108 protein-coding genes, 1 rRNA gene and 1 pseudogene (1 of these 110 cut by a window edge) are annotated in these 111826 nt (G+C 70.3%); 67 read left to right on the forward strand and 43 right to left on the reverse strand.

Annotated elements, in window-relative coordinates; translation table 11 throughout:
* Window positions 1–123: 123 nt before the first annotated feature.
* From rrf to ACIRVK_RS02520, 5 genes are all read left to right on the forward strand, one after another.
* A 5S ribosomal RNA gene (gene rrf, locus ACIRVK_RS02500) occupies window positions 124–240 on the forward strand.
* Between the two features lie 69 nt (window positions 241–309).
* Window positions 310–954, forward strand: a complete 645-nt coding sequence (locus tag ACIRVK_RS02505; protein ID WP_404243165.1) for an HAD family hydrolase — start codon at window positions 310–312, stop codon at window positions 952–954.
* Window positions 955–1024: 70 nt separating this feature from the next.
* A complete protein-coding gene (locus ACIRVK_RS02510) occupies window positions 1025–1741 on the forward strand; it encodes a VC0807 family protein (RefSeq protein ID WP_404243167.1) in 717 nt (238 codons plus the stop codon).
* A 93-nt stretch (window positions 1742–1834) separates the two neighbouring features.
* Window positions 1835–3055: an MFS transporter gene (locus ACIRVK_RS02515; protein WP_404243169.1), complete on the forward strand. Its 1221-nt coding sequence runs from the start codon at window positions 1835–1837 to the stop codon at window positions 3053–3055.
* Window positions 3006–4178, forward strand: a complete 1173-nt coding sequence (locus ACIRVK_RS02520) for an acetoin utilization protein AcuC (protein WP_404243171.1) — start codon at window positions 3006–3008, stop codon at window positions 4176–4178. Before ACIRVK_RS02515 ends, ACIRVK_RS02520 begins: the two co-directional genes overlap by 50 nt.
* A 34-nt stretch (window positions 4179–4212) precedes the next feature.
* Here the strand turns inward: ACIRVK_RS02520 and ACIRVK_RS02525 are convergent, their stop codons facing one another.
* Entirely contained in the window at window positions 4213–4656 is a 444-nt protein-coding gene (locus ACIRVK_RS02525; RefSeq protein ID WP_404243174.1) for a hypothetical protein, read from the reverse strand.
* 218 nt (window positions 4657–4874) lie between these two features.
* On the opposite strand from ACIRVK_RS02525, the gene ACIRVK_RS02530 reads away from it, so the two are divergent.
* From ACIRVK_RS02530 to ACIRVK_RS02550, 5 genes are all read left to right on the forward strand, one after another.
* A complete protein-coding gene (locus ACIRVK_RS02530; RefSeq protein ID WP_404243177.1) occupies window positions 4875–5690 on the forward strand; it encodes a phosphatase in 816 nt (271 codons plus the stop codon).
* 129 nt (window positions 5691–5819) lie between these two features.
* Window positions 5820–6029, forward strand: a complete 210-nt coding sequence (locus ACIRVK_RS02535) for a helix-turn-helix domain-containing protein (RefSeq protein ID WP_016437488.1) — start codon at window positions 5820–5822, stop codon at window positions 6027–6029.
* A gap of 157 nt (window positions 6030–6186) precedes the next feature.
* Window positions 6187–6285 carry a 30S ribosomal protein bS22 gene (locus ACIRVK_RS02540; protein ID WP_003948845.1) on the forward strand — a complete coding sequence of 33 codons (99 nt, stop codon included), beginning with the start codon at window positions 6187–6189 and terminating at the stop codon, window positions 6283–6285.
* Between the two features lie 247 nt (window positions 6286–6532).
* Window positions 6533–7594 (forward strand): NAD-dependent epimerase/dehydratase family protein, encoded by a 1062-nt coding sequence (locus ACIRVK_RS02545; protein WP_404243179.1) that lies wholly within the window; start codon window positions 6533–6535, stop codon window positions 7592–7594.
* A 14-nt stretch (window positions 7595–7608) separates the two neighbouring features.
* A complete protein-coding gene (locus ACIRVK_RS02550; protein ID WP_404243181.1) occupies window positions 7609–8661 on the forward strand; it encodes a lysophospholipid acyltransferase family protein in 1053 nt (350 codons plus the stop codon).
* A gap of 86 nt (window positions 8662–8747) precedes the next feature.
* On the opposite strand, the gene ACIRVK_RS02555 is transcribed toward ACIRVK_RS02550, so the two are convergent.
* From ACIRVK_RS02555 to ACIRVK_RS02565, 3 genes are all read right to left on the reverse strand, one after another.
* A complete protein-coding gene (locus ACIRVK_RS02555; protein ID WP_404243183.1) occupies window positions 8748–9968 on the reverse strand; it encodes a DUF5667 domain-containing protein in 1221 nt (406 codons plus the stop codon).
* 233 nt (window positions 9969–10201) lie between these two features.
* Entirely contained in the window at window positions 10202–10975 is a 774-nt protein-coding gene (locus ACIRVK_RS02560) for an ECF subfamily RNA polymerase sigma factor, BldN family (RefSeq protein WP_404243187.1), read from the reverse strand.
* Between the two features lie 309 nt (window positions 10976–11284).
* A complete protein-coding gene (locus ACIRVK_RS02565) occupies window positions 11285–12196 on the reverse strand; it encodes an HAD family hydrolase (protein WP_404243189.1) in 912 nt (303 codons plus the stop codon).
* A gap of 106 nt (window positions 12197–12302) precedes the next feature.
* Here ACIRVK_RS02565 and ACIRVK_RS02570 point away from each other — a divergent pair, with 106 nt between their 5' ends.
* The 5 genes from ACIRVK_RS02570 (at window position 12303) to ACIRVK_RS02590 (ending at window position 18008) form a co-directional block, all read left to right on the forward strand.
* Entirely contained in the window at window positions 12303–12584 is a 282-nt protein-coding gene (locus ACIRVK_RS02570; RefSeq protein ID WP_404243191.1) for a glutaredoxin family protein, read from the forward strand.
* Between the two features lie 246 nt (window positions 12585–12830).
* Window positions 12831–13595: a redox-sensing transcriptional repressor Rex gene (locus tag ACIRVK_RS02575; RefSeq protein WP_404243193.1), complete on the forward strand. Its 765-nt coding sequence runs from the start codon at window positions 12831–12833 to the stop codon at window positions 13593–13595.
* Complete coding sequence (locus ACIRVK_RS02580) at window positions 13592–15352, forward strand: glutamyl-tRNA reductase (RefSeq protein WP_404243195.1); 1761 nt, start codon at window positions 13592–13594, stop codon at window positions 15350–15352. The genes ACIRVK_RS02575 and ACIRVK_RS02580 overlap by 4 nt, the downstream gene beginning before the upstream one ends.
* Window positions 15349–16308, forward strand: a complete 960-nt coding sequence (gene hemC / locus ACIRVK_RS02585; RefSeq protein ID WP_404243197.1) for a hydroxymethylbilane synthase — start codon at window positions 15349–15351, stop codon at window positions 16306–16308. Before ACIRVK_RS02580 ends, hemC begins: the two co-directional genes overlap by 4 nt.
* Window positions 16305–18008, forward strand: a complete 1704-nt coding sequence (locus ACIRVK_RS02590) for a uroporphyrinogen-III synthase (protein WP_404243199.1) — start codon at window positions 16305–16307, stop codon at window positions 18006–18008. Before hemC ends, ACIRVK_RS02590 begins: the two co-directional genes overlap by 4 nt.
* A 73-nt stretch (window positions 18009–18081) precedes the next feature.
* Here the strand turns inward: ACIRVK_RS02590 and ACIRVK_RS02595 are convergent, their stop codons facing one another.
* Window positions 18082–18648 carry a nucleoside deaminase gene (locus ACIRVK_RS02595; RefSeq protein ID WP_404243201.1) on the reverse strand — a complete coding sequence of 189 codons (567 nt, stop codon included), beginning with the start codon at window positions 18646–18648 and terminating at the stop codon, window positions 18082–18084.
* Window positions 18649–18749: 101 nt separating this feature from the next.
* Between ACIRVK_RS02595 and ACIRVK_RS02600 the strand changes: the two genes are divergently transcribed.
* The 4 genes from ACIRVK_RS02600 to ACIRVK_RS02615 all read left to right on the forward strand — a co-directional run bounded on the left by ACIRVK_RS02600 (window position 18750) and on the right by ACIRVK_RS02615 (window position 22841).
* Window positions 18750–19727, forward strand: a complete 978-nt coding sequence (locus tag ACIRVK_RS02600; protein ID WP_404243202.1) for an antibiotic biosynthesis monooxygenase — start codon at window positions 18750–18752, stop codon at window positions 19725–19727.
* A gap of 11 nt (window positions 19728–19738) precedes the next feature.
* Window positions 19739–21103 carry an FAD-binding oxidoreductase gene (locus ACIRVK_RS02605; RefSeq protein WP_404243204.1) on the forward strand — a complete coding sequence of 455 codons (1365 nt, stop codon included), beginning with the start codon at window positions 19739–19741 and terminating at the stop codon, window positions 21101–21103.
* Between the two features lie 95 nt (window positions 21104–21198).
* On the forward strand, window positions 21199–22191 hold the full coding sequence (hemB, locus tag ACIRVK_RS02610; protein ID WP_404243206.1) for a porphobilinogen synthase: 993 nt from the start codon (window positions 21199–21201) through the stop codon (window positions 22189–22191).
* A gap of 281 nt (window positions 22192–22472) precedes the next feature.
* Window positions 22473–22841 carry a DUF805 domain-containing protein gene (locus ACIRVK_RS02615; protein ID WP_404243208.1) on the forward strand — a complete coding sequence of 123 codons (369 nt, stop codon included), beginning with the start codon at window positions 22473–22475 and terminating at the stop codon, window positions 22839–22841.
* Window positions 22842–22846: 5 nt separating this feature from the next.
* Here ACIRVK_RS02615 and ACIRVK_RS02620 read toward each other — a convergent pair whose 3' ends face one another.
* Entirely contained in the window at window positions 22847–23089 is a 243-nt protein-coding gene (locus tag ACIRVK_RS02620) for a hypothetical protein (protein ID WP_404243210.1), read from the reverse strand.
* 285 nt (window positions 23090–23374) lie between these two features.
* On the opposite strand from ACIRVK_RS02620, the gene ACIRVK_RS02625 reads away from it, so the two are divergent.
* On the forward strand, window positions 23375–24277 hold the full coding sequence (locus tag ACIRVK_RS02625; RefSeq protein ID WP_404243212.1) for an SAM-dependent methyltransferase: 903 nt from the start codon (window positions 23375–23377) through the stop codon (window positions 24275–24277).
* A 31-nt stretch (window positions 24278–24308) separates the two neighbouring features.
* On the opposite strand, the gene ACIRVK_RS02630 is transcribed toward ACIRVK_RS02625, so the two are convergent.
* Window positions 24309–25076 carry a DUF4253 domain-containing protein gene (locus ACIRVK_RS02630; protein ID WP_404243214.1) on the reverse strand — a complete coding sequence of 256 codons (768 nt, stop codon included), beginning with the start codon at window positions 25074–25076 and terminating at the stop codon, window positions 24309–24311.
* A gap of 146 nt (window positions 25077–25222) precedes the next feature.
* On the opposite strand from ACIRVK_RS02630, the gene helR reads away from it, so the two are divergent.
* Both helR and ACIRVK_RS02640 read left to right on the forward strand, forming a co-directional pair.
* Window positions 25223–27382 carry an RNA polymerase recycling motor ATPase HelR gene (gene helR, locus ACIRVK_RS02635; RefSeq protein ID WP_404243216.1) on the forward strand — a complete coding sequence of 720 codons (2160 nt, stop codon included), beginning with the start codon at window positions 25223–25225 and terminating at the stop codon, window positions 27380–27382.
* A gap of 25 nt (window positions 27383–27407) precedes the next feature.
* The gene (locus ACIRVK_RS02640) at window positions 27408–27896 is read left to right on the forward strand and encodes a GNAT family N-acetyltransferase (RefSeq protein WP_404243218.1); all 489 of its coding nucleotides are present in this window, start codon (window positions 27408–27410) and stop codon (window positions 27894–27896) included.
* Window positions 27897–27910: 14 nt separating this feature from the next.
* Here ACIRVK_RS02640 and ACIRVK_RS02645 read toward each other — a convergent pair whose 3' ends face one another.
* Both ACIRVK_RS02645 and ACIRVK_RS02650 read right to left on the reverse strand, forming a co-directional pair.
* Window positions 27911–28093 carry a DUF397 domain-containing protein gene (locus tag ACIRVK_RS02645; protein ID WP_404243220.1) on the reverse strand — a complete coding sequence of 61 codons (183 nt, stop codon included), beginning with the start codon at window positions 28091–28093 and terminating at the stop codon, window positions 27911–27913.
* The gene (locus tag ACIRVK_RS02650; RefSeq protein WP_404243222.1) at window positions 28090–28917 is read right to left on the reverse strand and encodes a Scr1 family TA system antitoxin-like transcriptional regulator; all 828 of its coding nucleotides are present in this window, start codon (window positions 28915–28917) and stop codon (window positions 28090–28092) included. Before ACIRVK_RS02650 ends, ACIRVK_RS02645 begins: the two co-directional genes overlap by 4 nt.
* Before the next feature lie 113 nt (window positions 28918–29030).
* Between ACIRVK_RS02650 and ACIRVK_RS02655 the strand changes: the two are divergent.
* Window positions 29031–29322: pseudogene (locus ACIRVK_RS02655) on the forward strand (ATP-binding protein).
* On the opposite strand, the gene argS reads toward ACIRVK_RS02655, so the two are convergent.
* The gene (gene argS / locus ACIRVK_RS02660; RefSeq protein ID WP_404243224.1) at window positions 29323–31086 is read right to left on the reverse strand and encodes an arginine--tRNA ligase; all 1764 of its coding nucleotides are present in this window, start codon (window positions 31084–31086) and stop codon (window positions 29323–29325) included. It abuts the pseudogene before it with no gap.
* A 150-nt stretch (window positions 31087–31236) separates the two neighbouring features.
* Between argS and lysS the strand changes: the two genes are divergently transcribed.
* The gene (gene lysS / locus ACIRVK_RS02665; RefSeq protein ID WP_404243889.1) at window positions 31237–32979 is read left to right on the forward strand and encodes a lysine--tRNA ligase; all 1743 of its coding nucleotides are present in this window, start codon (window positions 31237–31239) and stop codon (window positions 32977–32979) included.
* Window positions 32980–33037: 58 nt separating this feature from the next.
* Here lysS and ACIRVK_RS02670 read toward each other — a convergent pair whose 3' ends face one another.
* The 3 genes from ACIRVK_RS02670 to ACIRVK_RS02680 form a co-directional block, all read right to left on the reverse strand.
* On the reverse strand, window positions 33038–34282 hold the full coding sequence (locus ACIRVK_RS02670) for a DUF2637 domain-containing protein (RefSeq protein WP_404243226.1): 1245 nt from the start codon (window positions 34280–34282) through the stop codon (window positions 33038–33040).
* 155 nt (window positions 34283–34437) lie between these two features.
* Window positions 34438–35370 carry a DUF3558 family protein gene (locus tag ACIRVK_RS02675; RefSeq protein ID WP_404243228.1) on the reverse strand — a complete coding sequence of 311 codons (933 nt, stop codon included), beginning with the start codon at window positions 35368–35370 and terminating at the stop codon, window positions 34438–34440.
* A 118-nt stretch (window positions 35371–35488) separates the two neighbouring features.
* Window positions 35489–36319, reverse strand: a complete 831-nt coding sequence (locus tag ACIRVK_RS02680; RefSeq protein WP_404243230.1) for a DUF3558 domain-containing protein — start codon at window positions 36317–36319, stop codon at window positions 35489–35491.
* A gap of 206 nt (window positions 36320–36525) precedes the next feature.
* Here ACIRVK_RS02680 and ACIRVK_RS02685 point away from each other — a divergent pair, with 206 nt between their 5' ends.
* Entirely contained in the window at window positions 36526–37719 is a 1194-nt protein-coding gene (locus ACIRVK_RS02685) for an RtcB family protein (RefSeq protein ID WP_404243232.1), read from the forward strand.
* A gap of 1 nt (window position 37720) precedes the next feature.
* On the opposite strand, the gene ACIRVK_RS02690 is transcribed toward ACIRVK_RS02685, so the two are convergent.
* From ACIRVK_RS02690 to ACIRVK_RS02710, 5 genes are all read right to left on the reverse strand, one after another.
* Window positions 37721–38986: a GNAT family N-acetyltransferase gene (locus tag ACIRVK_RS02690; RefSeq protein ID WP_404243234.1), complete on the reverse strand. Its 1266-nt coding sequence runs from the start codon at window positions 38984–38986 to the stop codon at window positions 37721–37723.
* A gap of 17 nt (window positions 38987–39003) precedes the next feature.
* Window positions 39004–39144: a hypothetical protein gene (locus ACIRVK_RS02695; protein WP_404243236.1), complete on the reverse strand. Its 141-nt coding sequence runs from the start codon at window positions 39142–39144 to the stop codon at window positions 39004–39006.
* Window positions 39141–39902, reverse strand: a complete 762-nt coding sequence (locus ACIRVK_RS02700; RefSeq protein ID WP_404243238.1) for an SDR family NAD(P)-dependent oxidoreductase — start codon at window positions 39900–39902, stop codon at window positions 39141–39143. Before ACIRVK_RS02700 ends, ACIRVK_RS02695 begins: the two co-directional genes overlap by 4 nt.
* A 60-nt stretch (window positions 39903–39962) precedes the next feature.
* Window positions 39963–40301, reverse strand: a complete 339-nt coding sequence (locus ACIRVK_RS02705) for a YnfA family protein (RefSeq protein ID WP_404243240.1) — start codon at window positions 40299–40301, stop codon at window positions 39963–39965.
* 249 nt (window positions 40302–40550) lie between these two features.
* On the reverse strand, window positions 40551–41366 hold the full coding sequence (locus ACIRVK_RS02710; protein WP_404243242.1) for a DUF6597 domain-containing transcriptional factor: 816 nt from the start codon (window positions 41364–41366) through the stop codon (window positions 40551–40553).
* Between the two features lie 152 nt (window positions 41367–41518).
* On the opposite strand from ACIRVK_RS02710, the gene ACIRVK_RS02715 reads away from it, so the two are divergent.
* The 6 genes from ACIRVK_RS02715 (at window position 41519) to ACIRVK_RS02740 (ending at window position 47438) form a co-directional block, all read left to right on the forward strand.
* Window positions 41519–42646 carry an LLM class flavin-dependent oxidoreductase gene (locus ACIRVK_RS02715; protein WP_404243244.1) on the forward strand — a complete coding sequence of 376 codons (1128 nt, stop codon included), beginning with the start codon at window positions 41519–41521 and terminating at the stop codon, window positions 42644–42646.
* Window positions 42643–43248, forward strand: coding sequence for an FMN reductase (locus ACIRVK_RS02720; protein ID WP_404243246.1), 606 nt, complete (start codon window positions 42643–42645; stop codon window positions 43246–43248). Before ACIRVK_RS02715 ends, ACIRVK_RS02720 begins: the two co-directional genes overlap by 4 nt.
* Window positions 43249–43431: 183 nt before the next feature.
* The gene (locus tag ACIRVK_RS02725) at window positions 43432–44142 is read left to right on the forward strand and encodes a response regulator transcription factor (RefSeq protein ID WP_404243892.1); all 711 of its coding nucleotides are present in this window, start codon (window positions 43432–43434) and stop codon (window positions 44140–44142) included.
* Window positions 44143–45597 (forward strand): ATP-binding protein, encoded by a 1455-nt coding sequence (locus ACIRVK_RS02730; RefSeq protein ID WP_404243248.1) that lies wholly within the window; start codon window positions 44143–44145, stop codon window positions 45595–45597. It abuts the gene before it with no gap.
* A 394-nt stretch (window positions 45598–45991) separates the two neighbouring features.
* Complete coding sequence (locus ACIRVK_RS02735; protein ID WP_404243250.1) at window positions 45992–46246, forward strand: acetyl-CoA synthetase; 255 nt, start codon at window positions 45992–45994, stop codon at window positions 46244–46246.
* Window positions 46247–46391: 145 nt separating this feature from the next.
* Window positions 46392–47438, forward strand: coding sequence for a cation diffusion facilitator family transporter (locus tag ACIRVK_RS02740; protein WP_404243252.1), 1047 nt, complete (start codon window positions 46392–46394; stop codon window positions 47436–47438).
* A 29-nt stretch (window positions 47439–47467) separates the two neighbouring features.
* On the opposite strand, the gene ACIRVK_RS02745 is transcribed toward ACIRVK_RS02740, so the two are convergent.
* Complete coding sequence (locus ACIRVK_RS02745; protein ID WP_404243253.1) at window positions 47468–48262, reverse strand: SDR family NAD(P)-dependent oxidoreductase; 795 nt, start codon at window positions 48260–48262, stop codon at window positions 47468–47470.
* Between the two features lie 86 nt (window positions 48263–48348).
* On the opposite strand from ACIRVK_RS02745, the gene ACIRVK_RS02750 reads away from it, so the two are divergent.
* Together ACIRVK_RS02750 and ACIRVK_RS02755 are read left to right on the forward strand one after the other, a co-directional pair.
* Window positions 48349–49200, forward strand: coding sequence for a helix-turn-helix transcriptional regulator (locus tag ACIRVK_RS02750; RefSeq protein WP_404243255.1), 852 nt, complete (start codon window positions 48349–48351; stop codon window positions 49198–49200).
* Between the two features lie 118 nt (window positions 49201–49318).
* Window positions 49319–50218, forward strand: a complete 900-nt coding sequence (locus tag ACIRVK_RS02755) for a L,D-transpeptidase family protein (RefSeq protein ID WP_404243257.1) — start codon at window positions 49319–49321, stop codon at window positions 50216–50218.
* 27 nt (window positions 50219–50245) lie between these two features.
* Here the strand turns inward: ACIRVK_RS02755 and ACIRVK_RS02760 are convergent, their stop codons facing one another.
* Both ACIRVK_RS02760 and ACIRVK_RS02765 read right to left on the reverse strand, forming a co-directional pair.
* Window positions 50246–51316, reverse strand: coding sequence for a M23 family metallopeptidase (locus ACIRVK_RS02760; RefSeq protein ID WP_404243259.1), 1071 nt, complete (start codon window positions 51314–51316; stop codon window positions 50246–50248).
* A 167-nt stretch (window positions 51317–51483) separates the two neighbouring features.
* Entirely contained in the window at window positions 51484–52122 is a 639-nt protein-coding gene (locus tag ACIRVK_RS02765; RefSeq protein ID WP_404243261.1) for a hypothetical protein, read from the reverse strand.
* A 363-nt stretch (window positions 52123–52485) separates the two neighbouring features.
* Between ACIRVK_RS02765 and hemL the strand changes: the two genes are divergently transcribed.
* The 7 genes from hemL to ccsB all read left to right on the forward strand — a co-directional run bounded on the left by hemL (window position 52486) and on the right by ccsB (window position 60279).
* On the forward strand, window positions 52486–53805 hold the full coding sequence (hemL, locus tag ACIRVK_RS02770) for a glutamate-1-semialdehyde 2,1-aminomutase (RefSeq protein ID WP_404243263.1): 1320 nt from the start codon (window positions 52486–52488) through the stop codon (window positions 53803–53805).
* Window positions 53802–54485, forward strand: a complete 684-nt coding sequence (locus tag ACIRVK_RS02775; RefSeq protein WP_404243265.1) for a histidine phosphatase family protein — start codon at window positions 53802–53804, stop codon at window positions 54483–54485. Before hemL ends, ACIRVK_RS02775 begins: the two co-directional genes overlap by 4 nt.
* Before the next feature lie 143 nt (window positions 54486–54628).
* A complete protein-coding gene (locus ACIRVK_RS02780) occupies window positions 54629–55924 on the forward strand; it encodes a hypothetical protein (RefSeq protein WP_404243268.1) in 1296 nt (431 codons plus the stop codon).
* Window positions 55925–56001: 77 nt separating this feature from the next.
* A complete protein-coding gene (locus ACIRVK_RS02785; protein WP_404243270.1) occupies window positions 56002–56634 on the forward strand; it encodes a TlpA family protein disulfide reductase in 633 nt (210 codons plus the stop codon).
* 1 nt (window position 56635) lies between these two features.
* Complete coding sequence (locus ACIRVK_RS02790) at window positions 56636–57406, forward strand: cytochrome c biogenesis CcdA family protein (RefSeq protein WP_404243272.1); 771 nt, start codon at window positions 56636–56638, stop codon at window positions 57404–57406.
* A 3-nt stretch (window positions 57407–57409) separates the two neighbouring features.
* The gene (locus tag ACIRVK_RS02795) at window positions 57410–59179 is read left to right on the forward strand and encodes a cytochrome c biogenesis protein ResB (protein WP_404243274.1); all 1770 of its coding nucleotides are present in this window, start codon (window positions 57410–57412) and stop codon (window positions 59177–59179) included.
* Entirely contained in the window at window positions 59176–60279 is a 1104-nt protein-coding gene (gene ccsB, locus ACIRVK_RS02800; protein ID WP_404243276.1) for a c-type cytochrome biogenesis protein CcsB, read from the forward strand. The genes ACIRVK_RS02795 and ccsB overlap by 4 nt, the downstream gene beginning before the upstream one ends.
* Window positions 60280–60303: 24 nt before the next feature.
* On the opposite strand, the gene ACIRVK_RS02805 is transcribed toward ccsB, so the two are convergent.
* Entirely contained in the window at window positions 60304–61278 is a 975-nt protein-coding gene (locus tag ACIRVK_RS02805) for an isopenicillin N synthase family dioxygenase (RefSeq protein ID WP_404243278.1), read from the reverse strand.
* Entirely contained in the window at window positions 61271–61720 is a 450-nt protein-coding gene (locus ACIRVK_RS02810) for a nucleoside deaminase (RefSeq protein ID WP_404243280.1), read from the reverse strand. Before ACIRVK_RS02810 ends, ACIRVK_RS02805 begins: the two co-directional genes overlap by 8 nt.
* Window positions 61721–61820: 100 nt before the next feature.
* On the opposite strand from ACIRVK_RS02810, the gene ACIRVK_RS02815 reads away from it, so the two are divergent.
* The gene (locus tag ACIRVK_RS02815; RefSeq protein WP_404243282.1) at window positions 61821–63080 is read left to right on the forward strand and encodes a PucR family transcriptional regulator; all 1260 of its coding nucleotides are present in this window, start codon (window positions 61821–61823) and stop codon (window positions 63078–63080) included.
* Between the two features lie 167 nt (window positions 63081–63247).
* Here ACIRVK_RS02815 and ACIRVK_RS02820 read toward each other — a convergent pair whose 3' ends face one another.
* A complete protein-coding gene (locus ACIRVK_RS02820; protein ID WP_404243284.1) occupies window positions 63248–63919 on the reverse strand; it encodes a Type 1 glutamine amidotransferase-like domain-containing protein in 672 nt (223 codons plus the stop codon).
* 119 nt (window positions 63920–64038) lie between these two features.
* On the opposite strand from ACIRVK_RS02820, the gene ACIRVK_RS02825 reads away from it, so the two are divergent.
* From ACIRVK_RS02825 to ACIRVK_RS02835, 3 genes are read left to right on the forward strand one after another with little or no spacing between them, the layout of a single operon-like run.
* A complete protein-coding gene (locus ACIRVK_RS02825) occupies window positions 64039–64692 on the forward strand; it encodes a response regulator transcription factor (protein WP_404243286.1) in 654 nt (217 codons plus the stop codon).
* Window positions 64683–65951, forward strand: coding sequence for a sensor histidine kinase (locus ACIRVK_RS02830; protein WP_404243288.1), 1269 nt, complete (start codon window positions 64683–64685; stop codon window positions 65949–65951). The genes ACIRVK_RS02825 and ACIRVK_RS02830 overlap by 10 nt, the downstream gene beginning before the upstream one ends.
* 38 nt (window positions 65952–65989) lie before the next feature.
* A complete protein-coding gene (locus ACIRVK_RS02835) occupies window positions 65990–67273 on the forward strand; it encodes a hypothetical protein (RefSeq protein ID WP_404243290.1) in 1284 nt (427 codons plus the stop codon).
* Window positions 67274–67286: 13 nt separating this feature from the next.
* Here ACIRVK_RS02835 and ACIRVK_RS02840 read toward each other — a convergent pair whose 3' ends face one another.
* The 3 genes from ACIRVK_RS02840 to ACIRVK_RS02850 form a co-directional block, all read right to left on the reverse strand.
* Entirely contained in the window at window positions 67287–68207 is a 921-nt protein-coding gene (locus ACIRVK_RS02840; RefSeq protein WP_404243292.1) for a transglutaminase-like domain-containing protein, read from the reverse strand.
* Between the two features lie 104 nt (window positions 68208–68311).
* The gene (locus ACIRVK_RS02845; RefSeq protein ID WP_404243294.1) at window positions 68312–69706 is read right to left on the reverse strand and encodes a purine-cytosine permease family protein; all 1395 of its coding nucleotides are present in this window, start codon (window positions 69704–69706) and stop codon (window positions 68312–68314) included.
* A gap of 95 nt (window positions 69707–69801) precedes the next feature.
* A complete protein-coding gene (locus ACIRVK_RS02850) occupies window positions 69802–70113 on the reverse strand; it encodes a PLD nuclease N-terminal domain-containing protein (protein ID WP_404243296.1) in 312 nt (103 codons plus the stop codon).
* Window positions 70114–70190: 77 nt separating this feature from the next.
* On the opposite strand from ACIRVK_RS02850, the gene ACIRVK_RS02855 reads away from it, so the two are divergent.
* Genes ACIRVK_RS02855 through ACIRVK_RS02865 form a run of 3 tightly spaced genes read left to right on the forward strand, consistent with a single transcriptional unit; the run spans window position 70191 to window position 73161 of the window.
* Window positions 70191–71645, forward strand: a complete 1455-nt coding sequence (locus ACIRVK_RS02855; RefSeq protein ID WP_404243298.1) for a menaquinone biosynthesis decarboxylase — start codon at window positions 70191–70193, stop codon at window positions 71643–71645.
* Entirely contained in the window at window positions 71642–72544 is a 903-nt protein-coding gene (gene mqnP / locus ACIRVK_RS02860) for a menaquinone biosynthesis prenyltransferase MqnP (RefSeq protein ID WP_404243300.1), read from the forward strand. Before ACIRVK_RS02855 ends, mqnP begins: the two co-directional genes overlap by 4 nt.
* 44 nt (window positions 72545–72588) lie before the next feature.
* Window positions 72589–73161, forward strand: coding sequence for a Uma2 family endonuclease (locus tag ACIRVK_RS02865; protein WP_404243302.1), 573 nt, complete (start codon window positions 72589–72591; stop codon window positions 73159–73161).
* Here the strand turns inward: ACIRVK_RS02865 and ACIRVK_RS02870 are convergent.
* Window positions 73152–73757, reverse strand: a complete 606-nt coding sequence (locus ACIRVK_RS02870; RefSeq protein ID WP_404243304.1) for a rhomboid family intramembrane serine protease — start codon at window positions 73755–73757, stop codon at window positions 73152–73154. The genes ACIRVK_RS02865 and ACIRVK_RS02870 overlap by 10 nt on opposite strands.
* 92 nt (window positions 73758–73849) lie before the next feature.
* Between ACIRVK_RS02870 and ACIRVK_RS02875 the strand changes: the two genes are divergently transcribed.
* The 8 genes from ACIRVK_RS02875 to ACIRVK_RS02910 all read left to right on the forward strand — a co-directional run bounded on the left by ACIRVK_RS02875 (window position 73850) and on the right by ACIRVK_RS02910 (window position 79330).
* Window positions 73850–74536 (forward strand): UbiX family flavin prenyltransferase, encoded by a 687-nt coding sequence (locus ACIRVK_RS02875; RefSeq protein ID WP_404243307.1) that lies wholly within the window; start codon window positions 73850–73852, stop codon window positions 74534–74536.
* A gap of 78 nt (window positions 74537–74614) precedes the next feature.
* The gene (locus ACIRVK_RS02880) at window positions 74615–75070 is read left to right on the forward strand and encodes an Lrp/AsnC family transcriptional regulator (RefSeq protein WP_404243309.1); all 456 of its coding nucleotides are present in this window, start codon (window positions 74615–74617) and stop codon (window positions 75068–75070) included.
* An 88-nt stretch (window positions 75071–75158) separates the two neighbouring features.
* A complete protein-coding gene (gene mqnE / locus ACIRVK_RS02885; RefSeq protein ID WP_404243310.1) occupies window positions 75159–76322 on the forward strand; it encodes an aminofutalosine synthase MqnE in 1164 nt (387 codons plus the stop codon).
* Window positions 76323–76346: 24 nt separating this feature from the next.
* A complete protein-coding gene (locus ACIRVK_RS02890; protein ID WP_404243313.1) occupies window positions 76347–76994 on the forward strand; it encodes a UdgX family uracil-DNA binding protein in 648 nt (215 codons plus the stop codon).
* 16 nt (window positions 76995–77010) lie between these two features.
* Window positions 77011–77535, forward strand: a complete 525-nt coding sequence (locus tag ACIRVK_RS02895; RefSeq protein WP_404243315.1) for a GNAT family N-acetyltransferase — start codon at window positions 77011–77013, stop codon at window positions 77533–77535.
* A gap of 324 nt (window positions 77536–77859) precedes the next feature.
* Window positions 77860–78168, forward strand: a complete 309-nt coding sequence (locus tag ACIRVK_RS02900; RefSeq protein ID WP_404243317.1) for a DUF4229 domain-containing protein — start codon at window positions 77860–77862, stop codon at window positions 78166–78168.
* Between the two features lie 50 nt (window positions 78169–78218).
* Window positions 78219–78878 (forward strand): TetR/AcrR family transcriptional regulator, encoded by a 660-nt coding sequence (locus tag ACIRVK_RS02905; protein WP_404243318.1) that lies wholly within the window; start codon window positions 78219–78221, stop codon window positions 78876–78878.
* A 98-nt stretch (window positions 78879–78976) separates the two neighbouring features.
* Window positions 78977–79330: a hypothetical protein gene (locus ACIRVK_RS02910; protein ID WP_404243320.1), complete on the forward strand. Its 354-nt coding sequence runs from the start codon at window positions 78977–78979 to the stop codon at window positions 79328–79330.
* Window positions 79331–79349: 19 nt separating this feature from the next.
* Here ACIRVK_RS02910 and ACIRVK_RS02915 read toward each other — a convergent pair whose 3' ends face one another.
* Both ACIRVK_RS02915 and ACIRVK_RS02920 read right to left on the reverse strand, forming a co-directional pair.
* Window positions 79350–80186, reverse strand: a complete 837-nt coding sequence (locus tag ACIRVK_RS02915) for a MaoC family dehydratase (protein ID WP_404243894.1) — start codon at window positions 80184–80186, stop codon at window positions 79350–79352.
* Window positions 80186–81502: a 3-oxoacyl-ACP reductase gene (locus ACIRVK_RS02920; protein ID WP_404243322.1), complete on the reverse strand. Its 1317-nt coding sequence runs from the start codon at window positions 81500–81502 to the stop codon at window positions 80186–80188. Before ACIRVK_RS02920 ends, ACIRVK_RS02915 begins: the two co-directional genes overlap by 1 nt.
* 267 nt (window positions 81503–81769) lie before the next feature.
* On the opposite strand from ACIRVK_RS02920, the gene ACIRVK_RS02925 reads away from it, so the two are divergent.
* From ACIRVK_RS02925 to ACIRVK_RS02935, 3 genes are all read left to right on the forward strand, one after another.
* Window positions 81770–83710, forward strand: coding sequence for an AMP-dependent synthetase/ligase (locus ACIRVK_RS02925; protein WP_404243324.1), 1941 nt, complete (start codon window positions 81770–81772; stop codon window positions 83708–83710).
* Between the two features lie 266 nt (window positions 83711–83976).
* Window positions 83977–85893 (forward strand): AMP-dependent synthetase/ligase, encoded by a 1917-nt coding sequence (locus ACIRVK_RS02930; protein ID WP_404243326.1) that lies wholly within the window; start codon window positions 83977–83979, stop codon window positions 85891–85893.
* 150 nt (window positions 85894–86043) lie between these two features.
* Window positions 86044–88374, forward strand: a complete 2331-nt coding sequence (locus tag ACIRVK_RS02935) for an MFS transporter (RefSeq protein ID WP_404243328.1) — start codon at window positions 86044–86046, stop codon at window positions 88372–88374.
* A 106-nt stretch (window positions 88375–88480) separates the two neighbouring features.
* On the opposite strand, the gene ACIRVK_RS02940 is transcribed toward ACIRVK_RS02935, so the two are convergent.
* From ACIRVK_RS02940 to ACIRVK_RS02955, 4 genes are all read right to left on the reverse strand, one after another.
* Window positions 88481–89317, reverse strand: a complete 837-nt coding sequence (locus ACIRVK_RS02940; protein ID WP_404243330.1) for a YceI family protein — start codon at window positions 89315–89317, stop codon at window positions 88481–88483.
* A gap of 31 nt (window positions 89318–89348) precedes the next feature.
* Window positions 89349–89939, reverse strand: coding sequence for a TetR/AcrR family transcriptional regulator (locus tag ACIRVK_RS02945; protein ID WP_404243332.1), 591 nt, complete (start codon window positions 89937–89939; stop codon window positions 89349–89351).
* A 96-nt stretch (window positions 89940–90035) separates the two neighbouring features.
* Window positions 90036–90230 carry a DUF397 domain-containing protein gene (locus ACIRVK_RS02950; protein WP_404243334.1) on the reverse strand — a complete coding sequence of 65 codons (195 nt, stop codon included), beginning with the start codon at window positions 90228–90230 and terminating at the stop codon, window positions 90036–90038.
* On the reverse strand, window positions 90227–91081 hold the full coding sequence (locus ACIRVK_RS02955) for a helix-turn-helix transcriptional regulator (RefSeq protein ID WP_404243336.1): 855 nt from the start codon (window positions 91079–91081) through the stop codon (window positions 90227–90229). Before ACIRVK_RS02955 ends, ACIRVK_RS02950 begins: the two co-directional genes overlap by 4 nt.
* A gap of 115 nt (window positions 91082–91196) precedes the next feature.
* Between ACIRVK_RS02955 and ACIRVK_RS02960 the strand changes: the two genes are divergently transcribed.
* Entirely contained in the window at window positions 91197–91685 is a 489-nt protein-coding gene (locus tag ACIRVK_RS02960; RefSeq protein WP_404243338.1) for an ATP-binding protein, read from the forward strand.
* On the opposite strand, the gene ACIRVK_RS02965 is transcribed toward ACIRVK_RS02960, so the two are convergent.
* Entirely contained in the window at window positions 91612–92517 is a 906-nt protein-coding gene (locus ACIRVK_RS02965) for a LysR family transcriptional regulator (RefSeq protein WP_404243340.1), read from the reverse strand. The two genes, ACIRVK_RS02960 and ACIRVK_RS02965, sit on opposite strands and share 74 nt — an antisense overlap.
* Window positions 92518–92724: 207 nt before the next feature.
* Between ACIRVK_RS02965 and ACIRVK_RS02970 the strand changes: the two genes are divergently transcribed.
* Window positions 92725–93246 carry a DUF6817 domain-containing protein gene (locus ACIRVK_RS02970; protein ID WP_404243896.1) on the forward strand — a complete coding sequence of 174 codons (522 nt, stop codon included), beginning with the start codon at window positions 92725–92727 and terminating at the stop codon, window positions 93244–93246.
* Window positions 93247–93309: 63 nt separating this feature from the next.
* Window positions 93310–95088: a 3-oxosteroid 1-dehydrogenase gene (kstD, locus tag ACIRVK_RS02975; protein ID WP_404243342.1), complete on the forward strand. Its 1779-nt coding sequence runs from the start codon at window positions 93310–93312 to the stop codon at window positions 95086–95088.
* Here kstD and ACIRVK_RS02980 read toward each other — a convergent pair.
* On the reverse strand, window positions 95085–95768 hold the full coding sequence (locus tag ACIRVK_RS02980; RefSeq protein ID WP_404243344.1) for a class I SAM-dependent methyltransferase: 684 nt from the start codon (window positions 95766–95768) through the stop codon (window positions 95085–95087). The two genes, kstD and ACIRVK_RS02980, sit on opposite strands and share 4 nt — an antisense overlap.
* Before the next feature lie 420 nt (window positions 95769–96188).
* Here ACIRVK_RS02980 and ACIRVK_RS02985 point away from each other — a divergent pair, with 420 nt between their 5' ends.
* The 3 genes from ACIRVK_RS02985 to ACIRVK_RS02995 are packed head-to-tail and all read left to right on the forward strand — an operon-like array spanning window position 96189 to window position 99800.
* The gene (locus tag ACIRVK_RS02985; protein WP_404243346.1) at window positions 96189–98603 is read left to right on the forward strand and encodes a glycoside hydrolase domain-containing protein; all 2415 of its coding nucleotides are present in this window, start codon (window positions 96189–96191) and stop codon (window positions 98601–98603) included.
* Between the two features lie 58 nt (window positions 98604–98661).
* The gene (locus ACIRVK_RS02990; RefSeq protein WP_404243348.1) at window positions 98662–99120 is read left to right on the forward strand and encodes a hypothetical protein; all 459 of its coding nucleotides are present in this window, start codon (window positions 98662–98664) and stop codon (window positions 99118–99120) included.
* A complete protein-coding gene (locus ACIRVK_RS02995) occupies window positions 99117–99800 on the forward strand; it encodes a hypothetical protein (protein WP_404243350.1) in 684 nt (227 codons plus the stop codon). The genes ACIRVK_RS02990 and ACIRVK_RS02995 overlap by 4 nt, the downstream gene beginning before the upstream one ends.
* Window positions 99801–100040: 240 nt before the next feature.
* Here the strand turns inward: ACIRVK_RS02995 and ACIRVK_RS03000 are convergent, their stop codons facing one another.
* On the reverse strand, window positions 100041–100244 hold the full coding sequence (locus ACIRVK_RS03000; protein WP_003992177.1) for a cold-shock protein: 204 nt from the start codon (window positions 100242–100244) through the stop codon (window positions 100041–100043).
* A gap of 287 nt (window positions 100245–100531) precedes the next feature.
* On the opposite strand from ACIRVK_RS03000, the gene ACIRVK_RS03005 reads away from it, so the two are divergent.
* Window positions 100532–101380 (forward strand): menaquinone biosynthetic enzyme MqnA/MqnD family protein, encoded by an 849-nt coding sequence (locus ACIRVK_RS03005; protein WP_404243353.1) that lies wholly within the window; start codon window positions 100532–100534, stop codon window positions 101378–101380.
* A gap of 60 nt (window positions 101381–101440) precedes the next feature.
* The gene (locus tag ACIRVK_RS03010; RefSeq protein ID WP_404243355.1) at window positions 101441–103162 is read left to right on the forward strand and encodes a protein kinase; all 1722 of its coding nucleotides are present in this window, start codon (window positions 101441–101443) and stop codon (window positions 103160–103162) included.
* Between the two features lie 7 nt (window positions 103163–103169).
* Here ACIRVK_RS03010 and ACIRVK_RS03015 read toward each other — a convergent pair whose 3' ends face one another.
* Window positions 103170–107729, reverse strand: a complete 4560-nt coding sequence (locus ACIRVK_RS03015) for an FtsK/SpoIIIE domain-containing protein (protein WP_404243357.1) — start codon at window positions 107727–107729, stop codon at window positions 103170–103172.
* A gap of 274 nt (window positions 107730–108003) precedes the next feature.
* On the opposite strand from ACIRVK_RS03015, the gene ACIRVK_RS03020 reads away from it, so the two are divergent.
* On the forward strand, window positions 108004–108303 hold the full coding sequence (locus tag ACIRVK_RS03020) for a WXG100 family type VII secretion target (RefSeq protein ID WP_404243359.1): 300 nt from the start codon (window positions 108004–108006) through the stop codon (window positions 108301–108303).
* An 82-nt stretch (window positions 108304–108385) separates the two neighbouring features.
* On the opposite strand, the gene ACIRVK_RS03025 is transcribed toward ACIRVK_RS03020, so the two are convergent.
* The 5 genes from ACIRVK_RS03025 to ACIRVK_RS03045 form a co-directional block, all read right to left on the reverse strand.
* Window positions 108386–108691: a hypothetical protein gene (locus ACIRVK_RS03025; protein ID WP_404243360.1), complete on the reverse strand. Its 306-nt coding sequence runs from the start codon at window positions 108689–108691 to the stop codon at window positions 108386–108388.
* 57 nt (window positions 108692–108748) lie between these two features.
* Entirely contained in the window at window positions 108749–109057 is a 309-nt protein-coding gene (locus ACIRVK_RS03030; RefSeq protein ID WP_404243362.1) for a plasmid mobilization protein, read from the reverse strand.
* Window positions 109058–109135: 78 nt separating this feature from the next.
* Window positions 109136–109804 (reverse strand): hypothetical protein, encoded by a 669-nt coding sequence (locus ACIRVK_RS03035; RefSeq protein ID WP_404243364.1) that lies wholly within the window; start codon window positions 109802–109804, stop codon window positions 109136–109138.
* A 36-nt stretch (window positions 109805–109840) separates the two neighbouring features.
* Window positions 109841–110389 carry a hypothetical protein gene (locus ACIRVK_RS03040; protein ID WP_404243366.1) on the reverse strand — a complete coding sequence of 183 codons (549 nt, stop codon included), beginning with the start codon at window positions 110387–110389 and terminating at the stop codon, window positions 109841–109843.
* Window positions 110390–110527: 138 nt separating this feature from the next.
* Window positions 110528–111826 carry the 3' portion of a hypothetical protein gene (locus ACIRVK_RS03045; protein WP_404243368.1) on the reverse strand. Its footprint extends 45 nt past the window's final position, so 1299 of the gene's 1344 nt are visible here — the last part of the coding sequence; its start codon lies beyond the right edge, outside the window; the stop codon is at window positions 110528–110530.

Raw genomic sequence — 111826 nt, forward strand, 5'->3', positions numbered from 1 at the left:
AGCCAGGTAACTGGTGGAGGTGACCGGTACTAATAGGCCGAGGGCTTGTCCTCAGTTGCTCGCGTCCACTGTGTTAGTTCTGAGGCAACGACCGTGTTTTTTTCCGGTCTAGTTTCATAGTGTTTCGGTGGTTATAGCGTGAGGGAAACGCCCGGTTACATTTCGAACCCGGAAGCTAAGCCTTACAGCGCCGATGGTACTGCAGGGGGGACCCTGTGGGAGAGTAGGACGCCGCCGAACAATCATTGCGAAAACCCCCGGCCGGGGATACCGGTCCGGGGGTTTTCTGCGTTCGGCTACCGTGGCTCCATGCGCTATGACCTCGTCATCTTCGACAACGACGGCGTCCTCGTCGACAGTGAGCCCATCTCCAACCGGCTCCTGGCCGCCTATCTGACCGAACTCGGGCACCCGACGTCGTACGAGGACTCCATCCGGGACTACATGGGGTCGGCGATGCACCGGATCCACGACCTGGTGCTGGAGCGGACAGGACGACGGCTGCCGGACGACTTCGACGACGTTTTCCACACGCGGGTGTTCGCCGCGTTCAAGCGGGAGTTGGAGCCGATGCCGGGGGCCGTCGAGGTGCTGGAGAAGCTGGCGGCGGACGGGGTGCCGTACTGCGTGGCGTCCTCCGGGAGTCATGCGCGGATCAGGGTGGGGCATCGGAAGACCGGGCTGGACCGGTGGTTCGGGGAGGGCCGGGTTTTCAGCTCGGAGGACGTGGGGCGGGGGAAGCCGGCGCCGGATCTGTTCCTGTACGCGGCCGAGCGGATGGGCGTCGCACCGGAGCGGTGCGTGGTCGTCGAGGACAGTCCGCTGGGGGTGCGGGCGGCTGTGGCGGCCGGGATGGACGTCTATGGGTTCACCGGCATGACGCCCGCCGCCAAGCTCGCCGGGGCCACCCAACTGTTCGGCGACATGGGTGAGTTGGCGGGGCTGCTCGGCTGACAAATGTCATGCCGAGCCCGGGACGATCGTTTCTACTGCCGTGGGGGTGCTCTCCGCGAAGGTGGAGGGCATGACGACGAAGACGAGCAACACCGACAAGACGAGCAAGAAGAACACCTTCGGGCCGCTGATCCTGGACGTGGCGGTGCCGCTCGGAACGTACTACCTGCTGAAGGACGGACTCGGTGCGAGCACGTTCGCCGCTCTGGCCTGGAGCAGTGTCGGGCCGGCGCTCCGGACGGTGTGGGGTGTGGTCAGGGAGCGGCGGGTCAACGGTCTGGCCGGGCTCATCCTGCTCGTGAACGTCGTTTCCCTGGCGCTGAGTTTCGTCTCCGGTGACCCGCGGCTGATGCTCGCCAAGGACAGCGGTGTCTCCAGCACCATCGGGATCGCGATCCTGGTGTCGGTGGCGCTGGGGCGGCCGATGATGACCGAGGGGCTCAAACCCTTCCTGGTCAAGGGGGACGCTGCCCGCGAAGCGGCCTTCGAGAGGCTGAGGGCCGGGTCCGCCGGCTTCCGGAAGGCGGAGCGTGCGTACTCCGTGGTGTGGGGTGTGGCGCTGCTCGCCGAGTGTGCGGTGCGGATCGTGGGGGCGTACACGCTGCCGGTGGACACCATGGTGTGGCTCGGTACGGTCGTCCTGCTCGGAGCCATCGGCATCGGCATGGTGGTCAGCGGGGGGCTCGCGGCCGAACCGATGGCGCGGATGGTCTCCGCCGAGGTGGACGCCGCCGAGGTGGACGCCGCCGAGACGACCGGGGTCCCGAAGGTCGCCGTCGCCGCCTGACAGTGCCGTGAGGAAAGCCGAAGGTAAAGCTGAAGGAAATTCATCTTTGGCTGGATCTACCCAGGGGTAGCCAGTGGCCCTACGCTCGCCGCCATGACAGATGTCTTGCGGCGCGGTAGGGCCTCTTTGGCGTTGAGCTTCTTCGCCCAGGGCGCCACCTTCGCCCTTCTGGTGACCCGCATCCCGGCCATCCAGGACCGGTACGGCGTCTCCGACGCGCTGCTGCCCGCCTTCCTGGCCGCCGTGCCGATCCTGGCCGGTGTCGGCAGCGTGACGACCGAGCAGTTGGTGAAGCGGGTCCGGCCCAGTCTGCTGCTGCGGTGTCTGCAGCCCGTGGTGATGCTGGCGCTGGTCGGGGTCGGGTCGGGGGACCGGCTCGCCGAGCTGGGAGTGGCGCTGGCCGCCTTCGGGCTCGCCGTGGGCGGCCTTGACGCCACCATGAACATGCTCGGGGTGAGCCTGCAGCGGTCGTACGGGCGCAGCATCATGCTCAGCTTCCATGCCGCGTTCAGTCTGGGCGGGATCGTGGGAGCCTCCCTGGCCTGGGTGGGGGCGCACTGGCATCTGGCGCTTTGGGTGTCGTATCTGCCGGTCGTGGCCGTGCTGCTGCCGGCCGTGCTGGTCGGGAGCCGGTGGTACGTCGACGCCGACCCGGCGGCGGTGGCGGGGGAGCAGGAGGAGGCGGGCGAGGGGCGGTCCGTCGTCTTCAAGCTGCTGCTGCCGTTGTGCCTGGTGATGACCTTCGCGTACATCGGGGACTCGACCGTCTCCAACTGGAGCGCGAAGTACCTCAAGGACGTGCTCGGGAGCTCGGAGCAGCTCTCGACGCTGCCGTACAACGTGTACATGGTGACCACGCTGCTGGGGCGGTCGCTGGGGGACGCGGGGGTACGGCGCTTCGGTGCCGTCGCGGTCGTACGGCTCGGGGCGGTGGTGGCGGCGCTGGGGTTCGCGGTGGTTGCCGTGGCTCCGGGGGCGTGGGTCGGGATGCTCGGGTTCACGCTGCTGGGGCTCGGGTTGTGTGTGCTGGTGCCGCAGACCTTCGCGGCCGCCGGGCGGCTGTTCCCGGGGGCGTCGGACGCTGCGGTGGCGCGGCTGAATGTGTTCAACTACGTCGGCTTCCTCGTCGGGTCGCCGCTCGTGGGTGCGCTGGGGGACGCCTGGAGCTATCGCGGGGCGATGCTCGTGCCGATGGTGTTGGTGCTGGTGACCCTGGTCTACGCCCGGTCGTTCGCTCCTCGGTCGGACCGATACGGTGGCGGACATGAGCGGCCGCGCACAGCTGATGTGGGACGAGGCAGTAACGGGCTATGACTTCGGTCCGGACCATCCGATGGATCCGGTCCGGCTCGCGCTGACCCGGCGGCTTGTCGACGCCTTCGGGCTCGACAAGGACGTCGAGGTGGTGGCGGCGAAGCCGGCCGGGGAGTCGACGCTGCGGCTCGTCCACCGGGAGGACTACATCGCGGCCGTGAAGGCGGCCTCGGCTGATCCGGGAGCCGCGCAGGGGGCGTACGGGATCGGGACGATGGACGATCCCGCGTTCGCCGGGATGCACGAGGTGTCGGCGCTGATCGCGGGGCAGTCGGTGGGTGCCGCGGAGGCGGTGTGGCGGGGTGAGGCGCTGCATGCCGTGAACTTCGCGGGCGGGCTGCACCACGCGATGCCCGGGGGCGCGTCCGGATTCTGCATCTACAACGACGCGGCGCTGGCGATCGCCCGGCTGCTGGAGCTGGGGGCCGAGCGGGTCGCCTACATCGATGTGGACGTGCATCACGGCGACGGTGTGCAGGCGGCCTTCTGGGAGGATCCGCGGGTTCTGACGATCTCGCTGCACGAGCATCCGCGGACCCTGTTCCCGCAGACCGGGTGGCCGGAGGAGACGGGCGCGGACTCGGCCGAGGGGGCGGCCGTCAATCTCCCGTTGCCGGCGGGGACCGGCGACGCGGGGTGGCTGCGGGCCTTCCACGCGGTGGTGCCGGAGCTGATCGCGGACTTCCGGCCGCAGGTGCTGGTGACGCAGCACGGGGCCGACACGCACTTCGAGGATCCGCTGGCGCATCTCGCCGTCTCTTTGGACGCGCAGCGGGCCGTGCAGGTGGCCTGTCACGAGCTGGCGCACGAGTACGCCGACGGGCGGTGGGTCGCGCTCGGCGGGGGTGGGTACGCCGTGGTCGAGGTGGTGCCGCGGTCGTGGACCCATCTCGTGGCGATCGCGGCGGGGCGGCCCGTGGAGCCGGAGGAGATGATCCCGGAGGGCTGGCGGCAGGAAGTCTTCGCGCGGACCCGGCAGTTGGCGCCGGCGCGGATGACGGACGGGCGGTGGCCGGTGGCCTTCGCGGGCTGGGACGAGGGCTACGACCCCGCCGACCGCCTGGACCAGGCGGTGCTGGCGACCAGGCGGGCGGTGTTCCCGTTGCGGGGGCTGCTGGCGTAGCCGACCCGGGGTCGACCACGCCGGCGGCGTCGGGTCAGGGGCAGAGACCCGTGTCCGAGTTGTAGTAGATGTCGATCGAGCCGCTCCAGGTGAAGCACACGCCGGCCTTGTCGGGCAGGTTCTTGTACACCGGCCCGGCGTAGGTGGTGTAGGAGCCGGAGTCCCGCGCCGGGCGGTTGGCGGACGGCCAGGTGTCCAGGGTGACCTCCATGAAGATGCGCGCGCCGGGCTTGGTGCGCACGGTGACGGCGCACATCTTCTGGTCCTTGGAGCTGTAGGTCACGTACGTGGTGGCGGCCACGGTCCGCGGCGAGGACGGGATCGGCGTTTCCCTGATGACGTCGTAGCCCTTGCCGCACGCTCCGTTGTAGGCGCCGGCGGCCGCGGCCGAGGCCGGGGCGGTCGCGGCGAGGGTGCCGCCGAGGGCGAGGACGGCGAGGGCGCCGACGGTGGCTGCCTTGCGGCGGATCGCGTTCATGGTGTTCCCCCTGTTGGTGTGGGTCTGCTGGTGTGTCGGTCTGGTCGGGACGGCCGGTCGTCGCCGTCCACGCAGAAGGAGACCCGGGAGCCCCAGGGACAGTTGTGGGCTTTTTTGTCGCGGTCCTGTCACTGGTGTCACAGGTGCTGTTACGCCGACTGTGCGGTGTTTTCCTGTTCGGGTGGCCGTGGGCCGGGCGGTCCGTCAGCATCGCTGACGTGTTGAGCACCGGAGCCCTCCGCACGCATCTGCTGGCCGCCCGGCTCGCCGGGCCCGTCGCCACCTCCCGCGAGGAGAGTCTGCGGAGCTACCGGCTCTTCGCCGCGCGTGATCCTCGCGCGCTGATCGGACTCGATCCCGAAGGGGACTGGGCAGAGCGGGATGTGATCGGACTGATGGCGGACAAGTGTGGGGTTTCGGCCGATCCCGGTCATGTTTCCGGTCAGGATGTGATCGATCCGGAGCTGACACTGACCGCGCTGGACGCGTTCGCCGAGCGTCTCGCCGTGGCCGCCCGGCGCGGCGCACCCGTCCTGCTCGGCACCGGGCACCCCCATCGGCTGCTCGGGTTCTACGCCGCGTTGGCGGACGCGCTGTCGGCGGCGGGATGTGCCGTCCTCACACCGGCGCATGGTCGCCGTGTCGACATAACGACCCGGTTCGGTCTACGCACGTACAACCTCGAATACGTACGACGAGTCGCGCTCGTCCGCGAACCCGGTGCCCGGCGCCCCGGTTGTGCGACCGGCGTGCACACGCACTCGCCGCTCCCGGTTCGGCTCGCGCTGGCCGCGGCCGCCGAGGTCGGCGGGCCGCTGCCCGAACTGGTCGTCGGCGATCACGGCTGGGTCTGCGGGGCAGGTCAGCTGGGGTTCGAGGCCATCGGGCTGGCCGACACGGACGACCCGGCGCTGTTCGTGGGGGAGGCCGAGGGAGTCGTGTCCGTCGCCGTTCCACTTGATGACGCCGTGCGGTCCGATTACTACCTGCCGCTGACCCGCTACGTACTCAATCGAGCGTGTCTGTCACAGTAGGCCGCCGATGGGTGCACCTCTTCCCCACTCGCATCACCCGCCCCTACATTGGGGAGTGAGCACGCAGCGACGAAGAGTCACCGGAAGGGGAAGCCGGTGGCCGTCGAGTGCGGAAGGTTCAGGTGTGTCATGGCTGCTGAGCAGAGGCCTCTGAGCGAGGTTCAGTTCCTTACCGTGGCGGAGGTCGCCTCGGTGATGCGAGTGTCGAAGATGACCGTGTACCGGCTGGTGCACAGCGGTCATCTGCCCGCGATCAGGGTGGGGCGGTCCTTCCGCGTCCCCGAGAACGCGGTTCACGAGTACCTCCGCGAGAGCTACGTGGGGGTGGAAACCGCCTGACGACTCTCGGGTCGGGGGGATCCTCAGGGCACTTCGGGATCTCCCCCGACGCCCTCGATTACGACCTCAGCGCTCGGACCGGTAGGCTAGCCCCTCGTAGGTCGTGTGGGCCCATGGCGCCCAAACACCGAGTGATGAGAAGTGAGCGAGGGTAGTCGTGGGCTCTGTTATCAAGAAGCGGCGCAAGCGGATGGCCAAGAAGAAGCACCGCAAGCTGCTCAAGCGCACGCGCGTTCAGCGCCGCAACAAGAAGTAAGCGGCGCCGTAGAGCGTGTTGTGGCCCCCCACCAGTCTGGGTGGGGGGCCACACGCATTTACGGACCCGGCGTGTCCGTGCCTATGCACGCGTTTCACATGGCCGGCTCTGATCGTATGTCTGTGGACGCCGTCACTTCGTGCATCGGGCGGTCATCACAGCGCAACATCGACCCGCTAGGTTGGCCGTGAACGGGGAACGCGGCAGGCTACGACTACCGGACGGTTCTGGAAGGAAGGCGCTGATCTTGGGCAAGGTCGTGCTCGTCACCGGAGTGGCCCGCAGGCTCGGGGGCCGGTTCGTACGACGGATCCAGCGTGACCCGCAGGTGGACCGGGTCGTCGCCGTGGACGCGGTCCCACCCGAGCACCATCTCGGGGGCGCCGACTTCATCCAGGCAGACATCCGCCAGCCCGGCATAGCGCGTGTGCTCGCGGAGGCCGGTGCCGACACGGTCGTACACCTGGACGTGACGGCCATGGCGATCGGCAGCGGCAGCCGGACCACGGTCAAGGAGACCAACGTCATCGGCACGATGCAGCTGCTCGGCGCCTGCCAGAAGTCGCCGACGGTCAAGCGGCTGGTGGTGAAGTCCAGTACGAACGTCTACGGCTCCGCGCCCCGCGATCCCGCCGTGTTCACGGAGACCACCCCGCCCAAGTCGCTGCCCTCCGGCGGCTTCGCCAAGGACACGGTCGAGGTCGAGGGGTACGTCCGCGGCTTCGCCCGTCGGCGGCCGGACGTGGCCGTGTGTGTGCTGCGGTTCGCCAACATCCTCGGGCCGACCGCCGACACCCCGCTCGCCTCGTACTTCTCGCTGCCCGTCCTGCCGACCGTGTTCGGCTACGACCCCCGGCTGCAGTTCGTGCACGAGGACGACGTGAACGAGGTGCTGCGGATCGCCTCGCACGAGCCGGAGCGGGGCACGCTCAACAGCGGCACCTTCAACATCGCCGGTGACGGGGTGCTGTTGCTGTCGCAGTGCTCGCGGCGGCTCGGCAAGCCCACCGTGCCGCTGCTGCTGCCCGCCGTCACCTGGGCCGGCTCGATGGTGCGGACGCTGGGCGTGACGGACTTCTCGCCCGAGCAGATCCGGCTGCTCACCCACGGCCGGGTCGTGTCGACGGACCAGATGCGGGAGACGCTCGGGTTCCGGCCGAAGTACACCACCGCGGAGACCTTCGCGGACTTCGCGCGCAGCCACGGACCCGGCCTCCTGCCGCCGGAGGCCCTCGCGGGGGCCGTCGACCGGATCGCCGCACTGCCCGCCCTGGGCGGTGGCCACCCCCCGACGCAGAGCGCCAACTGAGGAGCGCATCAACGATGGCGGACGCCAAGGTCATTCCGTTCGACGACGACCGGTCCCGCGGGGGCGCCGCGCAGCGGCCGCCGCGGCGCCGGGGCGTGGGGAGCAGGCGCAGGAACACGGAACCCGCGCTGGTCGGCGAGGTCCAGCCCCTGCCCGGCAGGGGCCCGGCGCAGGATGATGTTCCTGTGACGCCTGAGGAACAGCGGCCCGAGAAGCCGCAGGACGGCGGCGGCCTGGAGCGCCGCGTCGCGAGCGGCCTCGACTTCCTGCGCCGCCGGCTCACCGGCGACTACGAGGTCGACGACTTCGGCTACGACGAGGAGCTGACCGACCAGGTCCTGATGTCCCTGCTGCGGCCGGTGTACGAGAAGTACTTCCGGGTCGAGGTGAAGGGCGTCGAGAACATCCCGACCGAGGGCGGCGCGCTGATCGTCGCCAACCACTCGGGGACCCTCCCACTGGACGGCCTGATGATGCAGGTCGCCGTCCACGACCACCACCCCGGCGGCCGGCATCTGCGTCTCCTCGCGGCCGACCTGGTCTTCGTGCTGCCGGTGGTCAACGAACTGGCCCGCAAGCTCGGCCACACCCTGGCCTGCGCGGAGGACGCCGAACGGCTGCTCGGGCAGGGCGAGTTGGTCGGGGTGATGCCGGAGGGCTTCAAGGGCATCGGCAAGCCCTTCAGCGAGCGCTACAAGCTCCAGCGCTTCGGCCGGGGCGGTTTCGTCTCCACGGCCCTGCGCCAGGGCACGCCGATCATCCCGTGCTCGATCGTCGGCGCGGAGGAGATCTACCCGATGATCGGCAACGCGAAGACCCTCGCCCGCGTCCTCGGCTTCCCGTACTTCCCGCTGACGCCGACCTTCCCGTGGCTCGGTCCGCTCGGGGCGATCCCGCTGCCCACCAAGTGGACGATCCAGTTCGGCGAGCCGATCCCCACGGACGGCTACCCGCCGGAGGCCGCCGACGACCCGATGCTGATGTTCAACCTGACGGACCAGGTCAGGGAACAGATCCAGCACACGCTCTACAAGCTGCTGGTGCAGCGGCGGTCGGTGTTCTTCTGAAGGCGCCGGCCCGCAGGCCCGCCGGTTCTCCGGGTACGACGACGGGGGCGCCCCTCCGGGAAGGGGCGCCCCCGTCGTCGTACGGGCTAGGAGGGCTGGGAGTTCGTGTCCTCGCCGTTGATGCCCAGGCCCGGGAGGAGACCCGGGAGCAGGGGCGGAACCGTGACGCCCGGGTTGGTCGTCGGGGACTTGCTCTCGGACGGGGAGGCGCCACCGGACTTCGGCGGGTCGAGGAGGCCTCCCGTGTTGCCGCCGAGCAGGCCCTCGGTGCCGGTGGACGCCGACTTGCTGGGGCTGCTGGAGTGGCCGCTGCCGGAGGTGCCGTCGCCCGCGCCGGGTGCCGTCGAGCCGTGGCGGGTGCCGGACGTGCCGGTGGACGCCGTGCCCGAGCCGTGCCGGTCGCTGCTTCCGCCCTGGGCCGGGGTTTGGGGGAGCAGGGACTGCAGCGGGGCGACCTCTTCGTCTATGGCGGCGAAGACCGACGACACCTGCTCGCTGACGTCCCCCAGCTGCACGGGGAGCTTCTCGCGCAGGACGCCCCAGGCCTCGCGGTGGGTGCGGGAGAAGGCGGACAGCGCCTGGATGGGGCCGAGCTGCTGCGGGTCGCGTTCGTACGCCTCGTGCAGCAGGCGGTGGCCCTCGGAGGCGTCGTGCGTCATGCCCGACAGGGTGCGCCGGATCTCGCCCAGGGACTCGTGGTCGAGGTGGCCGCCGCGGCCGCGGTCCAGCAGCCGCCGGGCCTCGTTGAGCCGGGTGGAGGCCAGGTCGAGGTAGGCCTGGCCCTGCTCGTCGGCACCCTCGGTGAGGTAGTTGAGCTTGAAGTCCTCGATGCCGCGTTTGAGGCCGTACAGCGAGTCACCGGGCAGGGCGTCCGAGCTGGCGGCGGCGACACCGCCGAAGGCGCCCGCGGCGACGCCGACACTGAGCCCGCCCGCGGCGAGGCCCTTGGTCAGCCGGGATCGCGGACGCAGCTTGCCCAGCCCACTCGCCCGGTGCGCTCCCCGGGCGCGGCGCGAGCGCTGCCCGGGCACCGAAGGATCCGCCGCCTCGCCCCCCGCGTCCTCCTGCAGCATGGCCTCGAACGCGGCCACAAGGCGGGTCCGCTGGACGACCTTGACCTCGGGGTCCAGCTCCGGTCGGGGCAGCTCGCCGAGATCCACCACGAGGGACAACAGGTGGGCCTGCTCGGTGCGTTCCCCCGGTGGGGGGGCTTCGGACTGCTCGGCCGCCGTGTCCCGGTCGGGCTGCTCGTCCAGGGCCTGGGCGAAGGCGTTCGCCCGCCGGTGCGCCGATACGTTCGCGATCACTGGCGGCACCTCCTCTCGTCATGACGGTCGACTCCCCAGGGGGTCCTGAGGGTTGCACACCTTGACCGCATCCACACGAACGAGTGATCGGAGTCGGCCAGGGGGTGACCACAGGGAGCCTGCATCCCGCACAACGAGTGGCGCGCCACTTGGGTTACGGACGGCGGATGATCGGATCGAGGAGTCAACGGACTTTCACTGTGGGCGAGTTGGACGTCACGGACGGTGGCCGTTCAGCGCGCGTCCTCCGGGAGGAGACGGGCGAGGGTGCGGACGGCCCGGTACTGGAGCGTCTTGATGGCGCCCTCGTTCTTGCCCATCACGCGCGCGGTCTCGGCGACGGACAGGCCCTGCAGGAAGCGGAGCGTCACACACTCCTGCTGCTGGGGGTTGAGACGCCGTACGGCGTCCAGCAGCGCGGCGTTCGACAGGGACTCCAGGACGGAGTCCTCGGGGGAGCGCTCGACCTCGTTGGCGTCGAGCATCTCGCCGGTGGTGACCTCGAGGCGGAAGCGGCTCGACTTGAAGTGGTCGGCCACCAGGTTGCGGGCGATCGTGACCAGCCAGGCGCCGAAGTCGCGGCCCTGCCAGGTGAACGTGCCGATGCGGCGCAGGGCGCGCAGGAACGTCTCGCTGGTGAGGTCCTCGGCGGTGGCCTTTCCGCCCACGCGGTAATAGATGTACCGGTAGACGGTGTCGCTGTACTGGTCGTAGAGGCGTCCGAAGGCGTCGGCCTCGCCGGCCTGGGCGCGTTCGACCAGGTCCATCATCCGGGCGCTGTCACTGTCCGCGGCCGGACGGCGGGCGGTGGTGGCGCCGGCCGAGCGGCCCCTTCTGCCGACGGCGGCGCCGCCGTCGGCGAGCGCGTAGCACGGGCCGGCGGGGGTGGTGGCTACGGCGAGGGCGGGTACGGCGATCGCGGTGGGGACGAGGTCGCGCAGTAGGCGTTGGACCGTTGCGCGCAGCGTAGCCAGGCCCGAGGCGTCAACCCCGACGTGTGAGGACACGGGACTCCCAGAGGCAGAGCTTCCATCACGTGCAGTGCGGGACCGTTCACCCGTCGTAGCGACGGAGGGGTACCGGTTTGCGTCTGAGGAGAATAACGCTTCGTGCAGGCGCCGCTACACCGAGTTGCTCAAATCATCGATTACGTCGCTTCTGTAACCGAATGACGGCCCGTCAAGTGCCGGAGAGTGACTGATTGTTGATCGAAAGAGATCGGGTTGGGGCAGGGATCAGGGCGTGTTGTGGCTGTGCGCCGACAACAGGTCTGCGGGCGCGGTTCGGGGGTACGCCTTGTGTTTCGGGCGCGGGTTTCAGCGGCGGCGTCGGCTGATGGCGATCGCCGCTGCCGTGCCGCCCGCAACCGCGCCCACTCCCGCCGCCGCCGGGATGCCCACCTTGGCCGCCTTCCTGCCCGTCCTGTAGTCGCGGAGGCGCCAGTCCAGGTTGCGGGCGTGTTTGCGGAGCTTGGTGTCGGGGTTGATGGCGTAGGGGTGGCCGACCAGGGACAGCATGGGGATGTCGTTGTGGCTGTCGCTGTAGGCGGCGCAGCGGGAGAGGTCCAGGTTCTCCGCCGCGGCCAGGGCGCGCACCGCCTCCGCCTTCGCCGGGCCGTGCAGGGGCTCGCCCACGAGCTTGCCGGTGTAGACGCCGTCGACCGACTCGACGACCGTGCCGAGGGCGCCGGTGAGGCCGAGGCGGCGGGCGATCACCGTGGCGATCTCTACGGGGGCCGCGGTGACCAGCCACACACGCTGGCCGGCGTCGAGGTGGGCCTGCGCGAGGGCGCGGGTGCCCGGCCAGATGCGCTCGGCCATGTACTCGTCGTAGATCTCCTCGCCGATCGACTGGAGTTCGGCGACGCGGTGGCCCTTGACGATGGACAGGGCGGAGTCGCGGGCGTCCTGCATGTGCTCGGGGTCCTCGACGCCGACGAGGCGGAACCACGCCTGCTGCCAGGCGAACCGGGCGAGGTCGCGGGTCTCGAAGAACTTCCGCTTGTACAGCCCGCGGCCGAAGTGGAAGAGGGACGCGCCCTGCATCACGGTGTTGTCCAGGTCGAAGAACGCGGCGGCCTTGTCGTCGCCGAGCACCGGGAACTCCTGTTCCTTCGGCGGGACGTCCTGCGAGGACTTGCGTGCGGCCTCCGCCGAGGCCTCGCCTGCCAACACGCTCCGCGCCGTGGCGGAGCGCCTACGGGGAGTGAGCCATCCGAGAGCGGCCATGCCCGTGAGCATAGCCAGTTTGTTCGGTGGTTCCGGTGTCGAGAGGTTTGGAGGCTGTGAACACTGCACGACCGAGCCGTTAAACAGGCGGGATACTGGCGGGACAATGGCCGACATGGCTCCCATCTTCCGGCGTAAGCCCGCTCCGCATGAGCGATTGGTCACTCTCATCGGCAAGCCCGACTGTCATCTGTGCGAGGACGCGCAGCTCGTGGTGGAGAAGGTGTGCGGTGAACTCGGCGTCCCCTGGGAGGGGAAGGACATCACCCAGGACCGCGCCCTGCACGACGCGTACTGGGAGCAGATTCCGGTCGTGCTCGTCGACGGGAGGCAGCACACGTTCTGGCGCGTGGACGAGGGTCGGCTCCGCAAGGAACTGACTGATTAGTACAAGGCGGGTCGCACGTCGCTTAGGATCGACGGTGATCTGGTCTCGGGGGCGGGATTCGCGAGGAGAGTGTCGGTTTTGCCCCCTGGGATACGCCTGGGACGTGTGTGCGTGACCCCGGTCACGTTGCCCGGGCAAATCGGACACCATCTTTGTGCACGCGTTCACAAAGACATAGCCTGCTGTCGACGGGGCGGTCTGGGTACGTGTGACCGCCCGCAGCCCCGCTCTACCCGCAGGAGCACCGTGGCAACTGGCCGAACTCACCGACCGGCGACCCGAAGCCGAGGGATTCCCGAGGCCACCGTCGCCAGGCTTCCGCTGTACCTCCGAGCCCTGACCGCACTGTCGGAGCGCTCGGTACCCACGGTCTCCTCGGAGGAGCTCGCGGCCGCTGCGGGGGTCAACTCCGCCAAGCTGCGCAAGGACTTCTCGTACCTTGGTTCGTACGGCACGCGCGGTGTCGGCTATGACGTCGAGTATCTCGTCTACCAGATCTCCCGCGAACTCGGGCTCACCCAGGACTGGCCCGTCGTCATCGTCGGCATCGGCAACCTCGGCGCCGCCCTGGCCAACTACGGCGGGTTCGCCTCCCGCGGCTTCCGCGTCGCCGCGCTCATCGACGCCGACCCGGCGATGGCCGGCAAGCCCGTCGCCGGGATGCCGGTGCAGCACACCGATGAACTGGAGAAGATCATCGAGGACAACGGGGTGTCGATCGGTGTGATCGCCACTCCCGCCGGTGCCGCCCAGCAGGTCTGCGACCGGCTCGTGGCCGCCGGGGTCACCTCCATCCTGAACTTCGCGCCCACCGTGCTGTCCGTGCCGGACGGCGTCGACGTGCGCAAGGTGGACCTCTCCATCGAGCTGCAGATCCTCGCCTTCCACGAGCAGCGCAAGGCCGGCGAGGAGGGCGCGGCGTCCGACGGCGCGCACCCGGCCGCCGCCGCGCACCACGAGTCCGCCGAACAGGGACCCGACGGGGATCTGCCCGCCGTGATGCCGGCATGAGTCTCCTCGTCGTCGGGCTGAGCCACCGCAGCGCCCCGGTCAGCGTGCTGGAGCGGGCCACGCTGGGGGCGGACGCCCAGGTCAAGCTGTTGCAGGACACGGTCGCCGCGGAGCCGGCCGCCGAGGCCGCGGTGCTGGCCACCTGCAACCGGATCGAGCTGTACGCCGACGTGGACAAGTTCCACGCCGGTGTCGCCGAGCTGTCGACGCTGCTCGCCCAGCACAGCGGGGTGGGGCTCGACGAGCTGACGCCGTATCTGTACGTGCACTACGAGGACCGTGCCGTCCACCATCTGTTCTCGGTGGCCTGCGGGCTGGACTCGATGGTCGTCGGCGAGGGGCAGATCCTCGGCCAGATAAAGGACTCGCTGGCCAAGGCGCAGGATCTGCACACCGCCGGGCGACTGCTCAACGATCTGTTCCAGCAGGCGTTGCGGGTCGGGAAGCGGGCGCACTCGGAGACGGGGATCGACCGGGCCGGGCAGTCGCTCGTGACGTTCGGTCTGGAGCAGCTGGCCGCCGGTGCGGATGTGCAGGTGTGGGCCCGGGGGAAGAAGGCGCTGGTCATCGGGGCGGGGTCGATGTCCTCGCTGGCCGCGGCCACGCTGGCGCGGGCCGGGGTGGCGGAGGTCGTGATCGCCAACCGGACGGCTGATCGGGCCGAGCGGCTGGCGTCGATCCTGAACGACGGGGGCGACGGGGAGGTTCTGGCTCGGGCGGTGCCGATGGGGGCGGTGTCGGGGGAGCTGACACGTGCCGATGTCGTGGTGAGCTGTACCGGGGCGACCGGACTTGTGCTGTCGGCTGAGGCGGTTGCCGCGGCTGTTGGCGGGCGGGTGCCGGATGCTGGTGCCGGCGGGGGGTTGGACGCGCGGCCCGGCGCTGGCAGGGTGCCGCCTGTCTTTGGGTCGGGAGCCGCCCAAGCGGCACGACTGCCCGCAGACTCCGCAACGACGGAAGAGAACTGTCCGCTCGACCTCCCCTCGCTCCAGGGTGCCGCCGACTTCTCCGTGCTGGGGGAAGGGGCCGTTGCCGGGATGGCTGCTGCTGAGCTTGAGCAGCATGCCGCCTGGGTGGAGAACGCGCCTCGGCCGCAGGCGCGTGGGGGTGCCGCCTCGTTCGATCCCGCGCGGGACGCGGAGGCCATCGCGGCGCTGGCCGCGCTCGCCGCCACCGTCGGGCGGATTCCCGAGCGGCGCAAGCCCGAACCCGTCGCCGAGCCCCCGCGGCCCGCGCCCGTGCTGTTCCTGCTGGACCTCGCCATGCCCCGGGACATCGACGCCGCGGCGCACCGGCTGGGCGGGGTGCGGCTGGTGGACATCGAGTCGCTGGCCGAGGCGTCCGCGGACGCCCCGATGGCGGCCGACGTCGACCAGGTGCGGCGGATCGTCGCCGACGAGGTCGCCGCGTTCGGGGCGGCGCTGCGGGCCGCGCACATCACGCCGACCGTGGTGGCGCTGCGGACCATGGCCGCCGACGTCGTCGCCGGTGAGATCGCCCGGCTCGAGGGGCGGCTGCCGGGGCTGGACGACAAGCACCGGGCCGAGATCACGCAGACCGTGAAACGTGTCGTCGACAAACTGCTGCACGCGCCTACAGTGCGCGTCAAGCAACTCGCGGCTGAGCCCGGCGGAGCTGGGTACGCGGACGCGTTGCGCACTTTGTTCGACCTCGACCAGGAGACGGTGGATGCCGTCTCCCGGGCCGAGGGCGCCGACGACGAACCTGAGAACAGCAAGGACCGAGGGCCGGCATGAGTGACAGGACACTGAGACTGGGGACGAGGCGGAGCAGACTCGCCATGGCCCAGTCCGGGCAGGTGGCGGAGGCCGTGAGCCGGGTGACCGGCCGGCCCGTCGAGCTGGTCGAGATCACCACCTACGGCGACACCTCCCGCGAACACCTCGCGCAGATCGGCGGCACCGGCGTGTTCGTCACGGCGCTGCGCGACGCGCTGCTGCGGGGCGAGGTCGACTTCGCGGTTCATTCGCTGAAGGACCTGCCGACCGCGCAGCCCGAGGACCTGGTCCTGGCCGCCGTACCGGTGCGCGAGGACCCGAGGGACGTGATCGTCGCCCGGGACGCGCTGAAGTTCACCGACCTGCCGCGCGGCGCGCGGATCGGGACGGGTTCGCCGCGGCGGACGGCCCAGTTGAACGCGTACGCGCGCGGGCACGGGCTGGACATGGAGACCGTGCCGATACGGGGCAACGTCGACACCCGGATCCGGTACGTGCACGACGGTGAGCTGGACGCCGTGGTCCTCGCCGCCGCAGGCCTGAGCCGGATGGGCCGGATCGACGAGGTCACCGACTTCCTGTCGATAGACACCGTGCTGCCCGCCCCCGGCCAGGGGGCACTGGCGATCGAGTGCGCCGCGGACCACGCGGACCTCGTCGCCGCGCTCGGAGAGCTCGACGACCCGTTCACCCGGGCCGCCGTGACCGCCGAGCGGTCACTGCTCGCCGCCCTGGAGGCCGGCTGCAGCGCACCCGTGGGGGCGCTCGCCGACCTTCTGGCCGACGGGCAGACTGTCAAGGAAATGCGCCTGCGAGGCGTCGTCGGCACGACCGACGGCGCGCGTACGGTGCAGTTGTCCACCACCGGTCCCGTGCCCGAGACATACGACCAGGCAATGGCGCTCGGCCGTGAACTCGCGGCCGAGATGCTTGCCCAGGGCGCGGCCGGTCTGATGGGGGAGCGAGCACATTGAGCCCCACCACCCTTCCCACCGGCCTCGATCACGGGCACGTCACCTTCCTGGGTGCCGGACCCGGGGATCCGGGACTGCTGACTCTGCGCGCCGTGGAGGCGCTGGCGAACGCGGACGTCCTCGTCGCCGAGCACGACGTGCTCGACGTGGTGCGCCTGCACGCCAGGCAGGGCGTCGCCGAGGTGCACACGGATGGGGGTCCTTCGTCGGATCCGGTTCCGGGCACGGGCACACCTCAGCTGGCGGTCGTTGACGGCACGTCAACAACCGTCGGGGCCCCCGCGGTACGGGATGCCGCACATCTTGTCATGGAGGCCGCGCGGGGCGGCAGGCGGGTCGTGCGTGCGGTGTCCGGGGACCCGGGCCTCGACACGTACGCCGCCGAGGAGATGCTCGCGTGCGTCCGTGCCGGGGTTCCGTTCGAGGTCGTGCCGGGTGTCGCCGCGGCCGTCGGCGTGCCCGCGTACGCCGGTGTCCCGCTGCGGGACGCGGAGGGCGCGGACGTGCGGTTCGTGGACGCCCGTACCGCCTCCGACCGGTGCTGGACCGAGGTCGGCGCATCGGACGGGACGGTGGTCGTCTCGACGACGCTCGACTCCGTCGGTGCGGCCGCCGGGGAACTGGTGTCCGCCGGACGCAAGCCGGACACCCCGATGACCGTCACGATCGGCGGTACGACCACCCGGCAGCGGACCTGGACGGCGACCCTGGGGACCATCGCCCAGACGCTGAAGCAGGCGAAGGTGCTGCCCTCGCCGGAAGGCGGCCGGCCGGTGATAGCCGTGGTCGGTGAGCGTTCCGCCGCGGCCCAGCGCGACCAGCTGTCGTGGTTCGAGAACAAGCCGCTGTTCGGCTGGAAGGTTCTCGTGCCGCGCACCAAGGAGCAGGCGGCGTCGCTCTCCGACCAGTTGCGGTCCTACGGGGCCGTGCCGCACGAGGTCCCGACGATCGCCGTCGAGCCGCCGCGCACGCCCCAGCAGATGGAGCGGGCCGTGAAGGGGCTCGTGACCGGGCGGTACGAGTGGATCGCGTTCACCTCGGTGAACGCCGTGCGGGCCGTCCGCGAGAAGTTCGAGGAGTACGGGCTCGACGCGCGGGCCTTCGCGGGGATCAAGGTCGCCGCGGTGGGCGAGCAGACGGCGAAGGCGCTGGTCGCCTTCGGTGTGAAGCCGGACCTGGTGCCGAGCGGGGAGCAGTCCGCCGCCGGTCTGCTGGAGGACTGGCCGCCCTACGACCCCGTGTTCGACCCGATCGACCGGGTCTTCCTGCCGCGCGCCGACATCGCCACCGAGACGCTGGTCGCCGGGCTCATCGAGCTGGGCTGGGAGGTCGACGACGTCACGGCGTACCGGACCGTGCGGGCCTCGCCGCCGCCGGCGGAGACGCGGGAGGCGATCAAGGGGGGCGGCTTCGACGCCGTTCTCTTCACCTCCTCCTCGACCGTGCGGAACCTGGTGGGTATCGCGGGCAAGCCGCACAACGTGACGGTGATCGCGTGTATCGGGCCGGCGACGGCGAAGACGGCGGAGGAGCACGGGCTGCGGGTGGACGTCATGGCCCCCGAGCCGTCCGTGCACAAGCTGGCGGAGGCGCTGGCGGACTACGGCCTGCGACGGCGCGCCGCCGCGCTGGAGGCCGGTGATCCGGTCACGCGGCCGAGCGAGCGGCGGCCGGGGGCTCGGCGGCGCCGGACGACCTGACGGTGCGGCAGGGAGGTCGCCTTGAGGACCTCCCTGCCGCGACCCCGTTCGCACGCGGGTCGGTCGGTATCGGTCAGTAGGCGTGCCGGTCGGGCTTGTGCGCCCAGGCCGCGTACGCCTCGGCGCCGAGTTCGGGGTGGAGTTGCTCGACGTGGATCCGGCGCTGGTCGAGGGGCTTGGTGAAGTCCTCGTACTGGAAGGAGTCGTCGAAGCCGATCTCTCTGGTGGCATGCAGATCGCAGCTGTAGTAGACGTCGTCGATCCGCGACCAGTAGATGGCGCTCATGCACATCGGGCAGGGGGCACCGCTGATGTAGATCGAGCAGCCCTGGAGCATCCGGGCCCGCTCCGGCACCGGGTCGGGGGATCCTTCCGGGCGCGGCACATAGGCGAGCGTGCTCTCGTTCTGGTGTTCCGGCGCTATCGAGGGCGCCGAGGGGTTCAGCCGCTGCACGGCCTTGCGTATGGTCTCCACTTCGGCGTGCGCGGTGGGATCGCCGGTGAGCAGGACGCGGTTCTGCCCGCTGGCCACGATTTCGTCGTCCCGGGTGATGACTGCGCCGAACGGCCCGCCCCAGCCTTCTTCGACGGATTCCGTCGCGAGCCGTACCGCTTCTGCCAGGAACTCCTTGTGACCCATGTCGGCCCTCCACTCAGGTGTGCCGAGGAAATCCCCCCACCCCCTAACCCGCTGTTTTCCCCGTTTGTCCGATAACTCCCTTTTGAACTAGACTACTCCGTATGGGTGTCCACGCAATCGGCGCCCCCGCCGGTGCCGGCGCGACCGTCGTGACCTCCCAGAAAGTTCGGGAGGGCCTTGAGGACGACTACCAGCACTGGCAGGAGCGGACCAACCGGGCGGTGCGCGCATTCGACGGATTCGAGGGGACGGAGATGTATCCCCCCGGCGTCGGCGACGAGCGTGCGTGGGTGGTGGTCTTCCGCTTCTCCCGCATCGACCGGCTGGCCACCTGGCTGGAGTCGAGTGAGCGCCGGGAACTGCTGGCCGAGGCCCGTCCACTGTTCGACGAGACACCGACGCAGGAGGTCCTGGTCGGCGGTGCGCCGCCGCCCGGCGAGAAGGAAGCCGTCACGGCGGTCGTCTCCCATCATGTACGACCCGGCCGCGAGGGGGACTTCGCGCGCTGGCAGGACAAAGTCATCAAGGCCCAGGGCAGGTTCCCGGGTTTCATGGGCACCGAGTCGTTCAAGCCGGTCGAGGGCGTCCAGGACAACTGGGTCGTCGTCTTCCGCTTCGACACCCGCGAACACCTCGACGCATGGCTCGCGTCCGACACCCGCGCGACGCTCCTGGAGGAGGGACAGCACTACTTCTCCGGTTATGACGTGCACAAGGTGGCGTCGGCGTTCAGCGGCTGGTTTCGCTTCGGCGAGGGCGTGGACGACGCGGTCCCGCCCAACTGGAAGCAGGCCATGTCCGTGGTGCTCGCGCTCTATCCCACCGTGATGGTGCTCAACCTGACGGTCGGTCACCAGATGGACGGCCTCGGAGTGCCCGGCTACGTCGGTCTGTTCATCGGAAACGTACTGAGCGTCTCCATTCTGACCTGGTTCCTGATGCCCCTGGTGAACCGCGCCCTCGCTTTCTGGCTGGTGCCCCGACGTGCGCGTACCGCGCGTGTCCATGTGACGGGGGCCGTCCTCGTCATGCTCGGCTGGGCGCTGTGCATCCTGGTGTTCGGGCTCACGACCGGCTGAGGAGTCCCATCATGAGTGCAGCGATCGAGGGGGAAGTCGTCCGGCGGGGCGAGGCCGGCTACGCCGGCACCTGGTCGGCCATGTTGTGGAACGAACTCAAACCGCAGCGCTTTCCCGATCTCATCGTCCGGGCCGCCAGCGAGCGCGACATCCCGGCCGCCATACGGCTGGCCCGCTCCGAGGATCTGCGGATCGCCTTGCGCTCCCACGGGCACAGCTGGTGCGGCTCACCGCTGCGCGACGGCGGCATGCTCATCGACCTCTCCGCGCTCACCGCGCACGAGATCGACCCGATCACGCGCACCGCGACCCTGCAACCCGCCCTCTGCGGACGCGAGTTCGTCGCCGCACTCGCCCCGCACGGCTTGACCTTCCCGGCCGGGCACTGCGGACCCGTCGCCCTGGGCGGCTACCTCCTCAGCGGCGGCCTCGGCTGGAACTCAGGCGCCCTCGGGCCGGCCGCCGCGAGCGTACGGGCCGTCGAAGTGGTCACGGCCGACGGCGCCGCCCGCACCTGCAGCAAGGAAGAGGACCCCGACCTCTTCTGGGCGGCGCGCGGCGCGGGCCCCGGCTTCTTCGCCGTCGCCACCCGCTTCCACGTGACCCTGCACGACCTCCCGACGGCCGTCGCGGAGACCACGTACGCCTTCCCCCTGGGCGACGTCGAACCCGTCACCCGCTGGGCCACCGCGGCCGCCAAACGGCTTCCGGCGAACGTCGAGGCGTCCTTCATGCTCGCGACCGCCTCCCCGGACATCACGGCAGCGACGCCGAGGCCCAAGGTGATCAGCTTCACCGGCACCGCCTTCGCCCGCTCCCCCGACGAGGCGGTCCGCTGCCTGGAGCCGCTGCGATCCTGCTCCCTGTCCGAACACGCCCTGTTCCGGCGGACAGACGTCCACAAGAGCTTCGAGGACCTCTACAGCGCCTCGTCCGGATTCTGGCCCAGGGGCCACCGCAACGTGGTGGACACCCTGTGGTCGGACACCGGGTACGAGACCCTGTTGCCCGCGCTCGCCGCCTCGGTCGCCGACGCCCCCTCCGAGCAGTCGCTCGTCCTGGCGCCCCTGTGGCCCGCCTCGCAGGACCGCACCCTCTCGCACGACATGGCCTTCTCGGTTCTGGGCGAGACCTACGTCGCCCCCTTCGCGATCTGGGACGACCCGGCCGCGGACACGGCCAACACCCGCTGGCTGAGGGACACCATGCGCGCCGTCGAGCCGTACCGAACCGGTCACTACATCGCCGAGGCCGACCTCACCGCCGACCCGTCCCGGGCCCGGCGCTCGTACACCCCGCAGGACTGGGCCCGGCTGCGGTCGCTGAAGACCGCATACGACCCGGACAACGTCTTCCACACCTACCTCACACCGTGAGCCCGTGAGGTGTTCTCGTCGACTCCGCCGCACGCACCGGGCTCTCGACAGGGCGTCGGCAAAGGTGCCCCGGGGGCGGGCGTAGCGTAGAAGGCATGTCGAAGTACGGATCCTTCCCCGGTACGCGTCCTCGGCGACTGCGCACCACCCCCGTGATGCGCCGCATGGTGGCCGAGACCCGGCTGCACCCGGCGGACTTCATCCTCCCCGCCTTCGTGCGCGAGGGCGTCAGCGAGCCCGTGCCGATCGCCACGATGCCCGGTGTCGTCCAGCACACCCGGGACAGCCTGAAGAAGGCGGCGGCGGAGGCGGTCGCGGCCGGGATCTCCGGGATCATGCTGTTCGGGGTGCCGGAGGAGTCGAAGAAGGACGCCCTCGGGACCCCGGGGACCGATCCGGACGCAATCCTGCAGGTGGCGATCCGCGACGTGCGGGCCGAGGTCGGGGACGACCTGCTCGTCATGTCCGACCTGTGCCTCGACGAGACCACCGACCACGGCCACTGCGGTGTCCTCGACGCGGAGGGACGTGTCGACAACGACGCGACGCTCGAGCGGTACGCCGAGATGGCCCAGGTGCAGGCGGACGCCGGCGCCCATGTCGTCGGGCCCAGCGGGATGATGGACGGACAGATCGGGGTCGTCCGGGACGCGCTCGACCAGATCGGCCGGGAGGACGTCGCGATCCTCGCCTACACCGCCAAGTACGCCTCCGCCTTCTACGGACCGTTCCGGGAGGCCGTCGGCTCCTCGTTGCGGGGTGACCGGAAGACGTACCAGCAGGATCCGGCCAACGCGCGCGAGTCGCTGCGGGAGCTGGCGCTGGACCTTGAGGAGGGCGCCGACCTGGTGATGGTCAAGCCCGCCGGGCCCTACCTGGACATCCTCGCCCGGGTCGCCGACAGCGTGGACGTGCCGGTCGTCGCCTACCAGATCTCCGGCGAGTACTCGATGGTCGAGGCCGCCGCCGAGAAGGGCTGGATCGACCGGGACCGGGCCATCCTGGAGACCCTGACCGGCATCCGGCGGGCCGGCGCGCAGAACATCCTCACGTACTGGGCGACCGAGGTGGCGCAGAAGTTGCGCTGAACCGGGCAACGGAACGGGACAGATCCGGCCTCGAATCGGCCACCGACCGGCATCGGAACGCACTCGGTTGGGCAACGGAAGCAACTCGTCCGCATGAACGTGCGTTGCCCGGCGGGCGATTCCCGGCGATCTCCCAAGGATCTACAGCGCTTCTGTCCGGAATTCGGCCAACCCATGCGGTGTGCACGCTGAATTGACGAGTTCTCATCAGGTTCCTTACCTTCTGCGCCTGGCCTGATCCGTTCCGGATGGTCCGAACGTCGATCCCTGGGGGACGCACCATGAGCTGGTTTCTCGAAGCGCTGAAGAAGTACGCGGTGTTCAGCGGGCGCGCGCGCCGCAAGGAGTACTGGATGTACACGCTGTTCATCACCATCATCTACATCGTGCTGGCCATCATCTCCAGCGCGTCGAAGTCAGCGGGCATCGCGCTCCTTGTCATCTTCTACCTCGCCATCCTGCTCCCCAGCCTGGCCGTTGGCATCCGCCGGCTGCACGACACGGGCCGCTCCGGCTGGTGGCTGCTGTTCGGGATCGTCCCGCTCGTCGGCGGCATCACGCTGCTGGTCTTCACCTGCCTGGACAGCCAGCCGGGTCCGAACAAGTACGGCCCCAACCCGAAGGAAGCCGTAGCGGGGTACGCCGGCTGATCTGCTCAGCGCTTTCCGAGGCCGCCCGGTTCCTTGCCGGGCGGCCTCTTCGTGCGCGGCGGCCTCTTCATGTGCGGTGGGGTGGTCGCGTGCCGCGGGGCGGTCGCGTGCGGGGGCCGGGCGTGGCTCGTCGCCGGGCCCTCGTCCTTCAGTCCCGTGCCGTCCTTGCATCCCGTCAGTCCGAGTCCGGCGAGCCCGGTGAGTGCGGCGAGGAGCAGTGCGGCGAGCGGGCGGCGCGTGGCGGGCATGGTCGTGGGGGCCTTCTGTGGGTCGCTGGGGGACGGTGGCCGGTTGATGGTGGCTGGGCTTCTGCCCTCAGCGTGAGCGGTGATCGCCGTGGATGCCACACCTCGCGCGAGATTCGGGACGCCGAACCGACGGGACGGACTCCGACCTGCGGGGATGTCGTTTCCCGCGCGGGGCTGGTGGGACGCCGCAGTGGCCCCCGAACGGCCAGATCACCCGACGGGCACCATCAAGTCCGGCCGGGAGTTAGGTTGTTGACGACCGCCTCGACCCTCCAGGAGACACCCGTGCCCGGTGACGCATTGAGCCAGGACCCCGCCCTGCTGCGCGGCAGAATCGACACCACCAAAGCGCACCCGGCGCGGGTCTACGACGTCTTCCTCGGCGGCAAGGACAACTACGAGGTCGACCGTGCGGCGGCCGCCGCCGGGCTCGCCGCCAACCCGCGCGGCTACCTCGACGTACGGCACAACCGCGACTTCCTGCGCCGCGCGGTGAACACCCTCGCCCAGGACGACGGCATCCGCCAGTTCCTCGACATCGGCACCGGCCTGCCCACCGCGGAGAACGTCCACCAGATCGCCCAGCGGATCATCCCGGACGCGCGGGTGGTGTACGTCGACAACGACCCGGTGGTGCTCACCCACGCGCGCGCCCTGCTCACCAGCGGCCCCGAGGGCCGTACCGACTACATCGACGCCGACTTCAACAACCCGGCGCACATCCTCGAACAGGCCGCGAAGACCCTCGACTTCGACGAGCCGATCGCGCTGTGCCTGGTCGCCATCCTGCACTTCGTGGCGGACGCGGAGGCCTACCCGATCGTGCGCGAGCTGATGGACGCCCTGCCGCCCGGGAGCCGTCTCGTCCTCAGCCATCTCACCGAGGACCTGAACCCCGAGAACATCAGGGCGGTCCAGCGGACGTACACCGAGCGGGGCTTCACCTTCGTGCTGCGCTCCAAGGCGGAGGTCGAGCGGTTCTTCACCGACAACTCCCTCGCACTCGCCGAGCCCGGCGTCGTCCCCGCCCACCGCTGGCGGTCCGACGGCGCGGCCCCCGTCCCGGAGCAGCCGGAGGCCTCCTACCTGGAGACCCTCGACCCCATCGACAAGGTGCGCTACGCCGACATCAACGACGTGACGGACGCCGACATCAACGTCTACGCGGCGATCGGCGCCAAGGCCTGAGGGCCGACGTCTTCGGTGCGTCCGCGGCCCCTCAGTCCCACCAGAAGTGCCAGATCCGCTCGCCGATCAGCTTCTCGGCGTACGAGGTGAGCGTGTCGTCGGTGTCCACGAGGACCGTGTACGGGCAGAAGGCGTAGTGCTCGGCGGCGACCGCCTCCGCCTCGGCGAGGTCGGCGGGCGGCGCCGCCACCGAGACGGTCAGGTGGTCGAAGCCCAGCGCCACGACCCGTATGCCGAAGCGGTCCTCCCAGGAGCGCAGCACCGCGCAGAGACGGGCGACGTCCTCCTCGTGGTTCACCGGGCCGCTCCAGCCGACGGCTGCCGGGATGTCGGCGCTGCGGCGGGCGGGCACCAGGGCGAGGTGCGGCTCCTTCAGCCAGGGACGCCCCTCGGTGAGGGAGTCGGCGACCTCGGCGGCCCGCTCGTCCGGATCGGCGGTCAGGGCCGTGGAGGGTGCGAGACCCGGCCAGTCCTCGTCCTCCAAGGGGTCCTCGTCCCAGAACTCCGCCAGCACCTCGTCCGGATCGTGATCACCGGGATAGGACACCTCTCCGGGCATCAACTCCCAGTCCTCCGGTCCGCCCTGGCCACCGCCCACATCCATGAGGACGGGCAGGAGCCCGACGTGCGGCGCGATCTCCCGCAGGGCCGCCCAGCCGCCGACACCGGCCTGGTCGTCCGCCAGCCACAAGAGGGGTTCGTGCCAAGGCCCGCCGGTCGTCTCGTCGACCAGTCGGCCCGCGGGCAGCTCCAAGCCGAGGGACGCGAGCCTCGGAAGGGGATTCGGAAGTGTCGCCATGTCGGTGACTGTAGAGGGAGGCACTGACATCGCACTCCCCGCCACTTTCAACCTATAGCGCCTGGGGGGCCTTGCGGCAAGGCCCCCCAGGTGGCGCAGAATCGCAGGCCAAAGCCGAGAAGCCGGTTACATGGGGGATTCAGGAAGTGTCTGTGTCTTTGTCTGCGTTCGACCTCTCCGAGACCCTCTCCGCGAAGACCGACCCGACGCTCATCGCCCGCGACGAGCAGCAGTTCGCCGCCATCGCCGCAAGCCTGGAGCAGGCGGTCGCCGAGGTGTCCGCACGCCTCGACGCCGAACTCAGGGCGCCCGGCGGGATCGGCCAGGCCGCGATGGACCGCGACCTCGAGGTGCACCGGCTGAACGGACGGCTGCGCACCCTCCGCCGCTTCGGTCTCGACCTCTGCCTCGGACGCATGGTCGAGGCCGACGACCCCGAGCACCCCGTCTACATCGGCCGTCTCGGCCTCACCGACAACGAGGGCCGCCGCCTGCTGGTCGACTGGCGTTCCCCGGCCGCCGAGCCCTTCTTCGCGGCGACCCACGCCCACCCGATGGGCCTGGTCAGCCGCCGCCGCTACCGCTGGACCGGCGGGCGGATCAGCGACTACTGGGACGAGGTGTTCACCGCCGACCAACTGGAGCACAACGTCGCGCTCGACGACCAGTCCGCCTTCATCGCCAGCCTCGGCAGCAACCGTTCCGAGCGCATGCGGGACGTGCTGGCCACCATCCAGGCCGACCAGGACGCCATCATCCGCGCGGGCTCACGGGGCGCCCTCGTCGTCGACGGCGGCCCCGGCACAGGCAAGACCGTCGTCGCCCTGCACCGCACCGCCCACCTCCTCTACTCCGACCCCCGCCTGGGCCACCGGCGCGGCGGCGTCCTGTTCGTCGGCCCGCACCGGCCGTACCTGGCGTACGTCTCCGACGTGCTGCCCAGCCTCGGCGAGGAGGGCGTGCAGACCTGCGTCCTGCGGGACCTCGTCGCCGAGGGGGAGAGCGCGGCCGTGGAGAGCGACCCCGAGGTGGCCCGGCTGAAGGCGTCCGCGGACCTGGTGAAGGCGGTCGAGAAGGCCGTCCGCTTCTACGAGGAGCCGCCCACCGAGGGCCTGACGGTCACCGTGGACCACGTCGGCATCCCGCTCACCGCCGCCGACTGGACCGAGGCCTTCGACGCCCCCGAGCCCGGCACCCCGCACAACGAGGGTCGCGACCAGGTCTGGGAGAGGCTGGTCGAGATCCTGGCCGACAAGTACGACGGCGACCTCTCACCCGACCTGTTCGGCAGGGCGCTGCGCCAGGACGCCGAGCTGAACGCGGCCCTCGGACGCGCCTGGCCGCTGATCGAGGCGGCCGACCTGGTCGGCGACCTCTGGTCGGTGCCCGCCTACCTGCGCATGTGCGCCCCCTGGCTCGACCGGGACGCCGTACGACGCCTCCAGCGCGCCGAGCCGCAGGCCTGGACGGTGTCCGACCTGCCGATCCTGGACGCGGCACGGCAGCGGCTCGGCGATCCGGGGGCTTCCCGGCGCCGGCGCCGGCACGAGGCCGAGGTCGCCGCCGAACGCGCCTACCGGGCCCAGGTCACCGAGAACCTGCAGCAGACCGACGACGACTGGCAGCGCATGCTCATGACCATGCTGAAGGGGCAGGACCTGCAGAACTCCCTGGTCCCCACGGACGCCCCGCCCGCCGCCGAACCGGACCTCCTCGCCGGCCCGTTCGCGCACATCGTCGTCGACGAGGCACAGGAACTGACTGACGCCGAGTGGCAGATGCTGCTCTCGCGCTGCCCGTCCCGCAGCTTCACCATCGTCGGCGACCGCGCCCAGGCCCGGCACGGCTTCACCGAGTCGTGGCGGGAACGCCTCGAACGCGTCGGCCTGGACCGCGTCGAACTGGCCTCCCTGACCGTCAACTACCGCACCCCGCAGGAGATCATGGCGGAAGCCGAACCGGTCATCCGAGCCGCACTCCCCGACGCCAACGTCCCCACCTCCATCCGCAGCGGCGGCATCCCGGTCACCCACGGCCCGACCACCGATCTGGACACGACCCTGGACACCTGGCTCGCCGAACACACCGACGGCATCGCCTGCGTCATCGGCGCCCCGGCCTACCGTCCGTCCACGCCCCGAGTCCGCTCCCTCACCCCGGAACTCTCCAAGGGCCTGGAGTTCGACCTGGTGGTCCTGGTCGACCCGGAGAGGTTTGGGGACGGCATCGAGGGAGCGGTCGACCACTACGTTGCGATGACCCGGGCGACGCAGCGGCTCGTGGTGCTCAGCAGCGCGGAAAGCTAGTGCGCACCTCGGCTATAAGACTGTCATGACCTGGGAGCTGGCTACCGAAGCCTTCGACACAGTGGACGCGACCAGCCTGCGGCGTGACTACTACGACGAGGTCGCCAGCCGCTACTGGAAACGACGGGCGACCTTTGAGGAGATCGACCAGGGCCTGGCCAACGACGGCGTGGAGTTGCTCAGGCCGCCCACGGGCCAGTTCGTCGTGGGTCGTTTCGATGGCGAGGCCGCCGCCTGTGGCGGGCTGCTGATGCTGGACTCCGAGTGCGCCGAGCTCACCCGCGTCTACCTGCGTCCTGCCTTCCGAGGCAAGAAGGGGGCCGGCCTCCTGCTGGAGCTGCTGGAGCGCGAGGCACGCCTACTCGGCGCCGCCCGGGTGGTCCTCAACACCCGCCTCGACCTGCTCGAGGCCCGCTCGCTCTACGTCCGCCACGGCTACCACGAGATCCCGGCGTACTGCACGGGTCTGTACGTCGAGATCTGCTACGGCAAGGATCTCGGCCGGGCTGACTGACCAGGTCGCGTTCGTCACCTACTTGCCGTGAAGGCGGCCCAGGCGGACGGGGTGACTTGGAGGGTGGGGCCGGTGTCTGCGGGGTTCTTGGAGTCGCGGATGTGGATGGTGTGGGCGGTGGTGGCTACCTCGACGCACTGTCCGCCTTCGTCGCCGCTGTAGCTCGATTTGAACCACTCCAGTGATTCGGTGCTCATTCGTCTCCTAGCAGGCGGTCGAGCAGGCCCATGGAGTCCTGGGTGGTCAGAGCCTGCGTCCGCAGCATCGCATACTTGCGCGCGAGGATGGACACCTCATCTGCGTCGGAAACCCACTGGCTGCCGCGTTGCGACTCGGTATATGCGAGGTGCTGGTGGTCCGGTGTTTCGAGTAGCGTGAAGGGGCCGTTCAGACCCGCGTTGTATGGACTGTCCAGCTGCAGGAACTGCAATGACACGCAAGGCAGTTCAGCCACCATCCGCAGGTGCCGAAGCTGTTCGCGCCGCACCTCGGCCCCGCCGATGCGCATGCGCAGCACCGGCTCCCACACGATGAAGCTCAACGTCGGCGGGTTCCTGCGGTGCAGGATCTCCTGGCGTTCCAGACGGGCGGTCGTACGCGTCTCGATCTCGGTCTCGTCGTACGCGGGGACGCGGTTGCGCAGCACCGCGCGGACATACGCATCCGTCTGGAGAAGACCGGGGAGCACCGCGTTGTCGTACCAGGACAACGCAATCGCCTCCCTCTCATGCTCCATGTACAGCTCCGCCCACATCGGGAACTGGTCGATGTCCGGGAGGTTCGCCACGCCCGCCGACAGCGTGCCCTTGGTCTGGAGGAGGTCGTCGAGGGCCGCGGCCAGGTCCGGCTTCAACGCCCGTCTGCCCTGTTCGATCGACGCGATGGTCTCCTCGTCGACCCGGACGGCCGCAGCGAGGGAGTTCTGCGTGAGGCCCGCGGCGCGGCGCGCGGCGCCCAGTTGCTTGCCCAGCATCTTCATGGACGTGAGGTTCTTCGGCCGTGGTGGCCTCCTGGCGCTCATGCAGGACTCCCTCCCCCTCGGGACGCGTACGTCACCGGGTGCGAGCCCGTACAAAAGATCTGTACGGGTTTACGGAGTGATCAACACTAGTCACTCTGCGCGACTCTCGTCCTGTGAATGACACGATCCAACTCCCCACCCTGCGCGAGCGGTTCTTCCGCCGCGAGCGCCGATCCGTGCAGGCCGCGCGGAGGTTCACGGCGGAGACGCTCAACGGCTGGGGTCTCGCCGGGGCTGGGCGTCGAGGTGCACGACAGCGGCCCCGGCGAGCCCCGCGTCGTGGAGAGCGGGGACACCGGGGCCGAAAGCGGGCGCGGACTGCTGCTGGTCGCCGCTCTGAGTGACAAGTGGGGCGTCCGGGACCGCGAGTCGGGCAAGGTCGTGTGGTGCGAGTTCGGGATGTGATCAGAGACGCTCGGGCGTCCTGATGCCGAGCAGCGACATGCCCTGGTGGAGCGTGCGGGCCGTCAAATCGCAGAGGAGCAGACGGTTCTCCGCGACGTCCTTCGGCGGTGCCGGCTTGATCACCGGGCACTTGTCGTAGAAGGACGTGTAGAGGGACGCCAGTTGGTAGAGGTAGGCCGCCAGCTTGTGCGGGGCGTACTCTGCCGCCGCCTCGAAGACCGTGTCGCCGAAGGCGTCCAGGTGGAGGCCCAACGCACGCTCGGCCGGGGCGAGTTCGAGCTCCGGGTGGGCGGTCGGCTGCGTCTCGCCCGCCTTGCGCAGGATCGACTGGATACGGGCGTACGCGTACTGGAGGTACACGGACGTGTCGCCGTTCAGCGACACCATCTGGTCCAGGTCGAACTTGTAGTCCCGGTTGGGGGACGTCGACAGGTCGGCGTATTTCACCGCGCCGATGCCGACCTGTGCGGCCCGCTCCTGGATCTCGTCCTCGGTGAGGTCCTGGGCCTTCTCCCGGACGACCTCCGCCGCCCGCTGGACCGCCTCGTCCAGCAGGTCCTCCAGCCGTACCGTCTCGCCCTCACGCGTCTTGAACGGCTTGCCGTCCGCGCCCAGCACCGTGCCGTAGCCCATGTTGTGCGCGGTCACGGCGTCGGTCAGCCAGCCTGCGCGCCTCGCCGCCTCGAAGACCATCTTGAAGTGCAGCGACTGCCGTACGTCCACCACGTACAACAGAGACGTCGCGTGCAGGTCGGTGACCCGGTTGCGGATCGCCGTCAGGTCGGAGGCCGCGTAGCCGAAGCCACCGTCCGCCTTCTGCACGATCAGCGGGACCGGCTGGTCGTCCTTGCCCCGGATGTCGTCGAAGAAGACCACCAGGGCGCCTTCGGAGCGGACGGCCACGCCCATCTCCTCCAGGAGCCGGGCCGTCTCCGGCATGCCCTCGTTGTACGCGGACTCGCCGACGATCTCCTCGTCCCGGATCCGCATGTCGAGCTTCTCGAAGACCGAGTAGAAGTAGACCTTCGACTCGTCCACGAACTGCTGCCACAGGTCGAGGGTCTCCTTGTCGCCGGACTGCAGGGCGACGACCCGCTTGCGGGCCCGCTCCTTGAACTCCTCGTCGGAGTCGAAGACCGCCCGCGAGGCCTTGTAGACCCGGTTCAGGTTCGACATGGCCTGCTCGCCGTCGACGTCGGCCGCGGGGGCCAGCTCGCCGGGATTCTCGAACAGGTACTGGATGAGCATGCCGAACTGGGTGCCCCAGTCGCCGATGTGGTGCCGACCGATGGTCTGCTCACCCGTGAAGTCGAGCATGCCGCGCAGGGCGTCGCCGATGACCGCCGAGCGCAGGTGGCCGACGTGCATCTCCTTCGCCACGTTCGGCTGGGCGTAGTCGATGACCGTGATGCCCGGGTCCTGCTTCAGCGGCACGCCAAGACGGTCGCCGTCTGCGTACCGGGCGGCCAGCTTCTCGGTGATCGCCCGGTCGGAGATCGTGAGGTTCAGGAAGCCGGGCCCTGACACCTCGACGTCCTTGATCAGCTCGTCGCCGGTCACGATCTGCGCGACGACCTGCGTCGCCAGCTCCCGCGGGTTGGCCTTGGCCTTCTTGGCGAGGGCGAGGATGCCGTTCGCCTGGAAGTCAGCCCGGTCACTGCGTCGCAGCAGCGGGTCCGCACCGGCGGCCTCCGGCAGGGTGGCCGAGAGGGCGGACGCGAGCTGCTGCTGGACGGAGTCGCTGAGGGACGTGACCGAGGCCATAGGAAGGGGTGCCGTTCTCCTCGTGGGGATGGATAGTCCCAACCAGTATTCCACGGGGGGTAAAGGGGTTTTCCCGGGCGCGATCCCGTCTGGGAGAATGGGACGCCAGCCGTGCGACCGTACCGGCTGCCCCAGGTCAGAAAGAAGGACGTGCCGATCGTGGGCCAGAGCACCGAGACCACCGACTGGGTCTCCCGTTTCGCGGACGAGGTCATCGAGGAGTCGGAGCGTCGGTCCCCCGGCAAACCCGTGGTGGTCGCCTCCGGGCTGTCGCCGTCCGGCCCGATCCACCTCGGCAACCTGCGCGAGGTCATGACCCCGCACCTCGTCGCCGACGAGATCCGGCGCCGCGGACACCAGGTGCGGCACCTCATCTCCTGGGACGACTACGACCGCTACCGCAAGGTGCCGGCCGGTGTCGTCGGGGTCGACGAGACCTGGGCCGAGCACATCGGCAAGCCGCTGACCTCGGTCCCGGCGCCCAAGGGGTCGTCGTACCCGAACTGGGCCGAGCACTTCAAGGCCGCGATGATCGAGTCGCTGGCCGAGCTCGGCGTGGAGTTCGACGGGATCAGCCAGACCGCCCGGTACACCGCCGGTGTCTACCGGGACCAGGTCCTGCACGCCGTCGCGCACCGCGCCGACATCGACGCGATCCTCGACCAGTACCGCACCAAGAAGGCCCCGGCCAAGCAGTCCCAGAAGCCGGTCGACGAGGCCGAGCTGGAGGCCGCCGAGGGCTCCGGCGCGGCCGGCGAGGACGACGGCTCCTCCTCCGGCTCCGTCGGCTACTTCCCGTACAAGCCCTACTGCGGCAACTGCGAGAAGGACCTCACCACCGTCACCGCCTACGACGACGACAGCACCGAGCTGACCTACGCGTGCACCTCCTGCGGCTTCTCCGAGACCGTCCGGCTCAACGAGTTCAACCGCGGCAAGCTGGTCTGGAAGGTCGACTGGCCCATGCGCTGGGCCTACGAGGGCGTCATCTTCGAGCCGAGCGGCGTCGACCACTCCTCTCCCGGCTCGAGCTTCCAGGTCGGCGGGCAGATCGTCGGGATCTTCGGCGGCAAGCAGCCCATCGGGCCGATGTACGCCTTCGTCGGCATCAGCGGCATGGCGAAGATGTCCTCGTCCCGGGGCGGTGTGCCGACGCCCGCCGACGCCCTGAAGATCATGGAGCCGCAGATCCTGCGCTGGCTCTACGCCCGCCGCCGCCCCAACCAGTCGTTCAAGATCGCCTTCGACCAGGAGATCCAGCGGCTCTACGACGAGTGGGACAAGCTCGACGCCAAGGTCGCCGACGGCTCCGCCCTGCCCGCGGACGTCGCCGCGCACGCCCGCGCGGTGGGTACGGCGGCCGGTGCGCTGCCGACGACATCGCGACCGCTGCCGTACCGGACGCTCGCCTCGGTCGCCGACATCACCGCCGGACACGAGGACCAGGCGCTGCGGATCCTCTCCGAGCTCGACCCGGACAACCCGCTCGCGTCCCTGGACGAGGCCCGGCCGCGGTACGACAAGGCCGAGGCGTGGATCAACACCCACGTCCCCGCCGACCAGCGCACCATCGTCCGCGACGAGCCCGACGCCGAGCTGCTGAAGTCCCTCGACGAGGCCTCCCAGCAGTCCCTGCGGCTGCTGCTCGACGGACTCGCCTCGCACTGGTCGCTGGACGGGCTCACCCACCTCGTCTACGGCGTGCCCAAGGTGCAGGCCGGCTTCTCGGCCGACGCCACGCCCAAGGAACTGCCGGCCGAGATCAAGACGGCCCAGCGGACGTTCTTCGCGCTCCTGTACCACCTGCTGGTGGGCCGGGACACGGGCCCGCGCCTGCCCACGCTGCTCCTCGCGGTGGGGCAGGAGCGGGTGCGGCACCTGCTCGGCGAGTAGACGGTGGGCAAGGAGAAGGGGCCCTCTGCCGAGGGCCCCTTCTCCTTTGTCTCTGACGTCAGGCGATGTGCTCGTCCGTCAGTTCCGCGTTCAGACGGTTGGAGAAGCGGTTGACCATGCGCTTGGACTCGGCCTCGTCGAGCCTCACGCCGTACGTCGCCTCGACGTCGGCGATGAACCCGCGCGGGGTCGGCGCGCCGTTCCCGCCCTTCGTCGTCTCGCGGAAGACCTGGTAGTAGTCGTCCTCGGTCGGCTCCGGGGGACCGCCGCCCTCACCCAGCTCGCGGGTGCGGTTGCCGCTCACCGGGATGGGAAAGCTCCCCGTCTCCTCCATCGAGGGCTCTTCCTGGTACTGCTCCTGGTACTGCTCGGCCTGCTGCTGCTCCGCGAACCACTGGGCGTACTGCTCGGGGTCGTAGTTGGGGTCGTAGTCGCCGTGGTACTCGATCTGCTGGGGGTGCCGGGCGTGCAGCCACGGGTTCACCTCCGGGTCGGGTGCCTCGGGGACGTACCCGGGCTGCTCAGCCGGTTGCGGAGCGGGCGGCGCCTCCACGGCCCGGTTGACCTGCGCCGGGGCGATCTGGGGCGCGGGCGCCGGCGGCAGCAGCACCGGCTCGATGCCCGCCGCCGCCAGGCCCGCCGGGGCCGTGTCCGCCAGCGGGACGCCGTAGCGCGCCAGCCGCAGCGGCATCAGGGACTCCACCGGAGCCTTGCGGCGCCACGCCCGGCCGAACCGCGAGTGCAGACGCGCCTGATAGACGAGACGTTCCTGCTCCAGCTTGATGACCTGCTCGTACGACCGCAGCTCCCACAGCTTCATCCGTCGCCACAGCAGGAACGTCGGCACCGGGGACAGCAGCCAGCGGGTCAGCCGCACGCCCTCCATGTGCTTGTCGGCCGTGATGTCCGCGATGCGCCCGATCGCGTGCCGGGCCGCCTCCACCGCCACGATGAACAGCACCGGGATCACGCCGTGCATGCCCACACCCAGCGGGTCCGGCCAGGCCGCCGCGCCGTTGAAGGCGATCGTCGCCGCCGTCAGCAACCACGCCGTCTGCCGCAGCAGCGGGAAGGGGATGCGGATCCAGGTCAGCAGGAGGTCCAGGGCGAGCAGGACACAGATACCGGCGTCGATGCCGACCGGGAACACGTACGCGAAGTTCCCGAAGCCCTTCTTGAGAGCCAACTCGCGGACCGCCGCGTACGAACCGGCGAAGCCGATGCCGGCGATGATCACGGCGCCGGTCACGACCACGCCGATGAGAACGCGGTGCATCCGAGTCAGCTGCAGTGGCGCGGCCACCCGTACTCCCCTCCCAAAGCGTGCTGTTGCGCGCAACAGGGTGGCACATGTGTGCGGCCGCCGTACGGCCGGACTGGTGGAGCCCGGTCCCCACAGGGGGCCGGGCTCCCTCAAAAAGCGGTGCTGAGCTGCGAATCGGCGTCCAGATGTGACAGTCAGCTCTTCTTCGACGCTGAGGAAGAAGGAGAGCCCGAAGGGGACGCCGAGGACTGCGCCGCCTTCGACGCCGACGCGGACGGCGCCGCGGAACCCGACGGCGACGGCTTCGCCGTGCCCGCACCCGAGCCGCCACCGGACCCGGCGCCCTGGCCACCGTTCGCCGCCGCCACCGAGGCCACCGCCTCCTTGGCCGCCTGCTGGGCCAGGCTGCTCAGATCGTCCGCGCTCGGCGCCGAGTCACCGGCCAGACCAGCGCCGTTGTAGTCCAGCGTGACCACGACGTTCTGCACCCGCGCCACGACCGTCTGCTGCTTGAAGGAACCCTCCTTCTTCTTCAGGTCGTACCGCACCGCCGTCGCCTCGTCGCCCGTTCCGGACACCGCCTGCGACTTGCTGTTCTGCGCGCCCGCCACCGACTGCGCGTCCTTGACCTGCTTCTCGTAGTACACGTGCGCCAGCTGGTCGCCCTCACCCCGCGCCGTATCCGAGTCGAAACGCAGCAACGACACGTTCAGCCAGCGGAACTGCGAGCCCTTTACCCCGTTGTTGTCCAGGCTGCTCCACGAACAGCTCGCCCGCTTGCCCGCCTCGTCCGAAGAACCCTTCTTGCCGGACCTGCCGGCCTTCGGCACCAGCGAGGTCAGCGTCTTCTGCGACAACACCCCGCATGAATCCGGAATCGTCCGGTACGCCGCCGCCCGCACCGTCGGCGAAGCACTCGACCCCGCCGCCGAGGACGTACCACCGCCGCTCCCCGACCCCTTGCCGCCACCGTCCTTCGAGCCCGAGCCCGAGGAGCAACCGGCGACGACCAGCAACACGGGCACCGCCGCCGCGCAGACAAGGACGCGGCCCAGGCGCCCCGCCCGCTTCTCTCGCTGGTCGAGCTCATCTCGCTGTGCTGGTCGCTGCATCGTTCCTTCACTCATGACACTCGTGGTTCCTTGCGTCGGATCGGGTCCGAGGGGCCACGGTACGCGGTGAGGACTCCGTGCGGTTTTGCTTTGAAACCTTTGCGAAGACGCGCGGGGGAGAGGTGAACACCCCCTATCCGCCGAGCGTGTCCGCCAACTGAGAGGCCAGTTTCCGGGCCCTGTCCTGCATTTCCTTGCTGTCCGGCGCCACGCCCACGGTGGCCGGCTGCTCCTCGTACTCGATGGTCACGATGACGTTGGACGTGCGGAACGCCACAGTCACCGTGCGCTGCTGCGCCGTCGAGGCGGAGCCGCTCAGCACGTCGTTCAGGAACGCCTCGTCACCGAGACCGGACAGCTCGCGGGGCTGGAGGTCGGCGGGCGTGGCGGAAGAGGACGAGGACGAGGACGGATCGGCAGAGGAGGAGGAAGAGGACGACGACGAGGACGACGACGAGGGAGACGGGGTGGCCGCCGAAGTGGGGCTGGAGCTGGCGGAACCGGACGCCGTCGGCGAGGGGAGGTCGGCCGCCTGCTGCTTCGTCCCGAACAGGTCCTGCGCCTCGGCCTCGTCGCTCACCGCGTTGTCGTACGACACGACCCGTTCGAAGTCGACGTAGAGATGGTCGGTCGCGTCGGTCGACTCCACCTTCCAGCGGCAGCCGGACTTGCGGTCCGTGTCGTAGGTGAGGTCGGCGGTGCCCTCGTACGCCCTGGTCTTCTGGTCCGGGTCGGTGATCTGCTGGATGCCGGGCAGCAGGGACTCGAGGGTGCGGTGGCTGACCGCGCTGCACGGCTCCGGGAGCGTGTCGTACTTGCCGGGCTGGGCCGCCGCGGTCGCCGAGCCGACGTTGCCCGGGTTCGCGTCGTCCGTCCTGGTCCCGCCGCCGGAGCCACCGGTGCAGCCGGCCAGCAGCGCCGCGAGGAGCGCGGCGACGCCGGGTACGTAGGCCTTCCGCTGCACGGTCGGGCTCCTCTCGACGGTGGGGCGTCCACCGGTGTCCACCAGTGTCCCCGCTGGTTATTGGCTTGCCGCACAGGGGGCACCCCTGCAGACAATGTCTATCGCACGCAACGCCGTGGACGCCGGTCCGTTGTCCCTTTCGTCGACCTTGGCGCCGGTTTTGCGATGAGAGACTTCTGTCAGGTTTACGGGGGAATGAGGACGATATGTCGTACGTGGAAATACCGGGCGCGAAGGTGCCCATCCGACTGTGGACCGACCCCGCGTCGGTCGAGGAGGGCGCCCTCCAGCAGCTCCGCAACGTCGCGACCCTGCCCTGGATCAAGGGCCTCGCGGTCATGCCGGACGTCCACTACGGCAAGGGTGCGACGGTCGGGTCCGTCATCGCGATGCAGGGCGCTGTGTGCCCTGCGGCGGTGGGGGTGGACATCGGCTGCGGCATGTCCGCGGTGAAGACGTCCCTGACGGCGAACGACCTGCCGGGCGACCTGTCCCGCCTGCGCTCGAAGATCGAGCAGGCGATTCCGGTGGGGCGGGGGATGCACGACGACCCGGTCGACCCGGCGCGGCTGCACGGGTTCGGCACGGCGGGGTGGGAGGACTTCTGGGGGCGGTTCGACGGAGTGGCCGACTCGGTCAAATTCCGGCACGAGCGCGCCGAAAAGCAGATGGGAACGCTCGGATCCGGCAACCACTTCGTTGAAGTTTGCACGGATACGGCCGATTCTGTCTGGCTGATGCTGCACTCCGGTTCCCGGAACATCGGCAAGGAACTGGCCGAGCACCACATCGGCGTGGCTCAGATGCTCCCGCACAACCAGGGGCTGATCGACCGTGACCTCGCCGTCTTCGTCGCGGACACCCCGCAGATGGCGGCCTACCGGAACGATCTGTTCTGGGCGCAGGAGTACGCGAAGTACAACCGTTCGATCATGATGGCGCTCCTGAAGGACGTGATCCGCAAGGAGTTCAAGAAGGCGAAGCCGACCTTCGAGCCGGAGATCAGCGCCCACCACAACTATGTCTCGGAGGAGCGCTACGACGGGATGGACCTGCTCGTCACCCGCAAGGGCGCGATCCGTGCGGGCTCCGGCGAGTACGGCATCATCCCGGGTTCCATGGGCACGGGTTCGTACATCGTGAAGGGTCTCGGCAACGAGAAGGCCTTCAACTCGGCGTCCCACGGCGCGGGTCGGCGCATGAGCCGCAACGCGGCCAAGCGCCGCTTCTCCACGAAGGACCTGGAGGAGCAGACGCGGGGCGTGGAGTGCCGCAAGGACTCCGGCGTGGTCGACGAGATCCCGGGTGCCTACAAGCCGATCGAGCAGGTCATCGACCAGCAGCGGGACCTCGTCGAGGTCGTGGCGAAGCTCAAGCAGGTCGTCTGCGTGAAGGGCTGAGTCAGTCCTTCAGCCGCTTCTCCAGCAGTGTCACCGTGTACGGGCTGCCCGTCCCGCCGTCCTTCGCCTGCTGTTCGCCCACCACCCGGTAGCCCGCCGACTCGTAGTACGTGCGCAGGCGGGGGTTGGAGGCGAGGCAGTCCAGGCGGGCGTAGGGGCGGCCCTGTGCGGTGATGCGGGACTCGGCGTGGGTCAGGAGGTGGCGGCCCGTGCCGGGTGGGGAGGTGTGGGGGACCGTCATGAGGCGGTGGATGTAGCCCGCGTCGGCGGGGCGGGGGCCCCAGGCGGCCGGGTCGTCCCACCAGAGTTCGTAGGCGCCGGTCTGGTGGGAGTCCGCGTAGGCCAGCCAGACCTCGCCCTGCTGCATGCGGGTGCGGAAGTGGGTCTCGTCCTTCTCGCCGGGCTTCCACTGGTCGATGCCCCGCGCCAGTTGGCGCAGGGCGGCCGTGTCGCGGAGGCGGACCAGGGTGCGGGCGTCGGCGGGGGTCGCCCTGCGGTAGGTCAGGGGCGCCCAGGTGGTGGGGCGGGGTTCGAGGAGGGACGTGCGGAGGCGGGACGCCAACTCCGAGGCGTCCAGGGACAGTTCCCGTGTCACGTAGCTCTCGGTCGAGCCGTAGCGGGCGTTCATGGCGGCGAGGTACGTGCGCATGACCGTGGCCGGGGCGCGGCCGAAGCCGAGCCAGGTCGGTGCGTGGCCCTCCCGTGCCGTCCAGGCCGCCAGCATCGCCGGGGTCGCGAGTTCGGTGAGGCTGTAGTCCTCGATGATCGTCTCGTCCGGGATGCCCAGCAGGGAAAGGACGAGCGCGGCCAGTTGGCCCGTGCGGTCCTTGCCGGACGCGCAGTGGAAGACCAGGGGCTCCGCCGACTCCGCCGCGGCCACGACCAGTTCCAGTGCCCGGCGGAGCTCCTTCGTGCCGTCCTCCGCCACCTCCATGTACCGCTCCGCCAGGTACGGGCCCGGGTCCAGCTCCGGGGGCAACGCCGGCTGGTTGTAGGGCCGGTGCTCGATGCTGAGGTTGTGGTAGCTGAAGGACGCGTCCTCCGGGACGCGGCCGCGCTTCTCGATCTCCCAGGGGTGGCGGAGGTCGACGACCGTGCGGACGTCCAGCGAGAGGAAGCGGGTCCAGTCCTCCGTGCCCTGCCGCAGCTTGCCCAGCGAGTCCGCCCGGTACAGCAGCCCGGGGCGGACGCGGCGGCCGTCGGGGGTCGTGTAGCCGCCCAGGTCACGGAAGTTGTGCAGCGCGTCGAACGGTATGTGTCTGTCCACAGGCTGTGACTCTATGCCTACTTGGCGTGCAGCACCGCGTAGATCATAACGAACGCGACGATGTGGATGCCGAACAGGAAGTAGGCGAGGTAGTACCAGACGTACCGTTCTCGCTTCTTCTCCAGGGCGAGGCGCCGCCGTTCCGCGTCGTCGGTCATCGCAGATCCCGGTGGACCTTCGTGTTCGACGCCTGGGCGCGCGGGCGCAGGACCAGGAGGTCGACGTTGACGTGGTGGGGGCGGGTGACGGCCCAGGTGATGGTGTCGGCCACGTCGTCGGCGGTCAGCGGTTCGGCGACGCCCTCGTACACCTTGGACGCCTTCTCCGCGTCGCCGCCGAAGCGGGTCAGCGCGAACTCGTCGGTCTTGACCATGCCGGGCGCGATCTCGATGACCCGTACCGGCTGTCCGACGATCTCCAGGCGGAGGGTCTCGGCGAGGACGTGTTCGCCGTGCTTGGCGGCGACATAGCCCGCGCCGCCCTCGTAGGTGCCGAGGCCGGCGGTGGAGGAGACCACGACGACCGTGCCGTCGCCGCTCGCGACCAGCTTGGGCAGGAGGGCCTGGGTGACGTTCAGGGTGCCGATGACGTTCGTCTCGTACATCGTGCGCCAGTCGGCGGGGTCGCCGGTGGCGACCGGGTCGGCGCCGAGGGCTCCGCCGGCGTTGTTGACGAGGACGTCGACGGTCTTGAAGGCGGTGGCGAACTCGTCCACCGCGGTGCGGTCCGTCACGTCCAGCGGGTAGGCCGTCGCCTTGTGTCCCGCCTCGTCGAGCTCCTTGGCCAGCGCCTCGATGCGGTCCTCGCGGCGGGCGGTGAGGACCACGCGGTAGCCGGCCTCGGCGAGCCGGCGGGCGGTCGCGGCGCCGATTCCGCTGCTGGCGCCGGTGACGATCGCTATGCGGGACGGGGCCATCAGGTTGCTCCTCGGCGGGGTTCGGCGTGCGGGTTCGTCGTGGCAAGGATAGGCGCCGGGTCACCCTCCGTTCCGTGGCGCCCACATGATGAGCGCCATGCCCGCCAGGCAGACCGCGGCCCCCGTGATGTCCCAGCGGTCCGGCCGGTACCCGTCCGCCACCACCCCCCACAGGATCGAACCCGCCACGAAGATGCCGCCGTACGCCGCCAGGATGCGGCCGAAGTGGGCGTCGGGCTGGAAGGTGGCGACGAAGCCGTAGGCGCCGAGCGCGAGGACGCCGCCGGCCATCCACAGCCAGCCGCGGTGTTCGCGGACGCCCTGCCAGATCAGCCAGGCGCCGCCGATCTCGAAGAGGGCGGCGAGGACGAACAGGGCGGCGGAGCGGGCGACGAGCATGGCATCAGCCTGTCATGCGTGCCGTCACCTGATGGAGTTCGCCCAGGGGCGTCGCGCGGGAGGTACATCGGTACGTCCACGGCGCGGGAGTGAGGAGCGGGGCAGGCGGAGGGTTCTTACGGGGGCGGCGGACGACATGGGCGAGCGCATCGACCTTCGGGTACGGCTGCGGCGCGCCGTCGGAGGTGCTGCCGGCGCTCGACACGGTGTGGAGCGGTGGCACGGTGGACCGGAACCGGCAGAGCCGGGTCAGCCCACGCCGCCCCCCTGTGCCGCGTAGGCCGTCGGTGGTACGCCCACTGTCGTCGTGAAGTCCCGTACCAGGTGGGCCTGGTCGGCGTAGCCGAGGTCGGCGGCGAGGGCGGCCCAGTCGGTCTTGTCCTGCGCGGACTCGGCGCGTTCCAGGGCCTCGTGGATGCGGTAGCGCAGGATCACCCACTTGGGGCCCACCCCGACGTACCCGGCGAACAGGCGCTGGAGCAGGCGGACGGACATGCCCTCGCTGCGGGCGAGTTCCGTGACGCGGCGGATGCCGCGGTCGGTGCGGGCGCGTTCGACGAGGGTCGTCGCCAGCTCGGCCTGGGGGTCGGGGCGCGGGTCCAGGGCGAGGAGGAAGGCGTCGAGGGCGGCGGTGCGGGCCGTCTCGTCGTCGGGGTCGAGGACGGCGGCGAGGTCGGTGTCCGGGAAGACCTCGGGGGAGAGGACCCGGCGGCCCGTCCACGCGCTCACCGGCCGGTCCGGTGCGAAGGGGCGGAAGCTGCCCGGCCGGAACTTGACGCCGCACACCCTGCCGCGTCCCTCCAGCTTCTGCGTGAAGAGCCCGTGCTGGACGCCGGCCACCTCCACGAAGGGTTCCTGGCCCTCGAAGCGCTGGAAGACGATGTGGACGGCCGGATGCGGGACCACGTGCGAGACGTACGGCTCGGGGAGGTCCCAGTCGATCAGCCAGTAGTGCTCGACGTGCGCGCGCAGCGGTTCGGCGGCGTCGGGGCGGCGGAAGTCCACGCGGGAGAGGAAGTCCGCGGCGCCGACGATGCCTCGGGTGTCACGGCGTGGGGTGGCCATGTCGGGATCGTAGGACGGCCCACTGACAATCCACGGAACAGTGGACTGGCGGTCTGGCGGTCTGGTGGTCTGGCGAAGAGCGGAATACCGGGGGCCCGGTCCCCGTTGGACGGGTATAGTTGAACCGTCAACAACTTGGAGGGTGAGCGACCATGCAGTTCGGGATCTTCAGCGTCGGCGACGTCACGCCGGACCCCACGACGGGGCGTACGCCGACCGAGCGTGAGCGCATCAAGGCCATGGTCGCCATCGCCCTGAAGGCCGAGGAGGTCGGCCTGGACGTCTTCGCGACCGGCGAGCACCACAACCCGCCGTTCGTCCCCTCGTCGCCGACCACCATGCTCGGGTACGTCGCGGCGAAGACGGAGAGGCTGATCCTCTCCACCTCCACGACCCTCATCACCACCAACGACCCGGTGAAGATCGCCGAGGACTTCGCGATGCTGCAGCACCTGGCCGACGGCCGGGTCGACCTGATGATGGGCCGCGGCAACACCGGCCCGGTCTACCCCTGGTTCGGGCAGGACATCCGCGAGGGCATCAACCTGGCGATAGAGAACTACGCCCTGTTGCGCCGCCTGTGGCGCGAGGACGTCGTCGACTGGGAGGGCCGGTTCCGCACCCCGCTGCAGGGCTTCACCTCCACGCCCCGCCCGCTGGACGGCGTCCCGCCGTTCGTCTGGCACGGCTCGATCCGCTCGCCGGAGATAGCCGAGCAGGCCGCCTACTACGGCGACGGGTTCTTCCACAACAACATCTTCTGGCCGGCCGACCACACCAAGCGCATGGTCGAGCTGTACCGGACCCGGTACGCCCACTACGGGCACGGCACGCCGGAACAGGCGATCGTCGGGCTCGGCGGCCAGGTCTTCATGCGCCGCAACTCGCAGGACGCGGTGCGCGAGTTCCGCCCGTACTTCGACAACGCGCCGGTGTACGGCCACGGGCCCTCGCTTGAGGACTTCACCGACCAGACCCCGCTGACCGTCGGCTCCCCGCAGGAGGTCATCGAGAAGACGCTGTCCTTCCGGGAGTACGCCGGTGACTACCAGCGCCAGCTGTTCCTGCTGGACCACGCCGGGCTGCCGCTGAAGACCGTGCTGGAGCAGCTCGACCTGCTCGGCGAGGAGGTCGTGCCGGTGCTGCGCAAGGAGTTCGCGGCGGGCCGCCCGGCGGACGTGCCGGAGGCGCCGACGCACGCGTCCCTGCTCGCCGCCACCCAGAACACCCAGAACGCCCAGAACACCGAGAACACCGAGAAGGAGGAGGCCTCGATATGAAGCTCGTCGTCGTCTCGGCGGGGCTGAGCGTCCCGTCGTCCACCCGGCTGCTGGCCGACCGGCTGGCAGCGGCGGTGGGCCGGCAGACCTCCGTCGAGGTCGAGGTGGTCGAGCTGCGCGACCTCGCCGTGGAGATCGCGCACAACTTCACCAACGGGTTCCCGGGCCGCGCCCTCGCCGCCGCGCAGGACGCCGTGACGTCGGCCGACGGACTGATCGTCGTCACGCCGGTGTTCTCGGCCTCCTACAGCGGCCTGTTCAAGTCTTTCTTCGACGTCCTCGACAAGGATGCGCTGGAGGGCAAGCCGGTGCTGATCGCGGCGACCGGCGGCTCGGCCCGCCACTCGCTGGTCCTGGAACACGCGCTGCGCCCGCTGTTCGCGTACCTGCGTGCGGTGGTCGTCCCGACCGGGGTGTACGCGGCCTCGGAGGACTGGGGCGCGGAGGGCCTGGACGCCCGGATCGAACGGGCGGCGGGCGAGCTGACACGGCTGATGACGGGCCTGCCGAAGCCCCGCCGGCCCACGGACGACCTGGAGGTGGTCCCCTTCGCGGAACGGCTGGCGGCCTTGTCGCCCGGCGGAGTGCGGGGCGGGCGCTGACGCGCCGGGGTCAGTGGATCAGGGAATCCGGCGGGGCCGCCTCGGCGACGGTGAGAAGACGGTAGGCGTACCCTTCCGGTTGCGTCTGTGACGGTGAGAGGCCGGTAAAAAGGGTGATCGTCGGTCCATGGACTTCGGCGGAACCGTCGGCCGCCTTGGCAGACTGGGTACGTGCCCCAAACTGTGCTGCTCGCCGAAGACGACCGCGCCATCCGCCACGCGCTGGAGCGCGCCCTGAGCCTGGAGGGCTACCAGGTCACCGCGGTCGCCGACGGCGTCGAGGCACTGGCGCAGGCCCACAAGACCCCGCCCGACGTGCTCGTCCTCGACGTGATGATGCCCGGCATCGACGGCCTCCAGGTCTGCCGGGTGCTGCGCGCCGAGGGCGACCGCACCCCGATCCTGATGCTCACGGCCCTCGTGGAGACCGCGGACCGCATCGCCGGCCTGGACGCCGGCGCCGACGACTACGTGGTCAAGCCGTTCGACGTCGACGAGGTCTTCGCCCGCCTGCGCGCCCTGCTGCGCCGCAGCAGCTCGGAGAACGGCGCCCAGGCCGACGCGCCGCAGCGGGAGGCGCCGCAGTCCTCCGACCGGCAGATCGAGGCGGCGGGGCTGCGGATGGACGTACAGGCACGGCGGGCCTGGCGCGGGGAGCGCGAGCTGGAGCTGACCCGTACGGAGTTCGAGCTCCTGGAGCTCCTGGTCCGCAACGCCGGGATCGTGCTGGACCACTCCACCATCTACGACCGGATCTGGGGCTACGACTTCGGCCCCGGTTCCAAGAACCTCGCCGTCTACGTCGGCTACCTGCGCCGCAAGCTCGACGAGCCCGGCGCGCCCGCCCTGATCCACACGGTTCGCGGCGTGGGTTACGTGCTGCGGGAGGACTGAGTGGGCCGGCTCCGGCGGCTGCTGGCCAGGCGGCGGCCCGGGCTGGTGTCGCTGCGCACCACGTTCGCGGTGTCGTTCGCGACGGTCACGGCCGTCGTGACCGTGCTGGTCGGCGTGCTGTCGTACAACGCGGCGGCACGGCTGGTGCGGGTGGACCAGGAGTCCGTGTTCGACCAGGTCGTGCAGGACCTGCGGGACGAGGTGCGCGGGCACCGGATGACACCGGACGACTTCTCGTCCTCCGCGCCGGGGCACGACATCGTGCGGCCGGCCCGGACGGACGTGCAGGTGCTGGGCCCTGACGGCAAGGTCGTCGACGCCGGCAGCCCCGCGCTGCCGGTGACGGCCGCGGACCGCGCGATAGCCGTGTCGACCACGCCGGCGCAGATCGTCGAGCACAAGGACGTCGGCGTCGACACGGATGTCTACCGCATCGCGACCGTGTCCCTCGGCGACGGCCGGGGTGCCGTGCAGGTGGCGCAGGAGTTCAGCGACACCGAGGACCTGCTGCGGGCGCTGCAGCAGCGGACGCTGATCCTGATGGCCATCGTCGTCACCGCCGCCGGACTGTTCGGCTGGTGGCTGGCCCGGCGCATCACCCGCCGTCTGATCATCCTGACCTCGGCCGCCGAGGACGTGGCCCGCACCCGGCAGCTCGGCATCGAGGTGCCGGTCGCCGGGTACGACGAGGTGGGCCGCCTCGGCCGCGCCTTCGACCGCATGCTGGGCCGCCTCGCCCAGTCGGAGGAGGACCAGCGCCGCCTCGTCCAGGACGCCGGGCACGAACTCCGCACCCCGCTGACCTCCCTGCGCACGAACATCTCCCTGCTCCGCCGGATCGACGAGTTCCCGCCGATGACCCGCGAGGAACTGGTCGCCGACCTCGCCCAGGAGGCCCGCGAACTGACCGATCTCGTCAACGAGTTGGTCGATCTCGCGGCCGGTCAGTCCGACACGGAGCCGCCGCAGCGGCTGGACCTGGTCGACATCGCCGAGGACGTCGCGGGGCTCGCGCGACGGCGTACCGGGCGGGACGTCAGGGTACGGGCGAGCGGCGACACGACGACTGACGGGCGGCCGGGCATGCTCACGCGGGCCCTGTCCAACCTGGTCGAGAACGCGGCGAAGTTCGACCGCGACGGCAACGGTCCCATCGAGATCGCCGTCTCCGGCCCCGCCCGCCCGGGCACGGTCCGCGTCGAGGTCCTCGACCGTGGCCCCGGCATCGCCGACGCCGACCTCATCCGCATCTTCGACCGTTTCTACCGCGCCGCCGACGCCCGCTCCCTCCCCGGCTCCGGCCTCGGCCTGTCCATCGTCCGCGAGGTGGCCATGGCCCACGGCGGCGCCCCCTTCGCCTCCCAGCGCGACGGCGGCGGCTCGGTCATCGGCTTCACGGTGGGGGGAGTGCCGGGGAGGGGAGCCCCGGGAAGCGGGGGCCGGGACGGCGGCTGAACCCCTTGCCGAGGCATCCTCTTTGCGAGGCATGCTGATGCATCCTGACTGGAGGACGGGAGGTGCCGGGATGCGGTGGTGGGCCGGAGCGTGGGCGGTGATCGGGGTGGTCGCCCTGGCGGCGTGCGGGACGTCCGGGGGCGGGGGCGGGCAGGCGCAGCACTCGGCGAGCGGGTCCCCGAGCGGTTCGTCGGCCCCGGCCGTGAGTGCAGGTACCTCCGCAAGCCCTTCCAGCGGGTCGCCCACGCCTCCCTCCGCCAGTGGCTCCGCGAACCCCTCGCCGTCCCCGACAGGCCCCGCGTCCCCGGCGCACTGCGTCGCCGGGCACACGCAGGTCACCGTCGCCCCGGGCGACCCCGTGGAGCGGCGGTTGTGCGTCCGTCCCGGAACCGTCGTGACCCTCCTCCTGCGGCCCCGCGTCGACGACAAGCGCTGGACGGCCGTGAACAGCTCCGCGCCCGTCTTCGTGGTCGTCTCCGGCTGGCGCACCGACGCCGACGGGTCCGCCCACGCATCCCTGCGCTCCGCGGGCACCCGGGGCGGCACGGCCCAGATCACCGCGACCGCGAAGGCCCCGGACGTGGCGGGTGCGGCCCGGGTCGTCTTCACGCTGCACGTGAACGTCGTGCCGTACCCGGCGCAGGCGTAGAGCTGTCCGCAAGATCAGATATCTGCGCAGGTCAAGCCCTCGTTAACCGAGATGACAACGGTCACCGGTGCAGCCTTTGGCGATTGCCGTGACCATGCGTTTGACTTCGGACGAGGCACCGCCACGAGGGGGGAAGACGTACGACATGAGCGATCACGACCACGACCCCGATCACGGCCATGACCACGGGCATGGCGGGGGCGGGCACGCCGGTCACTCCCACGGGGTGTCGGCGGACGCCGACCGCCGCTGGCTCGGCACCGCCCTGGCCCTGATCGCCGCCTTCATGGCGGTCGAGGTGGTCGTCGGCATCATGGCCGGCTCGCTGGCCCTGATCTCGGACGCGGCGCACATGCTCACCGACGCCGTCTCCATCGTCCTCGCGCTGATCGCCATGCGGCTGGCCGCACGCCCGGCCCGCGGCGGGTTCACGTACGGCCTCAAGCGGGCGGAGATCCTCTCCGCCCAGGCCAACGGGCTCAGTCTGCTCCTGCTGGGAGCCTGGCTGGCGTACGAGGCGGTGCACCGGCTGATCAGCCCGCCGGACGTGCAGGGCGGGCTGATGCTCGGCACCGCGCTGGCCGGGATCGCCGTGAACGTGGTCGCCACCTGGTGCCTGTCCCGGGCCAACCGCTCCTCGCTCAACGTCGAGGGCGCCTACCAGCACATCCTCAACGACCTGTTCGCCTTCGTCGGTACGGCCGTCGCCGCGCTGGTCGTGGTGCTGACCGGCTTCGACCGGGCCGACCCCATCGCCACGCTGGTGGTCGTCGCGCTCATGGTGAAGGCCGGGTACGGGCTGCTGCGGGAGTCCGGCCGGATCTTCCTGGAGGCCGCGCCGGCGGACGTGGACCCCGACGCCGTGGGTGACCAACTGGTCGCCCAGCCGGCCGTGGTGGAGGTGCACGACCTGCACGTCTGGCAGATCACCTCGGGCCAGGCGGCGCTGTCCGCGCACGTCCTGGTCGAACCCGGCGGCGACTGCCACGCCGTGCGCCGCGACCTCGAGGACCTGCTGCGCCGCGACTACGCCATCACGCACACCACCCTCCAGGTCGACCACCGCGGCACGGACGCCGCCTCCGGAACCCTGCTCCAGATCACCACGCCCTCCGGCCCTCCCACGGACCCCGCCGACCACTGCGACGACGCCCACGGCCCTGTCCACCGCCCGGGCCCGCACGACCACTGACCTCCTGCTGGGGGCCGGAGCGGCTCCTGTCAGGCGCCGGCGCCGCCATCGACCGGCAGGATCGCGCCGGTCACGTAGGAGGCCCGGTCACTGAGCAGCCACGCGGCCGCCTCGGCGATGTGGCGGGGCTCGGCCAGGTGACCCAGCGGGATCGTCGAGGTCATCTGCTCGACGACGCCGGGAGTCGCCGCCTCCCAAGTGTCGATCATCTCCGTCAAGGTGCCACCGGGGGTGATGCCGTTGACCCGGACGCGGTCACCGGCCCAGTTCACCGCGGCGGTCTCGGTCAGGCTGTTGAGAGCGCGCTTCATGGCGCCGTAGGCGGGCAGCACGGGGTTCGCGCGGCGGCTGCCGATGCTCGAGGTGTTGACGATGGCCCCGCCACCGCCCCGTCGCATGAGCGCGGCCTCGGCGGTCATGGCGGTCCAGTGCGCGCGGAAGTTCACGGCGAACTGCTCGTCGATGTCCTCGTCGCTGGTGGTCTCGACGGGGCCGAGCTGCCGCTGGGGGAGCGCACCGTTGTTGAAGGCGCCGTCGAGTCGGCCGTGCAGCTCGTCGACGTGGTCGACCGCGGCGCGGATGCTCGCGGGGTCGGCGAGATCCATGGTGACGGCGTCGGCGCGGCCGCCCTCGGCGCGGATCTCCTTCACGACGCGGTCGAGGGCGTCGGTGCCGCGGGCGGCGAGCACGACGTCGGCGCCCTCGGCGGCGAAGAGCCGGGCCGCGGCGGCCCCGATGCCGCGACTGGCGCCGGTGATGAACAGGACCTTGCCGCTGAGCATGCCGATGGGTGTGCTGTGAGTGGGGTTCGTGTCGTTGGTCATGGCAACAGCGTCGGGACGACCGCCGACCGGATACAGGCACAGGCTGTACCAGGATCGGCCGCCGTGCCGCGAGGACACTGGGGCGCATGGACAAACAGGCACTGGGGGCGTTCCTCCGCAGCCGCCGCGAGCGGCTGCTCCCGCAGGACGTCGGCCTTCCCTCCGGACCGCGCCGCCGTACACCGGGTCTGCGCCGCGAGGAGGTGGCGGTCCTCGCGCACATCTCCACGGAGTACTACGTCCGGCTCGAGCAGGGCAGGGCTCCCCGTCCCTCGGGTGACGTCCTGGCCGCGATCGCGGGCGCGCTGCGGCTCACCGACGCGGAGTCCGACCACCTCCACGTCCTCGCGGGCACCGCGCCGAACCGTACCGGACTGCACCGGCGCGACGTCCGCCCGAGCATCGTCGCGCTCCTTCAGCGGCTGCCGCAGACGGCGGGTCTGGTGATGTCCGCCGCGTTGGAGGTCCTCGCCTGGAACGACCTCGCGGCCGCGCTCATGGAGGACTTCGGCCCGCTCACCCCCGGGGACCGCAACCTCGCACGCCGCGCCTTCGCCGTGCCGCAGCGCGCCGACGAGCCGGCCTACGGGATCTCCGACGCCGCCGAGTTCCGCCTGAGCGCCGTGATGCAGCTCCGCGCCACGCTCGCCCGCTACCCCAGCGATCCCGCGGTGACCGGTCTCGTCACCGAACTACGCGACACCAGCCCCGACTTCGCCCGGCTCTGGGAACGGCACGACGTGCAGGCCCCGCCGATGCTCACGAAGACCTTCCGCCACCCGACCGTCGGCGAGGTCACCGTCGACTGCAACACCCTCACCCTCACGGACCGCGACCAGTACCTCGTCCTCTTCAGCGCCCCGAAGGGCTCCCCCGACGCCGAGGCCCTGGCTCTGCTGAACGTGCTGGGAGCGGAGGCAAGTCATTACCTGCCTTAGCGTCTCAGAACGCCGCCGCCTACGGTAACTTCCCGATCTGGCCGAGGTGATGCTCGGCGACGCGGCAAGACCCTCGGCGGCCCCGCATTCCCGGATCGGCAGAAGGAGTTCACCTGACATGTCCGACAGCCCGCGTGGCCGCCACGCCAAGCCCCGCACGCCCGTGATGCGAAGAGCGGCGACGGGGGGTGCCATCGGCACCGCGGCCGCCGCGGCCGGCCTGTTCAGCGCCGCCGGCGCGCACGCCGCGACCCAGACCCCGCAGAGCAGCTACACCGTCAAGAGCGGTGACACGCTCTCCGGCATCGCCTCCAACGAGCACGTTCCCGGTGGTTGGCAGGCTCTGGCGAAGACCAACCACATCGCCTCGCCGTATGTGATCCGTCCTGGGGAGAGACTCATCCTCCCAGCCAGTTCCCCCTTCCCGGTGGCCGTCGCCGTCGGAAAGGCCACCCAGGTCATCACCGTCAAGGCGAGCGGCACCCATGCCACGGTCACGCTCTGGCAGAAGTCCGGGAGCAGTTGGAAGCAGGTCATCAGCACCACCGGCGCCCGTGTCGGCGCCCACGGCATCACCGACGGCGCAACCCGCAAGCAGGGCACGAGCACCACCCCCACCGGCACCTACACCATCACCCAGGGTTTCGGGGTCGGGGCGAACCCGGGCACGAAGATGCCGTACCACCAGGTCACCAGCCACGACTGGTGGGTCGAGGACCCCACCTCGGCCTACTACAACCAGATGCGCACCGACACCCAGGGCGGCTTCCACCTCACCGAGTCCGGGGACGACGGGAGCGAACACCTGATCAACTACCCGACCCAGTACCACAACGCGCTCGTCATCAACTTCAACACGCACCCCGCGGTGAAGGGGCGCGGCGCCGGCATCTTCCTGCACGACCTCGGCCCCCAGGCCGGCCCCACCGGCGGCTGCGTCGCCGTCCCCGCCGACTTCATGACCGACGTCATGAAGTGGATCAACCCCGGTGCCCACCCTGTGATCGCCATCGGCTGACCGAGAGGGTTTCGGGGTGCGTGCTGCTCAGGCGCGGATCATCCGCCCCCGGTGCAGTCGCCCGGTCACTCCGGTGAACTCCAAATCCAGCCCGACGCCGTCGCGTTCGGCGTGGATGTGCAGGTGCGGCCCGGTGGTGTTACCGGTGTTGCCCACCTCGCCGAGGAGTTGGCCCGCGCGGACGATGTCGCCCTTGGCCACCGTCACCGAGCCGGGGCGCAGATGCGCCAGCTTGACGATCTCCCGGCCGGTGTCGAGGAACACGTGGTTGCCGTAGGGAGGCTGGTAGCGGATTTCACCGGGCTGCTGGTCCTGGACGGTGTCGGCGGCTGAGATCACGCGACCGTCGCAGGGAGAGCGGACGGGGCGCCCGTAGGCGGCGTATGCGGTCAGGTCACGGCCCGGCCGAGTACGGGTGCCCAGCCGGCCGAGCGCCACCAGGTCGAGGGCGCCGCGCTGCTCGGGTACCCGGGCATGGTGGTTCAGGACGCGGCCGCCACCCTGTACGACGTACCACGTGCCCTCCAGCGGGAACAGCAGCGGCTGGGACAGCGGTGCCTTCCAGCGGTGCAACCGGGCGGCGGCGACCAGACACACGGCGCCCGCCAGGAGAGCGACGCCACCGGCGAGGCGCAGGATGCCGTGCCCGGGCGGCAGAGCGGGCAGTCGGCATGCGGAGGCGAGGGCTGCGACGGCGGCTGCTTCGACCGTGCGGCGCAGCAGTCGGGGTTGCTGCGCAGGCGCGCCGCATCCCTCGACGACCACGTAGAAGGCGGCCAGACTCGCCATGTCGCTGAGCCAGGCGGTGCGGTCTGTGGCCGTCCAGACGGTCAGGACGTTCCAGAGGGTGACCAGGGCCAGATACCCCGCCCAGGCCAGGGGAGTGGGCAGACGCCGGCGACGCCGGGGTGGCGTGTAGCGGGCGCCTTCGATGCGCAGTGCCGTGAGTTCGCCGTCGGGTGTGGCTTGGGCCCAGGCGCGTACCTGGCCGTTGGTACCGGAAAGGATCAGCCCGTCGGGACTGTCTTTCACGGTGAGGAGCTCTCCGATGCGGGCGGTGGTGGCGCGGACGATCCGCTCCAGAGCGTCCGTTCCCACTTCTTCCGTCACGCGCGGCGCGAGGCGGGGCCATTCGTCCGGGCCCGCGGTGAGGAACCGCGACAGAGCCCGCGCCTCCGGTAGGTGGGCCGCGCGTTGCGGCTCGGGCGTCAGATATGACGAGGGCGGGACCCGAAAATCCCGCCCGAACCCCGCGGAATCCCCGCTCAGGGCCACACCAGGCAATACGGCTGATGCCCCGCCTCGTGCAGCCGATGGCTGAAGTCCTGCCATTCGTGCAGCAGTTGGTAGACGTTGAAGGCGTCCCGGGGGCCGCCCCGGTCCGGGACCGTCGACCAGATGAAGGCTGCCGCGCCGACCGCTTCCTCGCCTATGCCGCGCAGGGGGTCGACGACCGTCATGGGGAGTTTGACCACGGCGTAGTCGGGGTGGAGGACGACGAGTTCGAGGGGCGGGACCTTGTGCAGGGGCACGCCTTCGATGCCGGTGAGGACCATCGCCGCCATCGTCTCCGGCTTGATCTTCGTGAACATGCCGTTCATGCCGAGCTCGTCGCCGCCGAGTTCCTCGGGGCGCATCGAGATCGGGACGCGGGCCGCGGTAGCGCCGTCCGGCGCGCCGAAGTACTTGTACGTCACCCCCACCCGACCACCATTCCTGCTCCCCGCCCGCAGCCGCTCGAGCCGGCGGTCGCCGCGCCGGTCGAACTGCTCGGGCTCACTCGGTACACCCTGTCCCTGACGTCTCTCGGTGACTTCCTCCGCCTCGCGTCGGTGCCTTCCCCGCCGGGCACGTCGAGGACCCAGGTCGTCAGTCCCCTCGCCCAGTCCGCCACCGCGATGCATATCTCCACCCGACTGCTTTTCTAGGACGCGTGGTCCCCGTCGCGCAACCCGATCATCGTGTCAGTGACCTCCCCCACGGCCGCCCGCCGAAACGTGCGTTGAAACACCTGTCCGCAGGATCTTCGCAGCCCCTGAACAAGCCTCCGTACACCCGGTCGTACGTCAGCCGTACATCCGTACGCACTCCTATACGTACGACAGGGCTCTTCGAGCTGTGTGTATCAGGTACCAGTTTCGCAGATCACCTCGGGCCGCGACTGTCTCTCGGGTCAGCAGCGGTCGGCCCGGCCCGCTGACCTACCCTGGGGAGGTCACGGGCGACCGGAGCCCGCACAGCCCGAGAGGTCGGAGAATTCGCAGGTCATGAGCGAACTGCCATATCCATACGAAGCCCCCGTGTCGCAGGAGCTGTTCGACCGCGCGTCCGCCGTCACGCCCGGCGGCGTGAACTCCCCGGTGCGCGCCTTCCGAGCCGTGGGCGGTACGCCCCGGTTCATGGTGTCGGGCAAGGGTGCCTGGCTCACGGACGCGGACGGCCGGGACTACGTGGACCTCGTGTGTTCCTGGGGGCCCATGATCCTCGGGCACTCGCACCCCGAGGTCATCGCCGCCGTCCAGGACGCCGTCGCGCGCGGCACCTCCTTCGGTACGCCCGGTGAGGGCGAGGTCGCGCTCGCCGAGGAGATCGTCGCGCGGGTGGCGCCCGTCGAGCAGGTGCGGCTGGTCAGCAGCGGCACCGAGGCGACCATGAGCGCGATCCGGCTGGCCCGCGGGTTCACCCGGCGGTCCAAGGTGATCAAGTTCGCCGGGTGTTACCACGGTCACGTCGACTCGCTGCTCGCCTCCGCCGGCAGCGGGGTCGCCACCTTCGCGCTGCCCGACACCCCCGGCGTCACCGGTGCCCAGGCCGGCGACACGATCGTGCTGCCGTACAACGACCTCGAGTCGGTGAACGAGGCCTTCCACCGGCACCCGGGCGAGATCGCCTGTGTGATCACCGAGGCCTCGCCCGGCAACATGGGCGTCGTGCCGCCGCGGCCCGGGTTCAACCAGGGGCTGAAGGACGCGTGCTCGGAGAACGGCGCGCTGTTCGTCTCCGACGAGGTCATGACCGGGTTCCGGACGAGTCGCGCCGGGTGGTACGGGATCGACGGGGTGCGGCCGGATCTCATGACCTTCGGGAAGGTCATGGGCGGCGGCTTCCCGGCGGCGGCCTTCGGCGGTCGTGCCGACGTGATGGAGCATCTCGCGCCCGCGGGTCCCGTCTACCAGGCCGGCACCCTCTCCGGGAACCCGGTCGCCACCGCGGCCGGCCTCGCCCAGCTGCGCCTGCTCGACGAGGCCGCCTACGACAAGGTCAACGCCGTGTCCGAGACCATCCGGGGGCTGGTCGGCGAGGCGCTCACCAAGGAAGGCGTCGCGCACCGGGTGCAGAGCGCCTCCAACATGTTCTCCGTCTTCTTCACGGACCGTTCGGTGCGTGACTACGAGGACGCGAAGGCGCAGGAGTCCTTCCGCTTCACCGCCTTCTTCCACTCGATGCTGGCGCAGGGCGTCTACCTCCCGCCCTCGTCCTTCGAGTCCTGGTTCGTGTCCACGGCCCACGACGAACAGGCCGTGCAGCGCATCGCCGACGCCCTCCCGGCGGCGGCCCGAGCGGCGGCGGAGGCCACGGCAGCATGAGCGAGCAGCAGGACATCACGGTCGTACACGTCATGCGGCACGGCGAGGTCGAGAACCCGGACGGGATCCTGTACGGGCGTCTCGCCGGGTACCACCTGTCCGAGCTGGGGCGGCGGATGGCCGACCGGGTCGCCGAGCACCTGGCGTCCCGGGACGTGACGTACGTCTGCGCCTCGCCGCTGGAGCGGGCGCAGGAGACGGCCACGCCGATCGCCAAGGCGCACGGGCTCGACCTCGCCTCGGACGAGCGGCTCATCGAGGCCGACAACATCTTCCAGGGCAGGACCTTCGGCGTCGGCGACGGGGCGCTGAGGCAACCCGCGAACTGGAAGTACCTCGTGAACCCCTTCAAGCCGTCCTGGGGCGAGCCGTACGTCGACATCGTCGTACGGATGATGCAGGCGCTGGACTCCGCCAAGGAGCAGGCCCGCGGGCACGAGGCGGTGCTGGTCAGTCACCAGCTGCCGATCTGGACGGTGCGCAGTTACGTCGAGAAGCGGCGGCTGTGGCACGATCCCCGTAAGCGGCAGTGCACGCTCGCCTCGCTGACGAGCTTCACCTACCAGGGCGACAAGATCGTGTCCGTCGGCTACACCGAGCCGGCCCGCGATCTGGTGCCCGCCCATCTCCTCGCGGGCGCCAGGCCGGTGAAGGGGAAGGGCAAGGCCTTCGGCGCCTGAGCCCGGCCACAGGAGCACGGCCGTGTGTCTTGGGACACGTTCGTGACAATTGTTGTGAGATTGCTGTGATCGTGAGGAACCTCCCCGTTCGTCATGTCCTCTGAATGGGTGACCACCAGAGCACATGACGGATCGGGGTTGTAATGCGCGCACTCTCTCGACGGGGAATGCTCGGGCTCGGCGCGGGCGCCGCGGCGGCCGCCGGACTCGCCGGCTGCGGCACCCTCAAGAGTTCAGATGGGTCGCACCCCGCATCAGGTTCCAAGGGCGGCGGGAAGACCGGGGGTACAGCCCCCGCGGCCAAGCTCATCGGTGACGGCTCGACCTCCTACACCGGCAAGCAGCCCTACCAGCCGCCCAAGCCCGAGCCGCTGGAGCCGGGGCAGGAACCGCCGCAGTTCGTGGTCTTCTCCTGGGACGGCGCCGGCGAGGTCGGCAACGGACTCTTCCCGCGCTTCCTCGACCTCGCCAAGCAGCACCAGGCGTCCATGACCTTCTTCCTCTCCGGGCTGTACCTGCTGCCCGAGTCGAAGAAGCGGCTGTACAACCCGCCGAACAACAGGATCGGCGCCTCCGACATCGGCTACCTCAACGACGAGCACGTCAAGTCGACGCTGACCAACATCCACCGCGCCTGGCTCGAAGGCCACGAGATAGGCACGCACTTCAACGGTCACTTCTGTGGCGAGGCCCACACGTCCGTCAAGTGGTGGACGCCCCAGCAGTGGCGCAGCGAGATCGACCAGGCCAAGTCCTTCGTGAAGAACTGGAAGACCAACACCGGCCTCACCGACCTGCCGGCCCTGCCCTTCGACTACGACAAGGAACTCGTCGGCGGCCGGACCCCCTGCCTGCTCAACCAGCAGAACCTGCTGCCCACCGCCCGCGAGCTGGGCTGGCGCTACGACGCCTCCTCGCCCGGCGGCCTGCAGGTGTGGCCGTCGAAGAAGCACGGGCTGTGGGACTTCCCGCTGCAGGAGGTCCCGTTCCCCGGCAGGAAGTTCCAGGTCCTCTCGATGGACTACAACATGATGTTCAACCAGTCGCAGAACTCGACCAAGGCGCCGTCCTACAACTACCCGGCCTGGCGCGAGCAGGCGGCCGGGGCCTACATCGCCGGCTTCAGGCGGGCGTACTTCTCCAACCGCGCCCCCTTCTTCATAGGCAACCACTTCGAGCACTGGAACGGCGGCATATACATGGACGCCGTCGAGCAGGCGTTCAAGCACATCGCGCAGGCGAAGGAGAAGGGCGCCGACGTCCGCCTCGTCTCCTTCCGGCAGTTCGCCGACTGGATCGACGTGCAGAAGCCGGAGATCCTCGCCAAACTGCGCACCCTCGGCGTCGGTCAGGCGCCGGTGGGCGGCTGGAAGACGTTCCTCAAGGAGACCCCGTCGACGTCCTCGTCCTCGTCCTCGAACTCCGGGCAAGCCGCCTGAAATGCGGGTTCGTGACCGTGATGCGTCCGTGAGGGGGGCGGGCAAGATCCCGGGAACGGGCATGCGAAACTTTTCACATGAGTGCCGCCAGCAGCGCCCCCCTGCGCTCGAACCGAGCCCGCAGCGCCCGCCGTCGTGCCGTCCTGACCAGCGCCGGTGCCGCGGTGACGGCGCTGCTGATGGCCGCCTGCTCCTCCGGGGGGACCTCCGGCGGGGGCGGTGACACCAACTTCGTCATGGGCAAGGACGGCATCTCCACCGCGAAGAAGGGCGAACGGGCCGCGGCACCGGACCTGTCCGGCAAGACGGTCAACGGCGGACAGCTCGACGTCGCCTCCTTCAAGGGAAAGGTCGTCGTCCTGAACGTCTGGGGCTCCTGGTGCGCCCCCTGCCGCGCCGAGGCGCCGGGCCTGGAGAAGGTCTACCAGAGCCTTCAGACCAAGGGCGTCCAGTTCGTCGGCATCAACACCCGTGACACCAGCGTCCAGAACGCGGTCGCCTTCGAGAAGCAGATGGGCGTCACCTTCCCGAGCCTGTACGACCCGACCGGCAAGCTGATGCTCCGCTTCCAGAAGGGCACCCTCAACCCGCAGGCCGTGCCCTCCACGCTCGTCCTCGACCGGCAGGGCCGGATCGCCGCCCGCTCCCTGGCCGCGCTCAGCGAGGACAAGCTGCGCAGCATGATCGACCCCGTCCTCGCGGAGAAGTGACGTGACATCGGTCACCACGCTCGCCGCGACGGGCTACAACGGCACGGTGCTCAACGGCGCCCTGCTGGTCGCCCTGCCCATCGCGCTGCTCGGCGGACTCGTCTCCTTCTTCTCCCCGTGCGTCCTGCCGCTCGTCCCCGGTTACCTCTCCTACGTCACCGGGGTGGCCGGCACCGACCTGGCCGAGGCCCGTCGGGGGCGGATGGTCGCCGGTGCCTCCCTCTTCGTGCTCGGCTTCACCGCCGTCTTCGTCTCCAGCGGCGCCCTGTTCGGCTACTTCGGCACCACCCTCCAGGACAACAAGGGCGTCCTGTCCGAGGTGCTGGGTGTGCTCATGATCCTCATGGGCGTCTTCTTCATGGGCCTGATGCCCTGGATGACCCAGCGGGAGTTCCGTTTCCACAACAGGCCCGCCACCGGGCTGATCGGCGCCCCGCTGCTCGGCGCGCTCTTCGGCATCGGCTGGACCCCGTGCATCGGCCCCACCCTCGCCTCCGTGCTGACCCTCTCCTCCCAGCAGGGCAGCGCGGGCCGCGGTGCCATACTGACCGTCGCCTACTGCCTCGGCCTCGGCGTGCCCTTCGTGCTCGCCGCGGTCGCCTTCCGCAAGGCGCTCGGCGCCTTCGGCTGGGTCAAGCGCCACTATGTCTGGGTGATGCGGATCGGCGGCACGATGATGATCGTGACCGGTCTGCTCCTGGTCACCGGCGCCTGGGACCGCATCGTGCAGGACATGCAGTCCTGGTCCGCCGGCTTCACCGTGGGGATCTGATCGATGAGCAAGACCGAACCGGACACGGCCGCCGAGCGGACCGACGACGACCTCGGCGCGGCCGGCTCCCAGCTGTCCACCGCCCCCAAGGAGGAGCTGGCGAACCTGCCCTCCCTGGGCGCCATCGGCTGGGCCCGCTGGTTCTGGCGGCAACTGACCTCCATGCGGGTCGCGCTGCTCCTGCTCCTGCTCCTCTCCCTCGGCGCGATCCCCGGCTCACTGATCCCGCAGTCCGGCATCGACGCCACCAAGGTCGCCGACTTCCGCAAGGCGCACACCTTCCTCGCGCCCGTCTACGACAAGCTCGGCCTCTTCCACGTCTACAGCTCGGTGTGGTTCTCCTCGATCTACATCCTGCTGTTCGTCTCCCTCATCGGCTGCATCATCCCGCGCACCTGGCAGTTCGTCGGGCAGCTGCGCGGCCGCCCGCCGGGCGCGCCCAAGCGGCTGACCCGGCTGCCCGCCTACACGACCTGGCGCACCGAGGCCGAACCCGAGCAGGTCCGCGAGGCCGCGCTCTCTCTGCTCAAAAAGCGCCGCTTCCGCGCCCATGTCGCCGGTGACGCCGTCGCCGCCGAGAAGGGCTATCTGCGGGAGGCCGGCAACCTCGCCTTCCACATCGCCCTGATCGTCCTGCTGATCGCCTTCGCCTGGGGCCAGCTGTTCAAGTCCGAGGGCAACAAGCTGATCGTCGAGGGCGACGGCTTCTCCAACACCACCACCCAGTACGACGACTTCAAGTCCGGCAACCTCTTCACCACCGACGACCTGGTGCCGTTCAGCTTCACCCTGGACAAGTTCACCGGCACGTACGAGATGAACGGGCCCAACAAGGGCACCCCCCGCACTTACCAGGCGGCCGTCACCTACAGCCAGGGCGCCTACGGCAAGGAGCAGAAGAGGGTCGTCAAGGTCAACGAGCCGCTGTCGATCGGCGACGCGAACGTCTACCTCACCGCCCACGGCTACGCCCCCCTCATCACCGTCCGCGACGGCAAGGGCAACGTCGTCTACCGCGACGCCGTCCCCCTCCTCCCGCTCGACTCCAACGTCACCTCCACCGGCGTGGTCAAGGTCCTCGACGGCTACCGGAACGCCCAGGGCGCCAGCGAGCAGCTGGGCATCTCGGCGTTCCTCCTGCCGACCTACACCCCGGGCAGCGAGACGGCGTCCACCTTCCCCGCGCTGATGAACCCGGTGCTCAACCTGACGCCGTACCACGGTGACCTCGGCGTCGACTCCGGGATCCCGCAGAGCGTGTACCAGCTCGACAAGTCCCACGTGAAGGCGTTCAAGGACGCCAGGGGCCAGCAGCTGCGGGGCAACCTGAAGCCGGGCGAGACCATGCGGCTGCCGGGCGGCGCCGGGTCGATCACCTACGAGACGACCAAGGAGTGGGCGAACTTCCAGGTCGTCCAGCAGCCCGGCACCGACTGGGCGCTCGGCGGCGCCCTCGCCGCGATCTTCGGCCTCGCCGGTTCCCTGTTCATCCAGCGCCGCCGCGTCTGGGTGCGCGCGGTGACCGGCCCCGACGGCGTCACCGTCGTCGAGATGGGCGGCCTCGGCCGCAGCGAGTCCGCCAAGGTCCCGGAGGAACTCGGCGACCTCGCCGGCATCCTCTACGACCAGGCCCCGGGCGCACCCGAGCCCGCCGAGGACGACCGCGACCACGATCACTCCGACGCCGAACCCGACGCCGGCTCCTCAGACCAAGACGACACCACCACCCCCGACCCCCAAGTCGTACCTGCCGAAGGGGCTGAGACGCAGTGATTCCCGCCGCCGGAACCGAGTTGGCCACGGCCACCAACGAACACCTCGCGAACATCAGCAACACGCTGATCTACTCCGCGATGGCCGTGTACACCCTGGCCTTCTTCACCTACATCGCCGAGTGGATCTTCGGCAGCCGCAGCAAGATCGGCCGTACGGCCGCCGCGCTGACCGGGAAGGGCGAGGGCGCCGGGGGCAAGGCACCGGCCGTCACCGTGCAGAAGGCCGGCGGCACCGCCGTACTGGAACGGCCCAAAGTCGTCGTACGGTCCGCGGCCGGCGCCCGTGACGTGCCGGACGGGCCCGGGGCGCACGGCGGGGACGAGCAGGGCGACCTCTACGGGCGTATCGCCATCTCCCTCACCGTGCTCGCGTACCTCGTCCACCTCGCCGGCGTGATCGCCCGCGCGGCCTCGGTGGAGCGGGCGCCGTGGGGCAACATGTACGAGTTCAACATCACGTTCTCCGCGGTGGCCGTCACGGTCTACCTCGCGCTGCTCGCGCTGAAGAAGAACGTCCGCTGGCTCGGCCTGTTCCTGATCACGACGGTCCTCCTCGACCTGGGCATCGCCGTCACCGTCCTGTACACCGCCAGTGACCAGTTGGTTCCCGCCCTCCACTCGTACTGGCTGTACATCCACGTCTCCACCGCCATCCTGTGCGGCGCGGTCTTCTACGTGGGCGCGGTCGGCACCCTGCTGTACCTCTTCAAGGACTCCTACGAGACCAAGCTGGAGAACGGCGGCACCCCGGGCCGCTTCGCCACCTCGTTCCTGGAACGCCTGCCCGCCTCGGCCTCGCTGGACAAGTTCTCCTACCGCATCAACGCGGCCGTCTTCCCGCTGTGGACGTTCACGATCATCGCGGGCGCGATCTGGGCCGAGTCGGCCTGGGGCCGCTACTGGGGCTGGGACCCCAAGGAGACCTGGGCGTTCATCACCTGGGTCGCCTACGCCTGCTACCTGCACGCCCGCGCCACGGCCGGCTGGAAGGGCCGCAAGGCCGCCTACCTGGCCCTGATCGCCTTCGGCTGCTGGCTGTTCAACTACTACGGCGTCAACATCTTCGTCTCCGGCAAGCACTCGTACGCGGGCGTGTAGCCGCCGTGCCGCGGGAGGAGCCGGTCAGCCGACCGTGATCGAGTCCAGCTTCTCCCGCAGGTAGACGTGCGAGTCGACGGGCTCGTACGCCACCCGCCCCACCGGCGCCGGCACGGAGCGCACGACCGTCCCCGGGGTGCACTCGCCGAAGTAGACGAGGGACATCAGCTCCTCGGACGGCGCGTCCGCCGGGGGCGGCAGCACCCGGTGCCGTCCCGAGCGCCACCGGTCGCCCGTCCAACGGGCCATCAGGTCACCGATGTTGATCGTGAAGGCCTCGGGATCGAACGGCGCGTCCTCCCAGCCGCCCTCATCCGTGTAGACCTGCAGCCCGCCCTTGCCCGCCTGCCGGTCCAGGATCGTGACCGTCCCGAAGTCGGTGTGCGGGCCGATGCGGAACTGGCCCGGCTGCGGCTCTCCGATCACCTCCGTCCCCGGGTACCAGTTGATGTTGAAGCCGTACGTCGGGTGGTCCATGTGCCGGGAGAAGAAGTCGGGTTCGAGCCCGAGCGCCTCGCCGAGCAGGGACAGCAGCAGCTTCTCCAGCTCCGCCATCCGCTCCAGGTACTCCGCGCACAGCGTCCGCAGCTCCGGCACCTCGGCCGGCCAGACGTTGGGCGCGTACCACTCGGCGTTGACGACCGGGTCGTCGAAGGGCTCGTGGGTGGCGAAGGTCAGCGACTCCTTGAGGTCCGGCGGGGTCTCGGTGCCCTCCGAGTAGCCGTTCGCCTCCGCGCCGGGACCCAGCCAGCCACGCCCGCCGACCTTCGCCTCGTACGGCTGCTTCACCTCGACGGGCAGCGTGAAGAAGGCCCGCGCGGCCTCCCGGATGCGTGAACGCAGGGCGGGATCGACCCCGTGGCCGGTCACCAGCAGGAACCCGGCGGTCTGCAGTGCCTCGTCGACGGTACGGGCGATGGCGGCGCGGGCGTCCGCGTCGCCCTCCAGCCAGGGCCGCAGGTCGACGGTCGGAACGCGCGGGGCGGGAGCGTCACTCACCGATGTCCTCATTCCACAGTGCCGGGTGGTCCTTGATGAAGTCGCGCATCATGCCGATGCACTCGGGATCGTCGAGCAGCACGATCTCCACGCCGTGCTCGGCCAGCCAGTCGTGCCCGCCGTGGAAGGTCGCCGCCTCCCCGACGACCACCCGCGAGATGCCGAACTGCCGGACCAGACCCGAGCAGTACCAGCAGGGCGAGAGGGTGGTGACCATGGTCGTCCCACGGTACGAGCGCTGCCGTCCCGCGTTCCGGAACGCCGCCGTCTCCGCGTGCGTCGACGGGTCGTCGTCCTGGACGCGCCGGTTGTGGCCCCGCCCGAGGAGGGTGCCGTCGGCGCCGTAGAGCGCGGCCCCGATCGGGATGCCGCCCTCCGCGAGCCCGGCGCGGGCCTCCTCGACGGCGGTGGCGAGCCAGGTGCGTGCCTGTGCCTGATCCATACGTCCCACTCTCCTGTGGCCGAAACACGAGGGCAACGTGCGGAAAGTACTCTCCGGGCAACCCGCCGCCGGACGAACTGTCCAAGCCCAGGAGGTGCCCGTGGCCGCCCTCACGCTCCGCGAAGTCCTGGACCTCGACCCCGTACGGGCCTCCGAGCCCGTCCTCCTCACCGGCGGGGGCGCCCTCGACCGCCCCGTGCGCTGGGTCCACTCCAGCGAGGTGTACGAGGGCGCCAACTTCCTCGACGGCGGCGAACTGCTGCTCACCAACGGTTTCGGCCTGACCGACGCCGACGAGGAGGTACGGCGGCGGTACGTCCGTGAGCTGGCCGCGCGCGGTGCGGCGGGGCTGGCGGTGGAGATCGGCCGCTCCCTGCCCCACATGCCGGCCGAGGTCGTCGACGAGGCGGACCGGCTCGGCCTGCCCCTGCTGGCCCTGCACCGGGTCGTGCCCTTCGTCCGCATCACGGAGGCGGCCAACCGCGCGATCGTCGCCCGCGGGCTGTCCGGGCGGTCGGTGGTACGCCCCTGGGGCGACGACCACACGGCGGCCCTGCTCGCCGACCTCGCCGACCGGGCCGCCCTCAACCAGCCCGAGGTGGAGGCCCGTTCGGCCCTCGCCGGGTTCCATCCGGGGCCGGGGGCCCGCCTGATCGGGGTGTCCGTGCACGGGACGCGGGAGGTCGGCGCGGTGGACCGGGCGGTACGGCTGCTGGGCGGCGCGAGCGTGCTGCGGGCCGCCTTCCCGGGCGACGTCCTCGCCCTGCTCGCGCTGCCCACCACGCGGGCCGGTGACCCCATCCGCGCCGTCCAGGAAGCCTTCCGCGCCGCCGCCGATCCCGGCCTCACCGTCGCCGTCGGCCACGCCGTAGAGGCGGGCGGCGGCTGGCTGCGCTGGAGCGACACCTTGCGCGCGGCCCGTACGACACTGGAGCTGGCGCTGACCGTGCCGGCCGCCGAACCCTCCGTGCCCGACGGCCCGTTGGTGACCTCCGCCCGCGCGCTCGCCCTCGAACGGGAGCTGACTCGCGGGGGAGTCGACACCAACCGCGACCGCCTCGCCCGACTGGTCCAGCACACCCTGGGCCCCCTCCTCGCCTGGGAGGCGGCCCACCCCAGCGACCTGGTCCGCACCCTGGAGGTCCACCTGCGCCACGGCTGCTCCCCGACCCGCACGGCCGCCCTCCTCCACATCGGCCGCCAGTCCCTGTACCAACGCCTGGAACGTATCGAGTCCTTGCTCGGCCTGGACATCGACGACCCGGACCTGCTGGGCGAGTTGCTGCAGGCGGCTTGCGCGCACCGGGTCGTGCGGGGGATGGGGGCGGCGGGGGTGCGGAGGTTGCGGACGGTGGCCTAGTGCCGCGGCAGGCAACGTATGCCCGGTAAGGAGCGGCGTCCGGGGCGTCCTCTCGGCGTGCCGGACGGAATGCCCCGTTGATGGACCGGACGTACTGGGGGTTTCGGCCGGTGCGGCGAGAGGGCGTGCCGGGCGTCGCGACGGGGTGAACGTCGCCTGTCGCGGCACTAGAGCGAGTGGAACCGCCAGCGGCCTTCGGTGACGACGTCCTGCTTGCCGTCCCTGACGCGGACGGCGCTCTCGTCGTCGATGAAGTAGATCGGGAAGTCCGCCCGCGCCGTGATGCGGTCGGCCCAGGCGTCGTCGCGCTCGGGGAAGTCCGGTGAGTACAGGTGGGGCTTGAGATACCAGTCGAAGAGGCCGAACGGCGGCTCCACGGTCGTCGCGCCGAGCAGGTGGAGGTCGGCGGTGTCCCCGATGACGTCGGCGGAGTGTTCGGTGAGGTTGCGGCTGAAGATCATCGATCCGGCGCTGACCCCGACGTATACCCGGCTCTCCAGCGCCTCGAGGACGCCGGCCGCCAGGCCGTTGCCGGTGATGCTGCGGGCGAGGTGGTAGTGGTTGCCGCCCTCGACGTAGACGACGTCGGCGTGGAGCAGCCGGTCGAGCACCAACTGCGGGGGCAGGCCGTTCAGTTCGAGGACGTCGAACTCCCGCCAGCCGAGCCCGTGCAGCCGGTTCATGTCCGCGAGGAGCCAGCCGTGGTCCCCGGGTTCGGCGACGGACGCCGTGGGAACGAACACGACGTTCGCCGATCCGAACGGCTTCCCCAGCATGTCCCGCAGCGCATCCCGCAGTGTGTCGTTGCGCAGGCCACTCGCCGTCAACAGGAGATTCATCGGGCGAGCCAAGCACGCCTGACGTGCGCACGCAACGTTCCGCCGACCGACCGGGCCCCTCCACGGAGCGCCGACCAGGGGAAATGGAGAACCGGAAGGTGAGTATCTAGGGTCGGCACGTGGCTTTCATCATGGTGTGCGAAGACGATGCGGCGGTCCGCGGCATTCTCAAGCGCGCCCTGGAGCACGACGGCCACACCGTCGCCGTCGCCGCCACGGCCGACAGCCTGCTGCGGCAGCTCGCCCCTGCGCCCCAGCTGGTCGTCCTGGATCTCGGGCTGCCGGACGCCGACGGCCGTGACGTCTGCCTGGCCCTGCGGGCCCGCGGCGTCGACGCGCCGGTGCTGATGCTCACCGCCCTGGACGGCCTGCACCACAAGGTGGGCGGCTTCGAGGCCGGCGCCGACGACTACATGACCAAGCCCTTCGACATCCCGGAACTGCTGGTCCGCGTCCGGGCCCTGCTGCGCCGGACCACCGTGGCGCCCGTACCGCACGAGGTCGTCCTCGATCCGGCGAAGCACGTGGTGACCTACGATGCGGTGAGCATGAGCCTGACCCCGACCGAGTTCCGGCTGCTGGGCCGGCTGATCGCCTCGCAGGGCGACGCGGTGCGCCGGCACGCCCTCGTCGCCGCCGGCTGGCCGCACGGAGCGCAGGTCAGCGACAACACCCTGGACTCCTACGTGCGCCGGCTGCGGACCAAGCTCACCGAGCTGGGCGTGGCCGAGCGGCTGGCGACCGTGCGCGGCGTGGGATACCGATGGCAGTGACCGGATTCCGCAGGAGCGTCGTCGCGCTGACCGTGCTGATCGCCACCGCCGTGGTCGCGATCCTGGTCGTGGTCTCGCATGTGCTGCTCAGCCGCGTGACGGACGCCGACGCGCGCGATCTGGCGCGCACCCGCGCCGAGGCGGTCGCGGCGAACGTCACCGTCCGGCACGGCAGGGTCGTGCTCACCGAGAACGGCAGCGAGGCGCTGGACGAGGTCGCCTGGGTGTACTCCGACGGCCGCCTGATCGACGGGAACGTACCGCCGAGCGTCGTCGACCGCGTCGAGGCGCTGGCGGACGCGGGGCGCTCGCAGACCGCGTCCGTCGGCAACTACCTCCTGTACACGCGGGCCGTCCCGGTCGACGGGCACCATGTCATGGTGATCGTCCGGGTGGACCTCACGCCGTACGAGACGTCCGAGCAGCGCAGCCTGGCCCTGTCGCTGATACTGGGCGGCCTGACGATCCTCCTCGCGGGCGGTGTCGCGCACCTCGTGGTGCGCCGCGCCCTGCGGGTCGTGCACGAGATGGCCGCCCTCGCCGACGAGTGGGGCCATCACGAACCCGGGCGCCGCTTCAACCTCGGCGTCCCCCGCGACGAGTTCGGGGAACTGGGACAGACCCTGGACCACCTCCTGGAACGCGTCGACAACGCGCTGGCGGACGAGCGCCGGCTCACCGACGAGATCGCCCACGAACTGCGGACACCGCTCACGGTCCTGCGCGGCGAGGCGCAACTCGCGCAGCTGTCCGGCGAGCCGGTGGCGCCGGAGGCGGTGCTGAGCGAGGTCGACCGCCTCGACGCGGCGATCACCACGATCCTGGGCGCCGCCCGCGCGCGGACGGACGACGGGACCTGGTGCGATCTGCGGTCCGCCGCGCGCCGTGCGATCGGCAGCCGCGCGGTCGAGGTCGCCTTCCCGGGGAAGGTCGAGGTGGCCGTGGCGCCCGACGTCGCCGTGTCGCTGCTGTCGCCCCTGCTGGAGAACGGCCTGCGGCACGCGAAGTCCCGGGTGTGGATCACCGCGCGCAGCGAGGGCGAGGCGATCGTGGTCGACGTCCTGGACGACGGCCCCGGGTTCGATCCCGATGAGGTCGACCGGGTCTTCGAGGCGGGGGTGAGCGGCGGCGACGGGTTCGGGCTGGGGCTGCCGGTGGTCCGGCGCATCGCCGCCTCGGCCGGGGTGGAGGTGCGCGCGATCGCGGACGGCCGCGGTCATGTCGAGGTGACGCTCCCGGCGGCCCGCGCGGTCACGTAGTCAGGTTGCGTGCAGGTTCCCCACGTAAACCTCCCTGCATGACAACGACAACGGAAGCACGCACGCGTAGCGGGCGCCTCATGCTCAACAAGGTTCCCGAGGTCACCGTCTGGTTCTGGGTGATCAAGATCCTGTGTACGACGGTCGGTGAGAGCTTCGCCGACTGGATCAACATGAAGCTGGGCGTCGGCCTGGTGAACACCGCCTGGATCTTCACCGCCGTCTTCGTGGTGGTCCTCACCGTCCAGCTGCGGCTGAAGCGGTACGTCCCGTTCCCCTACTGGCTGACCGTGGTCGTTGTCAGCGTCACGGGCACCCTGTACACCGACATCCTGACCGACCAGCTGAACGTGCCGCTGTGGATCAGCTCCGCGGTCTTCTCCGTGCTGCTCGCGGTGGTCTTCGGCGTGTGGTGGCTGCGCGAGCGCACCCTGTCGATCCACTCGGTCACCACGCTCTCGCGCGAGTCGTTCTACTGGCTGACCGTCCTGGTCACCTTCGCACTCGGCACCGCGACCGGCGACTGGACCCTGGAGCTGACCGGCTGGAGCCCGGGCGCCTCGGTGCTGCTGCCCCTCGGTCTCATCGCGGCGATCACGGCGCTGTGGCGGTACGGCGCCAACCCGGTGCTGTCCTTCTGGCTCGCCTACATCCTGACCCGCCCGCTGGGCGCCAACATCGGCGACTGGCTGGCCTCCCCGAAGGTCGCCCAGAACCCGGGCGACCCGACCGGCCTCGACCTGGGCACCTTCACCACCAGCCTGATCTTCCTCGGCCTGATCCTGGCGACGGTGGTCTACCTGACCGTGACGCGCTCGGATGTGACCGAGACCTACGAGGCGACCCACGCCGCACACGCCGCCCGCAGGGGCCGGGACATGCGCAAGGAGCGTGTGGCGCTCGGCGGCTTCGGAGTGCTGGCCGTCGCCATCGCGGGCCTGCTGGTCTGGGCCCACGGCCAGCCGCACACCGGCCCGGCGCCGGAGGCCGACAACACCACCGCCGTCCAGCTGGCTCCCGGCGTGGCGGTGAAGAAGTTCCCGCCGGCCAAGGTGGCCGCGCTGAAGGCCCTCGCCTCCACCTCGCTCAAGGACGCCCGGTCCGGGAACGCGAAGAGCGCGCACGCGGCCGCCCAGTCGCTGCGTGACCTGTGGGACGCCGACCAGGCCTCGCTGCAGCCGCTGGACCAGACCGGCTGGACCTCCATCGACGCCCAGATGGACAAGGTGCTCAAGACCTTCGGCATCGATCACCCGAACCCGCCGGAGTCGCCCGCTCAGCAGGAGAAGGAACTGAACGCCCTCCTGACGGACATGGGCTGACGTACGAGCGTCGTCACCCTGCGCGATCGTAGCCCTCGCGCAGGGTGACGGTGCTCGGGCCGTTGTAGGGGGCGTAGCAGGTCACCGTCGGCGGAGTGCGCAGGGTGTCGTGTCCGGCGAACAGCTTGCGGACGGCGTCGAAGGACACCTCGCCGCTGACCACCGGGGCGACGGCGTCGTACATCTCCCGTGCGGACTCCGGCAACGGGTCGCCGGGCTTGCCCTCGGCCTCGCCCCACACGTCCCACAGCAGGGTCTCGACCTTGTTCAGCATGGCGAGGTCGAGCCGGACGTTGCCGGCGACGAACCGCTCGCCCCAGAACGGGCCCTCCTCCGGGGCATGCAGTCCGAAGGTCCTCGGGTCGGCCGCGCCCGCGCGGATCGCCTGCCACGCCTCGCCCGCGACGAGGAAACGGTCGCGGGGGACGTCCATCGGGTCGAAGTCCGCGTTCCAGTGGGCGGTGGCGCCGGGATCGGCGAGCTCGGGGTCGGCCAGCAGCCAGCCCCGCTGCTCGTCCCAGTACTCGGTGACGACGTGGTCGAAGTGGAAGCCGTCGGTGGTGAAGTAGTCGGCGAAGCCGGAGCGGATGCGGGCCGGGATGCCCGCGTGCCGCAGGAACGAGCAGTGCAGCAGCGCGAAGTCCCGGCAGGTCCCGACGAACCGGTCCCCGACCTCCCGCCGCCGGTCCAGCGGGTCGTCGTTCCGTTCGACGAGGATCCGCAGGACGCCGTCGACGTAGCGGGCCTCGGCGTCGTTGTGGAGCCGGTCGGTGGGGTGGGTGTGACCGAAGAGGTCCTCCTCCAGGCGGTGGATCATCAAGTCCCGTACGACACGGGCCAGTCGGGCCGGATCACGCGGTAAACCGCGGTAGACCCCGGCGAGGTCGCCGGGGTCCGAGAACGTGCTGTGCGTGGCGTAGAAGGCGAGCGACACGAGGCCCTCCCGAAGGCGCTATCGGCCACGTGTTCGATTTCGGGCCGGCGCACCTCACCGTGCCAAAATTCGCCGGTGATTGTCCAGTGGTACCGGGGACGGCCTCAGGACGTGGCCTTCCGGCGGCGCAGCACCGCGTACAGCAGCGCGCTCAGCGCGAAGCCGACGACCGGGGTGATGTCGCCGAAGGACGGCCAGTGCTTCGGGACGTAGCCGACGTAGTCCTGCTGGTTGGAGAAGAGCGGGACGGAGACCGCGACGCCGATCAACAGGGCGGCCAGCCCTGGCCAGTTGGTGTGGGAGCGGTCCGTCAGGCGGGCCGCCAGTTCCTCGTCCGTGGCCGTGCGGGACTGCAGCCACCGCTCCACCAGGACGACCCCCAGCCACGGCGCCACCCAGTACGCGATCACCAGCAGGAACGCCTCGTAGGCCGCGCCCGCGTCGTTCAGTGACGCCCACGCCGCCGCCGTACCGGCGAGGCCGGACACCACGACCAGCATGCTGCGGCTCAGCCAGGTCGGCAGGTTCAGGCCGAACGACGTGATCGAGATCGCGCCGGAGTAGATGTTGAGGGCGTTCGCGGAGATGCCGCCGAGCATGATGGCGAGGAGCACCAGATCGCCGAGCCAGCCCGGCAGATGGCCGGTGAAGGCCGCCGTCGGGGTGGCGTCCTTCGGGGCCAGGATCGTGGCGGAGGCCGCGCCGATGACCGCGACCAGGGACACGGACACGAACAGGCCGATCGCCGGGTAGAGGACCGTCCTCAGCTTGTTCGCGCTGCGCGGCAGGTAGCGGGAGTAGTCGGTGGCGTACGGGTTCCAGCCCGCCGCGTATCCCCAGGCGGCGCTGAACGCCAGCAGGAAGCCGCCGATGCCGCCGCCGGTGCCGCCCCCGCCGAGGTGCGCGTCCTTGAAGGTCCACACGCCGGCCAGCAGGAAGATCACGGCGAGCGCGGGGAAGGCGTACTTCTCGAAGGTGTGGACGAAATTGTGGCCGACGAAACCGATGAGGATCTCGGCGACCACCACGAGGAGGAGCGAGGGCAGCGGGCGCAGGCCCGTCAGTGTGTTGAGGGCGAAGGCCGCGCTCACGCTGTTCACCGCGAACCAGCCCACGCCCGCGACCAGGCCGTTGGCCGCGGCCGGCAGGATGTTGCCGAAGTAGCCGAAGGAGAACCGGCCGATCACCATCTGCGGGACCCCGAAGCGCGGCCCGTCCAGGGACAGCACGCCCTGCGTGATCGCGCCGACCGCGGTGCCGAGCACGATGGCGGCCGTCGCCGCCCAGAAGCTCAGCCCGAAGAAGAGCACCGCGATCACGCCGATGTAGACGGTCGCGAACTCGATGTTCGGGGAGGCCCACGTCCACAGCAACTGCAGCGGGGTGCCGTGCCGTTCGGCGTCGGGGATCGGTTCGGAGCCCGCCGTCTCGACGGCGATGACCTTGTCACCGTAGGCGGGCGCGAGGGTGCCGGCGGAGTCGGCGGGAGCTGTCGTCATGCGAGCCAAGTGTCCGGTTCCGGCCGGTCCGGGCACAGGGGCGCACTGTCCGCTTCGGCGGGGTCACCGACGTACACCTTGTACGGCGCGCCCCCTCAGTCCTTGTTGCGGTCCGTGTCCTTGTCGCCCTTGGGGTCGTCCAGGGACTTCAGGAAGTCGGGGTTGTCGTCCGGCGCGACCCAGCGCCGCGAGGCGGCGGGGCCCGCGGACCGGACGCCGGCCGTCCGGGCCCTTCCGGCGATCAGCCAGGCCACCGGCCCCACCAGCACCTCGCCGAACAGCAGGATCACGATCACCCAGGCCACCTTGGGCAGTCCGCGCACCTCCTCCTCGGGGGTGTTCAGACAGTCCACGAAGGCGTAGATCCACAGGGCCAGCACCAGCAGGAACGGCAGATACCTCAGCATGCTCGCGTGCTCTCCCAGCGGTGGTGAGTCGGCCCCGGTGACGGGGCCAGGGTAGCGGGTGGCCGATACTGGGACCCATGGCTTACGACGATCTTCGCTCCCTGCTCAGGGCCCTGGAACGCGAGGGCGACCTCAAGCGCGTCAAGGTCGAGGTCGACCCGTATCTGGAGGTCGGGGAGATCGTCGACCGGGTGCAGAAGTCCGGCGGACCGGCGCTGCTCTTCGAGAACGTGAAGGGCTCTGCGATGCCCCTCGCGATGAACGTCTTCGGCACCGACCGGCGGCTGCTGAAGGCGCTCGGACTGAAGTCGTACGCGGAGATCAGCGAGAAGATCGGCGGGCTGCTGCGGCCCGAACTGCCGCACGGGTTCGTGGGCGTGCGGGAGGCCTTCGGCAAGCTCGGCTCGATGACCCACGTACCGCCGAAGAAGGTGAAGGACGCCCCCGTCCAGGAGGTCGTCCTGACCGGGGACGACGTCGACCTCGACCGGCTGCCCGCGCTGTTCACCTGGCCGAAGGACGGCGGCTCCTTCTTCAACCTGGGGCTGACCCACACCAAGGACCCGGAGACCGGCATCCGCAACCTGGGCCTGTACCGGCTGCAGCGCCACGACAAGCGCACGATCGGCATGCACTGGCAGATCCACAAGGACAGCCGCAACCACTACCAGGTGGCGGCCCGGCGCGGCGAGCGGCTGCCGGTCGCGATCGCCTTCGGCTGCCCGCCCGCGGTGACGTACGCCTCCACCGCGCCGCTGCCCGGTGACATCGACGAGTACCTCTTCGCCGGGTTCATCGCGGGCAAGCGGATCGAGATGGTGGACTGCAAGACCGTGCCGCTGCAGGTGCCGGCACAGGCGGAGGTCGTGATCGAGGGCTGGCTTGAGCCGGGCGAGATGCTGCCCGAGGGCCCCTTCGGCGACCACACCGGCTTCTACACCCCGCAGGAACCCTTCCCCGCGCTGACCATCGACTGCGTGACGATGCGCAGGCGGCCGCTGCTCCAGTCGATCGTCGTGGGGCGCCCCCCGACGGAGGACGGACCCCTCGGCCGTGCGACGGAACGCTTCTTCCTGCCCCTGCTGAAGATCATCGTCCCGGACATCGTGGACTACCACCTGCCCGAGGCCGGCGGCTTCCACAACTGCGCGATCGTCTCCATCGACAAGAAGTACCCGAAGCACGCCCAGAAGGTGATGCACGCCATCTGGGGGGCACACATGATGTCCCTGACGAAGCTGATCGTGGTCGTGGACTCCGACTGCGACGTCCACGACCTGCACGAGGTCGCGTGGCGGGCGCTCGGCAACACCGACTACGCCCGTGACCTCAGCGTCGTCGAAGGCCCCGTCGACCATCTCGACCACGCCTCCTACCAGCAGTTCTGGGGCGGCAAGGCCGGGATCGACGCGACGAGGAAGTGGCCCGAGGAGGGCTACACGCGCGACGGCGGCTGGCCCGACATGGTCCTGTCCGACCCGGATACGGCGGCGAAGGTCGACCGCCGCTGGAAGGAGTACGGCCTTTCATGAGCAGTGCCTCCGCCGCGATCCCGCAGCCGGGACGCACCAAGGCGTTCCTGCGCCTGGTGATGATCGAGCACTCCGTGTTCGCCCTGCCCTTCGCCTACATCGCCGCCCTCACCGCGATGTTCGAGTGGGACAAGGACATCCACTGGGGGCGGCTGCTCCTGGTCACCGTCTGCATGGTGGGCCTGCGGACCTTCGCGATGGCCGTGAACCGGATCATCGACCGGGAGATCGACGCCCGTAACCCGCGCACCGCGCACCGCGAACTGGTGACGGGCGCGATGTCCGTGAAGCACGCCTGGACGGGCGCCCTCATCGCGGTCGTCGTCTTCCTCGGCTCGGCGGCCCTGCTCAACCCGCTCTGCCTGGCGCTCGCGCCGGTGGCCGTCATCCCCATGGTCGTCTACCCGTACGGCAAGCGGTTCACGAACTTCCCGCAGGCCATCCTGGGCATCGCCCAGGCCATGGGCCCGATCGGCGGCTGGCTCGCGATCAGCGGCGAGTGGAACTGGCACGCCGTGATCCTCGGCCTCGCCGTGGGCATCTGGATCGGCGGCTTCGACCTGATCTACGCCTGCCAGGACGTGGAGACCGACCGCGAGATCGGCGTCCTGTCGGTGCCGGCCCGCTTCGGCATCCCGGCGGCGATCTGGGGCGCGCGGGTCTGCCACCTGCTGACGATGTCCCTCCTCGTCTGGTACGCCGTGGTGACCGACGCCGGCGGGTTCTTCTGGGTCGGCCTGATGATCGTCGCGGCGGCCTTCGTCTACGAGCACTCGATCGTGCGGCCCCACGACCTGTCCCGCCTCAACAGGGCGTTCTTCAGCGTCAACGGGTTCATCGGGATTGCCCTGTTCGTGTGTGCGCTGCTGGATCTTCTGGTTCGGGGTCTGACCGTGTAGTTACGGTGCGGCCTACCATCGAGTGCAGAGAGAGGGAGGCTGACGTGACCGTCTCGGACAGCGACCGCCTGCACTCGCAGCTCGCCCGGTACGAGGACATGTTCCGCGGATACCGGATGGAGATTGTCGAGGGCAACATCGTGATGAGTCCGCTCAGGCCGTTCCACAACGAGACCATCGTGCGGCTGTGGACCCAATTGGAAGCTCAGCTCGGCCAGGAGTGGGCCTTCATCAGCGATGTCGCGATCCCGTTCAGCGAGGACTTCGAGTTCTGCCCTGGCCTCGCTCTCATCCCCGCGGCCGAGAAGAACCGCAATCTCACCGCCTACGCGCCTGACCTGATCGAGCTCGCCATCGAGGTCGTTTCGCCGTCCAGTGTCCGCAACGACTACGAGGTCAAGAACAAGCAGTACGCGGCGCGAGGCATCCCGAACTACCTGATCTTCGATCCCATGAAGGGACATCTCGTCACGCTCTGGAACCCCGGTCCGGACGGCTATCTGGGACGCGACACCTATCCCTACGGGGGCAAGGCCACGGTGGAGACCAAGCTCGGACGGCTGGCCATCGACACCGACCGCCTTCCCGTGGATCCGGAATCGCGCCCTCAGCCCTGAATCGCCCGGACCTCCGCGGGCCGGCGGCGGAACCAGAACGCCGTCGCCACCCCCGTCGCCAGGCCTATCAGGTGGGCCTGCCAGCTGACGCCCGTCTGCAGGGGCGAGAGGCCGAGCAGGATCGACGTGCCCCAGACCGCGCCGATCAGCAGGCCCACCACCACGCCCAGCGGCCGACGCTCCACGAACCCGCTGACCAGGAGGAAGCCGAACAGCCCGAAGATCAGGCCGGAGGCGCCCGCCGTGTTGGTGTGATCCGGCGCTACGAGCCACACACCGAACCCGTCGGCCACGATGATCACGAGGCACAGGACGGCGAAACGGCGCAGCCCGCCCAGCGCCGCGAGGAACCCCATGACCAGCAGCGGCACGCTGTTGGCGGCCACATGGGCGAAGCCGAAGTGGATGAACGCGGCCGGGACGATGTCGACCAGTTCGGAGGCCCGGCGCGGCATGATGCCGAGACTGTCCAGCGCGTGGCCGCTGACCACGTCGACCACTTCCAGCAGCCACAGCAGGGCGACCCAGCCCACCACCAGCTTCGCCGCGGCCTTCGCACGGTCGCCCCGCGACCAAGCGGGCTCCGAACCCGACATGTCGTCCCCCAACGATTCGTCCGACCCCTACGGACAACGGCCGAGCCCCCTCGACCGGTTCCCACCCCACGGCGCCGGATAGGCTCGGTGTCGTGAACCCAGTCAAGCCAGGAGAGACGCCGCGTACGCCTTGGATCGTAGGGGTGTCCGGCGCTTCCGGCACGCCATATGCCGCGTCGGTGCTGCGGGCACTCCTCGACGCCGGTGAGAGCGTGGACCTGGTCGTCAGCCGGGCCTCCCGGCTCACCCTGATGGACGAGACGGGGATCTCGTTCCGTGACGCGCACTGGCAGCACGACCTGCGGGAATGGCTCGGCCGGGGGGCCGACGGCAAGCCCGCCGTCTTCGAGGCGGACATCAGCGGGGTGCGGTACTGGCCCGCCGGGGACCTCGCGGCCGGGCCGTCCTCGGGGTCGTACCCCAGCAAGGGGATGCTGATCGTGCCCGCCTCGACCGCCTGCGTCGCCGGTGTCGCGCTCGGTCTGTCGAAGGATCTGCTCCAGCGCGCGGCGAGCGTCACCCTCAAGGAGCGCCGGCCGCTGGTGGTGGCCGTACGGGAGACCCCCTTGAACGGCCAGACCCTGCGCCATCTCGTCGCCCTCGACGACGCGGGCGCGACCGTGGTGCCCGCGTCGCCCGCCTTCTACGCGGGCGCCACCCACATCCAGGACCTGGTGGACTTCGTCGCCGGGCGGGTGCTGGACGCGGCGGGCGTCGAGCACACCCTGTACCGGCGCTGGGCGGGCGAGCTGGGCGGCGGGAGCGCCGGCGGCCGGTAGCGCGAGCCAACGGCAACCGCCGGTACTGCGCAGTACCTCTCATCACTCGGGAACTCTTCAGCGGAAGGCATCGATCGCATGGACGCGGTGGACAGGCAGCTCATCCAGGCCCTGAGGGAGAACGGCCGGGCCTCCTACGCGGAGCTGGGGCGCCTCGTCGGTCTGTCGGGGCCCAGCGTCACCGACCGCATCAACCGGCTGGAGGCGGCCGGCGTCATCACCGGCTACCGCGCCACCGTCGACGCGGCCTCGCTCGGCCTCGGCGTCACCGCACTGATCGGCATCTCCCTCTCCGACGCGGCCGACCACGAGGACGTCGCCCACCGGATGAAGGAGCTCAGCGAGATCGAGGACTGCTGGTTCATCGCCGGCGACGACTCCTTCATGCTCAAGGTGCGGGCGAACGACGTGGATGGCCTGGAGAAGATCATCCGGCGGCTCAGCGGGACGAAGGGGGTGTCCCGGACCCGTACCACGATCGTGCTGTCCACGAAGTGGGAGAACCGGGTCGGGGACCTACCGGAACAGGCGTAGGCCGCAGGCCGTGTGGGGGTCCCCCCGCCCGAAGGGTGGGGGAGTACGGTTGGGCGAGTTGTCGCGGAAGTCGTGGAAAGGGTGTGGCATGGACGTCGGGCTCAAGCGCGAGCTGGAGGAGAAGGTCCGCTCCGGTGAGCGGCTGTCCCGCGAGGACGGCATCGCGCTGTACGAGTCGGACGACCTGGCGTGGCTCGGCGGCCTCGCCCACGAGGTGCGCACGCGCAAGAACGGCGACGTCGTGCACTTCAACGTCAACCGGCACCTCAACATGACGAACGTGTGCACCGCGTCCTGTGCCTACTGCTCCTTCCAGCGCAAGCCGGGCGAGAAGGACGCGTACACGATGCGCATCGAGGAGGCCGTGAAGCTCGCCAAGGCGATGGAGGGCGAGAACCTCACCGAGCTGCACATCGTCAACGGCCTGCACCCGAACCTGCCCTGGCGCTACTACCCGCGCTCGCTGCGCGAGCTGAAGGCGGCACTCCCGAACGTCTCGCTGAAGGCGTTCACGGCGACGGAGATCCACCACTTCGAGACGATCAGCGGGCTGAGCGCGAGCGAGATCCTGGACGAGCTCATCGACGCGGGCCTGGAGTCGCTGACCGGCGGCGGCGCGGAGATCTTCGACTGGGAGGTCCGCCAGCACATCGTGGACCACCGCACCCACTGGGAGGACTGGTCCCGCATCCACCGCCTGGCGCACGAGAAGGGTCTGAAGACCCCGTGCACCATGCTGTACGGCCACATCGAGGAGCCGCGCCACCGCGTCGACCACGTGCTGCGGCTGCGTGAGCTGCAGGACGAGACCGGCGGTTTCCAGGTCTTCATCCCGCTGCGCTACCAGCACGACTTCGTGGACATGAAGGACGGCAAGATCCGCAACCGGCTGCAGGCGCGGACGCAGATGGCGACGGGGGCGGAGGCGCTGAAGACCTTCGCCGTGTCGCGGCTGCTGTTCGACAACGTGCCGCACGTCAAGGTCTTCTGGGTGATGCACGGTGTGCAGACGGCGCAGCTGGCGCTTCAGCACGGTGCGGACGACATGGACGGGTCGGTCGTGGAATACAAGATCACTCACGACGCCGACAACTATGGGACGCCGAACAAGTTGACCCGCGAGGATCTGCTGGACCTCATCCGGGATGCGGGGTTCCGGCCGGTGGAGCGGAATACTCGGTACGAGATCATCCGCGAGTACGACGGGCCGGACCCGGCGCGTCGGGAGGCCCCGCAGCCTATGAGGGTCTGAAGCCTAGGTGGGTACTCGCGGCGTATGGCTGTGAAGGCGCCCGAGGATGCGTATACCGCGGAGCCCTTTGTGCCCGAGCGGGGTGGGCTTGCGGCCCTGCGTAAGGCGGCCGCCGATTGTCGTGGCTGTCCCCTGCACCGTGCCGCCACCCAGACCGTCTTCGGTGAAGGGGATGCCCACGCGCGCGTGATGCTCGTGGGCGAACAACCCGGCGACCAGGAGGACCGGCAGGGGAAGCCCTTCGTCGGGCCTGCCGGGAAGTTGCTCGACCGGGCTCTCGCGGACGCCGGGATCGATCCGGGGGACGCCTACGTCACCAACGCGGTCAAGCACTTCAAGTTCTCCCAGGTCGAACCCCGTAAGCGGCGTATTCACAAGGCGCCCACGCTGCGGGAGATGACGGCGTGCGGGCCGTGGCTGGCGGCCGAGTTGGCCGTCGTGGAGCCGGAGCTGATCGTGATCCTCGGGGCCACCGCGGGCAAGGCGCTGCTCGGGTCGGGGTTCCGGGTGACGCAGGTGCGCGGGACGGTGCTGGAGGAGGAGATCCACGGGCGCCGGGAGCGGCTGGTGCCCACGGTTCATCCCTCGTCCGTTCTGCGCTCGGACGATCGGGAGTCGGCCTATCAGGGGCTCGTCTCGGATCTGCAAGTGGCGGCGCGCGTGCTGGCGTAAGGGCTACGATGCCCTGGTGTCACTTACCTTCACTCTCGACCCCGCCATCACCCCCGACCTGCGCGACGGCATCCTCGACCTGTGGACGGACGTGTCCAACGCGGGCGGTTCCGTCGGCTTCGTGCCGCCCGTGACGCCGGAGGTGGTCCGGCCGGAGCTGGTCAAGCACATGGTCGCGATGGCGGAGGGGCGCACCCGGCTCCTCGTCGGGCACGACGAGGACGGGCGGGTCGCCGCGACGGCCTTCCTCGCCCTCAACACCCACCGGCTGATGACGCACTGGCTGTGGCTGTACACGGTGATGGTGCATCCCCGGCACCAGGGCAAGGGGTACGGGCGTGACCTGCTGGCCGCCGCGGAGGAGTCGGCGCGCGGTATCGACGGCATCGAGGCGATCCGGCTCACCTGCCGCGGCGGCCTCGGGCTGGAGCGGTTCTACGGCTCCTGCGGCTACAAGGAGGTCGGGCGCGTCCCCGGCGCGATCCGTGTGGCGCCCGGCGACGACCGCGACGACGTGATCATGCTGCTGCCGTTGCGCTAGGGCCTGTTGCGAAAGTGGCGCCTGCCGCGCGACGCCCGGCACGCTCCCCCAAAGGGGGTACCCCCACTCGCCGCACCGCCCGAAAGCCCGAGTACGCCCGGTCCATCAACGGCGTCTTCCGGCCGGCACGCCGAGACCACGCTCCCCCACGCTCGAACCACTCGCGCGAGGGGACCCCCATGACGCCGCGCGGCCGCCCTCCGGGCGACGACGCCGCTTTCGCAACAGGCCCTCGCCCCCGCCCGCAAGATCGGGTGCCGGACGTGCTTCACTGGACGGTGCCCTTTGGGAATGTTCGTACCGTTGACGGAAGAGTGGATTGAGATGCTCCGCTACACGCTGATGCGCCTCGGGATCTTCGCGGGCTGCTTCGTGGTCGTCTGGGGTCTCGTCTACACCGGCATCGTCCCGCGCGGCTTCGGCGCCTCCAACGGCATGTGGATGGTCCTGCTCGCCCTGGTGATCTCGGCCCCCATCAGCTTCGTCGTCCTGCGCAAGGAGCGGGACCGGGCCTCGGTGAAGGTCGTCGAGCGGGTCGACCGGATGAAGGCCAGTTTCGAGGCGAACGCGGCCCAGGAGGACGACGTGGACGACGCGGCCCGTTCCCAGGGACAGGCCCCCCAGACCTCGTAAGCCCGTCACGCGGGGTTTGCACACGCTTGGTCCCAACTACTCTGTGCAGCATGGGTGCCGTGAAGACCAAGCGGATGCCGCGGGCGGTGCGGGAGCAACAGATGCTGGACGCCGCCGTGCGCACCTTCGGGCAGCGTGGGTACATGGCCGCGTCGATGGACGAGATCGCCGAACTGGCGGGCGTGTCCAAACCGTTGGTCTACCTGTACCTGAACTCGAAGGAAGACCTGTTCACCACGTGCATCCGGCGTGAGGCGAAGGCGCTCACGGAGGCGGTGCGGGCCGGAGTGCGTCCCGAGCTGCCCGCCGACCGGCAACTGTGGGAAGGGCTGCGGGCGTTCTTCACGCACACCGCGCAGAACCCGGACGGCTGGTCGGTGCTGCACCTCCAGGCGCGGACGCACGGCGAGCCCTTCGCGGCCGAGGTCGCGGCGATGCGGGAGGAACTCGTCGCGTTCGTCACGCAGTTGATCGTGGTCGCCGCGCGGGAGGCGCACCGGGACCCCGACCTGGCGGAGGGCGAGGTCGCCGGGCTCGCGGAGGCGCTCGTCGGCGCCGCCGAGTCCCTCGCCGCCTGGGCCAACGCCACGCCCGGCGTCACCGCGCGCCAGGCGGCGGCCACGCTGATGAACTTCTCCTGGGCCGGGCTCGGCAACCTCATGGACGGACGCCCCTGGTCGGCCCCGCAGGAGGCGGAGCAGTCCCGCTGACGGGTCCGCTCACCGCCGGCTGCCCATGACAACGGTCATCCCGATCGCCGGACGCCGGACACTGGGGGAACGGATCCCTCCGCCCGTACCTTCATGCCATGACGAAGACCAGTGGCGCGGACCCGCGGAAGACCGACATCAAGGTGAGCCTCATCGGCGGTCACCGCCTCAAGGGCGAGACCCTGCACGAGCGCACCCTCACCGCCTCCCTGATCGGCGGTGCCGACATCGACCTCACCGACATCGACATCCCGGACGGTGCCGAGCTGCGCGTCACCAAGCTGAGCCTGATCGGCGGCGTCAGCCTCAAGGTCCGCCCCGACGTCCGCGTCGAGGTGCACGGCATCCGTCTCGGCGGCGTGCAGGACGACGGCCCCACCGAACCCGGCGGCCCGACGGTCCGTATCGACGCGTGGGGCCTGATCGGCGGGGTCAGCGTCCGCCGCGGCTGAGTCGGCGGGCGGTGGTCCGCTAACGCAGCGGATCCACGCAACCGCTCATGTGGAGGCGGTCGCCGCTGCCGCGCAGCTCGAACCGGCCGCCGTCCTCCGCGTACGTCACCGTTCCCGGGAGCAGGACCGGTGCCCGGAACTCGGCCCGCATCAGGACCGCGTCCGGTGCGCCGTGCGCGGCGAGGCAGCGGGCCACCGTCCACATGCCGTGCGCGATGGCGCGCGGGAAGCCGAACAGGCGGGCGGTGAGGGGGTGCAGGTGGATGGGGTTGCGGTCGCCGGACGCGGCGCCGTACCGCCGCCCGACGTCCCCGGCCAGCCGCCACTCGGCTACGGCGGGCAGCGGCGTGGGGGCGGCCCGGTCGGCGGACGGCTCGGCGTTCGTGCGGTGTCGTGCCAGATAGGTGCTGCGCGACTCCCACACGACGTCTCCGTCGGACCGCAGCTCGGTGATCACCGAGGCCTCGGTGCCCCGCCGGTGCGGCTCCAGGCCGCCGACGTACACGGCGAGTTCGTACCCGCCGGTGGCCGCGAGCGAGCGGCGCCGGGTGATGTCGATGGACGTGTGGACGAGGCCGAGCAGCGGCAGCGGGAAGCCGCGGTCGCTCATCAGCCGCATGGCCAGCGGGAAGCCCAGGACGTGCGGATAGGTCAGGGGCAGCGCGTCGTCGCCCGTCGCGAAGCCGCACACCCGCTCGTAGGCGGCCAGCCGTGCGAGGTCGACGCGCAGGCCGGGCAGGACCAGGCGGGTGCGCGGGAACTCCGCGTCGGGGCTCGGTCGTTTGAAGGGGGACAGGAGGGCGCCCCGGGCGAGCAGGGGCGGCAGGGAGGGGGAGCCGGTGAGGACGAGGGACATCACGCCCCCAGCAGGCTCTGGCCGCATACGCGGACGACCTGACCGTTGACCGCGCCCGACGCCGGGTGCGCGAGCCAGGCGGTGGTCTCGGCGACGTCGGCCGGCAGCCCGCCCTGCGCGAGGGAGTTCATCCGCCGCCCCGCCTCCCGGATGAACAGCGGGATGGCGGCCGTCATCCGCGTCTCGATGAACCCCGGCGCGACCGCGTTCACGGTCACCCCGTGCTCGGCGAGCGCGCGCGGCGCGAGCGAGCGGACCAGGCCGACGACGCCGGCCTTGCTGGCGCCGTAGTTGGTCTGTCCCGCGTTGCCCGCGAGGCCCGCGATGGAGGCGGTGGCGAGGATCCGGCCACCCCGTCTCAGCGTGCCCGCGTCGAGGAGCGCGTCCGTCGTGCGCAGCACGCTCGCCAGGTTCACGTCGAGCACCGAACTCCAGCGCTCGGCGGGCATGTTGACCAGCCGTCGGTCCCGGGTGATCCCGGCGTTGTGCACCAGCACGTCCAGCCCGTCGGGCAGGGCGGCGGCGATCCGCGCGCCGGCGTCGGGCGCGGTGATGTCGAGCGTGAGCGCGCTTCCGCCGAGCCGTTCGGCCACGCGCCGGGCGTCCTCCTCGGCCTGCGGCACGTCCAGTACGACGACATGGGCCCCGTCCCGCGCCAACGTCTCGGCGACGGCCTCGCCGATCCCGCGCGCCCCACCGGTGACCAGAGCCGTACGGCCGGCCAGGGGCAGGTCCCCGTCGGCGGTGACCTCCGCACCCGTATCCGCATCCACCCCCGCGCCCACGACGATCACCTGACCGCTGACGTACGCCGACTTGGGGGAGAGGAGGAAGCGCAGGGTGGACTCCGCGGCGGGCGGGTCGGTCAGGCGGACCAGGTTCACGGTCCGGCCGCCCCCGATCTCCTTGCCGAGCGAGCGCACCAGCCCCTCGAGCGCCTGCTGGGCGGCGGCCTGGTGGTGGTCGGCCGGGGCGAGCGGCGCGCCCAGGACGACGACCCGGCCACTGCGCGCGACCGACCCCACGACCGGGTGCAGCGCCGCGTGCACCTCGGCGAGCGTCTCGACGTCCCGTACACCGGTCGCGTCCAGGATGACGGCGGCGGGCGCGTCGGCGCTCTTGGGCAGGCCCGTGCGGGCGAGGACGGGGGAGAGGTCGAGGTCCGTCTTGCCCGCGGTGAGGTGGAGCAGGCCGCCGACGAGCGCGGGGCGCTGTGGCGACCAGCGGTGCAGGGGCGCCGGCTGCGGGAGCCCGAGCCGGCGGGTCAGGAAACGGCCGGGCGCGGTGCCGACGAAGCGCAGATAGCGGTCGGCCATGTCCCAACTCCCCACACGCGGTTCTTCTTACTCTGGAGTCAGGTTACCCGAGGTAAGGCCAGGTCAGGAAATGAAAAACGTTCAACATACCGCCCGGTAGGGTGTTTTCGGCAGGAAAAGCCGCGAGCTTGCACATCCCCGACGCACGCCCGACGCCGGACCACCTCGCCACCCTCACCGGATCATCACGCGGGCGCCGTACGATCTCCTCCCCTGACCTGCGGCGACTCCCCCGCAGGGCAACTCCTTGAACGTCTGGAGTCGCCCGTGTCCACCTCGCACCCGCCCGCCGACCTGGTGGTCCACTCCACGGCGTACGACGGCACCCCCGTTCTCGTGGAGCCCGCGATCCGGCGCCTGGACGGGGAGATACGGGAGGTCTCGGTGCCGCCCTTCGTCCCGCCGGTGCGGCACGGCTCGCTCGCCGACCTCCCCTTCGACAACGCCCGCATCGCGCCCGACGACAAGGTCCTCAGTCGCCGTACCGAGGCGGGCCGCTGGGCGGACGTGACGGCATCGGAGTTCGCCGACGAGGTGCTGGCGACGGCGAAGGGACTGATCGCGACCGGTCTCGCGCCGGGGGACCGGGTCGCCGTTATGGCGCGGACGATCTACGAGTGGACGCTCCTCGACTTCGCCGCCTGGGCCTGCGGCCTGGTCACCGTCCCGATCTATCCGACCTCCTCGCTCTTCCAGACCCGGTGGATCCTTCAGGACTCCGGCGCGGTCGCTCTGGTGACGGAGACCTCGGCCCAGGCGGCAGCCCTCGGCCCGGAACTGGACCGCGTGCCCGACCTGCGGCACCTGTGGGTGATCGAGAAGGGCCACGTCGAGCGCCTGGCGGAGCACGGCGCCCAGGTGCCGGAGCAGGAGGTGGCCGTACGGCGCGGGATGCTCGGCCCCGGCACCCTCGCCACCGTCGTCTACACCTCCGGCACCACCGGCCGCCCCAAGGGCTGCGCGATCACCCACGGCAACTTCTTCGCCGAGGTCGACAACGCGATCGAACTCCTCTACCCGGTCTTCCGCTCCCGGACGAGCGAAGAGGCGTCGATCCTGCACTTCCTGCCGATGTCGCACATCTTCGGCCGCATGGTCGCCGTCGCCTGCATCCGCGCCCGGGTACGCCTCGGACACGCGCCCAGCCTGAAGTCGGAGGAACTCCTCCCCGACCTCGCGAGCTTCCGGCCGACCTGCCTCGTCGCCATCCCGTACATGCTGGAGAAGGTGTTCAACGTGGCCCGCGCGCGGGCCGAGAGCGGCGGCCGGGTGACCGCCTTCGACCGCGCGGTGGGCGTCGCCTGCCGCTACGGCGAGGCACGCGAGGCCCGCCAGTCCGGCACGGGCCCCGGCCCGGGCGCCGCGCTGAAGGCGGCCCGCGCCTTCTACGACCCGCTGGTCTACCGCCGTATCCGCAACGCCATGGGCGGCCGCGTCCGTTACATGATCTGCGGCGGCTCCCCGCTGGGCCGCCGGCTCGCCTCCTTCTACGCCGGCGCGGGCATCGAGATCTACGAGGGCTACGGCCTCACCGAGACCACCGGCGCGGCCACCGTCTCCCCGCCGCTCAAACCCCGCCTGGGCACGGTGGGTTGGCCGCTGCCCGGCACGAAGGTGCGCATCGCCGCCGACGGCGAGGTCCTGCTGGCCGGCGGCCACGTCCTGCGCGGCTACTGGGACCCGAACGCGGGCGGTGTCGTCCCGGCGACCACCGACGGCTGGCTGGCCACCGGCGACATCGGCCGGCTGGACGAGGACGGCTACCTCCACATCACGGGCCGCAAGAAGGAGATGCTGATCACCGCGGGCGGAAAGAGCGTCGCCCCGGCCCCGCTCGAGAACTGGCTGCGCCAACACCCCCTGATCTCCCAGGTCATGGTCGTCGGCGACCGCCGACCCTACGTCGCCGCCCTCGTCACCCTCGACATGGAGGGCGTCGACCACTGGCGCCGCATGAACGGCAAACACCCCGTCCCCGCGGAACTCCTCCTGGACGACGCCGACTTGCGTCAGGTCCTCCAACGAGCGATCGACGAGGCGAACAAACTGGTCTCCCGCCCGGAATCCATCCGCCGCTTCACGGTCCTGCCGACCGACTTCACGGAGGAGGCGGGCCACTTGACCCCGTCGATGAAGCTACGCCGCGAGGCGATCAGTGAGGAGTTCGCCACGGAGATAGAGCACTTGTACGCCCCATACGGCGCGTAAGCGCCGTACCTAGGGGCGCGGGGCTGTGACATGTGCGGCTCCGCCGCGTGGGCGCGACCAGCCCCCACGGCGCCGGCCCGAACGACACCCCCACCCGCCCCCCGCACCAACATTCCCGAATCATCACGAACTCGCCATGCATGGGACGTATGCTGCCAGCCGTAACCCGCGGTAACATCCCAGCCGCACACCGCCGGTGAACAACTCGGTACGCACCGCACGTACCACTGCAGAGCGGAACCGAGCTGCACGCCCCAGGAGCTGCCATGTCCGAGACCGTGCCCTACCCCTCCGCGTCCGACTACGACGGCAGGCCCCAACTGGTCGAGCCGGAGATACGTCGGCTGGACGGCGAGGTGCGCGAGACGTCGGTGCCGCCGCTCATCCCGCCGCCCACCCACGGCTCGCTCGCCGACCTGCCGTTCGAGAACGCCGACGCGGCACCCGACGCCCGCGTCCTCAGCCGCCGCACGGAGGACGGCGACTGGACGGACGTCACCGCGGCGGAGTTCGCCCAGCAGGTGCTGGGCCTGGCCAAGGGGCTGATCTCGGAGGGGCTGGTCCCCGGCGACCGGATCGCCGTCATGGCACGGACGATCTACGAGTGGACGCTCCTGGACTTCGCCGCTTGGGCGGCCGGCCTGGTCACCGTCCCCATCTATCCGACCTCCTCGGTGTACCAGACCCGGTGGATCCTCCAGGACTCCGGCGCGGTCGCCCTGGTGACGGAGCACGCGACGCAGGCGGCGGCCCTCGGCCCGGAGTTGAGTCACCTGCCCGACCTGCGGCACATGTGGATCGTCGAGAAGGGGCACCTCGACCGGCTCGCCGAACTCGGGCAGCCGGTCCCCGACCAGGAGGTCGGCGTGCGGCGCGGGATGCTCGTGCCGGACACCCTCGCCACCATCATCTACACCTCGGGCACCACCGGCCGCCCCAAGGGCTGCGTCCTCACCCACGGCAACTTCCTGGCCGAGGTGGGCAACGCCATCGAACTCCTCTACCCGATCTTCAAGTCGAAGGCGGACGACCCCGCCACCCTGCTCTTCCTGCCGATGTCGCACGTCTTCGGCCGCATGGTGGCGATCGCCTGCATCCACGCCCGGGTCCGCCTGGGGCACGCGCCGAGCCTGCAGGCGGACGACCTCCTCGCCGACCTCGCCGCCTTCCGCCCGACCTTCCTCCTGGTCATCCCGTACATGCTGGAGAAGGTCTACAACAACGCCCGCGCCACGGCGGAGAGCAGCGGGCGGGTCGCGATCTTCGACCGCGCCTCGAACGTCGCCGTCCGCCACGCCGAGGCGACCGACGCCCGCCACGCGGGCACCGGCTCCGGCCCGAGCACGGCGCTGAAGGCCGCCCGCGCCTTCTACGACCCGCTGGTCTACCGCCGTATACGCAATGCCATGGGCGGCAGGATCCGGCACATCATCTCCGGCGGCTCCCCGCTCGGCCGGCGCCTCGCCGCCTTCTACGCGGGCGCGGGGCTCGAGATCTACGAGGGGTACGGCCTCACTGAGTCCACGGCCGCCGCGACCGTCACCCCGCCGCTCAGGCCCCGCCTGGACACGGTCGGCTGGCCGCTGCCCGGCATGAAGGTGCGCATCGCCGCCGACGGCGAGATCCTGCTCAGCGGCGGTCAGATCTTCCGCGGCTACTGGGACCCGCACGGCGGCGGGGTGGTCCCCGCCCACACGGACGGCTGGTTCCCGACCGGCGACATCGGCCGCCTGGACGACGAGGGTTATCTGACCATCACCGGCCGCAAGAAGGAGATCCTGATCACCGCGGGCGGCAAGAACATGGCCCCGGCCCCGCTGGAGAACTGGCTGCGCCAGCATCCGCTGATCTCCCAGGTCATGGTGGTGGGCGACCGCCGCCCCTACATCGCGGCGCTCATCACCCTCGACATGGACGGCCTCGGCCACTGGCGCCGGATGAACGGCAAGCACCCGGTCCCGGCGGAACTCCTGGTCGACGACGAGGAGTTGAGGGCGGTCCTGCAACGGGCGGTCGACGAGGCCAACAAGCTGGTGTCGCGGCCGGAGTCGATCCGGCGGTTCGTGATCCTGCCCCGCGACCTCACCGAGGCGGAGGGGCATCTCACGCCGTCGATGAAGCTGCGCAGGGAAGTCGTCCTGCGTGACTTCGAGGCCGAGGTCGAGAGCCTCTACGAGCGGTGAACCACCGCGTGTGACGTGTCTCACAGTCCGTGTGAAGCTAACGAAACGTTTGCGTTTCGTTGGTCTGGTGGCCTACGTTGGCATGGTTAGCTGTACGAAACCGTTTCGGACCGATGTGCTGAGCAACCAGCCCCATGAGGGAGTACCACCTTGGAAGCCATCCCGGTCGCCACCGTCCAGGACGTGCCGGCGGGCCAGACCCAAGCGCCGTCGAAACACCGCTGGTGGGCGCTGGCCGTGATCGGCCTCGCCCAACTCATGGTCGTGCTCGACGCCACGATCGTGAACATCGCACTGCCCTCCGCCCAGACGGACCTGGGCTTCGACAACAACGGCCGGCAGTGGATCGTCACCGCCTACTCGCTGGCCTTCGGCAGTCTGCTGCTGCTCGGCGGCCGGCTCGCCGACCTCTTCGGCCGCAAGACCACGTTCATCGTCGGCATCGTCGGCTTCGCCGCCGCCTCCGCACTCGGCGGCGCCGCCAACGGCTTCACCATGCTGGTCATCGCCCGCGCGGTGCAGGGCCTGTTCGGCGCCCTGCTCGCCCCGGCGGCCCTCTCGCTGCTGACGACGACGTTCACCGAGGCGAAGGAACGCGCCCGGGCCTTCGGCATATTCGGCGCCATCGCCGGCTCCGGCGCGGCCGTCGGGCTGGTCCTCGGCGGTCTGCTCACCGAGTACCTGAACTGGCGCTGGACGCTGTACGTCAACGACGTCATCGCCGTCCCCGCGCTGATCGGCGCGATCGTCCTCATCGGCCGCTCCGTCCCCGCCGAGCGGCCCAAGCTGGACATCCTCGGTGCCATCCTGGTCTCCGCCGGTCTGTTCGGCGTGGTCTACGGCTTCGCCAACGCGGAGACGCACCACTGGGGCAACTGGATGACCTGGGGCTTCCTGGCCGCGGGCGGGGTCCTGCTGGCGGCGTTCTTCCTCTGGCAGACCCGGGCCAAGCACCCGGTGCTGCCGCTGCGCGTCCTGGCCGACCGCGACCGCGCCGCCGCCCTGTCGACCATCCTCATCTCGTCGGCCGGCATGTTCGGCGTCTTCCTCTTCCTGACCTACTACCTCCAGGCGACGCTGGGCTACTCGCCGGTGAAGAACGGCGTGGCGTTCCTGCCGATGGTGGGCGCGCTCATGGTGTTCGCGCAGCTGGCCACCAACTGGCTGGTCCCGAAGATCGGCCCCAAGATCGTCGTACCCGCCGGCCTGCTGGTGGCCGCGGGCGGCATGGTCTGGCTGACCCGCCTGGACCTGCACAGCGGCTACGCGGCGCACGTCCTCGGCCCGCTGCTGCTGCTCGGTGCGGGCCTCGGCATGTCGATGCCCGCCGCGATGAGCTTCGCGACCCTGGGCGTGCAGGCGAGCGACCAGGGCGTGGCCTCGGCGGCCGTCAACACCACGCAGCAGGTGGGCGGCGCGATCAGCACCGCGCTGCTGAACACCCTGGCCGCCACCGCCGCCACCAACTACGCCAGGGACCACCTGACCGACCCCTTGGTCAAGGCGAAGGCGGCGCTGCACAGCTACGAGGTGGCCTACTGGTGGTCGGCGGCCTTCTTCGCCGCCGCCGTGATCATCACCGTGCTGCTGTTCCGGGCGAAGAAGCGGACGGGCGAGTCGGTCGCGGAGGCCGGGGCTCCGGTCGAGGCGACGGCTCCGGACGCGTCGCCTGCCACCACGGCACCGCTTCCGGCCGCCACCACGGCCGCGCTTCCCGCCGCCGGTACGGCGGTCCTGCGGGGCCAGGTCCGCGACGGTACGGGCGCCCCCGTACCCCGCACCGCGATCACGCTGCTCGACCACTCGGGCCGCCAGCTGGCCCGGGCCGTCTCCGGTGCGGACGGCACGTACGCCGTGGACACCGACGAGCGGGGGAGCCTCGTCCTCATCGGCGCGGCGCCCGGCTACCAGCCACAGGTCGCCACGCTGACCCTCAACGGCACGCCGGTCTCCCACGACCTGGTGGTCCTGCCCAGCCCCGGCGGCCTGGCCGGCACGGTGCGCGGCGGGAACGGCGAGGCGCTGCCCGGCGCCCTGGTGGTCGCCACCGACCACCACGGTGACGTGACGGCCTCCACCGCCACCGGCACGGACGGCGACTACCGCATCGGTGACCTCGTCCCCGGCGAGTACACGCTCAGCGTCAGCGCTCCCGGCCACCGTCCGGCGGCCGTACCCGCCACCGTCTCGGCGGACACCACGCGCTGCGACATCGAGCTGTCCGTCGCGGCGACCCTGCGCGGCAGGGTGCACACGCCCGACGGGCGCGCCCTGGACGACGCCCGGGTCACGCTCATCGACGCGGCGGGCAACGTCATCGGGACCCGCACCACGAGCGTGGACGGCAGCTACGCCTTCACGGACCTCTCCAGTGAGCAGTACACGGTGATCGCCAGCGGCTACCCGCCGGTGGCCACGCAGGTCACGGTGGACGGCAGCCACGGAGGTGTCGACATCCAGCTGGGACACAAGGAGTCCTAGCCCGACCGGCCCCCAGGCCCCATGGCCCCCCATGCGGCAGCGTCCGCCCCCGGATCTCCCGGGTGGCGGACGCTGCCGTATCCGGCGTCGTATCCGGCTCGTGGTGTCAGCCGAGGGAGGGCAGTTGCTCGCCCTGCACCGCCTGGATGTCCAGCTCCACGCGCAGGGTGGCGCCGATGGCCGCGATGCCGGCCTGGACGACCTGGTTGTAGTTCATGGCGAAGTCCTCGCGCCGCAGTTCGGTGGTGGCGCGGAAGGAGGCCCGCACACCGCCCCACGGGTCAGGGCCGGTGCCCAGGTAGGCCAGGTCCAGATCGACGGTCCGGGCCACGCCGTGCAGGGACAGCTCGCCGTGCACGGTCCAGCGGGTCGCCCCGGCCTGGGTGAGGCCCGTGCTGCGGTACGTGATCTTCGGGTGGACGTCCACGTCGAGGAAGTCCGCGGACCGCAGATGGCCATCGCGCATGCCGTTGCCGGTGTCGATCGAGGCGGCCTCGATGACCGCCTCCACGCTCGACGCCAGCGGATCCTCCGCGACCTCGATCCGCCCCCCGAACTCCTTGAACCGCCCGTGCACACTGGTCAGCCCGAGATGCTGGGCCACCGCGCTCACACTGGAGTGCGCCGGGTCGATGGTCCACGGCCCCGGCGGCGGAAGCTCCACGCCCCCGGCGCGGGCCAGCACGAGCGAACCGAGGTCGGCGCCGCCGGAGGCGGTCACGATGGCGGTCGCGGCGACGGGGGCGTAGCCGACTGCGGTGACGATGACGGTGTACGTGCCGGGCGCGAGGGCGTCCGTGGCGACGAGCCCGTCCGGCGTCGCCTCCTGCCGGACCGCCTGCTGCCCGGTCATGTCGGTGACGGTCAGTACGGCGTGCGGGACCGCCCAGCCGTCCTTGGTACGGATCCGGGCCCGCAGGCCGCCTGTCGGGGTGGTGGTCATGGTTGTGCTGCCTCTCCAAGTGCCAAGGCGGTCAGGCGGCGAGGACGGGGAGGAGCACGGCGTCGACGTACCCGCGCAGGAACTCCCGCGTCGGCGGAAGGTTCTCGAGCAGCCCGCGGGCGACGATCGCGCCGACCATCATGTGCAGCACATGGTCGAGCGCGGGGTTGTCCGCCCGGATCTCGCCGCGGTCGACGGCCCGCCGCATGATCCGCCGGAACTCCTCCGACTCCGGTTCGACGATCCGCTCGATGAACACGCGCCGCAGATCGGGGTGGTGGTGCATCGCCATCGCCAGACCGCGCATCAGCGACGAGGTCTCCTCCATGCTGGACTCGTTGTCGTGAGCCAGCAGGGCGTCGAGGTCGCCCCGCAGCGATCCGGTGTCCAGATCCACGGCGCTCGTGGCCTTGGTGTGGCGCATCGCCTCGACGACCAGTTCGACCTTGCCGCCCCACTGGCGGTAGAGCGTCGCCTTGCTGGTGCGGGTACGGGCGGCCACGGCGTCCATGGTGAGGCCGTCGTAGCCGACCTCACCGAGCAGCTCACGCACGGCCGCGTACAGCTCCGCCGCGCGTTCGGCCGTGAACCGACTGCGCCGCGCCGCCGCGACCTCGGTCACTCCCCCCACCTACCCTAGGTGAACGATACTGTTTCGTACGTCTTCGTACTCCTTCGACCTTACCGCGCATGGCTGCAAAACGAAACAGTTTCGTATCTACTTGTCGGGGTGGGAGGAGGAAAGGAAGGCGACCCAGGCGGCGGGGGAGAGGGTGAGCTGGGGGTCGTGTTGGGAGTGGTGCTTGGAGTCGCGGATGTGGACGGTGGTGGGGGTGAGGGCGACTTCGAGGCACTGGCCGCCCTCGCCGTCGCTGTAGCTCGACTTGAACCAGGTCAGCTGCTCTATGGTCATAGCCCTTCCAGCATCTTCTCGATCAGGTCCAGGGACTCGTGCGTGTTCAGCGCCTGCGCCCGGATGATCCCATAGCGTGCAGCGAGGGTGCGTACCTCTTCCCGGTCGGTGATCAGACGTGGATAACCCTGGTTCTCCATGTATGCCACCTGGTCCTTGCCCTTCGGGATGAGCAGGGTGAACGAACCGCCCAGGCTGGGGTGTTCCGTCCGCCCTGTCGGCATCACCTGCACCTGCGCGTTCCGCATGCGCCCGATCCGCAGCAACTGCCGAAGTTGCTCCTCGTGAACCCGGGGACCGCCGATCGGCCGTTCCAGAACCGCCTGTTCCAGCACGAAGGAGAACTCGGGCGGTGGCCACTGCTCGAAGACCCGCTGGCGTGAGAGGCGGTCCGCCACGCGCTTCTCGATGGTCTCCTCGTCCAGCGGCGGATGGCGTTGGGTGAACACGGCCCGGGAGTAGTCCTCGGTCTGCAGCAGTCCGAGCACGCCCATCGTGCTGTAGTCGTACAACGCGACCGCCTCGGCCTCCAGCTTGGCGTACCCCCGATACCACTCGGGATGCCGCGTCCGCGCCCGAGCCATCGCATCCCGCACATCCGGAATCACCTCCCGCAGCAACCCGCCCGCGTCCAGCAACTCGTCCGCCTTCTCCAGGAACTCCGGTTGAGGTGTCCGTACACCCCTCTCCATCGCCGAGATCTGGTCGGGACCGTAGGCCACCAGTTCCCCGAACTCCTTCTGGGTCAGCCCCCGTCGCTCACGCAGCAGCCTGAGCATCTTGCCCAGGGCCGTGAACAACCCCGTCGTCCCATCGGTCTCCGCCGGCGTCTCCGGCCTCCGGTCCTGCACAGCCTCACCCTCCCGCCCGACAACCCGTACTCCGAACGGACCGCACCCGTACAGCTACCCAGCGTCGCCGAGTCGCCCCTGGTCAGGATAGAGACAACCCACCACTCTCAGTGACGTGAACGCCGAAAACTCCACCCCCACCGCCGAACTGGTCCAGCGCCTCAGCGCGACGCCCAGAGGTGCCCGCCTCGCCCGTCACCTCACCGCGCAGCAACTGCACGACTGGGGATTCCCGCACGACAGCGACCTGAACGACACCGCACGGCATGTCGTCGCGGAACTCGCCGCCAACGCCGTCACGCACGGCCGCGTCCCCGGGCGGGACTTCGAGCTGCGGCTGCTGCTCCGGCTCCCGGAGGACACGCTCCGTATCGAGGTGAGCGACGCGCGCGGGGACCGTCAGCTGAGGTTCGCCGCCGCCGACGTGGACGGCGACGGAGGCCGCGGGCTCATCCTCGTCACCCTCCTCGCCACCACCTGGGGCGTCACGCAGCGCACCGTCGGCAAGACCGTCTGGGCCGAACTCGCCCTCAAGGAACCGAAGTCGACGTCCTGCGCCGGCTCTCGACGACCGTGTCCGCGAACGCCCGCGCCGGTGGACTGAGCGCGTCCCAGCGTCGTACGGCCCACCCGACGGCAAGGGGACGCAGGGCGGTGACGGGGATCAGGCGCAGGGCCCCGTCCCCCGGCACCGCGAGCCCCGGCAGCGCGGGGACTACGGCTCGGCCCACCCCCAGCTCGGCCAGCAGCAGTGCCGTGTCCCAGTCGGCGACACTCGTGTCGTATCCGAATCCGATCCCCAACTCGGCGCAAGCGGACTCCAGATGTGCGGCGGACGCCGAGTTCGGGGGAAGGCGGATCAGGCGCACGCCGTCCAGCTCGGCGACGTCGAGGGACGTGCGTCCGGCCCACGCGTCGTCGGCCCGTACCGCCAGCACCCAGGGCAGTTCGACGACCGCCCGCTGCTCGATCCCCCGCACCGGCGGGCCGAGCGTGATCCACGCCAGGTCCAGCGTGCCGTCGGCCAGAGCGTCGAAGCTGCCACGCCCCGAACTGACCGTGCGGAACTCGACGTTGACCTTCGGATAGCGGCGCCGGAACGCCACCACCGCGTCCGACATGAAGTGCCGTACGGTCGTCGCGCCCGTCGCGACACGGACGTAGCCGCTCTCGCCCTCGACGAGGTCCCTCAACTGCCGTACCGCATCGTCCAGTCCGGAGATCCCCTCCGCCGCCGCGGCCTCCAGCACCCGGCCGGCCTGCGTCGGGACGACCCCGCGCGGCTGCCGCTCCAGGAGCGCGACCCCGGTCTCCCGCTCCAGCCGCTTGACGTGCTGGCTCACCGCCGACTGGGTGCACCCCAGGTCACGGGCGACCGCACTGAGGCTCCCGGCCCGGCACACGGCCACGAACACACGAAGGTCGTCGAGGGTCACAACCCCCAAGCTAACACTTGGAGTTGGGCAGAAATCCCAAGGATTGACTCGGTCGAGCACGCGTACGACGATCCTCCGAGGGCCCCACGGGCGGCAACCCGCTCCAGGCGCCGGAGCGGGTGCCGACCCACACGCCGACCCACATGCCGAAGGGACGCCGCCGTGCCCCCGACCGTTCTCACCCCCCGGTACCGCGCCACCGCCCTGATGCGGGACCTGGGCGCCGACCGCCGGCCACACCCCGGAGGCACCCTCCTCGCCCATCTCGACAGGGTGCGCGAACGGCTCGCCGACTGGGGTGCCCGCCCCGCGCTCCAACTCGCGGGGCTCTGTCACGCCGCCTACGGCACCGACGGCTTCCCATCCGCGCTGCTCTCCCTGGACCGGCGGAGCGAACTGGCCGCCGTCATCGGGCCGGAGGCCGAGGAGCTCGTGTATCTCTACGCGAGCTGCGACCGCCGATCCACCTACCCGGACCTGGTGAGGCCGGACGGCCTCTTCCACGACCGCTTCACCGGCCGCACCCACCGCCCGCCCGTCCACCTCCGCCAGGACTTCGCCGAGCTCACCGCCGCCAACGAACTCGACCTCGCCCACCGCAACCGCGACTTTCGCGCCCAGTGGGGCCCCGAACTCCTCGCCCTCTTCAGTCGCTTCCAGCCCCTGCTGACCCAACATGCCTGGCAGGACTGCCTCTCGGTGCTCGGCCCCGGCCGGCACGGCTCTTGACTTCCCAAGACCCCCGCGCCACATTCCGGTCCCCTTGTCCTCGTCCGGTAGGAGGGACCCGACATGTCCACAAGCGCGGACCCCGCACGGCGCAGAGCCCGGCCCACCCGTAGACAGGTGCTCGGTACGACGGCCGGCGCCGGGCTCGCCCTGGCGGTGGGTGCCGGTGGCGCCGAGGCGGCCGATCCGCCCCTCCTCGGCACGTACGACGTCGTCGTCATCGGCTCCGGTGCCGCCGGGATGACCGCCGCCCTCACCGCGGCCAAGCACGGGCTCGCCGTGGTGGTCGTCGAGAAGGCGCCCACCTTCGGCGGCTCGGCCGCCCGTTCCGGGGCCGGGGTGTGGATCCCGAACAACCCCGTGATCCTCGCCGCCGGTGTACCCGACACCCCCGCCAAGGCCGCCGCCTACCTCGCCGCCGTGGTCGGACCGGACGTCCCGGCGGCCCGGCAGCAGGCCTTCCTCGCCCACGGCCCCGACATGATCTCCTTCGTCATGGCCAACAGCCCCCTGCGGTTCCGCTGGATGGAGGGCTACAGCGACTACTACCCCGAGCTGCCCGGCGGCCTCCCCAACGGCCGCTCCGTCGAACCCGACCAGCTCGACGGCAACATCCTCGGCGCCGAACTCGCCCACCTCAACCCGCCCTACATGCAGGTCCCGGCCGGCATGGTCGTCTTCAGCGCCGACTACAAATGGCTCGCCCTCGCCGCCGTCAGCGTCAAGGGCGCCGCCGTCGCCGCCGAATGCCTGGCCCGCGGCACCACGGCCGCCACGCTGGGCCAGAAGCCGCTGACCATGGGCCAGTCCCTGGCCGCCGGGCTGCGCAAGGGCCTGATGGACGCGGGCGTGCCGGTGTGGCTCGGCACACCGCTCACCGACCTGTACGTCGAGAACGGCGCCGTCACGGGCGCGGTCGTGACGAAGAACGGCACCTCCGGCCTCGTACGCGCCCGCCGTGCCGTCGTCGTCGGCTCCGGCGGCTTCGAGCACAACGGCGCCATGCGCGCCCAGTACCAGCGGCAGCCGATCGGGACGGACTGGACGGTCGGCGCGAAGGAGAACACCGGCGACGGCATCCGGGCGGGATCACGGGTCGGCGGCGCGCTCGGCCTGATGGACGACGCCTGGTGGGGGCCCGCCATCCCGCTGCCCGACCAGCCGTACTTCTGCCTCGCCGAGCGCACCCTCCCCGGCGGCCTCCTCGTCAACGCGGCCGGCACGCGCTTCGTCAACGAGGCAGGGCCCTACAGCGACGTCGTCCACACCATGTACCAGCGCAACCCCTCCGACCCCGACATCCCGGCCTGGCTGATCGTCGACCAGAACTACCGCGACCGCTACCTCTTCAAGGACGTCCTCCCCACCTTCGCCTTCCCAGACGACTGGTACAGCTCGGGCGCCGCCCACAAGGCCTGGACCCTCGACGCCCTCGCCGCCTCCGTCGGCGTCCCGGCCGCCGCCCTGCGCGCCACGGTCGACCGCTTCAACTCCCTCGCCGTGAAGGGGACGGACCCGGACTTCCACCGCGGCGACAGCGCCTACGACCACTACTACACGGACCCCTCCGTCCTCCCCGACTCCTGCCTCGCCCCGCTGTGGCTGCCCCCGTACTACGCCTTCCGTATCGTCCCGGGCGACCTGGGCACCAAGGGCGGCCTGGTGACGGACGCCCGGGCACGGGTCCTGCGCGCCGACGGCTCCGCCATCCCCGGCCTGTACGCCGCCGGGAACGCCAGCGCGGCCGTGATGGGTCACAGCTACGCGGGCGCCGGGTCGACGATCGGCCCCGCGATGACGTTCGGCTACATCGCGGCGCTGGACATCGCAGGGGCGCTCTAGGCGGCCGGTGCCGGCTTGCGGGCTATGAGGAAGGCCTGCTGGGACGTCTCGTCGAGGGTGGCGTCCGGCGCCCGTACCGTCTGGGAGAGGAGGGTGAAACCGGCGTCGGTCAACAGCCCGGCCACGGTCTCCGGCCGGCGCCGCTGGAAGGTCAGTGCCACGTCGTGGCCCCACGGGCGGTCGTGGTGGCGGTGCTGGTCTCCCGCCTGGAACGCGACCAGCAGATGACCGCCGGGTGCCAGCACCCGGTGGAACTCGGTGAAGAGGTCGGGCAGCCGGTCCACAGGGGTGTGGATGGACGAGTACCAGGACAACGCGCCCGCCAGCGACCCGTCGGGAAGATCCAGGTCGAGCATCGAGCCCTGCTCGAACCGCAGCCCCGGATTCTCCCGGCGGGCGATCGCCAGCATCGACTCGGACAGGTCGAGCCCGAAGACGTCCAGCCCGAGCCCGGCGAGCCGCCCGGTCGTCCGCCCGGGCCCACACCCCAGGTCGGCCACCGGCCCCTTGCCGTCCACCAGCTCCGCGAACACACCGAGTATCGCCCGCTCCACAGGCCGGCCCACCAGCTCCTCCTCGAACAGGGCGGCGTAGTCCTCGGCGATGGCGTCGTAGAACACCCGCGTATCGATCAGGAACTGGTTCTGGGCGGCCCCGGTGCCGCTCTCGATGTCGGTCATGGTCAAAACCGTAGCGACCCCCACTGACAATCGGCCGGGCCCACGGCTTCCGGCCAAGTCGGCCTATCTGCAATCTGGCGTGTGCATGTTCGACTAAGGTGATCACGCCCTGAGCAGTGGCCAGACCACCACTGAATCGACGGGGCACAACGCGACCGGCTAGGGGACAGCTCCCGTACGCCGAGCCCAACGGGGGGGCCTGTGCATTCGAAACGTGCTGTACCGAAGAGACGACTCGCGTTGTCCCACCGGTCATAGAACAGGTCGCCGAGAGCATCGGGCTCCGACGCGCCCCTGGAGTGCCGCCCGTATCCAGCCCTTGAAGGCTCCAGGGCGCTGACGCACGGCCACCACGCTCATCCCCGTACCCGCGTACCCGCGTACCTGCGTACCCGCGCATCCGCACGAGAGGAACATTTCGTGTCAGACGAACAAGTGCTCAGAGCCCAGAAGTGGGTGAACGCCACCTACAAGGGCGTCGCCGGTTACGTCGCCTGTCCGGAGGACGGGCACACCGGTTGGGGGACCATGTACTCCCTCGTCATGGGCCTCCAGCACGAGTTGGGCGTCAGCCCGGTCGTCGCTTCGTTCGGCCCGGGCACCTACTCCAAGGTCGACGCCCTCGGCGACATCGGCTTCAACTGGGACAAGAACCGCAACATCGTCGCCATCCTCCAGTACGGACTGTGGTGCAAGGGCTACTGGGCCGTCGAGCCGGGCAGCGAGGGCTGGTTCACCGGCGTCACCCGCGACGCCGTGGCCAAGCTCCGCGGCGACATGGGCATCGGCGGCGAAGGCGTGATCAACGCCAAGATAGCCAAGGCCATCCTCAACATGGACGCCTACGTGGTCGTGGCCGGCGGCACCGACGGCATCCGCGCGATCCAGCAGTGGCTCAACGGCCGCTACTGGAACCGCAGCGCCTACTACATCGGGCCGTGCGACGGCATCTACTCGCGCGACGTCCAGAAATCGCTGGTGATCGCCCTCCAGTACGAGCTGGGCATCGCCTCGCCGAACGGCAACTTCGGCCCCGCGACCCAGTCGGGCCTGCAGAGCCACACCCTCGCCCAGGGCGACTCCGGCGTCTTCGTCCAGCTCTTCTCCGCCGCGTGCCTGTTCAACGCGCCGACGTACGACAGCAACGACAACCCGGTCACCACCACCTGGCGGTCCAGCTTCGACTCGGGCCTCGCCGAATGGGTCTCGGTCTTCCAGAAGTTCAACAGGCTTACGGTCAACGGCCAGGGCGACTACCGGACCTGGTCGCAACTCCTTGTCTCGATGGGCGACCCGGATCGCCCGGCGACCGGTTCGGACACCCGGTTCGAGATCACCGCCTCGCGCGCCAAGTGGCTGGCCGGCAACGGCTATCGCTTCGTCGGTCGCTACATCTACGACCCGCCGAACTCCACGCTCGACAAGGAGATCAAGCCGGGCGAGCTCGACACCATCTTCTCCGCCGGCCTGGCGGTGTTCCCGATCTATCAGGACAACGCCCGCCAGCTGTCCGACTTCACGTACACCAACGGCTACCAGCACGGCCTCAACGCACACAAGCACGCCTCCGACTACGGCTTCGACCGGGGCACCACCATCTACTTCGCCGTCGACTACGACGCCACGGGCGAGGAGATCGCGGGGGCGGTCGTGCCGTACTTCCAGGGCGTGCAGGCTGCCCTGGCCAGCCAGGGCAAGAAGTACACGCACGGCGTGTACGGCTCACGCAACGTCTGCACGATCGTCAGCAACAAGACGTTCGCGCGCTTCTCCTTCGTCTCCGGGATGTCCTGGGGCTTCTCCGGCAACCTCGGCTTCCCGATCCCCAGGAACTGGTCCTTCAACCAGATCAAGGAGTTCAAGGTCACCAACGGCACCGACTCCTTCGACCTGGACAACGACGTCGCCTCCGGGCTCGACCGCGGAGTGTCGTCGGTCAACGACAAGGGCGGCCCGGCGGACGGCTTCATCGCGTACATCCAGAAGCTGTACGACCTCGCCGGCGCGTACGGTGCCACCGGCCAGAAGCGCAGCCAGCTGGTCATGGAGTACATCCGCCACTACGCCTACGGCGACCACGGCACGGCCAACAAGCTCGGCTGGTGGTACCTGATCGGGTCGTACGACTCAGGCTTCGTCGACTACTGCGACAACCACGGCATGAGCATCCAGAAATCGTTCACCGACCCGTTCACCGGCTACCAGCTCGGCGCCGAGCACATGATGGCGACGGCCAACGCCCATCTGCTGACGAACCAGCCGGACAACAAGAAGTCCGCGAACGGCGGCGACGTCGGCGGCTGGGCCGGTGACCTGATGACCTTCTGGGCCGACTGGCGCAACTCCGAGCAGCAGTACGCGGACCCGCTGAAGTTCGCCCACGACAAGCTCGGCGTGCCGGGCGTCGCCTCGTCCTTCGGCTTCGACGACCTGATCGAGGACGCGGACGGCTACCTGCTCGCCAGGGCGGTGCTCGGCGGCAAGAACATCGTCGACGCCGTGAAGGACCACTACAACGGCAGTGGTGGCCTGACCCGCTTCAACGCCTATTTCACGGGGCGCTGGGGCAACGCCTCGGACTGCCAGGACTCCGCCCACAACGCCCTCACCGCGCTCGACGGAACCCTGTCGGTCGCCCAGGCGTACCTCATCACCGGCGCGGGGGCGGTGCTCCCGTCCGACTACCAGAACCTGCCGGGCGGCTACGACAAGCTCAGGAACTTCGAGCAGGGCTTCGTCGACGCACTGCTCGCCCGCATGGGAACGGAGAAGCGGAAGCTGTCCGTGTACAAGGAGAACCACGCGCGCTACCTGAAGGCGGTGCGCGCCCGCTGAAGAGGCGGAACACAGCGGAGAGCCAGGCAGAGGCATGAGGGCATGAGGGCATGAGGGCATGAAGACACTAGGACTCCTCGCGGTCATCGTCGTACTCGGCGCGTGGCTGGTGTGGAACGCGTGGAACGTGTTCCGCCTCGTCACCGGCGTACGGGACGGCTCGTGGCGGCGCCCCCTGTGGTGGACACGCCTGTGCTCCGTCGCGCTCTTCGCCGGCTGCGCCGCATGGATCCGGGGCCTGTTCGCCGCCGGCCTGGACGCCCGCAAGACCTGCCTCTTCGTCCACCACGAACGCTACGACGAGGCGTACCGGCAGTCCCACGAGGCCGAGTTCAGCAAGATCTTCCCGCTGCACAACATGTGCAACGCGCACGCGGACCTGGTCCCCGCCTGGATCAACCCGACGATCGTGGTCTGCGGGGTCGTCGCCCTGGCCGCCGCCGCGGTCCTTCTGTGGTCCGTGACCGCGCACGTCACCAGACTTTCCCCACCTGCGAGAAAGGAGCACCAGTCATGACCCTGACTGGTCTGTCACGCCGCCGCTTCATAGGCGCCACATCCTCGGCCGCCGCCACCGCGGCGCTCATCAACGTCGGTGGCGCGGACACGGCTGCGGCCGCCCCGGACAAGGGCGCCGAGCCCCATGCCTGGACGGGAAAGAAGTCCCGCAACGGCTGGCCCGTCCTCGCACAGGCGCCCAGCCACCGCGTCGAGGGCAGCAGTCAGCAGGTGCGTCTGGCGGGGGGCGACGCAGCGGTGATCCTCCTCCACGTCGCCCGCCGCTTCCACTACGAGATCGACTCCCTGCGAGCGGGGGACGTGCACGGCTGGACAGCCCACGCGGATGTGACGCAGCCCTACGAATCGAACTACCTGTCGGGCAGCGCCCTGGCGATCCGCCCGCTCTGCTACCCCGGCGGCTCGAAGGGCAACTTCTACCCGAACGAACTGGTGGTCATCCGCGACATCCTCAGCGAGCTCGACGGCACCGTGGCCTGGGGCGGCGACTTCGAGACACCCAAGGAGTCCCACTTCGAACTCACGCTCCGCCCCGGCCACCCCCGCCTCAAGGGCGTGGCCCGCAAGATCCAGGGCTGGCAGACAGGCCCCGGCGACCACGGCGCGGGCGCCACCGACGCCTTCGACCCACGCCGTCGCAAGGCGGCTCTCGCGTTCGAGCGCCGCATGGCGAGCTGAGCCTGTTCCGCGCATGAAGCGGCGGCGGACCCCGGCTGCTCACGCAGTCCCGGTCCGCGCCGGCGTGGTCGCGGGTGTGCGCGTCACCCGGTGGGCGGCGGCCGGGCGGGTGACCCACGCCGGGCGGGCGGGGGACGGTCCCCGGGGGCAAAGGCAGGAGCCCCGGCGCCTTGCGGCGTGGGGCTCCTTGGGTACTGCTATCTGTTCCGGATCAAAGCACCAGGCTCCGAGACCGAATGATCAGACGGGGGTGACGTTCTCCGCCTGCGGACCCTTCGGGCCCTGGGTCACGTCGAAGGAGACCTGCTGGTTCTCCTCCAGCGAACGGAAGCCGCTCGCGTTGATCGCGGAGTAGTGAACGAAGACGTCGGGGCCGCCGCCTTCCTGGGCGATGAAGCCAAAGCCCTTTTCGGCGTTGAACCACTTCACGGTTCCGGTAGCCATAAGCCCTCCTTGGGCCCAAAGGGTTGCCCTGCTCCAGAACCCTGCAAGCGTGAAAGCAAGTGCCGCACAACTGCATACGTCTGAAAACGACTAGAGCCCGCGGTTACATGCTCCGCAGGCTCTGTACTGCAAGGGAAACCAAACTGCAACTTGCGGCGAGCCTAGCACGCGGGCAGCCGAAAGCAATAGAGGGCAAGATCACGTCACCCGGATGTTTGAATGATCCGAGAGCGGTTGACACCGGGGCCGAAGTCTGGAGCGTACCCCATAGGGTCTAGCCTCGCGATGTGGACAATTCTCGCACCCGGCCGCGCGTCGGCCACATCCAGTTCCTCAACTGCCTGCCCCTGTACTGGGGGCTCGCGAGAACGGGCACGCTCCTCGACTTCGAGCTCACCAAGGACACCCCGGAGAAGCTCAGCGAGCAGCTGGTGCAGGGAGACCTCGACATCGCGCCCATCACCCTCGTCGAGTTCCTGAAGAACGCGGACGACCTGGTCGCCTTCCCCGACATCGCCGTCGGCTGCGACGGCCCGGTCATGTCCTGTGTGATCGTCTCGCAGGTCCCGCTGGACCAGCTGGACGGCCGCCGCGTCGCCCTCGGCTCGACCTCGCGCACCTCCGTGCGCCTGGCGCAGCTCCTCCTGGCCGACCGCTACGGCGTCCAGCCCGACTACTACACGTGCCCGCCCGACCTCAGCCTGATGATGCAGGAGGCCGAGGCGGCCGTCCTGATCGGCGACGCGGCCCTGCGCGCCAACCTCCACGACGGCCCGAAGTACGGCCTCGCGGTGCACGACCTCGGTGCGCTCTGGAAAGAGTGGACCGGCCTGCCGTTCGTGTTCGCGGTGTGGGCGGCCCGCCGCGACTACCTGACCCGCGAACCGGTCATCACCCGCCGCGTCCACGAGGCCTTCCTCGCCTCCCGCAACCTCTCCCTGGAGGAGGTCGGCAAGGTGGCCGAGCAGGCGGCACGCTGGGAGGCCTTCGACGAGAAGGTCCTGGAGCGGTACTTCACCACCCTCGACTTCCGCTTCGGCGCACCGCAGCTGGCGGCGGTCGCCGAGTTCGCCCGCCGCGTCGGCCCGACGACGGGTTTCCCGGCGGACGTGAAGGTGGAACTGCTCCAGCCGTAACCTGCATCTGAGCGTTGTGGGGCCCGCGGGGCCCGGCGCCGCACGGGGGAGGGGACGGCCATGCAGCCACTCGGGGTCGACGAGCCCACCGCCGTGGGGCCCTACCGGCTGCTCGGACGGCTAGGCGCCGGCGGCATGGGCCGGGTCTACCTGGGCCGCAGCGCCGGCGGCCGCACGGTCGCGGTCAAGATCGTGCACCCGCACTTCGCCCTCGACGAGGAGTTCCGCGCCCGTTTCCGCCGGGAGGTGCAGGCGGCGCGGAAGGTCGGCGGCGCCTGGACGGCCCCGGTGCTCGACGCCGACCCCGAGGCACCCGTCCCCTGGGTCGCGACGGCGTACGCGGCGGGCCCGTCGCTGGCGGCGGCGGTCGCGGACACCGGCCCGCTGCCCGTCCCCTCGGTACGCGCGCTGGGCGCGGGGCTGGCGGAGGCGCTGGCCGCCGTGCACGACCTGGGACTGGTGCACCGGGACGTGAAGCCGTCCAACGTGCTGCTCACCCTGGACGGCCCCCTGCTGATCGACTTCGGTATCGCGCGGGCCACGGACGGCACGGCGTCCCTCACCTCCACCGGCGTCTCGATCGGCTCGCCCGGCTACATGTCCCCGGAACAGATTCTCGGCAAGGGCGCGACCGGGGCCGCCGACGTCTTCTCCCTCGGGGCGGTCCTGGTGTTCGCGGCGACCGGGCAGCCGCCGTTCCCCGGCGACTCGTCCGCCTCCCTCCTCTACAAGGTCGTCCACGAGCAACCCGAACTCGGTCCCCTGAGCGGCGAGTTGCGGGAGGTCACCCAGGCGTGCCTGGCCAAGGAGCCGAGCGAGCGTCCCACCCCCGCCGAGCTGGCCCGCAGGCTGGCCCCCGAGGGCGCGGCACGCCTGGTCGCGGGCGGGTGGCTGCCGGGCACGCTGGTGGAGCAGGTGAGCCGGAGCGCCGTACGCCTGCTGAACCTCGAGCCGGCGGAGGTGACGGAGGCAGTTGAGGCGGTGGAGGCCGCTTCGGGGCCGGTGGGGTTCAGCAGTCCCTCGGTCGCGGGTGGCGAGTGGCCCGGGCAGCGGACCGTAGGGGAGTTCGGTCCGGCTCCGGCGATGGCGGAGAGCGCGCCGACCGCCGTACCGGAACCCCGGGACGCGCCTCCCGTCGAGCAGCGGCCCGGCAAGGTGTCCGTCTCCGTGGCGGCGACGTCCGTGCCGGGGGAGGGCGGGCGCGGACGGCGGCTGAGCTGCACGGTGGCGCTCGCGGTGGCGGGGGCGCTGGCGGCGGTGACCGTGGGGACGGTGTTCCTGGTCGACCAGTGGCGGAGCGGGGGGAGCGGCGACTACGAGGGCAGCGCGGGCAGCAGGCCCCCGACGGCCTCCGCCACGCCGAGTTCCGCGACGTCGAGTTCCGCCACGCCGAGTTCCGCGACGAGCGACGCCGCGAGCCCGGGTGCCGGTGCCGTGCCCGTCTCCTACCTCGGCACCTGGGAGGGGTCGGCCACGGCGCTCAACGGCACTCTTCCGGTCGGGACCTTCCGGCTGACGGTCCACCATGCGTCCGTGGGACAGGAGTTGGGCCGGCTCCGGCAGACCGACCAGCTCGGCGGCATCTGCACCGACCTGCTGACCGTGAAGACGGTGACGAGGACGGAGCTCGTCGCCACCTCGGTGGGCGCCGCCTCCAACCACGAGGGCTGCAACCCGACCCCGCACACCGTGCGGCTGTCGCGGGTGGGCGCCGACCTGAAGTACGTCTCGGACAGCGAGGCGGAGGGGCACCCCACGGCCCAGATGGCGAAGGTCGGGTAGCGGGCCCCTACAACGGCGTGGTGACCGTGACGTGCTCGCCGGTGCCCAGGTGCAGCATGCCCTTGCCCGGGGTGATCGGGCCGCCGACCATGCTGCGGTTGGTGCGGATGCCGATGAGCTCGCCGGAGCCAGACTCCTGCGGGGAGAGCAGGATGCCGCGGCGGGCCTTCTTCGCGTCGACCTGCCAGCCAGAGAAGCCGTCGCAGATCTCGTCCTCGTCACCGGCGATGACGACCGCGAGCCCCTCCTCGCCGCCGCGCTCCACGATCCGCTTGAACACGTCCTCGGCGTCGCAGTCGTCCAGCACCTCGGCGTCGTCGACCAGGACGACGACCGGGTCCTCCGGCTTGGCCGTGTCGACCAGCTCCGTCAGCTCGTCCTCGTCGACGTCCCGGCCGGTGAAGACCTTCAACACACCTTCCTGCCCGTCCAGTTCACGGAGCGGGGAGGGACGCGGCGCCGCGATCACGAGGCGTACCCCCTTAGCGAGGTAGGAGCGGGCGAAGCTCAACAGCACCGTGGAACGGCCCGACTTGGCGGGACCGCCGACGACGAACGCCGGCACGCCCTGGGCCAGGTCCGGCCCGAACGCGGTGAGTTCGTCGCCGCCGACACCCGCCAGCGCCCACAGCGGGGCGGAGGCCGTCGCCACGTCGCGCATCGCCCACGCGTCCTCGAAGGAGATACGGCTCGGCAGCACGTCCACGCGGAACGGGCGCAGCGAGCGCGGCACCTGGGAGTCCCGGGCGGCCGCCGCCTCGCCGATGGCGAGCAGCGCGGCGTTCTGACCCTGGCCCGTCGTGTCCTCGGACAGCAGCGCGAACTGCGTCTCCGCCGCCGTCTCACTGCGGAAGGCGCGGCCCGGCGGGATCTCCTCGGGCACCTTGCGGGAGTTGATGTCCAGCATCGAGAAGTCGGCCCGATCGGCCAGCCGCAGACCGTACTTGTCCTCGGTGAGGGACGAGATACGGCCCGCCAGCAGCTGCCGGTCACCGGTGATGACGACATGGAGGCCCACGCTCGCACCCTCCCGCATCATCGCCATGATCTGGTCGGTGAGATCACCGTGGTTGTGCTCGCCCAGCGTGGGCAGCCACCCCTCCCACCGGTCAAGGAGCACGACGATGTGCGGCAGCCGCTCCTCCACGGACACGGCCGCCCGCTGCTCACCGATGTCCGCGAACCCGCGGTCGGCGAGCAGCTCCTGACGGCGACTCAGTTCTCCGCTCAGCCGGCTGACCAGCCGCTCCACCCGCTCCAACTGGTTGCGGCTGACGACCGCGCCGCAGTGCGGCAGCCGGGTCAGCGCGTTGAGCGCGCCGTTGCCGCAGTCGATGCCGTAAAGGTGCACGTCCGCACAGGAGTTGGTGCGGGCCAGCGAACCGGCGATGGTGCGCAGCACCTGCGAACGACCGGTGCGCGGGGCACCGGCGACGATGAGGTGCCCGAAGGTCGCGAAGTCGACGGCCACCGCGCGGCGCGCCTGGTCGGCGGGCAGGTCCTCGACGCCGTACGGGGCGGCGGGCAGCGAACCCTGGCCGGCCGGGGTCGGGACGTCGTCCAGCAGCAGCGTGTCGTCCAGGGCGGGCAGCCACGGCGAGTGCTGCGCCGGGATGCCGAGCGCCCGGTTCGCCTCCCGCACCGCGTCCACGAGCACCTTGAGGTCGGTGATCTCGTCGTCCTCGCGCGCCTCGGACTTGGGCTTGGCGAGCGCCGCCCGGCCCAGGTCCTGCCAGGTCAGCGGACCGGCCCAGGGCGCGAGCGTCGCCGGATCGGCGGCCCCGGGGCGGCGCCCACCGACGCGGCCCGACTGGAACGGGATCAGCGAGGCGTGCCCGAGCCGTACGTACGCACGGCCCGGCGTGCTCTTCGCGATGTGCCCGGCGTCGGGCGCGTCGATGACGTCCGTCGACTCCCCGGCGTCCGTCACGCGCAGCGCGATACGGAGGTTGGTGTTGGCGCGGATCTCGGGAGACACGACACCGGAGGGCCGCTGCGTGGCGAGGAGCAGGTGAATGCCGAGGGACCGCCCGCGCTGGGCGATGTTGACGAGACCGGTGACGAAGTCGGGCAGGTCACGCACCATCGAGGCGAACTCGTCGATGACGATGAGAAGCCGGGGCACCGGCGGATGGGACGGATCCCTCCGCACCAGATCCTGGTAGTCCTCGATGTCCTTGGCGTCGGCGGCGGCGAGGATGTGCTCGCGCCGCTTCAGCTCCGCGCCCAACGACTCCAGCGCCCGCTCCACGAGGTGGGCGTCGAGGTCGGTCACCATGCCGACGGTGTGCGGGAGTTTGACGCAGTCCTTGAACGCCGAACCGCCCTTGTAGTCGACCAGGACGAAGGTCATGTTCTCCGGCGTGTTCGCCACCGCCAGCGCGGCGACGATGGTCTGCAGCAGCTCCGACTTACCCGAACCGGTCGTACCGGCGATGAGCCCGTGCGGCCCGTCCCGCCGCAGGTCGATGCCGAACGGGCCGTCGTACGACTCGCCGATGACGGCCATCGTCGACTGACCGCCCATCCGCCACCGCGCGGCGATCGCGTCCCGCGTCGGCGGCTCCAACTGGAGCACGTCGAGCAGTCGGCTGGAGCCGGGCAGCGCCGAGTCCTCGGTCTCCCCGCTGATGTCACGCAGCGGCGACAGAGAACGGGCGAGCCGGGCGCACCAGGCGGCGGAGACGAAGTCGGGCCGTACGTTCTTCTTCCGCAACGCCCCGGTCTGCTCGACGCGCAGCCGCAACTCGGGCGCCCTGGCGGCGAGTTCGTCGGCGCTCTGGGCACTGGGATGCCAGGCCTGGAAGGAGGGGAACCCGCCAACGGCCTGCTGCGCCACGGGAGTCGACTGCTGGGGGGTGTCCGTCTGCCGCGGCTCGGCCACCACGAAGGCCTGGCACTCGCCGGGCAGGAACCGCTCCTCCTCGTCCAGGCAGATCGCGTAGATGGCGACGGCCGGGCCCTCCCGCAGCAGCCGTACGACACCGGGCATGGACCGCAGCCGCCGCGAACCGTCCCACACGACGACGATGTCCGGGTCGGAGAAGGCGGGCCCGTCCGTCTTGCCGCGCCCACCCTGCTGCAGCGCCTTCTGACGGGCGTCCAGCACCTGCGTGAGCTCACCGACACGCGCGCCGACGGTCTCGGAGTCCGTCCCGATCAGGACGTTGACGTCCTGCCCGCCGGCCGGGCGGGCGTGGGGCAGCCAGCGCACCCAGTCCCAGCGCTCACGGGCGTCGTTGTCGGTGAGGACGTAGAACTGCACGTCCATCGGGCTGTGCAGCACGGCGGTCTGGGCGACGGCCCAACGCCCCAGCGCCGGCGCGGAGTCACCGGGACCGGCGACGCCGATGACGCCGAGCTCCCTGAGCGGCAGGGCCACCGGCGCGTCCTCGATGAACCAGCGGACCTTGCGCTTGTGCTCGTCCTGCTCCGGGTCGTCGAGCTCGACCTCCGAGGGCACGCGCCCGGTGCCGAACCGGATGAGGAGATGATCCGCGTCGGTACGTCTGCGCTCCCACAGACGGGTACGAGGTCCCGTCCCGGTCGCGAGCACGGCCGCCGGGTCGGGCACGGCCTGCCGCCGGTCCGTCCGCTCGGCGACCAGCGCGTCCTGGGCGTCCTTCTCGATCCGCGCCTTGTGCTCCTGGTACTCCTTGCGCTGCTTGGCGTGCGACTTCCGGCCGTGCTTCTTGTCCATGAAGTAGTTGCCGAACAGCATGACCGGGCTCATCAGAGCCATGATCAGGTAGTACCAGCGGTGAAACATGAACACGGACACGACGGCCCCGACGAGCGGCAGCAGCGCCATCAGCCACGGCAGCGGCCGGGCCTCGTAGTCACCGGGCGGATTCGGCAACGAGAACGACGTCTGCCGCTCGGCGGGCCGCAGCCGCGGGGGCCGGTTGTAGTCGAGGGCGGCACCGTCGTCGGACCACTTGAGGGCGGCGTTGGGAGGGGAGTAGGGGCCAAGTTCGAGCAGCGTGTTACCGAGGGCGAGTTGGGCCCCGAGTGGCCAGTCGCCGCCGCTCTCGAATACCTCGCCGTCGAGCCGGGGGGTGTCCTCGCTGGTGTGGAGGGCGACCTGGCACGTCCCGTCGATGGCGATGGAGAGGGCGGCGGCGCGGTCCGGAAGCTCCGGGTCGTCGATACGGATGTGAGCGGCCGGCCCGCTCCCGATGTCGTACCGCCCGACCCCGAGCCGATGCACGGCACCGGCACCCGGCCCACCCGCGACCCTCAACTCCACGATGCCGGTGGGTTCGCCGAGGATGCACCCGGCCGGATCGTGCAGGCTGACGACGACGCCGTCGCGGAGGGGGGAGTTGACGACGGTGGCGCCGGGATCGACGGCGTACCCGTCGACGTAGGCGAGCGGAGCCGAACTGGTGGTGCCGCTGCTCCGGTGAGCCCCGATGGGAATGACCCGAGCATCGTCGCCACCCCAGCCGACGTGCCGCGCCAACTCCTCGGCGACGGCGCCCACGGTGGACTCCGGATCGGCGTCGAGCACCACGTCGGCACTGGCACCGCCGAGCGGGTCGACGACGGTCAGACTCAGACGCACGCTTCGTCCCCCCACACACTTCGGGCACACCACACCGCGGGCACACCCCGTACAACACCTGATCGTGGAAGTGACCTTAGCCGGACGGCCTTTGCCGGAAGCAACGGGATGTGCACCGGTTCACGATTCCCTTGCATGAGGCCCCTGTGGCCCCACCGGTCACACCCGTAAGATCTTTGCTCATGCGGACGGCCCAGCCACGGCCACGGCCACGCATCCGCCAACAGCGCCACGGGGGAAGGCCCTGCGGCCACACGAACGGGAGGGGGCCGTCATGGCCAAGGACACGGACCTTACTTATCACGAGATGGAGAAGGTCGCGGGTGACCTGATCAAGGACATGCACGACCTGGAAGACAAGATCAAGAACGTCGAGAAGCGCGTCAGCGCCCTGGTGGAGAACGGCTTCACCACCCAGAAGGCGTCCGGCGCGTACGACGACTCCATCAAGACCTTCACCAAGGGCGCGGCGAAGACCATCCAGGGCCTGCACGGCCTGTCCGACTTCCTGAAGAAGGCCAAGGAAGCGTACGAGCAGCTGGACGAGCAGCTGGCTAAGCAGGCGAAGGGTTAGTCCGGGCCGCCGGATTCGGTCGGCGCTCTGCACGGGTGCGACGAGGCATATGTTGCTTGCCCCGTCGCACCCGCGTTCCAGGTCAGACCGGCACGATGTGAACATCCACCGGATGCATCAAGGCGAGGTACGCCTCGATGTCCCCGGGGTCACTGGTGAAGACCACGGCGCTGCCATGCTTCACGGCGGATAGTGTCACCCAGGCGGCAACCGTGTCCGGCTTCTTCTTGGGGGGAAGCTTCGCCGCCCCCAGGGCCGTACCGAGGCGCCGCCAGTCGAGGACGTGCTGGTGCCCCGCATGGCCGGTTCCGAGGCCCTGGCCTGCGAAATCGTGCAGTCCCTGAGAATCCCGGCCAGGGCGTGCACCACTGCCGGCCGGGGTCGCCACACCTGGGCGAGTACGGGCCACGGGACGACCGCTCGATGAGGAGTTGCCCGAAGCCCCTCATGGAGCGCGACCGCCTTGGCCGTAGACGAGGTTGAGCACGGCCTGGACATTTCGATGTTCCTGCTCCGTCAGGTGCTCGTCCGCCGTGCCGGCCCCCGGGGCGAGGGAAGCCGCCTCCGCCTCCGCGGCCGCGATCAGGGCATCGACTTCCGAGAACTGATCCTCCATGGCCTCGGTCTCAGCCATCTGCCGCGTCGCGGCATGCACGAGATACGCCGAGACATCCATACCCGCCCGCTCGGCGTGCTGCCGGATGCGATCGGCCTGCTCTTCGTCGAGGCTGATACTGATCCTGGTTTTGGCCATGGGGAGAGGGTATGACGCGTATTTGGGCTGTTCAGGTGGGAATGTGTCCTGCCGGCAGCGTGTTCCTGGCGAAGCCGGTCAATTCTGCTGCGCCTCGGCCAGTGGAGACTCGAAACTCGTCAGTTCGGCGATCTGACGGAGAATCGCGCGGTATTCCAAACGTCGCTCCACCGCGGTGGTGCTCAGCATGAGAACTGCCATGCGCCTGCAATCCGGGTGAGGAAGGTAAGCCTGGATCTGTAGCAGGGGGAGCGCAGGGATACCGGATCCAGGCGACGCCGTTCGCACGGTCTCGCCCATGGACGCGGGTCCGCTGGGGAGTTCCAAGTACTCGATGTCGGAATGCTCCTCCGCTGACGCCACGGCCCGTGCGGCGTTGACTGAACGTGGAGACCAGGCGATGTCCCGCCACGACACCGTGAAGAGGGAATGCAGGGCTTGACCGCTTCCTGCCCCCAAGTCGTCGTGGTGTACTCCGAGCGAGCAATGGACCGTGCCCACCTCGCGCAGGGCGCGGAGGAGTTGTTGTCCCGATGCCAACTGGGCGATGAACTGTTGGCGAGCCATCGCGTCGGGAAAGGCCGCCACGAGCGGAGCGATCGCTTCCCTGAGCCGGTCTGCCTCGGCGGATGCGGGGGAGGCGAGCAGGACATCGAGTGGCATCTCGGTGAAACCGCCGGGGACGGCGAACCAGATGCCGGCATAGGGGTCGTTGACGGAATCGTCGATGACGACGCGCGGCTTCATGTCTGTGAGGTCCCGTTGTTGTCGAGGAGGTCACGTTCAGGCGGGGCGTACTCCGGCGCGGCGACCACGTTCGATGTCGTCGTCAGTGGCGCCCCAGTCCGCGAGGGACAGCCCTCCGGTCGCTGGAGTCTGCTGATGCAGGAAACGGAGTCGGCGGGGCATCGAGCCGTCGACGGAGGGCGCAGCGATCACACCGATGAAGCGGGGGTCACCCGCGAGCCACACGACGCCGATCTGGGCCTTGAGCTCCGACGCCGCGCGAGGAGCCATACGCCGATGCCACCAGCCAACCCCCCAGTGCCGGGAGAAGACCAGGGGCAGTTTCTCCTCTGGCCGTGCGGGGTTGGGGAACTCGAACCAGCCGAATTGCCGGCCGACGACATCCGTCCGTTTGGTGAGGCCGTACGACATGTCACGAACGAGCTGCCATGGGTACGCCTGCAGGACTCGCCGCATCCGGAATACCCAAGCGATGATGAAGAGCTGCAGGAAAGCCCTGTGGAAGCTGTATACGAGAAACGGCACAATGAGGATGGTGTATCCAGGGCTCAGGAATACGGTCAGGATTGCCAAAAGGGCGAACACCGACACACTCCAGGCGATGAGGGCAGCTACATTTATTGCCAACTGCCTACCCCACGCTTGCCTGGTGGGAGGGTACTCCCAGGCCGTATGGTGGTCTACGGGGTTCATTTTGTCTCTCTTGTGTGTGGCGTCCGACGCTCAGAATGCGTGTCGTGCAAGGTCGATCAGAGCGCCGCTGTCCAGGATGCTGCGCACTCCGTCGATTCCGGTAGTGCTGTCCTTGACTCCCTCATTGTCCAGGTCATCCACAGCACTGGACACCAGACCGTAACCGGCGGTGGCGACACCAACCGAAGCCGAGGTGATCTCCACGATCTCACCTGCTCGCGCCGCGTCCCTTGCTCCCCGCACTGCCAAGCTCAAAGCGGGATTTCCAAGGCCCGCGATCGTCTTTGCCTGACTCATGGTTTCGCTGCCGAAGGTCGCCACCACCTTTCCGAGAGTGACTGCCTCCTCGCCGGCCTGCAGGGCGCTGACAGCCCCACGAGCGCCCATTCGCACAGCGGCTACGCCCGGAAACATGCCGAGCGCGTCACCGCCGACGCTGACGAAGTTGCCCCAGAAGTCAGAGTCGAACTCGCCTTTGGTGAAGCCATCTTTCAGCGACGCAAACACTTCGGAATCCGACAGTCGCATCGTGAGGGCAGTCGCGCTCAGCGCTGCCGCCGAGAGCAGCAGAACGGCTGCCGCCACGCCTCCTGTCGCGACGAACAGCGCCACCAGGCCGATGACACCCGCCGTGAAACTGAGGATGTCCGGCAGGTTCTCGGTGAACCAATCGCCGAATTCCTCGAGCCAACCGGGCTCGTGCGGTGCCAGCTTCTTCGTGGCGTCGCGAATCTTGCCAGCGCGGTAGCGGGCCTTCTCCTCGTGTTCTTCGGCGAGTTTCTTGGCCCTGCCGATGATTTTGTCGAGCTCGGCCTGGGCATCCGTCACCGCGGCGTTGGCTTGGGTGGGGGTCTTCTGTGCCTTGTCGTGCTGTCCGCCCTTGCCATGGAGATCCGGGTCGTTCTTGGCCGTTGCGGCGCGTCCCTTCGCTGCATCCACGGCGGCCTGAGCGTCCTTGGCTTCCTGCTCGAGCTTTTTGGCCCGGAGTTGGAACTCTTCGAGCTCGCCTTCCCAGCTGTTCAGATGCCGAGCAGCCTTGCGGATGGAGTGTGCGGCGTTCTTCAGGTTGAGCGGGAGAGGGCCACCCTCAAGCTGCTCGCGGAAGGCGACGGCGGCATCGCCCTTCCAGTAACTCCCGTCCATGAGCTTGGTGACGGTCCCATGCGTCTCTTCCAGCACCTTGGCACAGTTGCTGAGCTTCTTGTACAGATCGTTGACCGTGTCGGTGTCACCCGGGGTGGGATTGAAACCCAGATGCGGGTAGTGAGGATTCGGAATGGACGGAGATGACTTCAGTCCCTGTGGCAGACGACCCTCGCGCACTGCAGC

It is taken from the genome of Streptomyces sp. NPDC101152 (assembly GCF_044768275.1).
Lineage (GTDB): Bacteria > Actinomycetota > Actinomycetes > Streptomycetales > Streptomycetaceae > Streptomyces.

Coding starts and splice junctions, on each gene's coding strand:
- ACIRVK_RS02940 (WP_404243330.1), bottom strand. CDS start 89,317: ATGACCACCACCCCGACAGGCGGCCTGCGGGCCCGGATCCGTACCAAG.
- mqnP (WP_404243300.1), top strand. CDS start 71,642: ATGAGCAGTGCCTCCGCCGCGATCCCGCAGCCGGGACGCACCAAGGCG.
- ACIRVK_RS02700 (WP_404243238.1), bottom strand. CDS start 39,902: ATGGCCCCGTCCCGCATAGCGATCGTCACCGGCGCCAGCAGCGGAATC.
- ACIRVK_RS02745 (WP_404243253.1), bottom strand. CDS start 48,262: ATGACCAACGACACGAACCCCACTCACAGCACACCCATCGGCATGCTC.
- ACIRVK_RS02645 (WP_404243220.1), bottom strand. CDS start 28,093: ATGAGCACCGAATCACTGGAGTGGTTCAAATCGAGCTACAGCGGCGAC.
- ACIRVK_RS02705 (WP_404243240.1), bottom strand. CDS start 40,301: ATGCTCGTCGCCCGCTCCGCCGCCCTGTTCGTCCTCGCCGCCCTCTTC.
- ACIRVK_RS02910 (WP_404243320.1), top strand. CDS start 78,977: ATGACGAAGACCAGTGGCGCGGACCCGCGGAAGACCGACATCAAGGTG.
- ACIRVK_RS02950 (WP_404243334.1), bottom strand. CDS start 90,230: ATGACCATAGAGCAGCTGACCTGGTTCAAGTCGAGCTACAGCGACGGC.
- ACIRVK_RS02595 (WP_404243201.1), bottom strand. CDS start 18,648: ATGGGTCACAAGGAGTTCCTGGCAGAAGCGGTACGGCTCGCGACGGAA.
- ACIRVK_RS02880 (WP_404243309.1), top strand. CDS start 74,615: ATGGACGCGGTGGACAGGCAGCTCATCCAGGCCCTGAGGGAGAACGGC.
- ACIRVK_RS02605 (WP_404243204.1), top strand. CDS start 19,739: ATGAGTGCAGCGATCGAGGGGGAAGTCGTCCGGCGGGGCGAGGCCGGC.
- ACIRVK_RS02995 (WP_404243350.1), top strand. CDS start 99,117: ATGACCCTGACTGGTCTGTCACGCCGCCGCTTCATAGGCGCCACATCC.
- ACIRVK_RS02850 (WP_404243296.1), bottom strand. CDS start 70,113: ATGCTGAGGTATCTGCCGTTCCTGCTGGTGCTGGCCCTGTGGATCTAC.
- ACIRVK_RS02570 (WP_404243191.1), top strand. CDS start 12,303: ATGGCCGACATGGCTCCCATCTTCCGGCGTAAGCCCGCTCCGCATGAG.
- ACIRVK_RS02900 (WP_404243317.1), top strand. CDS start 77,860: ATGCTCCGCTACACGCTGATGCGCCTCGGGATCTTCGCGGGCTGCTTC.
- ACIRVK_RS02535 (WP_016437488.1), top strand. CDS start 5,820: ATGGCTGCTGAGCAGAGGCCTCTGAGCGAGGTTCAGTTCCTTACCGTG.
- hemC (WP_404243197.1), top strand. CDS start 15,349: ATGAGTGACAGGACACTGAGACTGGGGACGAGGCGGAGCAGACTCGCC.
- hemL (WP_404243263.1), top strand. CDS start 52,486: ATGAGCGAACTGCCATATCCATACGAAGCCCCCGTGTCGCAGGAGCTG.
- ACIRVK_RS02520 (WP_404243171.1), top strand. CDS start 3,006: ATGAGCGGCCGCGCACAGCTGATGTGGGACGAGGCAGTAACGGGCTAT.
- ACIRVK_RS02820 (WP_404243284.1), bottom strand. CDS start 63,919: ATGAATCTCCTGTTGACGGCGAGTGGCCTGCGCAACGACACACTGCGG.
- ACIRVK_RS02565 (WP_404243189.1), bottom strand. CDS start 12,196: ATGGCCGCTCTCGGATGGCTCACTCCCCGTAGGCGCTCCGCCACGGCG.
- ACIRVK_RS03010 (WP_404243355.1), top strand. CDS start 101,441: ATGCAGCCACTCGGGGTCGACGAGCCCACCGCCGTGGGGCCCTACCGG.
- ACIRVK_RS02715 (WP_404243244.1), top strand. CDS start 41,519: ATGCAGTTCGGGATCTTCAGCGTCGGCGACGTCACGCCGGACCCCACG.
- ACIRVK_RS02890 (WP_404243313.1), top strand. CDS start 76,347: ATGGCTGTGAAGGCGCCCGAGGATGCGTATACCGCGGAGCCCTTTGTG.
- ACIRVK_RS02505 (WP_404243165.1), top strand. CDS start 310: ATGCGCTATGACCTCGTCATCTTCGACAACGACGGCGTCCTCGTCGAC.
- ACIRVK_RS02970 (WP_404243896.1), top strand. CDS start 92,725: ATGCGGGACCTGGGCGCCGACCGCCGGCCACACCCCGGAGGCACCCTC.
- ACIRVK_RS02765 (WP_404243261.1), bottom strand. CDS start 52,122: ATGCATCGCGGTGGCGGACTGGGCGAGGGGACTGACGACCTGGGTCCT.
- ACIRVK_RS02930 (WP_404243326.1), top strand. CDS start 83,977: ATGTCCGAGACCGTGCCCTACCCCTCCGCGTCCGACTACGACGGCAGG.
- ACIRVK_RS02835 (WP_404243290.1), top strand. CDS start 65,990: ATGACAACGACAACGGAAGCACGCACGCGTAGCGGGCGCCTCATGCTC.
- ACIRVK_RS02685 (WP_404243232.1), top strand. CDS start 36,526: ATGTCGTACGTGGAAATACCGGGCGCGAAGGTGCCCATCCGACTGTGG.
- ACIRVK_RS02510 (WP_404243167.1), top strand. CDS start 1,025: ATGACGACGAAGACGAGCAACACCGACAAGACGAGCAAGAAGAACACC.
- ACIRVK_RS03000 (WP_003992177.1), bottom strand. CDS start 100,244: ATGGCTACCGGAACCGTGAAGTGGTTCAACGCCGAAAAGGGCTTTGGC.
- ACIRVK_RS02525 (WP_404243174.1), bottom strand. CDS start 4,656: ATGAACGCGATCCGCCGCAAGGCAGCCACCGTCGGCGCCCTCGCCGTC.
- ACIRVK_RS02550 (WP_404243181.1), top strand. CDS start 7,609: ATGGCGGACGCCAAGGTCATTCCGTTCGACGACGACCGGTCCCGCGGG.
- ACIRVK_RS02755 (WP_404243257.1), top strand. CDS start 49,319: ATGTCCGACAGCCCGCGTGGCCGCCACGCCAAGCCCCGCACGCCCGTG.
- ACIRVK_RS02845 (WP_404243294.1), bottom strand. CDS start 69,706: ATGACGACAGCTCCCGCCGACTCCGCCGGCACCCTCGCGCCCGCCTAC.
- ACIRVK_RS02785 (WP_404243270.1), top strand. CDS start 56,002: ATGAGTGCCGCCAGCAGCGCCCCCCTGCGCTCGAACCGAGCCCGCAGC.
- hemB (WP_404243206.1), top strand. CDS start 21,199: ATGTCGAAGTACGGATCCTTCCCCGGTACGCGTCCTCGGCGACTGCGC.
- ACIRVK_RS02650 (WP_404243222.1), bottom strand. CDS start 28,917: ATGAGCGCCAGGAGGCCACCACGGCCGAAGAACCTCACGTCCATGAAG.
- ACIRVK_RS02695 (WP_404243236.1), bottom strand. CDS start 39,144: ATGACCGACGACGCGGAACGGCGGCGCCTCGCCCTGGAGAAGAAGCGA.
- ACIRVK_RS02615 (WP_404243208.1), top strand. CDS start 22,473: ATGAGCTGGTTTCTCGAAGCGCTGAAGAAGTACGCGGTGTTCAGCGGG.
- argS (WP_404243224.1), bottom strand. CDS start 31,086: ATGGCCTCGGTCACGTCCCTCAGCGACTCCGTCCAGCAGCAGCTCGCG.
- ACIRVK_RS02830 (WP_404243288.1), top strand. CDS start 64,683: ATGGCAGTGACCGGATTCCGCAGGAGCGTCGTCGCGCTGACCGTGCTG.
- ACIRVK_RS02580 (WP_404243195.1), top strand. CDS start 13,592: ATGAGTCTCCTCGTCGTCGGGCTGAGCCACCGCAGCGCCCCGGTCAGC.
- ACIRVK_RS02795 (WP_404243274.1), top strand. CDS start 57,410: ATGAGCAAGACCGAACCGGACACGGCCGCCGAGCGGACCGACGACGAC.
- ACIRVK_RS02920 (WP_404243322.1), bottom strand. CDS start 81,502: ATGGCCGACCGCTATCTGCGCTTCGTCGGCACCGCGCCCGGCCGTTTC.
- ACIRVK_RS02740 (WP_404243252.1), top strand. CDS start 46,392: ATGAGCGATCACGACCACGACCCCGATCACGGCCATGACCACGGGCAT.
- ACIRVK_RS02870 (WP_404243304.1), bottom strand. CDS start 73,757: ATGTCGGGTTCGGAGCCCGCTTGGTCGCGGGGCGACCGTGCGAAGGCC.
- ACIRVK_RS02710 (WP_404243242.1), bottom strand. CDS start 41,366: ATGGCCACCCCACGCCGTGACACCCGAGGCATCGTCGGCGCCGCGGAC.
- ACIRVK_RS02640 (WP_404243218.1), top strand. CDS start 27,408: ATGACCTGGGAGCTGGCTACCGAAGCCTTCGACACAGTGGACGCGACC.
- ACIRVK_RS02720 (WP_404243246.1), top strand. CDS start 42,643: ATGAAGCTCGTCGTCGTCTCGGCGGGGCTGAGCGTCCCGTCGTCCACC.
- ACIRVK_RS02905 (WP_404243318.1), top strand. CDS start 78,219: ATGGGTGCCGTGAAGACCAAGCGGATGCCGCGGGCGGTGCGGGAGCAA.
- ACIRVK_RS02775 (WP_404243265.1), top strand. CDS start 53,802: ATGAGCGAGCAGCAGGACATCACGGTCGTACACGTCATGCGGCACGGC.
- ACIRVK_RS02630 (WP_404243214.1), bottom strand. CDS start 25,076: ATGGCGACACTTCCGAATCCCCTTCCGAGGCTCGCGTCCCTCGGCTTG.
- ACIRVK_RS03030 (WP_404243362.1), bottom strand. CDS start 109,057: ATGGCCAAAACCAGGATCAGTATCAGCCTCGACGAAGAGCAGGCCGAT.
- ACIRVK_RS02810 (WP_404243280.1), bottom strand. CDS start 61,720: ATGGATCAGGCACAGGCACGCACCTGGCTCGCCACCGCCGTCGAGGAG.
- ACIRVK_RS02990 (WP_404243348.1), top strand. CDS start 98,662: ATGAAGACACTAGGACTCCTCGCGGTCATCGTCGTACTCGGCGCGTGG.
- ACIRVK_RS03020 (WP_404243359.1), top strand. CDS start 108,004: ATGGCCAAGGACACGGACCTTACTTATCACGAGATGGAGAAGGTCGCG.
- mqnE (WP_404243310.1), top strand. CDS start 75,159: ATGGACGTCGGGCTCAAGCGCGAGCTGGAGGAGAAGGTCCGCTCCGGT.
- ACIRVK_RS02620 (WP_404243210.1), bottom strand. CDS start 23,089: ATGCCCGCCACGCGCCGCCCGCTCGCCGCACTGCTCCTCGCCGCACTC.
- ACIRVK_RS02915 (WP_404243894.1), bottom strand. CDS start 80,186: ATGTCCCTCGTCCTCACCGGCTCCCCCTCCCTGCCGCCCCTGCTCGCC.
- ACIRVK_RS02675 (WP_404243228.1), bottom strand. CDS start 35,370: ATGAGTGAAGGAACGATGCAGCGACCAGCACAGCGAGATGAGCTCGAC.
- ACIRVK_RS02780 (WP_404243268.1), top strand. CDS start 54,629: ATGCGCGCACTCTCTCGACGGGGAATGCTCGGGCTCGGCGCGGGCGCC.
- kstD (WP_404243342.1), top strand. CDS start 93,310: ATGTCCACAAGCGCGGACCCCGCACGGCGCAGAGCCCGGCCCACCCGT.
- ACIRVK_RS02750 (WP_404243255.1), top strand. CDS start 48,349: ATGGACAAACAGGCACTGGGGGCGTTCCTCCGCAGCCGCCGCGAGCGG.
- ACIRVK_RS02515 (WP_404243169.1), top strand. CDS start 1,835: ATGACAGATGTCTTGCGGCGCGGTAGGGCCTCTTTGGCGTTGAGCTTC.
- ACIRVK_RS02855 (WP_404243298.1), top strand. CDS start 70,191: ATGGCTTACGACGATCTTCGCTCCCTGCTCAGGGCCCTGGAACGCGAG.
- ACIRVK_RS02980 (WP_404243344.1), bottom strand. CDS start 95,768: ATGACCGACATCGAGAGCGGCACCGGGGCCGCCCAGAACCAGTTCCTG.
- ACIRVK_RS03035 (WP_404243364.1), bottom strand. CDS start 109,804: ATGAAGCCGCGCGTCGTCATCGACGATTCCGTCAACGACCCCTATGCC.
- ACIRVK_RS02600 (WP_404243202.1), top strand. CDS start 18,750: ATGGGTGTCCACGCAATCGGCGCCCCCGCCGGTGCCGGCGCGACCGTC.